General features: G+C 33.9%; 83 protein-coding genes (1 of these 83 only partly in view). 17 read left to right on the forward strand and 66 right to left on the reverse strand.

Annotation, left to right across the window (positions count from 1 at the left end):
• The 6 genes from AABL87_RS09130 to AABL87_RS09155 all read left to right on the forward strand — a co-directional run.
• Positions 1-181, forward strand: partial view of a hypothetical protein gene (locus AABL87_RS09130; protein WP_006264000.1) — the end only. It extends 455 nt beyond the left edge of the window; the window shows 181 of its 636 coding nt (coding positions 456-636); its start codon lies beyond the left edge, outside the window; it ends in the stop codon at positions 179-181.
• 42 nt (positions 182-223) lie between these two features.
• On the forward strand, positions 224-832 hold the full coding sequence (locus AABL87_RS09135) for a hypothetical protein (protein ID WP_006264001.1): 609 nt from the start codon (positions 224-226) through the stop codon (positions 830-832).
• Positions 833-1,039: 207 nt separating this feature from the next.
• On the forward strand, positions 1,040-1,657 hold the full coding sequence (locus AABL87_RS09140) for a hypothetical protein (RefSeq protein ID WP_006264002.1): 618 nt from the start codon (positions 1,040-1,042) through the stop codon (positions 1,655-1,657).
• A gap of 6 nt (positions 1,658-1,663) precedes the next feature.
• Entirely contained in the window at positions 1,664-2,545 is an 882-nt protein-coding gene (locus AABL87_RS09145) for a hypothetical protein (protein WP_006261495.1), read from the forward strand.
• A 234-nt stretch (positions 2,546-2,779) separates the two neighbouring features.
• Entirely contained in the window at positions 2,780-3,397 is a 618-nt protein-coding gene (locus AABL87_RS09150) for a hypothetical protein (protein ID WP_341277225.1), read from the forward strand.
• Positions 3,398-3,403: 6 nt separating this feature from the next.
• A complete protein-coding gene (locus AABL87_RS09155) occupies positions 3,404-4,243 on the forward strand; it encodes a hypothetical protein (RefSeq protein ID WP_341277226.1) in 840 nt (279 codons plus the stop codon).
• 173 nt (positions 4,244-4,416) lie between these two features.
• Here AABL87_RS09155 and AABL87_RS09160 read toward each other — a convergent pair whose 3' ends face one another.
• Positions 4,417-4,710 carry a thioredoxin family protein gene (locus AABL87_RS09160; RefSeq protein WP_006258200.1) on the reverse strand — a complete coding sequence of 98 codons (294 nt, stop codon included), beginning with the start codon at positions 4,708-4,710 and terminating at the stop codon, positions 4,417-4,419.
• Positions 4,711-4,858: 148 nt separating this feature from the next.
• Here AABL87_RS09160 and AABL87_RS09165 point away from each other — a divergent pair, with 148 nt between their 5' ends.
• A complete protein-coding gene (locus AABL87_RS09165) occupies positions 4,859-5,473 on the forward strand; it encodes a DUF3267 domain-containing protein (RefSeq protein WP_006258201.1) in 615 nt (204 codons plus the stop codon).
• A gap of 204 nt (positions 5,474-5,677) precedes the next feature.
• Here the strand turns inward: AABL87_RS09165 and AABL87_RS09170 are convergent, their stop codons facing one another.
• The 9 genes from AABL87_RS09170 to AABL87_RS09210 form a co-directional block, all read right to left on the reverse strand.
• On the reverse strand, positions 5,678-6,706 hold the full coding sequence (locus AABL87_RS09170) for an NAD(P)-dependent alcohol dehydrogenase (RefSeq protein WP_006258202.1): 1,029 nt from the start codon (positions 6,704-6,706) through the stop codon (positions 5,678-5,680).
• Positions 6,707-6,844: 138 nt separating this feature from the next.
• The gene (locus tag AABL87_RS09175) at positions 6,845-7,558 is read right to left on the reverse strand and encodes a DUF1963 domain-containing protein (protein WP_016649148.1); all 714 of its coding nucleotides are present in this window, start codon (positions 7,556-7,558) and stop codon (positions 6,845-6,847) included.
• A gap of 4 nt (positions 7,559-7,562) precedes the next feature.
• On the reverse strand, positions 7,563-8,279 hold the full coding sequence (locus AABL87_RS09180) for a hypothetical protein (protein WP_341277227.1): 717 nt from the start codon (positions 8,277-8,279) through the stop codon (positions 7,563-7,565).
• 354 nt (positions 8,280-8,633) lie between these two features.
• Positions 8,634-9,116: a DUF7000 family protein gene (locus AABL87_RS09185; RefSeq protein ID WP_071307566.1), complete on the reverse strand. Its 483-nt coding sequence runs from the start codon at positions 9,114-9,116 to the stop codon at positions 8,634-8,636.
• A gap of 152 nt (positions 9,117-9,268) precedes the next feature.
• Complete coding sequence (locus AABL87_RS09190) at positions 9,269-9,865, reverse strand: GrpB family protein (protein ID WP_341277228.1); 597 nt, start codon at positions 9,863-9,865, stop codon at positions 9,269-9,271.
• Positions 9,866-9,978: 113 nt separating this feature from the next.
• Complete coding sequence (locus AABL87_RS09195) at positions 9,979-10,668, reverse strand: SMI1/KNR4 family protein (RefSeq protein ID WP_341277229.1); 690 nt, start codon at positions 10,666-10,668, stop codon at positions 9,979-9,981.
• Between the two features lie 12 nt (positions 10,669-10,680).
• Positions 10,681-11,820 carry a hypothetical protein gene (locus AABL87_RS09200; RefSeq protein WP_341277230.1) on the reverse strand — a complete coding sequence of 380 codons (1,140 nt, stop codon included), beginning with the start codon at positions 11,818-11,820 and terminating at the stop codon, positions 10,681-10,683.
• A 6-nt stretch (positions 11,821-11,826) separates the two neighbouring features.
• Positions 11,827-12,594, reverse strand: a complete 768-nt coding sequence (locus AABL87_RS09205; RefSeq protein ID WP_341277231.1) for a sulfite exporter TauE/SafE family protein — start codon at positions 12,592-12,594, stop codon at positions 11,827-11,829.
• Between the two features lie 190 nt (positions 12,595-12,784).
• On the reverse strand, positions 12,785-14,065 hold the full coding sequence (locus tag AABL87_RS09210) for a gliding motility-associated C-terminal domain-containing protein (RefSeq protein ID WP_341277232.1): 1,281 nt from the start codon (positions 14,063-14,065) through the stop codon (positions 12,785-12,787).
• Positions 14,066-15,211: 1,146 nt separating this feature from the next.
• Between AABL87_RS09210 and AABL87_RS09215 the strand changes: the two genes are divergently transcribed.
• Entirely contained in the window at positions 15,212-15,841 is a 630-nt protein-coding gene (locus tag AABL87_RS09215) for a TetR/AcrR family transcriptional regulator (RefSeq protein ID WP_006258211.1), read from the forward strand.
• A gap of 73 nt (positions 15,842-15,914) precedes the next feature.
• On the opposite strand, the gene AABL87_RS09220 is transcribed toward AABL87_RS09215, so the two are convergent.
• The 10 genes from AABL87_RS09220 to AABL87_RS09265 all read right to left on the reverse strand — a co-directional run bounded on the left by AABL87_RS09220 (position 15,915) and on the right by AABL87_RS09265 (position 23,481).
• Positions 15,915-16,802, reverse strand: a complete 888-nt coding sequence (locus AABL87_RS09220) for a helix-turn-helix domain-containing protein (RefSeq protein WP_341277233.1) — start codon at positions 16,800-16,802, stop codon at positions 15,915-15,917.
• Between the two features lie 80 nt (positions 16,803-16,882).
• On the reverse strand, positions 16,883-17,794 hold the full coding sequence (locus tag AABL87_RS09225; RefSeq protein WP_006258213.1) for an urea transporter: 912 nt from the start codon (positions 17,792-17,794) through the stop codon (positions 16,883-16,885).
• A 41-nt stretch (positions 17,795-17,835) separates the two neighbouring features.
• The gene (locus AABL87_RS09230; RefSeq protein ID WP_286397442.1) at positions 17,836-18,624 is read right to left on the reverse strand and encodes an urease accessory protein UreD; all 789 of its coding nucleotides are present in this window, start codon (positions 18,622-18,624) and stop codon (positions 17,836-17,838) included.
• Between the two features lies 1 nt (position 18,625).
• Positions 18,626-19,264: an urease accessory protein UreG gene (gene ureG, locus AABL87_RS09235; protein ID WP_016649139.1), complete on the reverse strand. Its 639-nt coding sequence runs from the start codon at positions 19,262-19,264 to the stop codon at positions 18,626-18,628.
• 12 nt (positions 19,265-19,276) lie between these two features.
• Positions 19,277-19,969: an urease accessory protein UreF gene (locus AABL87_RS09240; RefSeq protein ID WP_025125063.1), complete on the reverse strand. Its 693-nt coding sequence runs from the start codon at positions 19,967-19,969 to the stop codon at positions 19,277-19,279.
• A gap of 3 nt (positions 19,970-19,972) precedes the next feature.
• Positions 19,973-20,470: an urease accessory protein UreE gene (locus AABL87_RS09245; protein ID WP_341277234.1), complete on the reverse strand. Its 498-nt coding sequence runs from the start codon at positions 20,468-20,470 to the stop codon at positions 19,973-19,975.
• Positions 20,471-20,558: 88 nt separating this feature from the next.
• Complete coding sequence (gene ureC, locus AABL87_RS09250; protein WP_341277235.1) at positions 20,559-22,280, reverse strand: urease subunit alpha; 1,722 nt, start codon at positions 22,278-22,280, stop codon at positions 20,559-20,561.
• Complete coding sequence (gene ureB, locus AABL87_RS09255) at positions 22,277-22,651, reverse strand: urease subunit beta (protein ID WP_341277236.1); 375 nt, start codon at positions 22,649-22,651, stop codon at positions 22,277-22,279. The genes ureC and ureB overlap by 4 nt, the downstream gene beginning before the upstream one ends.
• Before the next feature lie 16 nt (positions 22,652-22,667).
• Positions 22,668-22,970, reverse strand: coding sequence for an urease subunit gamma (ureA, locus tag AABL87_RS09260; protein ID WP_006258220.1), 303 nt, complete (start codon positions 22,968-22,970; stop codon positions 22,668-22,670).
• A 130-nt stretch (positions 22,971-23,100) separates the two neighbouring features.
• Entirely contained in the window at positions 23,101-23,481 is a 381-nt protein-coding gene (locus AABL87_RS09265) for a hypothetical protein (protein ID WP_341277237.1), read from the reverse strand.
• A 158-nt stretch (positions 23,482-23,639) separates the two neighbouring features.
• Here AABL87_RS09265 and AABL87_RS09270 point away from each other — a divergent pair, with 158 nt between their 5' ends.
• Positions 23,640-24,110 carry an OsmC family protein gene (locus AABL87_RS09270; protein WP_286403803.1) on the forward strand — a complete coding sequence of 157 codons (471 nt, stop codon included), beginning with the start codon at positions 23,640-23,642 and terminating at the stop codon, positions 24,108-24,110.
• A gap of 47 nt (positions 24,111-24,157) precedes the next feature.
• A complete protein-coding gene (locus AABL87_RS09275) occupies positions 24,158-25,321 on the forward strand; it encodes an erythromycin esterase family protein (RefSeq protein ID WP_341277238.1) in 1,164 nt (387 codons plus the stop codon).
• Between the two features lie 101 nt (positions 25,322-25,422).
• Here AABL87_RS09275 and AABL87_RS09280 read toward each other — a convergent pair whose 3' ends face one another.
• From AABL87_RS09280 to AABL87_RS09335, 12 genes are all read right to left on the reverse strand, one after another.
• Positions 25,423-27,117 carry a Fic family protein gene (locus AABL87_RS09280; protein ID WP_341277239.1) on the reverse strand — a complete coding sequence of 565 codons (1,695 nt, stop codon included), beginning with the start codon at positions 27,115-27,117 and terminating at the stop codon, positions 25,423-25,425.
• A gap of 164 nt (positions 27,118-27,281) precedes the next feature.
• The gene (locus tag AABL87_RS09285) at positions 27,282-29,708 is read right to left on the reverse strand and encodes a TonB-dependent receptor (RefSeq protein WP_341277240.1); all 2,427 of its coding nucleotides are present in this window, start codon (positions 29,706-29,708) and stop codon (positions 27,282-27,284) included.
• A gap of 213 nt (positions 29,709-29,921) precedes the next feature.
• On the reverse strand, positions 29,922-30,428 hold the full coding sequence (locus AABL87_RS09290; protein WP_016649130.1) for a GNAT family N-acetyltransferase: 507 nt from the start codon (positions 30,426-30,428) through the stop codon (positions 29,922-29,924).
• A gap of 8 nt (positions 30,429-30,436) precedes the next feature.
• Positions 30,437-31,204, reverse strand: coding sequence for an ABC transporter ATP-binding protein (locus AABL87_RS09295; RefSeq protein ID WP_039329999.1), 768 nt, complete (start codon positions 31,202-31,204; stop codon positions 30,437-30,439).
• Complete coding sequence (locus AABL87_RS09300; protein ID WP_341277241.1) at positions 31,201-32,199, reverse strand: FecCD family ABC transporter permease; 999 nt, start codon at positions 32,197-32,199, stop codon at positions 31,201-31,203. Before AABL87_RS09300 ends, AABL87_RS09295 begins: the two co-directional genes overlap by 4 nt.
• Positions 32,200-32,206: 7 nt before the next feature.
• Positions 32,207-33,214, reverse strand: coding sequence for an ABC transporter substrate-binding protein (locus tag AABL87_RS09305; protein WP_006258229.1), 1,008 nt, complete (start codon positions 33,212-33,214; stop codon positions 32,207-32,209).
• Between the two features lie 144 nt (positions 33,215-33,358).
• Entirely contained in the window at positions 33,359-33,808 is a 450-nt protein-coding gene (locus AABL87_RS09310; RefSeq protein WP_073145031.1) for an urease accessory protein UreE, read from the reverse strand.
• A gap of 7 nt (positions 33,809-33,815) precedes the next feature.
• A complete protein-coding gene (gene hypB / locus AABL87_RS09315; protein ID WP_006258231.1) occupies positions 33,816-34,523 on the reverse strand; it encodes a hydrogenase nickel incorporation protein HypB in 708 nt (235 codons plus the stop codon).
• Between the two features lie 10 nt (positions 34,524-34,533).
• Positions 34,534-34,881, reverse strand: a complete 348-nt coding sequence (locus tag AABL87_RS09320; protein ID WP_131540990.1) for a hydrogenase maturation nickel metallochaperone HypA/HybF — start codon at positions 34,879-34,881, stop codon at positions 34,534-34,536.
• Between the two features lie 457 nt (positions 34,882-35,338).
• Positions 35,339-35,959 carry a hypothetical protein gene (locus AABL87_RS09325; RefSeq protein ID WP_073145032.1) on the reverse strand — a complete coding sequence of 207 codons (621 nt, stop codon included), beginning with the start codon at positions 35,957-35,959 and terminating at the stop codon, positions 35,339-35,341.
• Positions 35,960-35,975: 16 nt separating this feature from the next.
• Positions 35,976-36,653, reverse strand: a complete 678-nt coding sequence (locus AABL87_RS09330; protein ID WP_341277242.1) for a hypothetical protein — start codon at positions 36,651-36,653, stop codon at positions 35,976-35,978.
• Positions 36,654-36,752: 99 nt separating this feature from the next.
• Positions 36,753-37,121: a winged helix-turn-helix transcriptional regulator gene (locus AABL87_RS09335; protein ID WP_006258236.1), complete on the reverse strand. Its 369-nt coding sequence runs from the start codon at positions 37,119-37,121 to the stop codon at positions 36,753-36,755.
• Between the two features lie 94 nt (positions 37,122-37,215).
• On the opposite strand from AABL87_RS09335, the gene AABL87_RS09340 reads away from it, so the two are divergent.
• Positions 37,216-37,818, forward strand: a complete 603-nt coding sequence (locus AABL87_RS09340) for a nitroreductase family protein (RefSeq protein ID WP_006258237.1) — start codon at positions 37,216-37,218, stop codon at positions 37,816-37,818.
• Between the two features lie 245 nt (positions 37,819-38,063).
• Here the strand turns inward: AABL87_RS09340 and AABL87_RS09345 are convergent, their stop codons facing one another.
• From AABL87_RS09345 to yddG, 10 genes are all read right to left on the reverse strand, one after another.
• Positions 38,064-38,552, reverse strand: a complete 489-nt coding sequence (locus AABL87_RS09345) for a MarR family winged helix-turn-helix transcriptional regulator (RefSeq protein WP_341277243.1) — start codon at positions 38,550-38,552, stop codon at positions 38,064-38,066.
• Between the two features lie 70 nt (positions 38,553-38,622).
• Positions 38,623-39,141 carry a DinB family protein gene (locus AABL87_RS09350; protein WP_071307580.1) on the reverse strand — a complete coding sequence of 173 codons (519 nt, stop codon included), beginning with the start codon at positions 39,139-39,141 and terminating at the stop codon, positions 38,623-38,625.
• 1,980 nt (positions 39,142-41,121) lie between these two features.
• Positions 41,122-41,496, reverse strand: a complete 375-nt coding sequence (locus AABL87_RS09355; RefSeq protein ID WP_341277244.1) for a hypothetical protein — start codon at positions 41,494-41,496, stop codon at positions 41,122-41,124.
• 74 nt (positions 41,497-41,570) lie between these two features.
• Entirely contained in the window at positions 41,571-41,879 is a 309-nt protein-coding gene (locus tag AABL87_RS09360; RefSeq protein WP_006258246.1) for a hypothetical protein, read from the reverse strand.
• Between the two features lie 128 nt (positions 41,880-42,007).
• Positions 42,008-42,901 carry an AraC family transcriptional regulator gene (locus AABL87_RS09365; RefSeq protein WP_006258248.1) on the reverse strand — a complete coding sequence of 298 codons (894 nt, stop codon included), beginning with the start codon at positions 42,899-42,901 and terminating at the stop codon, positions 42,008-42,010.
• 55 nt (positions 42,902-42,956) lie between these two features.
• Positions 42,957-43,709, reverse strand: a complete 753-nt coding sequence (locus AABL87_RS09370) for a hypothetical protein (RefSeq protein ID WP_006264033.1) — start codon at positions 43,707-43,709, stop codon at positions 42,957-42,959.
• Between the two features lie 100 nt (positions 43,710-43,809).
• Positions 43,810-44,670 (reverse strand): alpha/beta hydrolase, encoded by an 861-nt coding sequence (locus AABL87_RS09375; RefSeq protein WP_341277245.1) that lies wholly within the window; start codon positions 44,668-44,670, stop codon positions 43,810-43,812.
• 193 nt (positions 44,671-44,863) lie between these two features.
• A complete protein-coding gene (locus AABL87_RS09380) occupies positions 44,864-45,424 on the reverse strand; it encodes an SMI1/KNR4 family protein (protein ID WP_341277246.1) in 561 nt (186 codons plus the stop codon).
• Positions 45,425-45,436: 12 nt separating this feature from the next.
• Positions 45,437-45,919, reverse strand: coding sequence for a hypothetical protein (locus tag AABL87_RS09385; RefSeq protein ID WP_341277247.1), 483 nt, complete (start codon positions 45,917-45,919; stop codon positions 45,437-45,439).
• A gap of 77 nt (positions 45,920-45,996) precedes the next feature.
• Positions 45,997-46,905 carry an aromatic amino acid DMT transporter YddG gene (yddG, locus tag AABL87_RS09390; protein WP_016649116.1) on the reverse strand — a complete coding sequence of 303 codons (909 nt, stop codon included), beginning with the start codon at positions 46,903-46,905 and terminating at the stop codon, positions 45,997-45,999.
• Between the two features lie 247 nt (positions 46,906-47,152).
• On the opposite strand from yddG, the gene AABL87_RS09395 reads away from it, so the two are divergent.
• Positions 47,153-49,282, forward strand: a complete 2,130-nt coding sequence (locus tag AABL87_RS09395; RefSeq protein WP_341277248.1) for a TonB-dependent siderophore receptor — start codon at positions 47,153-47,155, stop codon at positions 49,280-49,282.
• Positions 49,283-49,659: 377 nt separating this feature from the next.
• On the opposite strand, the gene AABL87_RS09400 is transcribed toward AABL87_RS09395, so the two are convergent.
• Together AABL87_RS09400 and AABL87_RS09405 are read right to left on the reverse strand one after the other, a co-directional pair.
• Positions 49,660-50,388, reverse strand: a complete 729-nt coding sequence (locus AABL87_RS09400; protein WP_039330016.1) for a CPBP family intramembrane glutamic endopeptidase — start codon at positions 50,386-50,388, stop codon at positions 49,660-49,662.
• 73 nt (positions 50,389-50,461) lie between these two features.
• Positions 50,462-50,773, reverse strand: coding sequence for a winged helix-turn-helix transcriptional regulator (locus AABL87_RS09405; protein WP_016649113.1), 312 nt, complete (start codon positions 50,771-50,773; stop codon positions 50,462-50,464).
• A 101-nt stretch (positions 50,774-50,874) separates the two neighbouring features.
• Between AABL87_RS09405 and AABL87_RS09410 the strand changes: the two genes are divergently transcribed.
• On the forward strand, positions 50,875-51,636 hold the full coding sequence (locus AABL87_RS09410) for an MBL fold metallo-hydrolase (RefSeq protein ID WP_039330018.1): 762 nt from the start codon (positions 50,875-50,877) through the stop codon (positions 51,634-51,636).
• Between the two features lie 32 nt (positions 51,637-51,668).
• Here AABL87_RS09410 and AABL87_RS09415 read toward each other — a convergent pair whose 3' ends face one another.
• From AABL87_RS09415 to AABL87_RS09450, 8 genes are all read right to left on the reverse strand, one after another.
• Positions 51,669-52,178, reverse strand: a complete 510-nt coding sequence (locus AABL87_RS09415) for a hypothetical protein (RefSeq protein WP_039330020.1) — start codon at positions 52,176-52,178, stop codon at positions 51,669-51,671.
• Between the two features lie 715 nt (positions 52,179-52,893).
• A complete protein-coding gene (locus tag AABL87_RS09420; RefSeq protein ID WP_341277249.1) occupies positions 52,894-55,743 on the reverse strand; it encodes a DUF6493 family protein in 2,850 nt (949 codons plus the stop codon).
• A gap of 150 nt (positions 55,744-55,893) precedes the next feature.
• Complete coding sequence (locus tag AABL87_RS09425; protein ID WP_006264046.1) at positions 55,894-56,931, reverse strand: hypothetical protein; 1,038 nt, start codon at positions 56,929-56,931, stop codon at positions 55,894-55,896.
• Between the two features lies 1 nt (position 56,932).
• Entirely contained in the window at positions 56,933-59,476 is a 2,544-nt protein-coding gene (locus tag AABL87_RS09430) for a hypothetical protein (RefSeq protein ID WP_341277250.1), read from the reverse strand.
• Between the two features lie 797 nt (positions 59,477-60,273).
• Positions 60,274-61,212, reverse strand: a complete 939-nt coding sequence (locus AABL87_RS09435) for a ParB/Srx family N-terminal domain-containing protein (protein WP_341277251.1) — start codon at positions 61,210-61,212, stop codon at positions 60,274-60,276.
• Positions 61,213-61,382: 170 nt separating this feature from the next.
• Positions 61,383-61,868 (reverse strand): GNAT family N-acetyltransferase, encoded by a 486-nt coding sequence (locus AABL87_RS09440; protein WP_341277252.1) that lies wholly within the window; start codon positions 61,866-61,868, stop codon positions 61,383-61,385.
• A 7-nt stretch (positions 61,869-61,875) separates the two neighbouring features.
• Positions 61,876-63,312 carry a multidrug transporter subunit MdtD gene (gene mdtD / locus AABL87_RS09445; protein WP_006264050.1) on the reverse strand — a complete coding sequence of 479 codons (1,437 nt, stop codon included), beginning with the start codon at positions 63,310-63,312 and terminating at the stop codon, positions 61,876-61,878.
• A 670-nt stretch (positions 63,313-63,982) separates the two neighbouring features.
• Positions 63,983-64,657, reverse strand: coding sequence for a hypothetical protein (locus tag AABL87_RS09450; protein WP_341277253.1), 675 nt, complete (start codon positions 64,655-64,657; stop codon positions 63,983-63,985).
• A gap of 127 nt (positions 64,658-64,784) precedes the next feature.
• On the opposite strand from AABL87_RS09450, the gene AABL87_RS09455 reads away from it, so the two are divergent.
• Complete coding sequence (locus AABL87_RS09455; RefSeq protein WP_006261552.1) at positions 64,785-65,240, forward strand: hypothetical protein; 456 nt, start codon at positions 64,785-64,787, stop codon at positions 65,238-65,240.
• A 66-nt stretch (positions 65,241-65,306) separates the two neighbouring features.
• Positions 65,307-66,026 carry a VIT1/CCC1 transporter family protein gene (locus AABL87_RS09460; RefSeq protein ID WP_006261553.1) on the forward strand — a complete coding sequence of 240 codons (720 nt, stop codon included), beginning with the start codon at positions 65,307-65,309 and terminating at the stop codon, positions 66,024-66,026.
• Between the two features lie 91 nt (positions 66,027-66,117).
• Here the strand turns inward: AABL87_RS09460 and AABL87_RS09465 are convergent, their stop codons facing one another.
• Together AABL87_RS09465 and AABL87_RS09470 are read right to left on the reverse strand one after the other, a co-directional pair.
• Positions 66,118-66,945, reverse strand: coding sequence for a helix-turn-helix domain-containing protein (locus tag AABL87_RS09465; RefSeq protein ID WP_006264053.1), 828 nt, complete (start codon positions 66,943-66,945; stop codon positions 66,118-66,120).
• Between the two features lie 129 nt (positions 66,946-67,074).
• Positions 67,075-67,842, reverse strand: coding sequence for a hypothetical protein (locus tag AABL87_RS09470; protein WP_006261555.1), 768 nt, complete (start codon positions 67,840-67,842; stop codon positions 67,075-67,077).
• 205 nt (positions 67,843-68,047) lie between these two features.
• Between AABL87_RS09470 and AABL87_RS09475 the strand changes: the two genes are divergently transcribed.
• Positions 68,048-68,275, forward strand: coding sequence for a hypothetical protein (locus AABL87_RS09475; RefSeq protein WP_230456741.1), 228 nt, complete (start codon positions 68,048-68,050; stop codon positions 68,273-68,275).
• 234 nt (positions 68,276-68,509) lie between these two features.
• Here AABL87_RS09475 and AABL87_RS09480 read toward each other — a convergent pair whose 3' ends face one another.
• The 8 genes from AABL87_RS09480 to AABL87_RS09515 form a co-directional block, all read right to left on the reverse strand.
• The gene (locus AABL87_RS09480) at positions 68,510-69,925 is read right to left on the reverse strand and encodes an outer membrane beta-barrel protein (RefSeq protein WP_071307581.1); all 1,416 of its coding nucleotides are present in this window, start codon (positions 69,923-69,925) and stop codon (positions 68,510-68,512) included.
• Positions 69,922-70,488 (reverse strand): RNA polymerase sigma factor, encoded by a 567-nt coding sequence (locus AABL87_RS09485; RefSeq protein ID WP_006264056.1) that lies wholly within the window; start codon positions 70,486-70,488, stop codon positions 69,922-69,924. Before AABL87_RS09485 ends, AABL87_RS09480 begins: the two co-directional genes overlap by 4 nt.
• Positions 70,489-70,539: 51 nt before the next feature.
• Positions 70,540-71,124, reverse strand: a complete 585-nt coding sequence (locus AABL87_RS09490; RefSeq protein ID WP_006261558.1) for a DUF4840 domain-containing protein — start codon at positions 71,122-71,124, stop codon at positions 70,540-70,542.
• A gap of 343 nt (positions 71,125-71,467) precedes the next feature.
• A complete protein-coding gene (locus AABL87_RS09495) occupies positions 71,468-71,686 on the reverse strand; it encodes a hypothetical protein (RefSeq protein WP_073145063.1) in 219 nt (72 codons plus the stop codon).
• Positions 71,687-71,697: 11 nt separating this feature from the next.
• Positions 71,698-72,801: a porin gene (locus tag AABL87_RS09500; protein ID WP_341277255.1), complete on the reverse strand. Its 1,104-nt coding sequence runs from the start codon at positions 72,799-72,801 to the stop codon at positions 71,698-71,700.
• A 429-nt stretch (positions 72,802-73,230) separates the two neighbouring features.
• Positions 73,231-74,403, reverse strand: coding sequence for a PepSY-associated TM helix domain-containing protein (locus AABL87_RS09505; protein ID WP_006261562.1), 1,173 nt, complete (start codon positions 74,401-74,403; stop codon positions 73,231-73,233).
• A gap of 3 nt (positions 74,404-74,406) precedes the next feature.
• Entirely contained in the window at positions 74,407-76,746 is a 2,340-nt protein-coding gene (locus AABL87_RS09510) for a TonB-dependent receptor (RefSeq protein ID WP_341277256.1), read from the reverse strand.
• Between the two features lie 131 nt (positions 76,747-76,877).
• On the reverse strand, positions 76,878-77,399 hold the full coding sequence (locus AABL87_RS09515) for an NAD(P)H-dependent oxidoreductase (protein ID WP_006265673.1): 522 nt from the start codon (positions 77,397-77,399) through the stop codon (positions 76,878-76,880).
• A 115-nt stretch (positions 77,400-77,514) separates the two neighbouring features.
• Here AABL87_RS09515 and AABL87_RS09520 point away from each other — a divergent pair, with 115 nt between their 5' ends.
• Positions 77,515-77,889, forward strand: coding sequence for a winged helix-turn-helix transcriptional regulator (locus AABL87_RS09520; protein WP_006265674.1), 375 nt, complete (start codon positions 77,515-77,517; stop codon positions 77,887-77,889).
• 372 nt (positions 77,890-78,261) lie between these two features.
• Here the strand turns inward: AABL87_RS09520 and AABL87_RS09525 are convergent, their stop codons facing one another.
• From AABL87_RS09525 to AABL87_RS09540, 4 genes are read right to left on the reverse strand one after another with little or no spacing between them, the layout of a single operon-like run.
• Positions 78,262-78,819 (reverse strand): Smr/MutS family protein, encoded by a 558-nt coding sequence (locus AABL87_RS09525; protein ID WP_041892754.1) that lies wholly within the window; start codon positions 78,817-78,819, stop codon positions 78,262-78,264.
• Positions 78,812-79,021 carry a hypothetical protein gene (locus AABL87_RS09530; protein WP_235280442.1) on the reverse strand — a complete coding sequence of 70 codons (210 nt, stop codon included), beginning with the start codon at positions 79,019-79,021 and terminating at the stop codon, positions 78,812-78,814. The genes AABL87_RS09525 and AABL87_RS09530 overlap by 8 nt, the downstream gene beginning before the upstream one ends.
• A gap of 46 nt (positions 79,022-79,067) precedes the next feature.
• Entirely contained in the window at positions 79,068-79,715 is a 648-nt protein-coding gene (gene pdxH / locus AABL87_RS09535) for a pyridoxamine 5'-phosphate oxidase (protein ID WP_006265677.1), read from the reverse strand.
• 11 nt (positions 79,716-79,726) lie between these two features.
• Positions 79,727-80,635, reverse strand: a complete 909-nt coding sequence (locus AABL87_RS09540; RefSeq protein WP_006261567.1) for a ribonuclease Z — start codon at positions 80,633-80,635, stop codon at positions 79,727-79,729.
• Positions 80,636-80,897: the final 262 nt, after the last annotated feature.

Raw genomic sequence — 80,897 nt, forward strand, 5'->3', positions numbered from 1 at the left:
CACCAGTGAAGCAGATAAAGACCCTTTCTATGTAATCAACTGCTCTTGTGGAGCTACATTTGTGTGGGAAATCGGACAAGATGATACTCCTCCTACTGAAGGTACCTGTCACAACTGTGGAAAATCCTTTTTTAATGATGAAGGTCAACCTATTAATGAAATGAAAAGAGAGAAAATTTGATTTATATTTGTCTTCTAGTAACCTACTAAAAGAAGTCTAAACATGATACTTAGAATAAGTAAATTAGGAATCACATCTCTATTATTAAGTCTATTAATATTAGGATGCAGCAGTGACGATGATATTAAAATCACACCACCTGTAGAAGAAGTTGTCATAGATTTAGCAGAGCCTCATACCTATAGTTTTAAGACTCTCTTTATAGAACAGCAGAGTACCTTCATAGACAAAGCAACGACCAATCAAGGAACAACAACCTTAGACCAAGATTGGGAAAAGAAAATAGAAGCCATTCAACCGGTATCCATGACATTAGATGGAGAGCGTCTACGTGTAATACTAAGCAACGGTAAGGATACAAACTATGTAATCAAACTGATAGATCATACTATTCACTTTATCAGAGGTGATGGCGTTCTTCTACCAGCTGCTACACTTGCTGAAGATAATAAAAGCATTACACTATACTCTTCTTTCTACCAAATAGAAGGGGTAGACAAGGTCTCATTAAGGACACAAAAAGAAGAAATACACGACTATCAAACAATCGATCTATTGTCCTTTACCAAACAATTCGATCATCTAAAAGATATTAAAGGAAAGTATTTACGCATTTCTCTTGAATATAAAATAGTACAAGGAGCTCCATGAGCTCCTTTTTTATTGCTTTTTCATTATTTTTCAAAAGACACGTTTTGACATCATCATCAGTACTTATATCAACATCAACTAAATAGTATTATGCATCCTTCTACACAATCTGTTTTACATTATAAATTACACAATTAAGGATAATTAAAATTGTTAATTTTAACAAAACATCATATATTCGAATTACAACCATAATCTAAGAATATTATGATACGCAACTCTATTAAACTTCTATTTCTATCACTAGTAATAGGAATATCTACTACAGCTTGTAGCAATGATGACAACAGCCCAGTAAAGCCACCTATTGTTGATCCAGAAAAACCTGAGCCAGAGAAACCTGAGCCTGCCACAGCAATTACTTTTGATTTTAGTGCTCAGAATGTTGTTAAGCAATTATCTTTTAAAGACAATGCTACTACAGATTTAGGAAGCACTGTTTCTAAAGAATGGGAACCTACTCTAGCCTACTTAAAACCTGTCCAACTAACCTTGGATAAAGAAAAGCTAGTAGTTACTTATAACAAAAGTAAAATAAAAGAATATACTGTTAAGATAGAGAATAACAATATCGTAATCCAAGCGACTAAAGACTATCCGTCTTATACTTTCGCTAAAATATCAGAGGACAAAAAGAGCCTTTCGATATACTCTTCGTTCTTCCGTATTAAGGGAGCACATAAGACATTAAATGTAAACAACGTAGCTTCTCTTCAAGAATACGGAGAAGTAGACTTTACTACATTTGCTAATAAGTATAATCACTTAAAGAACACAAGTGGTAAATACTTGAAAGTTGAATTTAAATACACTCAAAAAAACTAAGCCATCATGAAAAAAATACTTTATACTCTAGTTGCCTTAGCTTTTAGTAGTGCAACTTTCGCTCAGACATTTGGTAGCAATGCAGTGAAATCAGAAGAGTTCTATCCAGGTGCAATATTTAACGAAAAATCTTTAAAAAGTACTGAACCTAAAAGGTTAGCTACTGCAACAGAAACAAGTCATGTGCTTCTTCCTTCTTTTTTAGGAGAGTTAGCTTTTGAAATTAGCGATTATTCTAAAGATCATTGGCATTCTATTATAGATAAACATTACACTAAACTAGCTGAAAGTAATAATAATGAAGGTTTTTCATTTTCAAGTCCTTCTCAAGTCAACTCTTTAAAATATGTAGATAAAGCTTACAATACTTATGAAGCGCTAAAAAACTACTTTGGTGTGGAAAAAATAACTTCTAAGAACTTATTCTTTGGTAAAAGTGAGCAGATTCTTTTCTCTTTAAATATTGTTGACCCAATCAATAAAGAAGGTCGATATATTTCAAAGGAAGCATTAAAAAACATCGAGAGTCAAGATCCTATCTTAGTAACAAGCATAAGTTTCGGAAAAAGAGCTGATATCTTAATTGAATCTAATCAATCACGAGAAAATGTAACAAAAGCTTTTAATATTTATAGTCATAAAGAGACTCAACAGTATGAAGAAGCAAATCAAATCCTATATGATGCGTCTATACATATGATCTTTTTTGGACAGAACAGCATCGATGTATCTGATTTAACGAATCAAGAAATGATTTTAAAATATATTGAGTTTATTACTAAACCTGCTACTAAGGAAGATTATTACTTCCCAATTAGATATAATGGTATTCACCTAAACAATCGAGGTAATTACGAAAGTGATATAATGCAAGATACTTATTATTAAAAATAACACATAAAGGAGCTCCATGAGCTCCTTTATTATTGCTTTTTTACTATTTTTCAAAAGACACTTAATGACAGCATCAACCATATCACCCTAACAAATAAACACATATCACAATTTTTTATTCAAAAAAACAAATATTTTATCAAAATATCCTTACATAATCAAACAAGGCGCTTGTTAATATTAACAAAACATCATATATTCGAATTACAACCATAATCTAAGAATATTATGATACGCAACTCTATTAAACTTCTATTTCTATCACTAGTAATAGGAATATCTACTACAGCTTGTAGCAATGATGACAACAGCCCAGTAAAGCCACCTATTGTTGATCCAGAAAAACCTGAGCCTGAGAAACCAGAACCAAGCAAAGCAATTACTTTTGATTTTAGTGCTCAGAATGTTGTTAAGCAATTATCTTTTAAAGACAATGCTACTACAGATTTAGGAAGCACTGTTTCTAAAGAATGGGAACCTACTCTAGCCTACTTAAAACCTGTCCAACTAACCTTGGATAAAGAAAAGCTAGTAGTTACTTATAACAAAAGTAAAATAAAAGAATATACTGTTAAGATAGAGAATAACAATATCGTAATCCAAGCGACTAAAGACTATCCATCTTATACTTTCGCTAAAATATCAGAGGACAAAAAGAGTCTTTCGATATACTCTTCGTCCTTTCGTATTAAGGGAGCACATAAGACATTAAATGTAAACAACGTAGCTTCTCTTCAAGAATACGGAGAAGTAGACTTTACTACATTTGCTAATAAGTATAATCACTTAAAGAACACAAGTGGTAAATACTTGAAAGTTGAATTTAAATACACTCAAAAAAACTAAGACATCATGAAAAAAATACTTTATACTCTAGTTGCCTTAGCTTTTAGTAGTGCAACTTTCGCTCAGTCCAACTATGTTACAAAATCAGATGAATTCTATCAAGGTGCCATCTTCAGTGAAAAATCATTAACAAGTTCAGAAGTAAAAAAAATAGCTATTACTGATAAGGCTTTAGTTATTGTTCCTTCTGTTGCTATCAAAAGTTTTGAGATAACAGATACTTCAAAAGAAAGTTGGCTAAAAAAACTAGAAGAATTATATCCTATTATAGCACAACAACAACAAAACGTCTCTTTTAGTTTTAACACTCCATCAGAAGTTGATCTAAAAGGTTTAGATAAATATTACAATACTTATGATGCTGCTAAGCATTATTATGGTATAGAGAAAAGCTCTAAAAAAATTTATAGAAGTATAGGAGAAAGAATAACTTATTCTCTAGATATGGATATTCCAGGATCCTATATTACCGACGAAAAATATAATGAAATAAAAAACCAATCTCCTATTTTAATTGCTAGTACTTATTTTGGAAGAAGAGCGGATTTACTTATTGAGTCAGTTCAACAAGGTGACAATATAAGAACAGCATTTAATATATATAAAGATAAAGATACAAACCGATATAATGAAGCTAGGGAAATATTAGCCGATGCATCAGTACATGTTCTTTTCTTTGGTAAAAACTCTATTGATACATCTGATTTAACAAATGAAGAATTAATACTAGCTTATATCAAGTTTATTACAAGTCCTCTTACTAAAGAAGATTATTTATATCCTATTAAATACGAGGCAATACACTTAAAAGACAATTCTCTATTTACTAGCGAATTAATGAAATAATATCTATGTTCAAATAAAAACAGTAAAGGAGCTCCATGAGCTCCTTTATTTATACCATCAAAAAAGCAAGTAGACCATCAGCCTACTTGCTCATATAATATAAAATGCAATTATAACCTTTATATACTCTAATATACCAAAGTATATACACTAGGCTAACTCTTTATAATCAATTACTTCGTTATCTCTTTTACGATATCTCTTACCTCCATCACTCCAGTGTGCTTCCACAGTACCTCTCCTGCTTGATTTACAAGTACCATAGTAGGAATCGCTCGTATGTGAAACTGAGCAGATATCTCCTGATGCTGATCTACATCTATACGTTGCAAATAGGCATGCTCTGTAATCTCTCCTACCGATTCATCTATTATCCTAGTCAACATCTTACAGGGTCCACACCATTCTGCAAAAAACTGTAACAATACTGGTTTATCTGTTTCTTTTAAAATCTCAGCTAACTTCATTTCTTCTTTTTTTAATTCGTTTGACTAAAGCAAAATTAGATATCATTCTATCAGAAAGTCATATACGAATGGGAGGTTAAACAGTACAAAGCACATTATATTGTTTTTTTTTCTTAATTTACATACCTAATAACCTAACTAACAGACATTGGAAGAAAATACCACTACTCCTATTCAGCTACCTAAGCCTGAAGGATTCGAAGACTATACCATAGAGAAGAAGACCATTGATCTAGGAAAAGCAAATGGGTATGCACTACTGAGCTTAATCCCTATTGCGATAGTTAATTTTGCTGGATACTATCTCGTTTGGGGAGAAATAATTAGTATTTCTAATCTAAAAGGACTACATCCATTACTAGTCATGGGCTATTGCTTCTTATACATAGTCGTTATGACTCTCGGAATCGTAGTACATGAGCTTATACATGGAGCTACATGGGCTATATTTGCAAAGAAAGGATTTAAGTCTATAAAGCTTGGCTTTCTAAAAGAATATCTCACTCCTTACTGTCATTGTAAAGAGCCACTTAAAGTCAGACCCTATAGTATAGGCGCGATCATGCCAGCTATTATACTTGGCTTTATCCCTTCTATACTCGCTATATGGACAGGTAGCTTAGGAATGCTATTATTCGGCATATTTTTTACTGTATCAGCTATGGGAGACTTTATGATTATTTACCTCATCCATAAAGAAGATAAGGATACATGGGTACAAGATCACCCTTCAGAAGCGGGATACTACTTACTAAAACAATAATTAAACAAAAAGACAGCCTATGAGCTGTCTTTTTAACCCAGAATCAGTGATAGACAGATAAACGAAAAGTAATTATACAAAATAGCTCTGAATTAGTGATACAAGCATACTATAGTATGGTTTTAGAGCTAATGAAAGAGATATGAAGTAGAATTGCTTTGTAGTATTTGGCTAACGCTTATTCTGGGTTTAATATACTATATCTTAAGGTATTAATACGGCTCTACCTTTCAGTTCTCCTCTTCTCATTTTATCATATACCTCTAGAGCCTGATCTAAAGGAAACTTCTCTACTTCGATATGGATATGCCCTTGTCTAGCTAGTTCTATAACTTCCATTAGTTCTACCTCAGACCCCCAATACGGTATAGATACATTTACTCCCAATGGGACTTTTCCGAAGCCAAAAGGATAGTTACCTCCTGACAGTCCTATGATGGTAAGGTCTCCATTTAATCCCACTACTTTTGCTCCTAATTCGATAGTAGAGGTCGCTCCTACAAAGTCAAGTACAGCTATAGCTTTCTTCGCACCTGTTATCTTCACGATTTGCTCTGCAGCATCCTTATCTGTCGAATTAACAGTATAGGTAGCTCCCATTTTCTTAGCGAAATCTAATTTGTCTTGAGTGATATCGCATGCAATAATAGTAGCGCTACTAACGGCCTTTAATATCTGTAAGGCAGTATGCCCTAATCCTCCAATACCGATAACCACTACATAAGAGTCAGGAGACAGTTTATGCAACGATCTCTTAATCGCAGAATATGGTGTCAAAGCCGCATCTGTAATAGGCGCTGCTATAGCAGGATCTAAGTCTCCTATCGGCACTAATAAACGAGAAGAAGGTACTAGCATATACTCTGCCATCCCTCCGTCTAATCCTAACCCTCCTCCTGCAGCCTGACTCGCATGGTTATCACAGTAGTTCTCAGAAGATTGTTTGCATGGCTTACAATGTCCACACCCCCAAGGACCATATACTACTACGGCATCTCCTTTTTTAAATCCTGTTACACTTTCACCCATTGCCTCTACATAACCAGCATTCTCATGACCTAAGGTAAAAGGCCCAGGTACAATACCATCATCTATCACATGCAAGTCTGAATGACAAACTCCAGCACCTGCTACTTTAATTAATACTTGCTCTCCTGTAGGTACAGGAATAGGCATATCATCAACGATTTTCACATCGTGTAGTCCTAAAAAACGTACTGCTTTCATTTTCATAATTATGGTTTTAAGTATACTCACTAAGTTACAAAAATGGATTAAAAGAGTCAGTTTATATCCGTTCTCTACACATTACACAAGTAATCTATCAATATATTTATTAATTCACAGCACAACTACACAATACGCAATACATTAATAGAAATCATAATAGATACTCCAACCCTTTGATTGTTTATTATAAGCAAACATAAAGCTTCCATTATCTACTACATTCAGATTCACTTTTTCATTAGTCGAGATTTGGAATACAAATTCGTATCCCTCTCCATACTCTTCATCTACTCCGATACCTGGCTGACAGTAAGAAGGATACCCTCCTAACTTAGTGTCATAACAATGTGCATCAAACACATCGTAGTAGCTTTCCATCACCCCCTCATCCTCCATCTCACAGATTCGATCCTCCTGTTCTATGGTTAATCCTCCTCCGTCCCAGATAGGATAATCTACCTGTTCTAATCGCGGTTTTAAAGGAAATGGATGTAGAATAGAATCCTTATTAGTCAATTCCTTCTGTACAACGCCTTCTAAGGAATCATAGGTTCTAATCACCCATTTATTTCCCATCGGTTCTAATTGTTCAGGGTAATCATAAGACATAAATACCGTCAGTAACACTATCCCCTCTAAAGCCTTGGGTACAAAAGGCAGATTAGGTAAATACAATTGTAACAAAGGAATCATCTCTCTCCCTTGATCATCTAGCGGTATTCCCTCTTCTTCTTTATATGCCGTAACACGAGCAATCCAAGATTCTTCAATGGTATTTAGCGGACGAAAACCTCCTACTTCAAAGGCTGTGATAGTGCGTCCTATCTCTTGTTTTAGTTGTTCTATTGTTTTCATAATCTTAAGAATAAGTATTAAGGCAAATGACGGTGTCCTCTTTCTCATTATAATAAAGTACGCAGTCATTGCCATCTGTAAAGAACTCACACCCTATCGTCATCCCTATAGGGGGATAATTTTCTGATATAAAAGAAGCTGGAGCTATCTCACTTAGTTCGTTATAACGCAAGGTAGTATCAAAATCCTCGTCTCCCACTTTATACACATAAGGGCTAGGATCTGCCTTGCCAAAGCCATCTATTAATTGTCTATATTTAGCAAATTGTCCTGTTTTCTGAAAAACTAGTTTGTTTAAAGAATAGGCATAGAAGAACTCTAGATAGGTCTCTAGATCTAGCTCATCATCAGCTAAGTCAGTCACTAAAGGTATTACCCTCTCCGTATAGTCTTCTAGAGACATCTTCGCTTTAAAATAATAGTCTGCATTTGTCCAGAACTCTTCTTCTAATACAGAAAATACGGCCTGAGCCACTTTATGTCCTTTATATAGAGTGATATCTCCACTAAATACATATTTACCTTCCTTTAGTGAGAAACAAAAATGATCAAATGAGTTCTGATCAGAATTACTTTCATCATTTGTCCACATTCCATTATGAGAGACAAAGTGTACATTCTTACCAGAAGCTAGTTCTACTGTACACAGTGGATAGAAGATTCCCCTTACTGTATCATCTATAAAGACCTCTTCAAATTTAGGGTATAACACGATTTCCATTGACTTTCTTTTTTCTAAAATAAAACACGAAAATACATTTTTAAATCTGCTTTCACCTTAATGAAAACAGCTATTTTAGAGAAGTATTATCACACTAGCACACCAGTCTAACTACTTCTGAAGAGTGTACTTTCTTCTTAAAAACATACAATACAGTTAGTGGAGATCAAAGAAACTGTACAGTCATAGTAGGACGAGACAGGATAAGTCCGTAGTGAGTCCGTTATGAGTCCGTAGTGAGTCCGTAGTGAGTCCGTTTTTTTAGACAAAATAACGGACTCACTACGGAATGATATTACAGCGACTATAGGCTCATCCAAAGCAAAATATCAACTACATACAAGCATCACAAGATTATAATACTTGTAGATAGTCTATGATTTCGTCTATATCACGCTTTGCATGAGTAGCTATCGTTTCGAACAATTCCTTCTCATTATTAAAGTCAGGATTGTCTACTAAGACTGTTTCTAATACACTATACATAGGCATCTGCTCCACTCCCTGATTCCACTTACTATCTTTTAATAACTGCCAATATCTATCTTGTATTTCAGCATTTTGTCCCATGAGCCATAACTCAAAACGCATTTCAGCATGATTTAAGACAATCCCAAAACGCAATAGCTCTCCTCTTAAATACTCGTTATAAAAAGGAAAATAGGTATAATCCATATAACCCGGAGATACATTGCTAAACTTAAACCCTGTATAGCGACTATCTCTTTTTTCTAAGTGAGCTTTTATACGCATTACTAGGGATAATAGGTGTTTATATACTATAGGTACTTCCTCTCCTTTTACTATTTGCTGATATGCTCTTATTTTATTATTCATCGTATTGTATTTAAATTAAGATATATATAAAGTAAAAAGCCGTAGTCTTAAAATAAGGCTACGGCTTTTATGCGAATTAATAATAACTTTCTTTTGTTTTTTAACAAATACTAATATAGTAAATAATTTTAACATTTAAAGAAACATTATTATTACTTTTTATTTAAAAACCATTTTATAGACTTAGCTTCTTCTGTTTTTATAAAACTATCCTTACCTTCATTATAATGATTTCCATCTCTCCACTCCATTGTGCTCAGTTTTTCTTTTAATTCTTGATATGCCTTTTTCACAGCAGGATGTGCCCTTAGGTAATCTCTAAAAGCGATATGACGTGTCCAGTTCATGTTATCCACTGGGATAGCATGTATATTCGCTACTCTGATATCGTGATTATGTAATGCTTCAGGCACTTGTTCTCCTATTCCTATCTGAGTAGGAAATCCATATAAACTAGGCTCTTGATCCAACTTAACGAAAAATCTTCTGTAAGGCATTTCTTCATTGTATAGTTCATAATAGATATACCCTTTTGCAGTCATAAGGCTAGGCAGTTTATCTAAATCTTCCTCTGATTTTAACCCTATCATAATATCGATAATAGGCTTAGCAGATAATCCTTCTACAGAAGTACTCCCGATATGCTCTATCTGTACCTCTAGATGACTTAGCACAGGAGCTAATTCTTCTTTTATAAGATCAAACTTTTCTCTCCACTGAGGATTGTATTTCTCAAAAGCTACTTTCATTATTCTACAATATATTAGGTTCTATTCGTTACAAAGATACTCTTCACTCTTTAAGACACTTAAAACTAAAGTCAAAAAAAGCACCAATAAACAATATTGGTGCTTCAACTATCTTATTCGGAGTATGGAAACGAAACATTCATCTTCTCATAAGGAATGTACTTCGCTAATATCTCTTTATACTCTGTATAGGTCAATAATCCTCTATACTTATCATTGGTATCTTCTAATCTATAATCGATGATAGGACGCTCTATTAACTCCTGTAGAAGAGCCACTTTATCCTCTGATAGATACTGTATATGTGTCTTTAGGGTAGCCCTAAGGTTTTCTATAAACTCTTGATCAGACTGATTGTTATAGGTATCTAGCTGACTCATATCCATCACGATGCGTTTAAAGATAAAGTCTCTTAAATTCTTCGCTTCATAAGTAGCTTCTATATCATCGTGCCATACATATACGATAGGATAATCACCGTCTACCTCTTCATTCATCATGAAACAATACATATCCCCTGCCCCATTCTTAGCAAACGAAATAAAGTTATACTCTTCTTTAATCTCCATATAATTATCAGGGTCTCTTAGCCAGGCTATATCTTCATCAACATCCTTTAAAGGAGTCAATTCGAAGTCATCACTAAATAACAATAAAGGTGGATTATCTTTTAACTTCGGAAATGTCGTTGCATACCACATCGGACTGTACTCTCCTACTTCTAACATATTATCCTGTTCTAACTGCCTATAAAGCTCAGGATAAACGATATTATATTTCTGTTCTAATTCTGTTATAGTCATAGCTATTCTTTTTTAAAAGTCTCTATATTTATCAAACCACTGATTAGCTTCTTCTTCCGCTATTACTAAAGAGCTAAAAGAAACTAATTGCATGACTGCTTCCCAAGTATCTTCTCTCTCTGTAGTTTCGATATTCGGTAGATCATTCACGATCTCTACTAGAACTCTGATTGCTTCCTTAACTTCCTCTTTCGTTTTAGCTTTTTTGATTGTTTTTAAAGCTTCTTTATAAGCCTTTACAGCTACTTTATTGTTCTTCCCTACCCAAGAGCCAAATGGGATACTAAACTCAGTAATAAACCACTCAGGCTTCTTTAAATTAGAAACAGAAGCGTATTGAAAGGTTCTCTCCTTCTCTAATACAGTTAATTGTTTCTTTAATTCTTTACCGCCCTTTTCCTCAATATTCCAACCAATGAAATAATTTAGTTTAGACCAACTCGCTAAAGTTGGTATTCCCTCTAAGTTAGGCATATACCTCAACTCTAGACTTTCTAAATTCTCAAACTGCTTTAATTCACCTAGATTACATACATTACCAGATAGCGATATTGCTGTCAAATTAGTGAATTGCGATAAACTATTACAATCAAAAGGTTGCCCATTCACTTTAGTATGAATATTGATCTCCTTGATATGTGCTGTCGTTTTAAGTACTTGTAATCTCAAGGGAGATACAGTATCATTAGCAAACGAAAAAGACAAAGCTTCTAGGTGCTCATAGTTCTCTAAAGTTAGATTACTGACCTTCCCTCTAATAGAGATGTCTTTCACTCCCTTGCCTAATATTAAGCGAATAGGATGATCAATAGTCACTACTAATCTTCTGATAGCTGCCTGACTAAAATCAGCTTCTTTACAATCTAGTGGTACCCAATCTAGCTGCTCCATCTCCCGAATAGCACTCCACTGGATAAATGACGTATCATCTCCGTGGTACTCCATCACACGAGGCCAATTACCTCCTGCTGGAACTTGAAACTCATTAAATACGCTCCAATTAATAGTATCTTCTCTCTCTACTAAAGCATCACATTTAGACATTGTAATTCCCTTAGTGCCTATCGCAAAACGACCTTGTCCTGCTGTTATCTTTACTTTATGACTATTCTCTTTAGTCAGTGATAAGTAAAATGGTTTATCTCTTTCCATACTTTCTTATTTAAACCACACTTCATATCCAAATCGACAAATAGCGATGAACATGATGAATAAAAAGATATATCTCACCCATACTTGCCCTTTTAGAATAGCCATCTTCGCTCCAAAATATCCTCCTAAACCGTTACAAACAGCCATTGGGATAGCAACCTTCCATATAATAGCACCTTTTAATAAAAATAAGCAGATACTACCGAAGTTGGTTACTAGATTAATCAGCTTTGCATAAGCAGAGGCTTTAAAAAAGTCAAAACCTATTAAAAAGACAAACCCCATAATAAAGAACGTACCTGTAGCTGGACCAATAAAACCATCGTAAAAACCTACTACTACCGAAATGATAACTCCCCAGATATACTTCTGTCTATCTGTAATATTAGTAATCGCTTTTCTAGAGAAGTCCTTTTTGACATAAGTGAATATCCATAGGGCTATTAAGATGATAAATAACAAAGGCTTCATAAAGTCATTATTCACTATCGTCAAAACATAAGAGCCTGCAAAAGCACTTCCAAAAGAGATCAAGCCTAATAGGGCAAAGTACATCCAGTTTATCTTAGTCTGCTTTAAATATTGTCTGACAGCTATAGCCGTTCCTGAAAAAGCGGGAATCTTAAGTGTACCTATCACAGTCGATACAGGGAGTTGGGGTAATAAGGCTAGGCCTAGTGGTGTTTGTATTAGTCCTCCTCCTCCTGCGATGGCATCTATAAACCCAGCACAGAAAGCAACTATTCCTAAATACAATAAGATATCTAATTCCATTTGTGTTTTATAAGTACACAAATGTAGAAGTATTACTTTATCTTCTAAAGTGTATTTTTCCTTTTTTATCTAAAAACCACTAGTTAATAAAAAAACCACTAACAATAGTTAGTGGTTTTCTTTCATTTTGTATTAAGAGCATCTATGTCAATAATACCTTAATAACTCTATTAATCATTTTCTTTTAACTTTATTCATTCTCTAAATGTAAGTATCCTTGTTTCTTGATAATTCTAGCTCCTCTAGCATCAGAATATTCGTATGTTAAGACGTAGAAGTAAGTACCTGTTGGTAGTTTAGCATTTTTATTCATAGTACCACGCCCTTCTGAATATCCTTTAAATACATTACCATTACTATCATAATTGGTTGTTTCGTACACCTTAGCTCCCCATCTATTAAAGATCTGTACTTTGTTATTAGGGTAACGAGTAATATTATCAATAATAAAATAATCATTCTTACCGTCTCCATTAGGAGAAACAGCGTTATATACGACTACATCACCATCTAACATTACATCAGTATTTACTGTCCCTAAAGTGAAGAATCCATAACCATTTACAGCAGTAGCTGTAGTTACTTCTTTATTTGCGATATCTACTACTCCTCCTTCATCTACCCAAATAAGATTATGTGAATCCCAACGGATAATATGTAAATCTTTTTCTGGATTTAGTAACATCTCTTTCAATGTAGTATTCTCGCTCCAACTCAAGGTTAGCAAGACATCTCCTTCTGTATTATTCCCTTTATCTACTAACCAAAACTCTTTTGTATTCAATAAATTAATTACTCCAGATTTATTACTATGAGATTCGAAAAACTGTTTATCATCATAAATATATCTACTAACATAAACAGATTTATCACTTTTAGGAGCAGAGATCTTAGCATATCTAAAGTTACCTTTATTTCCTTGAGGGAACATAAACTCATCGTTTCCTATTTTCTCTATCTCACCATCAGCAAAGCTTTTATCACTCACATTAATTGCTTTTGCTCCTTTTTGGAAACTGATCATCCCTTTTGATAATCCTGTTGTAGTATTCAAAGTCGAGTCTACCTTTACAATTCCGTCTTGAAAGTCCATTGTTCCATAGACATCTATATTTGTTTTCAGATCAAAAGCTCCAGCTGTCTGGGGATTGTTTAGAACTACATCATAAAATTCAGTAAATGAGTTACCCGAAATAGTTTGTACACCTGTTTCGTTCTCATATCTACTAAACACGACTTTACCTGTCTTCGCATTTTTACTAATGCTATAGATACCTTCATTTGTAAAATCATTAAAGAAATAAACAGTACCATCATTAGTAAAGTCACCTTTCTTTTCGTTAATAAACTCCGCTACAGTACCCATTTCTGTACCTGGCATAACGGATAATATTCCTTCATTTACAGTTTGTGCTGAAGCAATACATGGCACTAGCCCAAGAATTATTAAACTGATATTCTTCTTTTTCATAACTACTCTTTTTATTCATTTTATCCCCAGCTTTAAAAGCAATATTAGCTTTCAATCTCTGGTTTTTTTAACCTTATCCCTACGAGGTCGTTTTACAATAAAACCAAAAATCGCACCAATTAATCTATTTTGTATAAAATTTTGTACCTAATCATTCTTCTATTAGATCTTTTCAGCAATTTCACTAGTCTCAAACACCTATAAAACGAACACACTATTTATTATTTTATCATAATTACTAGCAATACAAAAATAGAACTTAACCAACAATATTTAATACTACACAAACATTTATACACAATAAATAAAAATATTATACAAATACACGATTAAAACTCATAAAATAACAATTATAAAACCTAATTTATAAAACGCCACTAGTCACCATAGGTGACTCCCTATAGTATATAGACTCCTCTTTTATACCTCTAGTGATTAATTGTTAAATTACATTCTTATTTCACAACAAACAATCGCTAATTGTGAATATTTTATTTTTTAGTGCTTTTACCATTTATTCAGCTCCTCTCCCTGTCTATGCAATCATTAAAACTATATTTAAAAAAAATAAGAGCCAAATACCCTAAGATACTTGACTCTCATTATTACTTTTCTTTTTCATTAATATTATACATTATCTAGCAATTATACAGGATGCTAAAAAATTTAATAGATGACTGATTAAAAAACATAGGTTCTAGTTAGATAATACACTAACTAGAAACCTACTACAAACAACGTATCTATAATTCGGCCAGAACTATATTTTATCGTATAACTATAAAGCGCAGTATTACAAGAAATGTGTTATAAACTCTCTTACAAGAGAATAAATCACGACAACAGCACTTAATATCCATTTTATCATAATACTTCTATTTATGGCGTTATACCTATTTTTTACAATTACTTCTTTACAGTCTATAAACAAGAATATTGACTCTAATTCTATTTTCAACAAAGCCTCTAACCAAATCAATACTTCTTATTAAAAGAAATATTCTTAACAGAAAACATTAAGTATCCTTCATTAATACTAAGATTTCAATACCTAGAGAGTCTCTTATGAAGAGCAAATATATAACAAATCACTTAATGGTGACTTAATAATTAGTACTTTTGATAAAATATTTTTTTTACTTCATTATGTCAGAGAAAAAGGAAAAACCAAGAGAGAGAAATAAAGAAAAAAGTAAAGAAACATTACTTCAAGCAGTAGGAATAATCTTAAAGGAAAAAGGCTATTCTGCTCTTAAAGTAAATGATATCGCTGCAACGGCAGGCTTAGACAAAAAACTTATCTATAATTACTTTGGAGGTGTAGATCAATTACTTGATGAGTATATCAACTCCCAATATTTTTGGAACAATATAGATCCTGATTTATTGTTAGACGAAGCCACTAAAGATGGCGGAAAAGAAATGGGTAAAGCATTATTAGCTGAACAATACGACTTTGTTCAACAAAACAAGGAGTTTCAAAAACTAATGCTTTGGCAATTATCCGAAGACAGAGATTCTTTAAAAAGAATTATAACTAAACAAGAAGATATAGGAGAAGTTCTATTCAAGAATGTATCTGATCATCACTTTGGTGATAAAGCAGATAATTATCGCGCTTTAATGGCTATTCTTGTATCTGGGGCTTATTACCTCAACTTATACGCTGAACACAATGGAAGGTATTTCTGTGGTATAGACCTCCACAGTGATGAAGGAAGACAAAAGATAAAAGAAGCAATGAACTCTATTATAGACAAGGCTTACGAAAAGTAAAAAACAAGAAAGAGAATAGTATAACTTATATCTATTCTCTTTCTTGTTTTAAACATTGTCAATACTAGACAAGTTATAATATAAACTTATGTTTGCGATAATCACTAGGTGAATATCCTGTCACCTTTTTAAATAACCTTGTAAAATAAGAAGGTGAATTATACTTTAATTCAAAAGCAATACCTGCGATATCTCTTGTTTTATCTTGTAAGAGTATTTGACTATGTAAGATACTGATTTCATTAATCCATTGTTTAGGCGGTTTATTAGTAGCTTCTTTGACACATTTATTCAGATAATTCTCTGAGATGTGAAGAAGGTTAGCATAAAACAGAACATTCTTATGATCAATATGAAATTTCTGTACCAACTCTCTAAAGCGAAAAGCAATATCTAGTTGTCTACTCATCGGAGTCTTCTTTTCCATATCTGCACGAATTACCTTCATTAATATAGCCTCTAATAAGGTAACACAAATCTCTACATCTCTATTTTCACTTAAAGATTCTTCTTCTAGCAAATTCAGTATTCTACCTACCCAACTCGCATTCATCTCATTAAGCTTTACATGAGGATTCATGGCAAAAAACTTTAAATCAGTTGCTCCTAATGATATATCTGTAACCACATCGTTCTCATATATAACAAAATACCCCCTGATATCCTCTGATATAGATAGGGTTGCTGTTATATTTCCATTCTTGACATTGATAATCTCATGTTTAGACAAAGTATAAGCTCCACTATCTAAATACTGTGTCATCTCCCCCGTAGTCAACATAATCATAAAATTAAATGTGGTACGATAAGGGATAACAGGCATTAAAATTCCCCTTAAATAGTCTTCTAAACGATAAACTTGAATCTTGCTATCATTCTCTAAATAACTATTATCCAAATAAGGCAAAAACAACTTCTTATACTGATAGTTGTTCAATATTTCAATAGACGGCTTCGACATATTTCAACCAAATAATTAAGGCAAATTTTATAAAATAAATAGATCATTATCAATAGTCTATAGCTAATATTTTGCCAATATTACTTAGATATTCTATCAATAAGATTAGTAATTCCTAGTTCTTCTAATTTCTTCACTATCCATTTGTCTAACTGCTTGATAGGATACATCACCCACATCGCAAATACAAAAGGGAATGTCAAAGTAGTCCATCCATACTTAATCATAAAAATATCGAAATAGGTAGAGATAATTACACTGATTAACACATACATTCCTGCACGTACTTTATCCTCTCCCATAGCAATACCGCATAATACCGCATTAAAACTAAATACTCCTTCACTAATTAAAGCATTAGAGGCATGACTACTATGCGAAATATACACACTGACAATCACTGCTACAAAACCATATAATGCCTGTATAGGTCGGCTGATAAACACTCCCAAAAAGAATACAACTCCTGCTACAAAGCTCCCTTGAAATAATACTTGTCCAAAAGCATGGCCTTGAATTAAAAAGTCATCTAACTCTTCTATATCTACAAAGTGCTCAGGTACAGAACGAATAGCTAAATCAGGGATACTTAGAATAAACAGTGAAATCCAAGTAAAAAGAATAAAAGGAAATGTATAAGCTGGTAATTCCTTTTTTATTGCCCATCCCATTATAATGGTTGATAAAACAGATGAAATAATCATCATCGCATATACCCAAATACTAGGTTCAAAATAGAATATTAAAGCTACCCCTATCAGACATGAATTAAACCCATATAGTCCATTCTCTATGTCCTGCCTATCAAATCTCAATAATTTTGCTGTTATAATAGCTACTATATTACTCAGAGATGCCGCTAAGGCCATATTGGTAGAATCGTAATATATTGCTGCCAAGAACAGCATTCCTGTTATTGCATTGGCTTGTAACATAATCTGTCCAAAACCTCTAAAAAAGGCCTTAAAACAATGAACTATAAGTTCTTTCATGGTTTTATTTTTGAGTTTTTAATTAAAATCTACTTAGGCTGTTATAAAAACAACTCATCCCATAGCTTCTGTTGAATTGTTTGAAATATATTGAATAACTTTTCTGCCCCCTGTCCTAAAACTCGAATCATAAAACCATCTCCTTCTAATAAGCTTATACCGAATTCGATTCCTTCTTTCTCTCCATACTGTTCGTAGAAATATTCTATGTATTCTAGTACAGACACATTGGCGGTATTGTAATAAATCAGAGTTCCCTGATGAGTATACCCCTCTAAAATACCTATCTCTTTAATAGGCATTAAGTCAGGTTGTAACAGTACATTATCCTTTACTTTAAGCTTACCTTCTACATAAATCTCAGTCAAATTCTGAAAGTGATTGTACTCAAACTCTTCTCCTGATAATTTCCTTCCACAAGTAATAATATCAGAAAGTAAAAAATGACAATCTTCCTTCATTTCTACTTTATTACGACTGATAAAAGTAGATGAACTCTGGGGTACTACCGGATGAGGAATATAGGCAAAGGCACTTCCCTTTTTCATATCTATTACAGTGGTTTGCATCGACTTATTCTTCATGTGAAAAAGACGTTGATACGCTTGTGTCTGTAATTGAAGTTTAGTGTACTTAGCAAGGTGAATAGAGATGCGATGATCATCATTGTCTAAGAGTCCTGGAGAAGAACTCATAATCATTAGATAAGCTGCCTTATCTCTCTTATATTGCCCTACTGGTACAATTCGAAAAGGTTGAGTAACGTAAGCGTCCTTTAAATAAGAAGCTCCCTCACGTTGCTCAACTCTAATGTCTAATGATGAAATCATACTATCTCAATAAATTAGGTTCTTCAATATCCTCTAACAAAGCATATTTTTTAATCCAACCGACTATTTCTTCTAGTCCATCTCCTGTTTTTAAATTAGAAAATAAAAATGGAGCTCCTTTTCTCACTCGTCTTGCATCTGTCTCCATCACATTAAGATCGGCTCCTACGTAAGGGGCTAAGTCTTTCTTATTGATTAACAACAGGTCAGAACGTGTAATGGCTGGTCCTCCTTTACTTGGCATCTTTTCTCCCTCTGCTACATCTAATACGAAAATAGTAATGTCGGCTAAGTCAGGGCTAAAGGTAGATGATAAGTTATCTCCTCCACTCTCAATAAAAATCAACTCTAAATCAGGAAAACGACTAGCTAACTCATCTACAGCTTCCAGATTCATACTCGCGTCTTCGCGTATAGCAGTATGAGGACATCCTCCTGTCTCTACGCCTATAATTCTATCTTTTGGCAATAGACTATTCTTAGCCATAAACTCTGCATCTACACGAGTGTAAATATCATTTGTAATTACAGCTAGATCATATTCATTTAATAATCGACGACTCAATCGTTCCAGTAGAGCTGTTTTACCTGATCCTACAGGCCCTCCTACTCCTATTTTAATATATTTTCTATTTTCCATATTGTTATTTGCTTATGATAAATAAAGTCTTGAATAAAGGCGTTCGTGTTGCATACATCTGATATCAAAACCAATATTACACAGACCGATAAGGTTTCTATCCATTACTAACGACTCTTCACTTAGTTTCAATAAATCATCGTGTAAGTAATACAGGATATCTTGTCCATCTAGTTGTCCTAGTGGTACTAGCTTTACCGCATTAGTGACCATACCTATAGCTGCATTGTAGTAATATGCATGCATAGCTTCTACTAAAGGAATTTGCATTACTGCTGCAAAGACTCCATAGAGAATACAATAGTGATTATAAGTCTCTTTTGCCTTAATCAATTGTTCCCATTGTTGTACTACAGCATGCTCTCCACTGTATCTACTAAATATCTTATATAGACGCAATCCTAACTTCTGACTACCTTGTCTTATTTCCATTGGCCCTTTTAGTGCATTACACTCTTGATCCAATGCGATTAATTCTTTGATATCTCCTAACACAGTAGCATCATAGGCCAACTTCATCAGTGCTGCATCATTGTACTTAATATTATACCATAGATTATGTCTTATATACTGATCTGCTGATATCTTATCACATACCATCCCATTCTGTACATAGGTCTCTAACCCATTAGAATGTGTATATCCCCCTATGGGTAATGCTGGATCTGCTAAATGCAATAACCTTCCTAAAAATGACTCTTGCATATTCTATAATTTTAATGATAAACTACCTTTAGGCAGTGTAAACGTAAACTTCTTATGCTGTTCAAAATCAACATTTGCATTTAGTGGACAGCGCAATTTCTTTTCTACAATTTCTATTGTATATCCATTTTTATCAAACCACTCTTGCATAGAACGCTCATAAGGCATGTATAAACTATTATCTTCAGCAAATAGCGGAATGTGTTTATTTCCTATTTCATAAGCCACTAAACCTAATGTAATCATATCAGATGAAGTAAAAGCAATAGCCTCACAAGGCAAAATAGATACCATGATTACTTTTTGCTGATCTTCATATAGGATATCTCCATCTTTTAAACTCTGCCCTTTACCTAAAAAACGAATAGCAATAGATAGTCCATCAGCTGTCACTAGACGCTGGATACGCTTGTCTACTTGATACCATTCGATGTATAAATAATCGATATGCTTCTCTATCTCTTCTGACTTACAATTTCTTATCGCTTGAGTTACTAGCATGCTTACGTTTACTTAAAAATGAGAATACAGGGCTAAAAAGCCCTTGTATTCTCTTGTTGTTGGTTTATTTGTTTGTTGTTTATATAGTTTAAAACAAGAAATATCGCTGTCCTAGTGCCACCTCATCTATTGGTTTGCAAGTGATTTTCTTACCATCTATACTTACCTCATAGTTCTCAGGATTCACAATAATCTCTGGTGTGGCATGATTGTGAATCATATCTGCTTTAGAGATATTACGACAGTTAGTCACTGGAAGTAACGTTCTAGCTACTCCATATTCTTCTTGAATACCTTTTTCTAGAGATATCTTAGAGACGAAGTTAAAACAAGTGTTAGTTACTGCTTTTCCTAGTCCCCCATACATCGTTCTCAAGATAATAGGTTGAGGCGTTGGAATAGACGCATTCGCATCCCCCATCTTAGACGCAGCTATCATTCCTCCTTTAATAATCATCTCTGGTTTTGCCCCAAATAAAGCTGGTTTCCATATTACTAAATCAGCTATCTTACCTGGCTCTATAGAACCGATATAGTTAGATACCCCATGAGCAATAGCAGGGTTGATTGTATACTTCGCTACATATCTTTTTGCACGGAAGTTATCATTCCCTGTTCCTTCATCCTCTGTTAGACTACCGATTTGTTTCTTCATCTTATCAGCTGTTTGCCATGTTCTAGTGACTACTTCACCTACACGTCCCATTGCTTGAGAATCAGAACTCATGATACTAAATACTCCTTGGTCTTGCAAGATATCTTCAGCCGCAATAGTCTCAGGGCGAATACGCGAATCTGCAAAAGCTACATCTTCTGGAATATCTTTACTCAAGTGGTGACACACCATCAGCATATCTAAGTGCTCATCGATTGTATTCTTTGTAAATGGTCTTGTCGGGTTAGTTGATGCAGGTAATACATTAGGGTACATTGCAGATTTTATAATATCAGGTGCGTGTCCTCCTCCAGCTCCTTCTGTGTGGAATGTATGGATTACACGTCCATTAATTGCTTGCATTGTGTCTTCTAAGAATCCTCCTTCATTTAACGTATCTGTATGTATCGCTACCTGCACATCATATTGATCTGCTACAGATAACGCTCTATCGATAGTAGCTGGAGTAGCTCCCCAATCCTCGTGTATCTTTACTCCTAAAGCTCCTGCTTCGATCTGTTCGATAATAGGCTGTTCTGTACCTACATTTCCCTTTCCGAAGAAACCAAAGTTCATAGGTAAGTGATCCACAGCTTGCATCATGCGCTTCATATACCACTTACCAGGAGTCACAGTTGTCGCATTTGTCCCATCTGCTGGCCCAGTACCTCCTCCTATCATGGTTGTCACTCCACTGTATAGGGCTGTCTCTATCTGTGTAGGACTGATATAGTGAATATGAGTATCTATACCTCCTGCTGTAACGATATACCCTGCTCCTCCATGTACTTCTGTAGAAGCGCCGATAATCATATTAGGGCTTACATCATCCATCGTATCAGGATTACCTGCTCTACCTACACCTACTATCTTACCATCTTTAATACCAATATCTCCCTTTACGATACCCCAGTGATCAATAATAATTGCTCCTGTAATTACCATATCTAGCACCCCTTCATGACTAAGGTGATTAGATGATTGCATCATTCCATCACGTACAGTTTTACCTCCACCGAACTTGCTCTCATCACCATAACTTGCAAAGTCTTTCTCTACCTCAATAATGATTTCTGTATCTCCTAGACGCACTCTATCTCCTACTGTAGGACCAAAGATCGCACTGTAGTTTGCTCTACCAACTTTTAAACTCATAATGATTTGTTTTTAAAGTACTGTTTCTCAACTTTTTTCATTGCTACAGCTTTAGCTTCTTCAGAGATTGTTTCTCCATTGGCTAAATCGTTATGTCCATATATCTTTCGTGCACCTGCATAAGGTACTAAGTCTACCTCTTTTTCTTCTCCTGGCTCAAAACGAACAGCTGTACTGGCAATAATATTTAATCGTTTACCAAATGCCGCAGCACGGTCGAACTCCATCATTTTATTTACTTCAAAAAAATGATAGTGAGACCCCACTTGGATAGGTCTATCTCCTTTATTAACCACTGTAATGGTAGTAATCTCTCTACCTTCATTACAGATAATATCTTCCTCTTTAATAAAATATTCTCCTGGAACCATTTGTTTTCGTATTAAATTATCTAATAGGGTTGTGTACTGTCACTAGCTTTGTTCCATCAGGGAAAGTAGCTTCTATCTGTACATCGTGAATCATCTCGGCAATTCCGTCCATTACATCTTCACGTGTTAATAGTGTAGCTCCATACTGCATTAACTCTGCTACTGTTTTTCCATCTCGTGCCGCCTCTAGAAGCTCACTACTGATATAGGCTATAGATTCAGGATAATTTAGTTTTACCCCTCTAGCCTTGCGTTTTTTGGCTAATTCACCAGCCAAGTGCAAAAGCAACTTTTCCGTTTCTCTCGGTAATAAATGCATATATATTTTTAATTAAAATTGAAAAAATAGAATAACACTCCAACATAGATTTAACTATATTGGCTACATATTGATTGATTAACTAAGTAGCAAAGATTTGACCACAATTACCCTGTAGTCATTATTTTTTTTAAACTATCCCATGAGGAATCTTAAGTGACTGATATAGCAAATATTTCGCTCTATGCTGTTGCAGATAAGCAGATACATTGTCCTCACTTAAAACGGGTGTAGTAAAACGCTCATTAAAAACGTATGTATGCAGAAAGTGTGGTACATCACCTAAATCTATTTTATCACTAGAAAAGTCATTAGTATCTAACGAGTTTAAATACTCCACTTCTATTTGACAAAAAACTTTAGATGCATCTTTCTTACTAACTTGATCAGATAACAAAACCTTACCTGATACGGCATAATTCTTCCCTGTCTCTACACGTTGGCTTGCAAATACAAATCCAAAATGAAAGAGAAAAAAACACAAAACGATAATTCGAGATAATGCTTTCATAACAGCGTTAAATACCTTGTTCTTAATTATGCCACAAAGATAAAATCTATATACTCCATCTAATAGCACAAATCTTGACTATACTACCATAAAATAGGCAATTGAGAACATAAATCGTTAAACTTGTCCTTATCTTTATGAACACAAAACACACAACAATGAAAACACATAACTATCAAGCTACCATAGAGTGGACAGGTAACAAAGGAACTGGAACTGATAACTACAAGAACTATGAACGTGATCACAGAATCAGTATAGAAAATAAAGTCCATATTCTTGGCTCATCTGACCCTGCTTTTAGAGGAGATAAGACCAGACACAACCCTGAAGATATGCTTATTTCTTCTCTATCTTCTTGCCATATGTTGTGGTACTTACACTTCTGCTCTGTAAATAATATTATTGTAGTAGCATATACAGATCATGTGACTGGTGTAATGATAGAAGAAGTAGATGGCAAAGGTAAATTCACTGAAGTAACACTCCATCCTACGGTAGTTGTAGCTAATAAAGATATGGTCGAAAAAGCAAAAGAACTACATCATAAAGCCAATGAATATTGCTTCATTGCTAACTCAGTAAACTTCCCTGTGAAACACACCCCTACTATCCTTGTACAACAATAGACACACGAAATCCGTACACTCCTCGTTAGTATAATAAATATATCCTTATGCTACCATCACATATTAAAATATTTCAATACCTATTATTGTTTTTAAGTAGTCTTTACATTTCTACTAATTATGCTCAAAACAAACTTATTGTCAATGACATAAAAGACAAATCAATTGTAGCTCTTGGAGATGCGAATCATACTGATTATACAGCGAGTACACTTAGAGTAGAACTAATAAAAGAACTAGTAGAACAACATAATTTCAAGATCATTGCTCTTGAATCTAATTTATATGAAGTGTATCAGGCTTTTGAACAATACAAAATCACTGGCCAAGTTGGGACAATAAATAATGCTATTTTTTTTATCATGAGAAATAAACCTCTTGAAGAGTTGTTTATCTATCTAAAAGAACAATATGAGAAAGGTAATCCTATCAAAGTAGTTGGGTTTGATGCTGACTTCTCTGGTGAGTATTCAGATACTATTTTCACAAAAGCTATAACAGAAACTCTTCATGATACCACTCTAAGTTGTACATCTATATCTTCTAATGAGTTTGAGAAGCACTTTAAAAATATAACTATTACCAATCTTAAAGCATTATTTCGTACTAAAAAAGATTACAATATTGTTTATGACTATCTTCAATGTTATCTAACCCAAATAGAAAGTAATCCAGTATTAGAACAAGCTTTAAACAATCTGATAAAAAAAATACAAGCAAAAAATAGCAAGACTGACTCAGATAATCATAGAGATCAATTAATGTATGAGAATATATTATTCTTAAAAGAACAATATCCTAATGAGAAGATAATCTTATTTGGTTCTTCTACTCATTTTATTAGAAAACCAAAGGCTATTGAATCTTCTTTTATGCAAAATAACAGAATCACTTTAGGGTCTCTATTAGCTGATAACTTTAAAGATGATTACGCTTTTATAGCTTATACTGCTATAAGTGGAAATTCGTTAGGCTTCTATGGTAAAAAACATAAATTAAAAGAAGCAATACCAAACTCTATCGAACAAATCATAGCATCCAATCACAACGAAGAAGCAACTTCTCATTATCTCAATAAAAATGATAAAATTATGGCTCAAGCAACATACTCTCGTTTTTTAGGTAATATGTTCCTTAAGATGAATATCCTAGAAGTTGTCGACGGCATTGTTTTAATCCAAAATAATAATACTGAAACCCTAAAGAAGTAATCATTCTTACTAGATACTCCACAATACTAATACATATTTCTAAAAAAAATCAAACATCCTATAATCACTACTAAAGAATAAAATCAACTCATAGCATTCTACTACGGTTTCTTTTTAAGTAAACTCTTTGCTGTTGCTTTCCCTTTTTCAGTTAAATAGTACCTCTGGTTACGGCTCGTAGGTTTATCAGGTATTGTCAAAGCAATATATTCTCTTTCAAGTGCTGCTTGCAAGTAATTTCTTCTAAAATTATCTCTATTTAGTAGCCCTAATTTCTCTTGTAATTCTTCTCTACTGTGTATATCAATAAAAGCTTTTAAAAGCTCTATAACTTGTGGACTATCTTGCATGGTATCATGAATGCTATCTTGCACGTTGTCTTGCATGGTGTCTTGCACGTTATCTTGCACGTTATCCTGCATGGTGTCTTGCACGTTATCCTGCATGGTGTCTTGCACGTTATCTTGCACGTTGTCTTTCACGTTATCTTGCATGTTATCTTGCATGGTGTCTTGCATGGTGTCTTGCATGGTATCTTGTACGTTGTCTTGCATGGTGTCTTGCACGTTATCTTGCACGTTATCTTGCATGGTGTCTTGCATGTTATCTTGCATGGTGTCTTGCATGTTATCTTGCATGGTGTCTTGCACGTTATCTTGCATGGTGTCTTGCAGGTTGTCTTGCATGGTGTCTTGCACGTTATCACGTTCAACAAGTACAATTGGTTCTACTGAAGGAAGGGTAATCTTCAAGAAGTTTTCTGAAAACTGAAAGCAATCTGTACCATAGGCCTGCAATATTCTAGGGACACCGGACCCTAACTGTTCTACTAGGTCCAGGTCTTTAAATATTCGCATAATCTCTTTATTTCGCGGTACAGAGAAACCATAAAAAAACTCTTCTTTTGACAGTCCGTCAGGCAATCCTCCATAGGAAGTAATCTCTAGTCGATCATCGAATATCTCAAACTTAGGAGCGATCTCTCGAGTATAATCATTGTGTACAAAGGCATTTAAAACAGCTTCTCGCAAAGCGATTACATTCCATAAACGCCTTTCTTTCCTTTCTTTTGCTGTGATTTTAGCTAGAGTCCGATTCTCTACATTTAATTTATCTAGTACTTGGTGAGTTGCTTTTATCAGTGATTCATAACCAAACTCATTACTCTCTTCTAACTCTACCCTATCTAACCCTATATAACGAGCTACTTTAACAGAGACACTATTGCTATCACTCATTAGATAAGCGACATAATTATATTCTTCTTTCTCGGTTAAAAGCTCTAGATTAGTAGCGAACTGCTCATTCAATGTCTTATTGATAAACTGAAAATAGATATGTAATTGTTGGAACTGTAACTGTTGTTTAGGAGACCTAATCTTACTAATAGAGTTCCTAGTTCGTTTACTATACAAATCTTCTATTAGTTTAGTAGTCATGGGTTCTGAAGAGCTTCCTATTCTAATAAACGTTCCTTTCTCTGACATTCCATATTTCTTGATATAATAAGGTTTCTCAGATCCTCCTGCTATAATAATTTTTATAACATTCTTGCCCTCTGTATTTTCAACAACTAGATCAAATAGCCCTAAACAGGAAGGAAGTATATTAGTCTTTAAACGATCTTTAATAACTAGTTGATCCTGATCAAGATTCTTTACTCCTATAGGGATACCTTTATTATTAATACCTATATAGAGTACACCTCCTTCATTGCTATTTAAAAAAGCGACAACTTCTTTTTCTAAATCTGAAGTTAACTGTTGTTTAAATTCTAGATGCTTATTTTCGAACATAACTTTAGCATTATTAACCACAACTAAAATACTGATTACGAAACCAATAAAATAAATCAATTCAAAGAAGCTTAATCTTTTTTATCAAATAAAGAACCTCAATAGAATATATATCTATTGAGGTTCTTTAATTGTCACAAATTTAAAATCTGTGATAGAAATATCTAAAAATTGTATCCTAAAGACACCATCACATTACGAGGTGCGCCTGCGAATACTCTCGTATAGTCAAAACCTCCAAGGAAGTAATATTTATCAAATATATTATTCACATTCACAGCTAATTTAAACTTATCTAAGTGATAATACACTGCTGCATTCGCCGTCATATAAGCTGGTAGATATCCCCACTGAGCATTCCCCTGAGTATCTTTACCTACACTTTCACTTAACCTTCTCTGATCGACATAATAAGCTCCTGCTCCGAATCCCAACCCTTTAAGTGCTGTATCTGAAAAAACATACTTTAACCAAATACTAGCTGAATTCTTAGGAGCTCCAGGTAACAATTGTCCTTCTTCTGAAGCGATAGCAGACTCTTTTACCTCTGTGTCATTATAAGTATAGTTGGCCATAATTTGAAACTCTTTTGTAAGCTGTCCTCTCATATCTAACTCTACCCCTTGAGAGATTACTCTACCTGACTGTCTATACACTGGTAATCCTGCTTCTGTCAACTGCCCTGTACCGATAAGCATATCTCTTCTCTCAATTCTAAATAAAGAGAAATCCATTTGCAACTGATTATCAAAGAAACCTGTTTTTAGCCCTGTCTCTACTTGGAAACTCTTCTCTGACTTAAACGCACTATCCGCTCCGTAATCTTTATAATTTGCTACAAAGTTAGCAGCCACTGGCACATACCCCTGAGAATAACTAGCGAAATAATTAATCTTATCATTGATAAGGTAAGTTAACCCAACTCTAGGTAGCCAAGTATTCTGAGTCGCTGTAAAAGGAACCTTGGTATCTGTACTCTCTGACTTATAACTCTCATGTCTCAATCCCAATACCATTTTTAATCTTTCTCCTACAGAAATCTGATCTTGGATATAAACTCCTGTGCTCTTATAAGGGCTCATAAAAGGATATTGTGTGTTTGATCTCCATACATAATTAGTAATATCAGCGCCTTGATATACAGGATTATTCATGTCAAAAGTCAAAGCTACTACCTCTCCATTTTCTTTCTTACTGCGCGCCTCGCGTTGATAGCTATTTTTATCGCCCTTATACTGTGCATAATCAACTCCTACTACGATATGGTGGTCAATATTTTTGCCATATTTATCCCATTTTAAGTACGACACGAAGTTATCCGTATACTCCTTACCATGACGATCAAAGAAACGCAGATTCACCACTGTGTTCTCAGGTGGGTTAGCATACGTATTTAGTGTTCTGTGCTCATTTAAATCTTCTTCATAGATAGACTTCATATAATTCACATGTAGATTTACATTATCTGTAATACGTTGTGTTAAGCGTCCACTAAGTGTCGTAGTCTTTGTCTTAAAATAATCTGAAGGTTGGCTCAAGGTAAATGTACGTGGCAAAGCGTATAAATCTCCTCCCTTAGTACTCATACCTCTATCTAAATAACCATTGAATTGATCGAATACTAAATCTACATCAAACGTTGTTCCCTCCACTGGTTTAAACGTGAACGAAGGTGCTACTGCGAAGTTCTTGCGGTTATTAATATCTCTAAAGGTTTTAGAACTTTCGTACCCTGCATTTAAACGATATAATATCTTCTTATCTTTATCAATAGGTCCTCCTACATCAATAGTAGTTCTTAAGGTCTCAAAGCTCCCTGCTGAGAAATTAATTAATCCTTTGTGATTTTCTAATGGTTTTTTAGTCACCATATTAATCGTTCCTCCAGGAGCAATATCTCCAAATAAAGAAGCCCCTGGTCCTTTAAGTACTTCAATACTCTCAAAGTTAATCGTCATCGGCGAACGATAGTAACTCTCTCCAAAACCATAGGCAGAACGCATTCCATTTATGAGACGAATACCATTGTCATAACCACTTTTAAATCCACGGATAACAAACTCATCATAGACTGACGCCTGTGTAACACCTGCCAAATCAGGAATCACATCTGCTACTTGGAACACTTGTTTGTCCTCCATTAACTCACTTGATACAATCGAAATAGACTGAGGCAAATCCTTTATTCTCCCATTGTACTTTCCTCCTAATACTGTAGAGTTGGTTAAATAAGAATTATTTCTTCTTGCCGTTACTAGAATCTCTTGTAATTGACTCACATCTTCTTCAAGCTTAACAACAAAACCTTCTTTATAGCTCTCCTCTGTAAGTTCTACTGACTTCTGCTTATAGCCTAGGGCATTAATCTGTAATAACAGAGGAAACTGCACTTGATCTATTGTTGTAAACTCCCCTCGTTCATCACTCTCTTCTACACGATCAGTATCGATCGTAACAGTAGCATAAGCTATGGGATTATTCTTCTCTCCTAATATTCTACCCGATATCTTCTGAGAAGTTTGGGCATTAGAGAGATAAGGAAGTAATAGAGACAATGCTATTATTCCTGATTTACGTAAATATGTTTTCATTAGTAAATGTGTTTCTTAATTTATATCCGATATAGATCTCCTAAAGTTTGTTACTACTTGGGAATGAATCCGTAGTAAGTCCGTTATGAGTCCGTAGTGAGTCCGTTATTTAGCTTAAAATAACGGACTCACCATGAACTTATATTATAATTACTCTATTCTTATTCAAAGCAGAAGGTGCTGTAAACTCATAGTCACTGTTTACAATCTATACTAATTATCCCTAACTGTTCTATCCATATGCAGTGTCTCAAACTCACCATACATCGTCGTTTTAATGAGTTGAAAACCTTGTTTTTGCCAATATTCAAAAGCTCCTGTTAAGAAAGGATGTGTATGTAAATACAGTATATCTATCCCTTTCTCCTTCGCTACTTCTAATAAAGCATTAAACAACATGGTTGCTAATCCCGTTCTTCGATAAGCAGGTTCTACAAAAAGACGAGCGACCTCTACGGTACGATTATCTCTATAATCTAAATAGTCAAAACGATAATCATAAGGCATTATTCCTATCACACCCATGATATTATCATCATGATCTCTTGCCTGTAGAAAACATCCATGAGGGTGTAAAAGATAAGTCTGTTCAAAGTGTAAAAGGTCTTGGGGGACTATAGTACTATCTAACATGGGAAAAAGACCTTTTCTAAATGCTTTGACATATTCTTTTATATCTTGAGCTTGATGTAACTCTACTTTACTGATCTGAATATTCATAATACCAACTATATTAAAGGCATAAACATAGGTTTGCCTTGATTATCTATACGGTGTAATGGCAACTGATAAGTCTCTTCTAACAATCGGTGTAACTCTTCCCCTTGTACCTCTTGAATATCTATCAACTGTTTATTTTGCATCAGATAAAATCGCTCTCCATACATAAACGCAAGATTGGGGTCATGCATTACACAGAGTACAGTAGTACCTTCTTCTGCTAATTGTTTAATACACTTCAATACTGCTACCTGATAATGTAAATCTAAATGATTAGTAGGCTCATCAAGCATCAACACCTCTGGCTTTTGCACTAATACTCTACACAATAAGACTAACTGACGCTCTCCACCCGAAAGTGAGGTATAAGGCTTATCTATCAGATGAGATAATTGAAAGCGAGATAATATATCGACTACCTCTTGAAAATCTTGTTCTGCAGGAGCAAACTTCGCAAAAGAAGCCCTCCCTGTTAGAATAACTTCTTTCACTGTAAAGGGAAAAGTAGTCTGATGAAACTGATTTAAGAATCCTATACGCATATATTGTTCTTTTCCAAGTTTAATCATTCTGCGTTCTTGTCCATCAAAGCACACCTGTCCGTGATACTTCTTTTCTAAACCTGCTAGGATATTAAACATCGTAGACTTACCACTTCCATTTCGCCCTAGTATAATAGAGAGTTTACCTCGCTCAAAAGACGCATTCACCCTGTCTAAGACCACTTCTTTAGCGTAAGAGAACACTAAGTCTTGTATTTCTATCAACTGTCTCATACGCTCCAACTGGTTAAACTCTTCTTCATCAAATAAATAAATATAGGTGCTCCTATAATCATGGTAAACACGCCTACTGGAATCTCAAAAGGCATTACAGCACGAGAGAAATCATCTATCAACAATAGAAAAGAACCTCCTATACTGATATTAGCCCAAACACCAATATTGTTATTAGGTCCGAATACCATTCTACTCATGTGAGGCACGATCAGTCCGAATAGACTAATCACTCCAACTGCAGCTACCGAAGAAGCAGTAATCATCGTCGCTACACAGATAAGAACAAGCTTCAAATACTTCGGGTTCACCCCTACGGCTAAAGCTTCATTATCTCCTAACGACAAAAGGTTAAGTTTCCAACGCAGTAATACAATTATAAATAAACCCAAAAGTATAGGTGCAAATGCAGTGTATACTTTAGACCAAGAAGCAGTGTGTAAGTTTCCCATTGTCCACTGCACTATAGCTTGTAGTTTATAAGGGTCACTCATATATTGTAACAAGGTTAGCAAAGCTGTAAATACTCCTGATACGATAATTCCTGACAAGACCATACTTACTATAGAAGTACGACTCCCTGCATAAGATACTGTATAAGTCAATGCTACAGCACATATCCCAAAGGCAAAGGCAGACAGATTAATCGATATAAAAGGAAATAGCATAGCTAGAGCAGCTCCGAAGGCAGCTCCTGAAGAGATACCTAAAGTAAAAGGGTCTACTATAGGGTTGCGAAAGATAGCTTGTAACACTCCTCCTGATACAGCAAGAGAGGCTCCTACTAAAAAGGTTAAGATAATACGGGGCAAACGCACTTTCCACAAAATCGTCTCTATCGGGTCTGTAGAAAGTTCTGAACTGCTAAACCACTTCACAGTATGGCTAAATAGCTCTGCTGGAGATAAAGTCCCCGTAGTTCCCAACATAAGAGACCCTATTAATAACCAAATAGGGATAACCCACAATAACCCAACTTTAATGCTATATCTCATATATGGTTTATTTCTGACCTTTTGTATTGTATAATATATTCATCGCTTCATCTATCTCTGCTCTTAGTGCATCTTCTGTGTACTCAGGGTAACTCCATTGACGAACTTGTTTGGCAAATAATAAAAACTTCACTGTGTGAGGATCGTATAAGAATGAAGGTTTCATGACCTTTACTTGTTTATTTACTACTGCAGGTAGATTAGCTAATTCGCTTAACCCATATACATCGCGCTCATTAGAGTTCCACAGAAGGATGATATCAGGATTCCATTTGTACAGCATCTCCGCTCCTACATTAGGAGCTTGCATCTCTAAAGGGCATGCATTAATAGCACCTGATAATGTAATCGCCATATCCATTAAAGTACCTTTACCCGAAGTAGAAAGCACTCGTCCTTTAGACCAAGCGTAATATACTTTTTTAGGACTTTCTACCTTAGAAGCTTCCATTTCTACTACTTCTTTTTCTATATAATCTGTGATTTTAGTAGCACGATCAGCTTTCCCCAGTAGTGTTCCTATTCCCTTAAGTTCACTGATAATTCCTTTTTGATCTTCACTCGCAATGGTAAACACAGCGATACCTAAATCTTCTAGTTGAGCTACAGCTTCTGCATCTTGATCAAAAGTGATGACTAAGTCTGGCTGAAGTCCTATAATCGCTTCTACATTAGAAGACCCTCCACCGAAAGTAGGTGTGGCAATCTCTTTCTTAGCCATGCGACTATCTAAAGTAGATAGAAAAGAGAAAGTATCTTCATTCAAATAAATTTGTTGAGGGATCCCCACTAACTTCTCTTGTGCATCTAACATAAATACATCATCTACCAGAGCCTCGTATAAAGCCACTACTCTAGTAGCAGGCTTAGATAGACGAACCTCTTTACCACGACTGTCTATAGCTACAAGCTCTGTTGAGGTAGGTTCTGTAGATTGTGTTGATTCTGTACTTTGTTTGCACGATTGTAATAATACAAGTGAAAACAATACAGTTAATAAATATCTTAATTTCATAATTCTTAGAATTTACTCGTCACAGATTGCAAATCTGCGACAACTGAGTTGCGGTTTACAGTTAACAGCTTACAGTTAACGGTCTACAGTTTACGGTTTACAGTACTATCAGGCTTCTGTTTCCTGTTTTCAGTTTTCAGTTCCCTATTTACTGTATTTCTTTTTAAGCAAATGTTGTGTGAACAACTGTCTCTTCTCTAAGACAATATTATTTGCAAACTTGTTTGCCAATTGTTCATATAGATTACCATCATAAGGCACTAAGAAGCTGTTATCGCCTTCTATAAATACAGGTAAATGTCTATTGCCTATATAAAAAGAGAAATCTGCTACCTCTTGCCCATTATCCGATTTAAACTGTATTGCTAAAGTTGGTTTAACAACTAGTTGAGCTATTAATTCTCCTTGACAATACAATGCATCAGCGTGTTGCCAGTCCCTATTCTCCTTCAGTAGATGTAGTTCAACCCCGTTAGTAGTCAATCGATGAAATAGATGCTTTTGTGTTTCGAACCATTCGATTTCAAACACATCTATTCCCTCAACAATTCGTTCACGAGGTTGAATATCATCTATATAAATTGTTTGTTGCATAAGTGAGTTACTCTGCTGCGTTTGCTTTTTTAGCTTTTACACGTTCTTTTAACCATTCGCACCACTCGTCTATCCCCTCTCCATTCGTTGTACTGATTGTCAATACTTCGATATTTGGGTTAACCTCTCTAGCATCTTTCGTTACATTCTCTACTGTAAAAGGAACATAAGGAAGTAAGTCGGCTTTAGACACTAACATTAATTCACTAGTCAAAAACATACGAGGGTATTTCTTAGGCTTGTCATCTCCTTCTGTAGTCGCTAATAAAGTAACTCTATAGTCTTCTCCTAAATCAAAAGCAGATGGACATAATAAGTTCCCTACATTCTCTATGAATAATAAATCCGTTCCTTCTAAGTCAATATGATCTAAAGCTTGAAGAATCATCTGTGCTTCAATATGACACATTCCTCCTGTTACGATCTGAAGTGCATTTAACCCCACTTCTTTCATACGAACAGCATCTCTATCAGTCTCTGGATCTCCTACTAATACTGATATGTTTAAGTCTTTTCCTAGACGTTTACCTGTTTCTTGCATTAAAGTCGTCTTACCAGAACCAGGAGAAGAACAAACATTAATAACACAAACATTCTTTAAGCGTTCTCTAATAGCATTAGCTACAAAGTCATTTGCTTTTAACAAGTGTAATGTGGTATTATCACATTGTAATGAACCTACGCGATTTCCTAAACTTTTTGGATTCGATGCCATAAATAATGATTTATAATGATTGTTTAAATATTACTTTTGAAATATATAATTCGTTGCCTTGTACAATATCAGCTGACGGAGTACCACATGGGCAAACAAATCGGTGATACTCTACCTTAAATTCTTTATCACAACTGTGACAATGCGCTATGATATCATTGACCACCACCTCTAACTCCATGTCTCTATAGACCTCATTATCGATGATAAAGGCATCAAAGGCGTTCTGTATCAGCACAGGCTGTACATTAGATAACAACCCTGCTGTGACCTGTATTTTCTGAATATCTTCTACTTTAGCCTCATAGTGCTCTTCTAGTGTAGAAAAGATATCTTTCACGATTGACAATTCATGCATCGCTTTACATTTTAATTCTATATATACTCTACTATAACAGATAAAAAGGTATCTACAATTTTTAGACCCTTTTTTGTTTAACTGTGAAACTTGAAGTAATTCTTTACAGTTAAACTGTTTTTTGATTAGTGTGGATTCTCGCTGATTAGGTCAGTACTATTCTTTTCGGTTTGAATAGACACTAATTTCACTTTTCTTTACAAAATACTTTAAAGTGGTATTTCTAAGAATTGCTGTTGTTAATAAATCAAAACCAATCACATACTAGCCACGCCCCCTTTATTAACGGTACAAATGTAAAAACACTTCTCCATCAAGAATAGCACAAATCTTGACTATACTACCATAAAATAGGCATTCACATTTCTTTAAGAGTAGTGGATATAGGAGAATCAGGGAACGGGACGCTGAGTAGTAAGAAACAAAAAAGTCGAATATCTAATGATACTCGACTTTGTTATTTTTTCTCTCTATGCTTTTTAATTGGGATATAATCTCTAAAAGTAAAAACGACTAATAATAAGAAACTACCTAGAATCAAGTATTTCTTATTACCCATTTGTTCATAAAACTCCATTGTACGATTGCGTTTCAACTCAGGAAATAACGGCTCGTTTGTAATAGAGTCAACAATTATGATATCATCTAGCATATTAATATTTTCATTATAATATTTATCATGTACACAAATTATCTTATCATCAAGCACTATATACATTCCTCCTTTCAGGTAAAGCGTTTCTAGTATACGAATATAACTAGCATACTCCATTTTTTCTCCTAGCAAAATATTAACTCCACTATCATAATCTTCATTCTGTGCTATTTTGTCTATTTCATTTACTATTTTATTGACAGTTGAAGCATCATTTTCAATATTTCCATTTAAACTAAAATCAACAAAAGTCATTTTTTCAATAGGAATATTTCCATCAAAAGTACATGCACCAATACCCTCTCCCATACGAACAACTATAGCACTATAAGCCTTATACGAATTAGTATAACTAAAATACCACATACACATAAGTGGCAGTAGTATGATACTGATCATTCCAGGTATGTAATATTTCTTCATAATCTATATCTTTATTTTATCCAAACTTAGCATTTAAGAACTCTTCCCTTTCTAAACCTAAACAATCTGCAAAATACTTAGCAATCATTTCTCTAAGCTCCTTTTCATTCATTGTATTAGGATCTCTTCTACTCTTAAAATAGTTTTTCTCAACCATTAGTTTGACCAACTCACCTACTGTATCAACTTTAAACTCTTCTCCATTCTCAAATATAATTCCTCTTAAAAAATATAATACCACAATACCTAATGTCACAAGAAGAAATTGTTGAAAAAAAGCAAAAATGACTAAAACAAAAAAGAACAACCACAACATTAAAACTTTGTATTCCTTGGGTTTAAATACCTTTAATTTAAAACCTAAATCTTCTTCTACCCTTTTGATATTCTCAATGCGATTCTGTTTAGGAAATAATTCTTCTAATCGAGTATTCGGTTTTATATCAGACTCGTTTGTATACTTGTGAAGAATTGTTCTTAGTTTATAAAAAGCTTGTTGAGAAGTACAATCCTCTCTCTTCTCTTGCTTAAAATAGCTAACTATTAAATCTAATATCTCAGCCACATTCCTTACTTCCGCAAGTTTCTGAGGATCTAAAGGCAAGTCATATTCATTCACAAAGTTTTCAATGGCATAGTCTAAATCCTCATATTGGTATCCTTTAAACACAAAAGGTTCTTTCACTTCCTCCATAACCAATTCATTTTTAAACAACTAAAATAACACTTATTCCTTTTCCCTAAACACAGAATCAAAAAAAAGATACTACATCTCTGTAATATCCTTTCTAAGTTATTCTAGGGAACAAGGAGGTGGACTCACCACGTGCACCTTGTCATTATTCTTGATAATCTCTTTTCCAAAATCAGAAATAGTCTGGATAAGAGGAAGCAATGTTCTTCCAAAATCAGACAATTCATACTCTACTCTTAGAGGAGGCTTACTAGTATACACTGTTCTAATGACAATACCATCTGCTTCTAACTCCTTAAGTTGTAAACTCAAAGTACGCTCTGTGATATTGACCAAATCTTTTCTAAGCTCACTGTATCTCTTTTTTTCGGCAAGGTACTTTATAATTGCAGCTTTCCATTTACCTCCTATAAACCTCATCGTCACACTCGTACTACAAGGATAATCTTTATCGTCTATACTATACATCAGTTACTATACTTTTTGACCGTTATTGCAAATATAAATCACTATACTTAAGTTTGCAACTATAAAAATGATAGTTTAATTTAATATTAGAAAAATGAGCTTTTTAGAAATTGCTAAAAGTAGATACACGACTAAAAAATATGATTCTACTAAAAAAATAAGTGGTGACAAAATAGAACAATTAAAAGATATACTACAACTAAGTCCTTCATCGATTAATAGCCAACCATGGAAATTTACTATTGTTGAAAGCACAGAAGTAAAAAATCTATTAGCAAGTAACTCAGCTTTTAATCAAACAAAGATAGAAGATGCTAGTCACTTAATTGTGTTCAATGTACTAAGTACAAAAGAATACTTTGAGAAATTGCGTTTAGAAAATGCAGCTGAAGGTTCTAAAATGTATTACAATAATTTTCTAAAACCTAAATCGGAAGAAGAGGTTACAGCTTGGTTAAAAAATCAAGTATATATTTCATTAGGATTCTTCTTAGCAGCTTGTGGTACAATGGGAATTGATGCAACACCAATGGAGGGTATTAATACCCTAGAGTTTGATAAGATTATCAATGAAGATGGAGTTTACAAAAGTGTTTTTGCTGTAGCAATAGGATACAGAAATTCTGAAGATACTAACCAACCATCTGTAACTCCTAAAAATCGCCTAGATAAAGAAACTACAATAGAAGTTAGATAATTAAACTACAACTCATGTTACTTCTAACAACAAAAAAGCCAAGAAATCTTATCCTTGGCTTTTTTGTTTTACACAATTGTCTTCTAAAACTCAATTCAAAACAAGCAACCCACATACTTCATAACGCATTTTAAAAGGTGTTTTAAAACACTTTACACATTTATCAAATATTCGTTCATTCAAACAAAAACAAGCTCTTAAAACAAGTTATTTTGAATTAAACAAAAAACCACGCCTAAGAAACGTTACTTCTCATCGTTCGTCGAAGTACTCTCTGAATGATTGTGATTCTCAAACAATAATTTCAAATTAAGATCAACAATAGGACGATAGGGTCCCAATACATTAAAAAAAGTATTGTCAACTTCCTCCACAACCTTCAATGCTTTTTGTAAAAGTTCCACTCCACTCGGAGTTAAAGTAATCACTTTTGCACGTGTATCCACAGGGTGATCTTTACGCTTAATTACCTTCTTCTCTTCGAGGGTTCGAAGTACTTTTGACACCATCATACGATCCGTATTACTGTGATTAGCAATATCTATTTGTGTAACATTACTCTCCTCTTTTGACAACCATCCCAAAGCAGACATCAAAACAAACTGTGTATGTGTAATGTCTAATTTATCCAATTCTCTCTTCATAGCTCTTTGCCATAACATCGTTACTTGCCATAACAAATATCCTGAACTTTCCTCTGGAGTACTAAACGGAAAACTTATTTGATCAGTCATAGATTACAATATAATTAATAATTATTACAATTTTAAAAAACACTTGTATTAAACACATAAGTTACCAAATCTATTCATTATCTCTATCTGATTTTTGTCTTAAGTGATGCGCCCAATGCATCGGTATTAATCTAAACCACTCACTAGCGTTTAAATAATCAAAGCCGGGATGTGGTGTTTTTCCTCCCAAATCATTTTTTAATAATTCTTTCCAAACACACATCATTTCGTCAACCTTCTGCAACCCCAGTTCAATTTCTTTTTTACTAACTGGAGTGATAGGAGTATACTCATCCGAAGCAGGTACTTTTATCTTCACAGGAGGAAATTTACCTAATATAGTATAGACCATAAATCCCTTAAAATTCTTTCTCTTATTACAGTTGTTTTTTGCCTTCACACAACACTCAATTTGCTTGCCATGAAAATACAATGTAGAATTAATTAGATGTAAATAAATCTGTCCTAAAGACCAATGATCTGCTGATCCATTTTTAGAAATTTCCACTTCAGAATATGTTTCTAATGCTTTTTTCCATACTTTTGAGACCTTCTCAAAGTCCCTAAAACTCTTCTCTACACTACTCATAACTTAAATATTGTTGTTGCAAATATAGTAATCACAACAACAATATCAAACACAAAAACAAACAAAACAAATAAATAAAATAGTAATTATTAATATTCAGGAACTTACAAGAATCATATAAAGTTTTAAATCATATTACTTTAAATACATACTTATTCAAACAAAAAATATTTTCACTTTAAAAATAGCATTTTTAACAAGTAAAAATGACATTAAAATATCTCCTAAAAAGACTGCCATTTTGACAAAAAATCTTTATCCCAAAAACAAGACATTTGCCACTCCCCTAAAACACATCAAGCTTCACTTGAGCTAAACAACACTTAAAGTAAAACTTTATATAATCAACATAACTTAATATACAAAATCGCCCAACCCTTCTTAAATAGAATACAAAACACCTCCTTATCTAACACAAAAAAGCATTGGTATAAGAACACAAAAACACCCTTTTTTTACAAAACTACCAGACACGATCTCCCACTCTTCTCTTATATATATGTATTAAAAAAACACATACTTTCCCTTCTTCTTTATTGCTTATCACTAAAGCTCATCAAATAAAAAGAACTACAATTCGTACGCAACAGATCTAGCAACATAAAAGTACTTTTTACCGTAATAAAAGAAAATAACAATCTTTAAAAAAGTAAGTCAAATCAACCAAATTACCAGCACATAAAATTAATACCTCAAAGAAACTACCTGATTAAAAAGCTTAAACTCACCTTAACTAGCCACCTTATACAATAAAAAAACATCCAATACATCAAATAGAATAGTTATAATTTACACAACAAAACAAATTATATATATTCTATTTTACACAAACACTAAAGGGGCAACACAAATCATCAATAACAATTTCAACAGAATAATTTATTGATAAAAACAGCACCGACATAAAACAATATGTCTTTATTACACTAAAAAACAAAACAACAAGACACATAAAACAAGAATTAGCTATATTGTAAAAAAGACTCATGATACAAATACCTTATTAAGACTTAAGCAGAGAAATACAGAATGACAAAAAACAATAATACTCAACTTGATAAAATGACTAGACCTCTCCTAATTGATAAAGTAAACAGAGGTTAAAAAGGAATTATACCACAACTATACTTCTGCCAAATAGAAGCACAAAAAAGGGTAAAGCACCTCTATCTACTCTACCAAAAAAGGGTTATTTAAAATATAAAGGAGGCGCAAAAAAAGAAGTGTGATTGTATTAAAAAGCCATACTAAGACAGCTATTATAGTATTAAATGAGGTTCAAAACACCTCATTTTACTTCTCAAAACGATTAACAAAACAGTAAAAAGTATTATAAAGAACACTAAAAGAACCACACCTCACAAGAGTTATTAGGAAGTGTAATAATGAAAATATTTCATTAGAAGGCTTTAAAATGCTCTAAATACAGTAAGAGTAGTCATTCCATAATCAAAACAACGCACTTACACAAAACACTGTAAATAAGCAAAATACAGAATACAACTAAATATATAAAAAGATAACTAACACAATTAAAGCTAGTTAAAAGAAAGGTTGGTTTGGCGTATTTTCTAGTCCTTATTAGTACAAAAAAACTTATTTGAAGCCCAAAATAACAGATGAATTACTAGCATTCCTCCTATCCCTATAAACCAAAAAGACAGGTATACACCTAGGTCAACCATACCACATCTAGAGCCAGAGAACTCATCTATTGGGTATAATTTTGAGACAAATACAGAAGGAAAAACAATCAGGAATAAGAAAAAAATAAGAGCAGATAATGCATATCTCTACCTCTTAATTCCCTTTTTATAGAAGATTAAATACCCTAATATTTGAACTACTAAGACTAAAATAATGGTCACTAATGGATTGAGATAATAAAACATACTGACGATTTTACAAGTATCAATGTTTAGGGATTTATCCCAACTATTACTTATACAAAGTAAAAAAATATCCCCATATAATAGCTAGCTATTTATAGCGATTTTCTTCTCGAAAGCGGAATAAAACAGTATTATTAAGAAGATAAAATACACCTGCTCCACTAAAATACATCAAGCAATCTAACCAATCTCCCGTATAACGAGGATTGTGCTGAGGTAAATACCACTCAAAGTAAACACTATAATATAAAACCACAAAAAGGATAAGCGATAGAGGTAATAGAAGATCTGCCTGCTTCTTTAACTTCCTCAATATGTATTGACAGATACTCAATGCCAACGGTAGAGTCAGAAAATCATTGACATAATTGTTAACCCAAGCAGGTAAAGCAATATGAGATTTCTGCAAAACATAGATAACAACAGAAATACAAAGGGCTATATAGAAAAGTGTTTTCTTCATACAAGTATAAAAGAGGAACGATTACAAGTTGTAACAGCTCCTCTCATTCTAATTTTTAAAAACTAAACGACCTACTATGCTGCTATAAATCCAATAAGATAAGCTATCCCAGCCATGATAGATACCCCTACCACCCATATAGCATTGACTATCATAGCTGGCACTCTGATAAAAGGATTGGGGTGCTTGAGCATTCTACGAGTAAATTTCTCAAAACTAGTTAGTTCTCTATTTACTTCTTTTTGTATTCTTTCATTGACAACTCTTTGTTGTTCCATTTGACGGCGTAAAACCACATTGATTATCTCTCCACAATTCGTACAATAATCACTATTGACATTCTCTGTTTTACACTTTTGACAAGTGATATAATGCTTACTCATTTCAGTTTGTTTTATCAATAAACGTTACTATGTTATATAAACAGGGCAAAGTTTAAACAATCTGAAGGATTAAAAAAGAACATCTACCATCCAAAACTGTTCTAATTCACTCTTATTATATCCTATAATCAAATTCTTTTTCGATATTCTCGAGGAGAACAACCTACTTTTCGTTTAAAAAACTTACCAAAGAATGAAGTAGTATTAAAATGAAGTGATTCTGCTATCTCTGATATACTCAATGTCGAGTTAGCCAAAAGTAACTGTGCCTCAACTATTACAGCATCATCTATTAACTCCCCAATAGTCTTAGCCGTAATCTCCTTTATCACCTTAGCTAAATAGCTTTCAGAAACACAAAGTCTATCAGCATAAAAACGAACCAATTTCTCTGATTTAAAATGAAGCTGAAGAAGCTCTAGAAACTGAATAGTAAGGCTTTCCTTTCGAGACAAATTACTCTTTAATTCCTTATAATTATAATGACTCGCATCTACTAATTCCAATAAAAACAAAGCAAATAAATGCTTAATAGCTTCTTTTTGATTAGCAGACTTCCCTTTTTGGGTATTCTTATGATTGAGTAAAGTACACAGACTTAATAAAGAAGTTTGTTGCTCTTGATTCAGCATTAATTTAGTTACTGTATTCGGCGTTAGTAAGACGAAAGTACTCTTCTCATTTTGGGTATGTGTATTCTCTATCGCAAAAGCCCGATCAAAACTAATAGCAATAAAGTTAATATCTTGACTAAACTCCTTAAACAGAATAACCATCTGTGGAGGAATAATCGTTATGGTACCAGGTTCTAATCGATACTCTATCAGATTTACCTGTACGGTGATCATTCCTTGAGTCACAAAGAGCAAAGTATAATTCTCATTGCGATAAGGATATTTTAAAGGATTATCTGTAAAAGAAGTCTGTACATCTACATAGATACCACTATCCTGATACTCCTGATCTAATAATCGAAGGATATCTTTTATAGTATAGTCGTGTATCTGATCAGCATTACTCATCTTTTTTATTTACAAAAATAGAGAAAACCTACTTGATATACGCTCTATTATCCCATTAGAAGCCATCTACTTTTACTAAGTCTATTACTATTTTTAGTCCAGTTAGCAACTTATACTCTATCTTCACAAATCCATATTGTTCAGAAAAACAAGACACTAACTCTGTTTCCCCTAAAGTAGACTTAGCTGTAGAAACCACCTTAAGACAAGACAAATCTCCTAAAGCTGTAGAAACCATCTCTTGTTTTTCTATCCTGTAGGTATAGTCTAACAAGAGCTTTCCTTTCCATTCTCCCCACACTGGATTAGACCAAGAATCACCTATAATCATCTGATCTGACCAAGTATAACCTACAGACTTACCTAAGTGAACATAAGGAAATGGAGCTGTCTCTAATGCTTTAAAGAAATGGGAACGCATTGGGTGTAACCATACATTCTGTTCATTCTCTACCAATCCTGTTGAAGATCTAAAATCAGTCATAGGTTCAAAGCTATATCTTATTTCAGTCTGTCTTTTATTCGTTCTTTTACCCTTTTCAGGAGCTATAACCTCCATTTTAAACTGATCAGGCAGTGCCTCATCTTTAACAGAAGTCAATCTCTCTGCGTCCTCTGCATCTATAAATAAACTATCTCCTTCCTTGTTTTGAATCTTATAAGAATAATAAAAAGTACGTCCCACCTTATAGATAGTATTGTTTACATCTACATCCTTTTTTTCTATATATACTTTGTCGTAACTCTGAGCCATACTATTGCCAGACGCCACCAACACAAATAAAACTAAAAAACAATATCTCACCATAATTACTATCATTTACAAAAACTAAAGATAAGTATTTCAACACAATATCCTATAAAAAAAAGCTACCCTAATCGAGTAGCTTTAGTCTATTTATATTCTCTTACTTAGAGAAATATGTACTTGGATACAACTTTTGAAATGCGTTATTCACCGCTTGATGGATCACTGTTGAGTGTATTTCCTCAGGTAGATAGTCAAAGTGAGATTTGATATTCTTGTTCTTTTGAAGTGTCTTGTATAGTTGTTCCCCATACTCATACATCTTCACATCCTCTTCTTTATTAGGCACCCCTACATACACATTCACAGGTTGTTTTATCTTCTCTATCAGACATGTATGTGTCTTGTCTAATAACTTCTCATCTCCCCACCATAGACTAGGGCTAATAATAATATAGTTTGTAAATAGATAAGGATGATATTCTAATACATACGTAGAATACAACCCCGCTAGCGACTCCCCTATTACAGTACGAGTACTACTCCCTTTATAATTCTTCTCTATATAAGGAATCAACTCAGACTCTAAAAATGCTGTATAAGCCTCAGCTCTACCGTACTCCGGGAACATATCTTTACTAAAACCTGCTTTCTCTACGAAGTTTAGATTATCTACTGCAAAAGTCATATCCTTTCTACGGTTGATCGTCTCTATCCCTACGATAATAGAATTAGGAAAACGAGCTATCCAAGGTAGTGAGTTAAAACGCACTAACCCTGCCAGATGTATAAAATCCTCTTCTACTCCTCCATCTAAGATATACACGACAGGATACTTAATAGTATCATTCGCATTATAATCAGATGGCAAAACGATATTAATCGTTCTATCCTCACTTAGGATAGTAGAATGTAGTTGATCTGTTGTTCCGAATGTAAGAGGCTTACTATTCGTTTGGCTAATACCAGATACGCCTAGTAGCAACATACCCATTACTAATAATGCTTTTATATTTATCATGTTTGGTTAGTTAATTTGTTGGCTTCAAAGATAAATAAATCATTGAGCTACAAAAGTTTTTTTATACCAAAACACCCCAAAACAGTATAGTATTAACAAGATAAAATGAAGATTATTTATCTATTTGTACTATTAGAACATCTATTAGTATAATTAAGACAATTACTAAATTTATAATCTCTATGTAAAAGCTTTAATAAAATATTTCTTCCCAAAAAAAACGTGTATTAACACCAAATTTATTTTCTATTAAAGATAAAAAAGACTCTTCTCTACCACTTGCTTTAGCATATATTGAAGTACCTAACCCTTGAATAAAACTATCAAATGAAGGGGCTACTATAACTTTATCATCAAAAGATATTTCAGAAGAGACAACATAAACAACTCCCTCTTTTAAAGATAGAAGTATAGTATAAGGATCTCCCAAACCAACAACCATAGCATCTATACTTAAACAATCTTGATACCAATAGTTATCTTTATTATTGAGGTTTATTAACCTATTAATATAATTTCCTCCACTACCAAATTGTATATTAGCCAAGGTTAAGTTTCCTAAATTATATCTCATTATAAAATCTTCAAACTCTTCTGGCAAAATAGTAATATTTAAGTACTCTTTTAACCTTAAAACTTCTTCTTTACTTCCTTTATAAGGTATTAATAATAGTTCTGAGATAATATCTTTATCAACATCAGCAAATTTCTTCTCTAGAAACACACTTACTTCTTCTATTTCAAACAATTTCATATTACAAACAATCTACCTTACATCCTCTGCACAACTATAAAACGTCTCCTGCTCAGTTATAGATCGATAATAAAACGTCCCTATATCTAACCCTGTATCTTTAAACAATACATTAATATCTACCTCAACTTCTCCTCTATAGAACGCATCAGAACTAACATATCCTACTGTATCTGTATTCAAATTAAGAACAATCAAATCCTCGTGAAGCCCTGTACCTATAATATAGTACCCTTGTTTATAGATTTCTCTATTATATACTTTGAAGTTTTCTTTATGTAAATGAAATACCTGATCAAAAGTATTGATACCAAAACGCCACCCTGAGCGATATGAATGACGGATAAAGAAAACTCCTATCTCTTCACCGAAGTTTTTGATAAAATTACCTTCTGCTGTCTTTGTTAACGGCCATTTGATTAGTTCATGCTCTTTGCTTAACAGCTCAACTGCCTGATCAAAAAGAACAACATTCACTTTACTTTCTTTTTCCATAATACCTATTCACATTATCTTCTAATGACAAAATTAGAGTTTTAAATTCAGTTTATAACTATCTAGCAATTGTTTACTTATTTCTCTCCACTAATTGTCTCTACTTTTTTTGTTGAGAACCAACACAATATTGAACCAATACACACCATGACCGTCCCTTGCCAAAAAGATATTCCCAGTGGAGTCGCTAACAATACTGAAGAAAGAGCTGATGATAATACTGGTATAAAATAAGATGCCCCAGTTAATATCGTTACATTGCCTTCTAAAATCCCAACATTCCATGCTGCATAACCAAATCCCATAGCAAAAGCAGCTAATAATAAATAGACAATAGAAGATAGCGTAAAGAGCATTTCTACCTGCTCTTCCATAATAAAATATTTCATCCACAATACTAACGCTACCAACATAAAGAAAAACGTTATTCCATTCACTCCATTCGCTGAACGAACAGTAACTACACAATATGCTGACCATAGAATAGCTCCTAAAAAAGCTAATCCATAACTCAGTGGGTTAGCCTTAATATTTACGAGCATCTCAGATAAATTAACCCCCTCTTCTCCCCCTAAAACCCAAATAATGCCTATTAATGAAGCTACAACACCAGGAATGATTAACCAATTCGCCTTTTTTGAAGTAAAAAGAACAGTCGCTATCATAGTAAAAGTTGGCCACAGATAATTAACCATTCCTATTTCTATCGCTTGCTTACTACTAGTAGAATAACCTATAGACAACGCTAGACATAACTCATAAGCAACCATCAAAATAGCACCATAAACTAAGTATCGACGAGGAAACTTAGACAGCGGTACCCATTTCGTAGTACACAACAGAAACACACTTGCTACAGTATAAATCATCGCTGCACCACCTGTAGAGCCAAATGAATAGCTCACTTCCTTAATAAGTCCTACAATAGAACTCCATAGTAGTATAGCACAAAAACCAATTATTGTAGCCTTAACGTGTTTAGTCATAGTATGTATTTAATAGTCTTAATGGTCTATATTTATTATTAAAAGAACCTACACACTAAGTATAGTTCTAAAAGGAAATACAATTGACAAAACTATTCTTTTTATACTTATTAATAAAAGCTCTGTCTAAAATAGTTTTAAAAGCGAACACCACTCATAAACTATCGTAAAATCAAGACTTCACACTATTATTAGGTAGTTTAATATTCTATATTTGCGATAACATAACAACACGACACTTAGAATAATGAAACACCTTTTTTTAATAGCATCTGTATGCTGTTATGCGCCTCTATTTGCTCAATCAAATGACACTATAACCAATCAAAAAATAAACGAAGTAGTAATCACCACTACTCAACAGCAAAAAGGTTATTCTTCTAAAATACCCCTAACTTATATTGAGAATCCACAGTCTGCCGATATCATCCTTCATCAAACTATGAAGAATCAAGTAATGACTAACATAAAAGATGTCTTACAGAATGCTACCGGGCTAGTACGAGTATGGGAATCAACAGGTGTAGGAGTCACAGGAGGAGAATATTATACAATGAGAGGCTTTGCATTCCAACCAAACTTACTCAATGGTATGCCTAGCTTTACTAATAGTACATTAGATATCGCTAATATTGAACAAGTCGAAGTAGTCAAAGGTCCTAACGGAACACTCTATGGAGGAAATGTAATCTCCTATGGAGGATTAATCAATGTGATAACCAAAAAACCTTATGAACAATTAGGGGGTGAAGTGAACTATATCGGTGGGTCAAACAACCTTAATCGAGTATCGTTAGACATCAATACCCCTATCCATAAGAAGCTTTTTATACGTTTAAACACAGCATATCACAAGCAGCACACTTTTCAAGATGCTGGTTATAAAGAGTCTTTTTTCGTAGCCCCATCTGTCCAATATAATATTAATGAAAAACTAAAACTATACGTTGACTTTCAGTATAAAATTAATGAAGGAGCTCATGCCCCTATGTTTTTTATCTCTAGATATATGCCCGTGAGCTTTGAATCATTAGACCTATTTGAGGCTAATTACAAAAAAGCATACACTAGTAACGAATTAACCTTAAAAAACCCAACATTTACAGCACAAGCCAAATTAGAATATAAAATCAATGACCACTGGACATCCAATACCATTATCAATAAAAACAACACCCAAAGCAAGGGATATGATATACTTTTTGAAGACATCGGTACCACAGACGACTTTGTCCGTTACATCTCTAAAATAGACTCAAAAACCAACATATTTAGTATCCAACAGAATATAACAGGTAAGTATAACATTGGCTCATTAAACAACACAATACTAATCGGATTAGACTATTTATCTAAAGAGTTTTCTAGTATAGATGGTGATTATATAGAGCATGGTATTATTTCCTTAGCCAATCAGTCTGACACAGGGGATTTATCTAAAAATGCTATTGAAACTACTTTATCCAGTAGTAATTATATACATAACAAAGCGAAGACGCAGACCTTTAGCTCTTATGTATCCAATATAACTAATATCCTTCCTAACTTCTCATTCATGGCAAGTTTAAGATTTGACTATCTAGAAGGAAGTACTTCAGCGGTAAATAATCAAAAGACGAGTCAGACTACACTCTCTCCTAAATTTGGATTAGTCTATCAACCTATCCAAAATAAACTAGCACTTTTTGCTAACTATCTAAATGGCTTTGTATTTCTAGACCCTGCTATTATCTCTGATCCAGACGGAACCAATAAAACCATTCAACCTTTTGATCCAGAACAAGCGAACCAATTCGAAATAGGTGTCAAAACAAATCTATTAGGAGATAAATTATCCGCAACAATAAGCTACTACCACATCAAGGTTACGAATAAACTAATGACAGATCTAAATTCTCTAAACAGTTTTACACAAGGAGGAAAAGTAAAAAGTGAAGGAATAGAACTTAGTTTGACAGGAACACCACTTCTTGGATGGGATATCATTACAGGATTTAGTCATAACTATAATGCAGTAACCAAATCCCTACCTTCTGATGGCAACCTCGGTCTTAGACCAGAAGAAGCAGGACCAGCTAATCTATTTCACCTATGGACCAACTATAAATTACAATCAGGCGCATTCAGAAACGTAAGCTTCGGAATAGGAATAAACTCAGTAAGCGAACAAAAAGCGATCAACCGCTCTACCCTAGGAGTACTCACATTACCAAGCTACACGATCTACAACGCTGCCATCGGTTATGATTGGAAAAAATTCAATGCAATATTAAAAATAGACAACCTTACGAATAAAAAACACTTCACAGGTAACGCCACAGTTAACCCTCAAGGTCTAAGAACTGTATCACTATCTCTAAACTATAAAATATTTTAAGAGAATACTTGTGTTGACACAGATTTGTAATCTGTACCCGTATATAACGCTACGCGAAGTCTCCCGACTTCGTGTATATAAGCATTGTGTGCCAACAGAATGTGACAAGCAAAATATTGACGTCTCTACTGCGTTGGCTCGGATTTGCAATCCGTGCCATGTATATCCACACAGAATATCACGTCACAGCAACCACAATACCATCGTTGGCGCAGATTTGTAATCTGTGCCGTGTATATCCACACAGAATATCACGTCACAGCAACCACAATACCAGCGTTGGCACAGATTTGCAATCTGTGCCCGTATATACACCCCATGCCGAAGGCAAACAATTCTTAATTCTTAATTTTAAATTCTTAATTAACAAGCCATGCCTATTTTATCATCATCGTCAACGTCCCAAAAAAATTACTCCCATTATGTGCTAGTATAGGAAACAGCACACTTCTACTCTTGATAGCTATCCATCCATAAATATACCCTGCAAAAGCAGTCTGTATAAAGTAAACCGTATCAAAAGACACTATATACTCTTCAGAAAGTGTAAAAGCATGAACAAAACCAAATAATACAGCTATAATCAAGTTACTAGGATTACCTAAATACCTAACCTTCATTCTCAAAGAAGATAACAATAACCCCATCAACACCCCTCTAAACATAATCTCTTCATCTATGCCTGGCATCGTAAGTTGAAAGGCTAAAGTCTCTATATTCCACTCCCCTCCACTACCAGCAAACCACCAAGCTACTACAGCCAATAAGGTAATACCTACAGTCGCTAGCCAGACTCCCTTTTGACTACCAGGTGATTGCTTCAGCGTAAAGAAATTGTGTTCTTTAAAGTAAGAGCGAAAAGCAAAATAACAAACCACTCCCCATATAATACCATAGACCTTCCCACTCCAATTCCAACTGCCATTGATAATACGAAAGCTTTCAGATATCTGTACTAACATCAATGCACAACTATAAAGCACAAATACAAAACAAAAGATCCCAATGCGCATAAAATCTTTTTTGCTCCTGTCTTTCATAAACAAGATCATAAAAGGGAGCAATACCCCTACTTGCATTAGTGCTTCAAGTATAACTATGGTCATGGTCGTTAATTTAGTTCTTCTAAAATAACATATTCGTATAAAATAACAAAGCCTCAAGTGATTGAGGCTTTTATTATTTAGATTTAACCCATTCTTCTATGTGTTGTATAAGAGGCAACATTGACTTCCCATATTCTGTCAAACCATAAAACACTTCAGGAGGAAAAGTATTAATCTGTGTACGTTTAACCACTCCAGACACTTCCATTTCTTTTAACTGTTCTAACAACACTTTCTTAGATACACGAGGCATATTACGCCACAATTCTGTAAAACGGATATCCCCATTAGCAAAGAATTGATACATTAATAAGGGCTTCCACTTACCAGATAATAACTTCAAAAACACATTAAGAGGGCAACTCTCAAACTCATCATAATTCATAGGTTACAAATTTGTGAACAATACACATAAAAGTTCATTTCTTTATTAGAATATAAGCCTAAAGTACTTTTGTACTAAGAAATTTAAAATAATACAAAATTATGAAAGTACAACTAATTAGAAACGCTACAATAAATATTAATGTTAATAATAAAAATATCTTAGTAGATCCTATGTTAGGTTCTAAGGGGGTCTTAGGTCCATTTCCATGGACAGATGACACTAGAGCTAATCCATTAACTGAGCTACCTTTTACAGAGGCTGAACTTAATGCTTTAATACACAAAACTGATGCAGTACTATTAACCCATCTCCACCCTGACCATTGGGATCCTACCGCACAAACCTTATTACCAAAAGATATGCTTATTTACTGTCAAAATGAAGATATTGAACCAATTAAAACACTTGGATTCCATAATGTTATAGGTATAACAGACAGCACAATATTTGAAGGTATTCACATCCATCGAACAGTAGCTATACATGGTGAAGGTGAAATTGGTCATCTAATGGGAAATGCCAGTGGCTTTGTTCTTATCCATAATCAAGAGATAGTCTATCTAATGGGAGACACTATCTGGTGCAAAGAAGTGAAACAAGCCATTGACCACTATCAACCTACAGGAATTGTCATTAATGGAGGTGCCGCCAAATTCGCCATAGGAGAACACGTTACTATGAATAGTACTGATATCAAAACTCTGCTAGATTACTACCCTATTAAACAAGTAGCTATTGTTCATCTAGAAGCAATTAGCCCTCTTCAGGAAAATAGAAATATGCTAAAAGCTTACTTTGAAGAACATAATTTATCTTCTCGTGTTATCATCCCTAATGATGCGGATATATTCACGGTATAAAACAGCAAAGCCTCAAGTGCTTGAGGCTTTTATTATTTCTTCATTAATTCATCTACAGTCTCTTCTATAGAATATTCAAAATACTCTCCCTGCTTATTCTTATTACGCATAAAGAGTTTATGGGAATACTTAGGGCAGTTTAGCTTCAAAAAAGAGTAATAATAATCATCTAAATACCACTTAAACTGTTGTTCAAAAGTAGTGCCTTCTGTCTCTTCAGAAACATCAAATACCTTGAGAATAGTCACTATCTCAGTTATCTCTTCTCCGCTAATATCCTTTACTACTAAAGGTTCAGGTAATGCTATTCTAAAGGATAGCACTTCTACCCCTTCTCCTTCCCAATACTCCCATAAGTCATACCTAGACATATCTTTCCCAGTCAGCTGATGTAACTCACCCTCTACTCTTTTATACTCTATAAAGTCCTCATCTCCATATTCATCACAGAAGTCAGTATATCCTAATACAGCTTTTAGCACTATTGGATAACGCTCTTCTGCTACCTTCATTTGAGGAGCTATTTCACTTCTTAGACTCATATCATTCGTTTTATACTGAGACTCAAAATATTGACATCTCTACTTTATATTTATTGTGTAAATATACCTTTCGACATAATACCAGCGTTGGCGCAGATTTGTAATCTGTGCTATGTACATAACGTTGTGTGCCAACAGAACGTGACACGCAAAATATTGACGTCTCTACTTTATATTTGTTACGTAAACATACCTTTTGATACATTGCGTTGGCGTAGATTTGCAATCTGTGCCGTATATACTGCTACGCGAAGTCTCCCGACTTCGTGTATATAAGCATTGCGTGCCAACAGAATATGACACGCAAAATATTGACGTCTCTACTGCGTTGGCGCAGATTTGCAATCCGTGCCGTGTATATCCACCCCGAATTCGTGTACATAACCATTGTGTGCCAACAGAATGTGACACGCAAAATATTGACGTCTCTACTTTATATTTATTGCGTAAATATACCTTTTCGACATAATACCAGCGTTGGCGCAGATTTGTAATCTGTGCCGTGTATACCACCCCCAACTTCGTGTACAGAACGTTGTGTGCCAACAGAACGTGACACGCAAAATATTGACGTCTCTACTTTATATTTATTGCGTAAATATACCTTTCGTCACTATAAACACAATACCAGCGTTGGCACAGATTTGCAATCTGTACCGTGTATACCCCTATGCCGAAGGCAAATAATTCGTCATTCGTAATTTGAAATTCGTAATTAAGCGAACTGTCCTCGTAGCGTCACTGCTATTTTCTTCGTAGCACTCACCTTACTCCAATCTTCTATCAAGGCTTTTACCACAAGATTAGTCACCTTAGCATTATTTGTATGAAGTACCTCTCCATACTGTTCTAATAGAGTCTTCAGACCTTTAATAGGACTAGTTCCTAATTGCTCTAAAATACTCTCTATGAATAACTGCAATGCTTGGTTATGTTGCACACTCACATTCATCATAAACCCTTGTATAGAATCGGTCAGACGCTTAATCGTCACATATTCTTTCGCCTCTACTTTACCGATGATATGACCTACTTTTTGTTGATCTAGGCGAAGTGCCTCTTTGATCCAATACTCTGCTACGAAAGCACGCGTTACCTTATCATCACATATCAATGCAAGTCCAAAGAACAAGTAGAATTGCTCTGAGAAGACCACATTATTCATTTGCAACAGATACGTGAACATCCCTTGTAGTAATTTCTTCTCTGCCACTTCGAAGGTAGCACTACCACCATAATGCAGGCATTTCTCTACCACAGCTAAGTAAATAGGATCTAACTGTCTAGGATTAATAGCCAATAAAGACTCGTTTAAATTCACTTTAGTATCTCTAATCTGGTACATGATTAATCCCATTAGATTTGCAGAGCCCATACGATCACCTACCTCTGTCTTTGGCATCGCTTTATTAATACGACTAAAGATTAAAGACAAATTAATATCATACGGTATCTGCTCAAACTTCAGTTTCTTATGCGTAAATACCTTATCTATCTGCGTCTTCGTTTTATGATCCCAATCCTTATACGTATGAGATTCTTCTATCACTTCCCAGTTTCCTAACCAACCCGCACAGTATTCTTGTTGCTCTTTGGTATAGTGCTCATTCGTCAAACTTTCTAAAGGTTGATGAGGGTACTTTAACGCTGCCGCTAATCTCCATACATCATAGTAATCTGCAGACTCTTCTTTTACTTCGCCATTACCTAAATAAAACTCAAATATCGCTAATAACTCCCCTTTTAGTTGTTGCTGAGCTATTGCTAATCCAGCTTCTTCTGTATTTTTATCTATACGTGCTAAAGCAATCTGTAAATCCACTGCATCTACTAATTCTCCCTCTTTTTGATAAGCTACTAATCGATCTACCAATACCCTACTATCTATATAAAAAGGCTCATGAGTAGGCAAACTCAATATTGGGAAAATACGCTTCTCTTTCACCAATTGTAAACTGTAGTAATACACCGTCAGATAAGGGCGCAAAGCAGCATAATAATAACTAAATCGATTACTTGCCTCTAACTTTACCTCTCCTAGCGTGATTCCACTATTGGTATATAATTCTGCCTTAGCATATTTGTGATATAGCTTGTCTAATGCTGTAGTCTCTATAGTTGGATCTGCAATCAACATACGCACCCACTCTAACAGCCAAAAAGCCATAGCGTTCTGTATCGTACTCGTTGACCACAAATCTTTAAAGGTCTTAAACACTTTATCAAAAGCAGGTAATAATTGATCAATATGCTCTGCCTTTAATTCTCCTTGAAGTCTAATAATCGCATCTATGGTTTGCTCAAAGGCGTAGTCACTCTCCAATGTCTTCCAAGCCGAACAATGGAAAATCAAATCTTCCATTGTCGCAATAGCCTGAATAGGCACTAGCTCCGCCTCTCCCTCTTCTACAGCCTCTGCAAGTGCTACACTCTCCTGCACACTCATATATCCACTAAACAACGTCTTCGTCTCACTCATCATCATCTCTTGATAAGCTTCTAACTGAGCTGCCAGCTCCTCATTAGGTTGAGCATATTTCACGATTTGCTTCGCTACTTTAGTCTGCATCGCTTGATCCTGTATATGCAAAGCCCCTACAATAGCAACAGCACTTGCCTCCTTATAGGTAGGATGTGCTTTATCCAATACAGCCACGATACGCATCGCCTTATTGATCGTCGCCTTAACGGTACTGCTCATTAATATAGGCAGACTATTGACAAAAGCCTCCACATGAAAAGCCTTGTCCTTCGCTATTTTAAACAGGATGTCCAATGCTTCATTTACAACCTTAGACAATGAGCTGTTCAACAATTGGAAGATATCCTCCTGAAACGACAAGATCTCATGATCTGCAAGAGACAATTTACTTAACAAATTCACATTCCATCCACACAACGCTTGATTTGTATGAGTCAATGCTCCTTGAATAGCAGTCTGTACAATGCGTTGTTTATCTAATCGTCCTTGTTCTATTAATGTAGCGATGACCTCATCCCATGAGTAGTGATTAATATTCACTTCATGGTCAAACAAATACCAAAACTCTTTCTCTAACAACTCAGGGTATTGATCAAACAATTCAACCTTACTTGCGTTGACCATCACAGTCGCCCAAGTCGCTTCTGTCAATGGGGTCTTAAATACTCCTTTCTTATAAGACTCATATAAATAGCCTATCTCATTAAAAGGCGCTCTCACCCATCCTTCTCTAGCCGAATCATTGATATAATCACCTAACCAATCAGGCACATACCAGTCCAATACTTGCTTAAACTCCTCCTCACTAATAATCCATATTCCCGTAAAATCTTTATATGTACAACAAACCAATACCGCCACACTCACAGCTGATCGCTGCTCACTATTTCCTCTATATCCATACGAATTCCTATTGCCTACCTCTGGTACATACTCTTGATAATACTTTCCTAATTTAGAGATCTTCTTAGTGTACTTAAGCCTTTCCTCTAAAGGGGTTTCCTTAAGTAAGAGAAGTAATCTTCTAGTATTTCCTTTTCTTACAAACTCTTCTAATTCAGTATAAAATATATCTTTACTCATAGCGATTCTCTTGTGGTTTTGTTGTTTTGGTATGTTGTGTTTTTATAATCTCACTTTCAAGACCGAAAGATACAATTTTACAACCTAAAATAAATAACGGAATAAAGGGGTTTAAATAGAAAAACGAGTGCTGTGCACTCGTTTATATGATTACTTGATTTTATCATAATATCCAGTAAAACTATCTAGTTGATCATTTATATCATGAATAAACTTTGAAAGAGGTCTCTTCAAAAAACCTTCTTTTTTACTATATGTTCCAATAACTAATCTATCTTCTATATTTTTTTCTGTTCCAACAATACCAGGAAAACTTCTAGCAAGTACCTCCTTATATTTGTCTGTGTATTTTATCTTTCGTTCAATAAGTTCCTCAATAACATCTGTATGATTTTGATAAATACCTACTAAATCAAACACTGTACTTAACTGCTCGTTAGGAATCCTACTTGTCTCATCAAATACCTCAATATTTAACTTACCTTCTCCTTTATAGTATTTACGAAAAGAATCAATTGTAATTTTGTATTTTAATTTTGTAAAGATATTTGTAACATCAATCTCACGATTTGATTTAATTTTATTACAAGGAGGACAAATAGGTAATAAATTAAATAACGAAATAGAAAAACAAGGAAAAATACTTTTAGACAAAAGGTGGTCTAATTCAAATTTAGCTTTATCACGTTCTTGATTTACTTTTTTATAATTACTGTTTTTTACTTTTTTCTCATCTTTTGCCATTACTGCATACTGAGCATTACAGATATAACATACCTTGACACCACAATTAGCGTAATATCCTCTCAATTTATTATGCTCATATTTTAAAATCCCCTGTACTTTATTTGAGAAATACATTTTTTTTCTATTCTCTTTACATACTTCACAATTACATTTTTTCTTAGATCTTCTTGAACATACTTCTTTATTTAAATCTCGAATATCTTCAAACTCCACTTTATAATCCAATAAGACATGAAACTTACAGGTTAAAATATTAACACTTGTATCAGTTAATAATAATTTATTAACTAATAACTGTAAATACTTAAACTGCCATATATCTATATTATTATATTGATTCTTTTGTAATGCTTTAATACTTTGGATTAAGCTCTGATTATTATTTATATGGGAATTTAAACTATGCTCCTCTATTGAAATATCTACATTTTTAAAATCCATGTTAATTAGTTTTTAATTCATCTAATTTACTTTGATAATAATCAATCAAACTTTGTTTATCACTAACAGTATCTTTAAATTTTTTCTCAAGTTCAGCTAATAGTGGTATTCTGATTACATCTTCTCCAATTAGATTTATTTCTTTAAACAACTCATCTCTTTTTTTTATATCAATACTTGATATCTTCTCTATTTTTTCAAATATTTCATTAATCTTCTCTTTAGCAAACTCCCCCATAAAACCTTTATCTAAAAAGAACTCATCAGCTAATAAATCGTGTATATTAGCCCCAAAAGAATTAATATTATCTCCTGCCACTGGCTTCCCATCCTTTAACTTTAATACATTCTGTGATGGTATATCAGAGAGAATAAATGGGGAGTGGGTGGATAACATAATATTATATTGAAAATCTGGGAAAAATGAAAGGATTTCAATTAGCTCTTTAATGTATTCCCTTTGATAATTGGGATGAAAATACAACTCTATTTCATCCATTATAATATTGATTATTTTATAAACAATTTTATTATATTGTGTATCAAAAATAGACTTCAGGTTAAATAAGTGATAAGAAATTGATAATAATGAATTTATCAACTGTTGCTCTCCTGAACTCAAATCTTTAATAGGATAACTTCCTTCTTGTCCATCTTTTTTTACCTTTATATTAAAGGTAAAAAAAGCAATAGGTACTTTCTCAATTGAAATTAAATTACCTTCATTATTTTTAGACAAAAAATAATCACTATTTGCATTCAAATGATAAAAACCCGTCTCTTTGTCAAAAAAACCAATATTACCTCTATCTGGTACAAACATTTCTTTCAAAATATCCTTCGAAAAATATTCGATAGCTTGTGTAAGCTTGAATCTTATATGACTATTATCTTTTTTAAGCCTCTCAACAAACCTAAGAAAATCATCTTTTACTCTATTATCTATCAAGCTTATCAATTCATCTACAATTGATTTATAAAATTCTAAAGAATCTACACTAAGCGTAATATCATCTACTAAATTCCTTATCATTTTACGTCGATCATCAATATAAACCTTTTCATTTTCAATATGGTAAAACAATTCTAAGGACAGTAAAGAGTCATAAACTACATTATATAATACTTCACTACTTACTCCATCTTTACTGTTCTTTAACTCATCAGATAATTTATTAACAAGTAAACTTCTAATATCTTCATTTTTTCTATCTAAAAACAAATATTCGAATCTCTTATATTCTGTATATGTTTCAGTTATCTTACCTAATTTTTTAAATATATATAATATATTCAAATATTGTAATTCATTTATATTAACAACATCTTTATCCCTGTTTAGTACAAATTGATTTAATTTTTTTTCTATAATTTCCTCATTGTAAAAATCAATAAATAAATCAAAATCTAATTCTTTAGAAGAACTCATTATTCGTAAAGTATTACAGAATTCAGTTAATGCCTCTATTTCATTTTCAGCTTCAAAACAACTTTCTAAAAAATTTCTAAACCTATTCAAAACCAACAAGTCATTCTTTGCTAATTTTTCAATAACTTCATTAGAAAACTTTCTTTCTGATAATTTTAATTCAACATCTTCAGCATAAATAAACCCTTTATACTCTTCATCAACTGTAAATTTATAGAATTGGTGTTTATAGATGTTTATAGCATACTCTATGCTATCTAAACTAATATTAGAAACCAACTTTTTATTTCCTATTACAAAATAATTAATAATCAATCTCTGTAAATTAAGGCTTAATTCTCTATTTACATCAATATTACCATAAGTCCTCATTGGATTAATAACTAAAGGTGTTTGATAACCATCATTTTTATGAAATAAAGGTTTTAACCATTTATAACCTTCATGGCTGTTATTCAAACCGTACACGCCATAATTCAGAGCTATATTATAAAATGGTAACATACCTACATGCTCTCCTATCTCTTTATCATATCTAGTACATAGTTGCCAAAAATCAATCTTATCACCTGTATTAATGTCATCCATAATATATCTGTTATTTTCATATATATATTGATGAGATACAGTTATTCCTATAGAGTTATACTGAACCCTAATTAGTTTACTTCCATTTTCACAATACAATTCAAGTTTAAATTTTTTTACAGTTTGTATGGTATTTTCTTGTTTCAAAATCCCTCTAGTACGAGAAAAATCAAATAAGAAATAATAAAACAGCTCCAATAAACTACTTTTACCACTACCATTCTCACCTACTACAGCAGACACATTAATATTCTTACCAAAAAAGTCATTAGGTAATTGTTTATTATACTTAATAACTTTGATCTCTTTATTTTCCAGCTTTAAGTAGTTATCTTCTTTATTACTTACTTCTTTGAAGTATTGGTCTTGATAATCTATAAAAGATTTACCTTCCCCTGTATTCTCATCATATTCATATAAATAATCATACTCATTATAAAATCTATAGATACAGTTTGGTTTTAATCCTTTTAGTAGTGAAGGGTCAGTACCTTCCAGTGGTCGTATAGCAAGTAATTTAAAGCTCATCGTTAGTATATTTTAAGAATACTAATATACTACACCCTTCCTAATTTAAAATGGGGTATTCCGTAAAACAAGGCTTTTACTTAGTCATCTTCCTCTTCTGCCTACCTCCTCATAACACCTACTTCTTCAAGACCACTACAACATCTCTTCAAGATTCCTTCAATAAACAACCTCTTAACTAGAGCATTCTTGGGGAAATGTTGAAGAAGTGTTGAAGAAAATCACTCTATGAAGCGTCTTTACTGGGGTTAGGATAGGTTGATTATTTTACATTTTTATTAGACACAAACATAAATACCTAATTATAAGAAACATACGTAAATAAGATAAAAATAAAAAACTATCCTTTTTTAATAGATAAGAGACTAAAAGAGGTTTTATAGACTAAAAACAGCTTGTAATTATAGTTAATTAGGGTAGATTATGGGTTTTTAAAGCAATTAAGGGGTGTATTTAGTAAAAATCATGCTTAATTATACTGCGGAGGTAATCATCCTTACCATTGCGTGCTGATAGGATGGGATTCTTCGCAAGCTCAGAAAGACATAGCATACAGGGTATTGCGAGGATGTATGTTATACATCCCTACCGTTGTGTGCCGATAGGATGGGATTCTTCGCAGGCTCGGAAGGACATAACGTATCATAATTTAACCACCCTACTCTGTGGGTCCCCCTCCATGAGAATAACCTCATTTCTTTGTGATATCGTGATAGTGTAAAGATATTGATTTATAAAAGACAATATACTTTAACGAAACAACAAAAGACCAAAATCACAAAAAAACTATAGTAAAATTACAGTTCATCTTTCAACTGCTTAATATACTTCTCTCTTTCAGGATAATCAATGCGTTCTAGATATTCTGTTACCTCTGAGAGCCACTCTTCATTGGACTTGATCTTTACTCGAGCTACTGTCTTCTGTTGGAAATAAGGTCTATCATCAAAAGCCTGAGCCAAATGCTGATTCATTGACGCTGCTGTTTGTGGACTTACAGGTTTACCCTCTGATTTAGCTAAAGAGTGTAATATTCCTCGCTGGTAATCAGGGTTCATAATAGCTTCTTTATACTCTCCTGAATAGGCTAATACTACTGGGATTTCTTTCTTTTCTAAGATAGCAACTCTTAATCTATAGTTGCCATCTATAATCCAATATCCTCCAAGAGAGGGGATATACCATGCGAATATAGGAGGTAATGTTCCCTCTATCGCTTTCTTACGCCACCACTTTAGGCGACCTGAGTGTTCATCTACTTTACGCGAGTACAGTAACTCCCTATCCCAACGCGCATAAGTAAATGCATCAAAGTCATCTTCTACTGCTACAGTAGTTCCATAATTAGGAGGAGATGCAAAGTCTTTATATCCTTCAAACAACCAAATAGAGTCATAAAAGAAGTGCTTATTTGACGACACCATTTCTTCCGCAAAATAGCGAGACCATGACTTTAGTCTTTCTTCAGTTGATAGCTCTTTGCGCTTCTCTACTTCTTGGGAATTGATATTCTTAATCAGCCTACTCTCCTCTTCGAAAGTTCTTACTACTCCTATATCACAGAAGTCTCTACTGATCAGTCCCCACATCACTGGTTTATCTTCAAAGACCAACTTCATCTTCCAATTCGAACCACTCAATAATTGCATTGTAGGAGGTGTTAATCCTTCTACTGTTAGTTCTAATGCTTTCCATTGTTGATGTTCATTTGTGATATCTTTCCAATAATATTTCATGGGGTGTATTTTATTGTGGTGGTAAAGGTAAGGTGTTTTTATTAAAATGGGTACGAAGTCGGGAGACTTCGCACAGCATACAAGACGTGATAACGATTGTGTGACACGCATAATATTGCGTCTCTACATGATATACCATCCTAATTGCCGAAGGCAAAAACTGTAAACCGTTAACTGTTAACCATTAACTCAAACCTTCTCTTTCCTTCTACCTCGTAATCTAACACTTCTACGAAACCAATATTCGCCATCATCTTTAGAGACTTTTCGTTTCCACTACGGGCTATGCCCACTATAGTGGTTACATTAGGTTCATTCGCTTTAATATACTCCATTAAACCTATTGTCCCCTCTTGTCCATAACCATACTTCCAAAAGTCCCTCCCGATAGAGAAACCTATTTCTACAGCTGTAGGAGATTCGAAGAAGTACATCGCAGTTCCGATTAATACCTCAGTATCTTTCTCTATCACAGCCATTCTCATTTTGGTTCTACTTTCCCATTCTTGATGAGCTTGATGCACCATATTCTCTGCTTCTTCTATGGTCTCTAGAGGTTTACTACCTCTGTATTGCATCGCGTCTTTATCAGAGTAGATGTATAATAATTGTTCTTTATCTTCTATGACTAATGGTCTAAAATATAATCTGTCCATGGTATCGTTAATTTGTTTGTTGTTTTGGTTCTTTGTATTCTCTTTTTTCGACTAGGCTTGCTCCTGCTTCTACACTTAATCTTGCAAATACACGACTAGATAAGATGGTGATAATTCCCATGACTAAAAAGGTATATCTAAACACGTCTATTCCTTGATCATTTGTCCCAATACTGCTATTTTGGAACATCACTAAGATCATCGCTGAGATAGATATCCCTAGACTGATGGCTAACTGTTGGGTAACGGATAATAAGGTGTTTCCCTCACTTGATGTATCATTGTCTAAATCTGCTAATGCTATGGTATTCATAGAAGTAAACTGTACTGCATTAAATGCTCCGTTGCAAATCATCAAAATCACCAATATCCACATTGGGGTATTTTTATTGATAAAGAAGAAACAAGAGATGATTATTCCGGTCAATATTGTATTGACAATCAGTGTGTTTCTATATCCAAATTTGCGTACAATAGGGATGACAAAGTTTCTAAAAACAAGGTTGGCTCCTGCCTGTGGTATCATCATTAACCCTGCAAAAAAGGCAGAATACCCAAAGCCAACTTGTAGTAGTAAAGGTACCATCAGTGGCATTCCCCCTACTCCAAATCGAGTAACTAGATTGCCTATTAGCCCTACTCTTAGTGTTTTTATCTTTAATAAGCTTAATCTGATAAGAGCCTTAGTAGTTCTCTGTGCGTATCGTATGTATCCTAATACGCAGATAATGGTAAGTACTCCTAATAAAATTAGGGTTGTCGCTGTAAATTGGGGAGAGTTCCATCGTTCAATAATCAGCGTAATGGTAGTCAATCCTCCACTGATTAACAGCCATCCTTTTAAGTCAAATTTGCCAACTGTATTGGTAAAATTAGGAACAACCTTTCTTGCCCAAACCATAGCGACAATGCCGACAGGTAAATTAATCAAGAATATCCAATGCCAAGAGAACTTCTCTACTAAAAAACCTCCTGCAGTAGGTCCTAACATTGGCCCTATCAATGCGGGTATGGTGATAAAGTTAATGATACCTAGTAATTGATCTTTTGGATAGGCATAAATCAGTATTAACCTCGCTACTGGTACTAACATAGATCCTCCTATAGCTTGGAATATACGAGCTAAAACGAGTTGATCTAAAGTATTAGCTATAGAACAAAATAAGGATCCTAAGGTAAAGATACCAATGGCTAACATCAGCATATTACGTGTACCAAAGCGGTCTGCCAACCATCCACTTAAAGGGATTAACAGGGCTACTGTCAAGGTATACGATACGATAACGCTCTGCATCTCTAAGGGTGACTCTCCTAAACTTCTAGCGATAGAGGGCAATCCTGTGTTTAGGATAGTACCATCTAAGGCTTGCATAAATATAGCTAACGCAGCAAGCCAAGGTAAATACTTTTTCACCTTTGGGTCTTCAACGATCCCTATTTCCATAATGTTGTAATACTAAGATTAATTAATTCGTCATCGCTGTTGTAGTAGAGCTAACTTTAGATAGACCACGAGGTAAAATGAATAAAATACAATGCTCTTATACACTATATAAAATTGCTATCGCGATGATAAACAAATATAAATAATCCAATCTATTCCCTCAGTTGTCCTATGACAAGTTCGGTCTAAAGAAATTACAAAAAGACCTCAGCTCTAACAACAAAATCATAGCATTACATCAATTAATGTACCGAATAGAAGTATATCTTATTTTTTATACAACGAATTCAGTTGGAGCTCATTTGTATAATTTAGTAAAACTTTAGGGATTTCATTGGTTAACAGTTGACTGTTAACAGTGAACGGTTTTTAAATCGCGTTTAAATGGCTATTAATCTTGTGAAGTGATAAATTATAGTGAGCTATTAAATGTAAATAAACTTAAAAGCAATATAGAGATGGAATACCTTCCATCTAACACATAATATATCATCCACATTGTGTTCTGACAAAATATAAGATAAACTAAACTTCCCCTTTATTGCTCTAGATTAGGTACACTAGCAGTATTCATGATATATACTAATTCAGACAACGTTCCTCAGCAACAATATCGGGCGGATACTTCACAAATCCCCAAACGATCAAGTGACCTAAAAGAGATAAATGCTTAATGCCTCAATTGATAAGGATACCAATCAAAAGAGGTCTCATGAAGTGCAAAGAAATGCGTTGGCAAGACTAGTCCGATAGCCTCTAGCCCTTTCTGTAAAACGGTAGTATCTTCTAATTCTTTTATTTCGGCACCAATCATCTGTTTATACTCCCCTGTCAATTCATCAAAGTAATACACCTTCATCTCTCCATCGAAAACTACTACTATTTCTTCATCTATATCACCTCCCCACATCTCACACTTATAGTACACGAAAGGTTGTTTTGTCTCTTCATTTAACTGTTGTAAGAAAGCGAGTAACTTACACTGTTCTAATGTAAGGTTCAAAGACAATACCATTGGAACAATCTCTATATGTTCTAAGAATTGCCATTTGTTCTTTTTATATTCAGCATAACTTGCATAAAACGCATTGGCCTTATCATCATAGGCTGTTCTACTCATAGAAGGATTGATAACGAATAGTCCATCCTGAGGTAGGCTGTGTTTAATATGCTTTCGTTCGTGATGTTCATTCTCAAAGAAAATTTCTCTGGTCCATTCGCTTCTGATTCCCTTTTCTAGTGTATCTATATTGAATAATCCTTGTCTTAATTCTTCTATTTGTTGCAATCGTTCTATCACTGTGGTATTCGCGATAGTGTACACCTGCTCTGCACTCCAGCTCATAGTATCTATTTTAGGCTAAGATACAATTATCCGTTTTTACCTAAAATAGGTTTGCTAAAAATTGTCTTGCTAATCCTTTGCTTTATTTGTAACTTGCTGTATAACAAAACAACACTTCACTATTCTTATGGTACAGTCTCAATATAGTTCAAGAATTATCAAATTATTATTGATTTTACTTATTATTGCTTTAGTACTTTTTACCCTATTTTACTTTATGGCAGATGATGCACAGAGTGGCCATGTTGGCTTCAAAAGTCATTATGGCTTCGTAGGAGGAGTTACCTTAGGGTTAGTCTTATTTGTATTTAGTTTTTCATTAACGATGACGATGGTCAAGGATATCACAATCCAAGAGAATGATATCTTAGTCAGAAACCTTATTGGAAGCAAAAAGAAATTTTACAAACCAAATACAGTATGTGTGCTAGCACATACTAAACGAGTTTTTCTAGGAGCTACAGAATACATCGTACTCCAAGAAGGAGAAAAAAGCACAAAGATATTTGAGTTTAGTTATAAAAACTTCGAAGAAATAAAACAACATCTCAATATAGATGTAGAAGGAAAAAGGAGAGAATAGTGTCAAAAGCACTACCTCTCCTTTTTTCTTAAACTTCTTTTTTAAAAAATACGAAAACACACTAAAATGAGCGATAACAAAGATAAAATAACGATAGACAACTATCTAGATAGTCATTATATCAACCGAAGTAATTGGCTTAGGGCAGCTGTCTTAGGGGCTAATGATGGTATTATATCTGTATCGAGTTTAGCGATAGGTGTTGCGACAGCTAGTGCATCAAGAGAACCTATACTACTTGCCACAGTGGCAGGGCTAGTAGCTGGTGCATTATCGATGGCTGCTGGAGAATATGTATCTGTAAGCTCTCAGACGGATATAGAGAATGCGGATATAGAAAGAGAAGCAAAAGAACTTGAAGAAATGCCTGAAACGGAATTAAAACTTCTAGCACAGATCTATGAGAGGCGTGGATTAAAAAAAGAAACGGCTATGCAGGTGGCTATTGAGTTAACTGAAAAAGACGCTTTAGCTGCTCATGTCAGAGATGAATTAGGGATTAATGAAATTAATCAGGCCAATCCTATGCAAGCAGCTCTAGCCTCGGGTGCATCATTTACTATCGGTGGAGTACTCCCTCTTGGGGTAGCCCTATTAGCACCTGTAGACGAAATGGAATACTGGCTATATGGTTTTACGATTGTATTTCTAATAATATTAGGGGCATTATCAGCTAAGACTGGCGGATCAAGTATCAAAAAAGCAGTACTCAGAATCGTTATCTGGGGATCTATAGCCATGGGACTATCAGCTCTAGTAGGTTATCTCTTTGGTGTGAATGTATAAAATATTCCTTGCTGTAAATACAAAGAGAACTTAGTACTGATACTAAGTTCTCTTTATATATTAATCAAACTTTTCTAAAAGTTCTAAATAACTACTTATTTCTATACCCTAAAGGAGAATCTCCTATATGTAACTTAAAAAAGCGGTTGAAGTACGAAATATTATCAAAGCCTAGTTCATAAGCACATTCTTTTACAGTCATATGGCTGTGTTTTAATAAATACTGAGCCTCTAGTAATAGACGTTCGTGTATTAACTGAAGTGCAGTCATCCCTGTCTCTTCTTTTATGACTTCTGTCAAATGCTTTGGCGTAATACCCATCAAGTCTGCATATTGTTGTACTGTTTTAAGCCCTTTAAACTTCTCTTCTAAGTGTTGTTTAAAAGTATAAGTCAATTGGTACTGTCTATTCATTCCCTTGTGAAAGCCTAAGAGACAATACTCACAAGCTCGGTTGTAATCATACAATATCTCAATCAGCTTCAAGCGAATGATATTAAGGTGATAAGGTCCTTTAGTGTCTAACTCCCATGCGAGATTATTAAAGTTCTGTAAGACTTGTTTAAAAGAGTCTTCTAACTTATACATAGGTGGATAATCTGCATTTAAGAACAATAATTCATCCACAATCATCTCCTTGACATAATTGCGGTACAAAAAACACTTCCTAAAAAAAATCTGTAAGACTCTAAAGTCATCTGAAGCTTGTCCTCCAAGATAAATTACTTCTGGTGAAATAATAGACATAGAGCCCTCGTGAATGGTAAACTTATGGTATCCTACTTTTAAGTCTATATGTCCTCTAGTACAAAGGATAAGTGTATAGTAATCTTGCTTTTGAGGAGTAGTCAATACTAGATTATCTACTCTTGTATAAAAATCTATTTCTTTATTTGTTTCTAAACCAACTGTCTTCATCTTCCCTTCTATTTTATCAGACTACAAAATAAAACTAATTAGCAATAGGAGTCCTTAATATTACCTTAAATTCCGTGTTTTGTACTATATCTTCCGACTAATTGTGCTTCCTTAAAGATATTTACTCCTTTATTTTTTAACTAAATAAACCATTGCTTTAGCCACTTTATCCATATCTAAACTTAAAGTAGGTGCACTATACACATCAGGTAACATATATGCTTCTCCATTATTTAAAACAAACATTCTATCTCTCTTCTCATTCCATTTACCAACTAAGATGTAACTTCTAGTAGTATTATCATAAACAGAAATATCGTATACTATGTTTATTCCTCCATTATCTTTATAACGTTTTACCTTTCCATAAGAAACAAAACTTCCTTTTTCATTCCTACCAAACTCCCCTAAATCATTAAATACCCAATTTTGGCTAGAAAATCCTTTTACATATTCTTCAGTATCAACATAAGCCTTTCTATTCGCTTCTAGCATAGCTCTAGTTTCAGAATCATCATAAGTCATTATTGCTTTAGCAGCTTCTTTATCCAATCCTGTAGGTGTAAAAATCTTGTAAATCCCAAAAGTAAACTCATCAATTACAATCTTAGACTTAGACATACTCCACTTCTTATGAGTAGGACGAACTAAAACAACCTTTTCCTTGTCTTCTGGCAATGTTACTCTAACATAAAACTTTTGTCCATCTGCTATACGAGGATCAGCTATAACAACAGGTTCATTATCTAAGGTAGAAATAGTATAAACTCCTTTAACTTCTTCGACATTAGCAATAGGTGTCTTATCATATAATACCTTTCCTTTTTTAAACACCACTTTCTGTGCTGTAGCAAGTGTACTTACACTTAACAATAAACAAACTAAAAAACTCTTCATAGTAATTATTTTAAATTATGTTAATACAAATCTACAAAATAATGAATACTAATTAGATACATTTTATACATATCCCAAGAGAAAAAAATCTTATGAAAACCTCCTTCGTTAAATAATCCTCTTTTATGTATACTATCCACTTTATATTCAGTATATTTATCTACAAGAGAGTAGTTAAAGTTATTTAGAAAATGTCAATATGCCTATGAAACCAATTAGAACGGAAGAAGATTATCACATGGCTTTAGTTAGATTACAGCTATTAAAAGATGCTAAGCCTAATACTCCTGAAGCAGATGAATATGAAGTTATAAATATTTTACTAGAACATTATGAACGCGAAAATGCTCCTATGGGAATGCCAGATCCTATAGATAGTATCAAAATATTTACAGAATACTTTAAAGAAGAAGATCCTGATAAGGAAGAATAATATCTGAAAACGCTTACTTAACTGTAAGCGTTTTTTTTTATCTCCTAAAAAAAAGCACCTCTGTAATAAATTACAGAGGTGCAGAGGGTGATAAATTAATTAAAAACATTACTATATATAACCTAACTACATAGTAATATGAACATAAAACTTACTAACACTTTACTTTTCACTTTTCATAGATTTTTGAAGATTGTAGTATATAGACACTTCTACTTCCGACCTTCTAAATGTTTATTCTTTACTTTCTATTGATTTCTTTGAATTAGGGATCGAATAACGCAACCCTAACTGTAAATTAAAATCAAAGGGCTTCTCTGTATAAATAGTTTTAATAGAACTCCCATTATCAAAATAATATCTCGCTCCTGGTTCTACAAAAAGCCCTACACTCTTTGCTAATTTATACTCCATACCTATTGCTACATTTGCAGATGTTTGTATTCCTTTTACAGTTACCTTTTCGTCTGGTCTCTTTTCTACATTCTGATTAGCTTGAAACTTAGTTTTAAGTGTTCCATATACTGACTTCTCTATATGAAAACCACCATTGACATAAGCTGAGAAATTACCTTTCTCCCATAAATTATAATTCACCTGTATAGGCACTCCTACATAATGTAGTGTCTGAGTATTTATAATCTTATACTCTTGACTTCCCGAAGTAAGATCAGAGGATAATTTAGTATAAGTAATACCTGTATTGATTCCCCATTTATCTCCCATAGGATAGTATAACGCTATACCAAAGCGTATAGGCTTCTTATGCGTAATATCGGTATAGACTTCTTTATTCTGATTCACAACATAAATCTCAGATAACACCGCACCTGCCATTCCTAAATCCAAGGGTGCATCAGCTCCTACCTTCATCGCTCCACTCATTGTATTATATCCACTTTGTTGCATACTAGATGTAGAGGCTATATTACTTGATATTAACCCTAAAGAAAAGCCTCTATTCTTTTTTGACTTTACTTCAGTTTTAATTTCTTTTTCCTTTACCTGATTTTCTACAATAGCAGTTTCTAAGTTTTTATGACTTTCTTCTACTAAAGTCGCTAACTGTTCTTTAACCTCTTCTTTATCTACTGTATTTGGAACTATAGTTACATATTCCTTCTCTTGGTTTACTGAATTAGAATTGTCAGCTACCTCGACAATAGAAGGCTCTCTCCTCTCTTCTATTGCCTTGATAGCATGACTGCTTGCCTTCTCCTTTTCAGTTGAAGTCAAAGCTTTGGTATTTGTGTGTGTTTCTTTGGTAATTATCTCTTCTTCTACCTTATCTAGATATTGATTCTGTCTAGAATTAGGCGTTACCTCAGTCTCTTTAGCATCTATAACAATACTATCTTTTTCTTTATCATCATGCTGTAAAGCACGTTCACTTCTCAAATATAACTCTACACCTCCTACTAACACGATTGCTATAGAAGCCACGATCCCTATAACTCTTTTTAAGTCAATTCTTTTAGGTGCTCCTTTTTTATTTGTTGCTTGCTGTACAGTATCTGACCATAATGGTATGATTTTTCCCTTCTCTTCCCCAAAAAGTTTTTGTTCCAAATCCTCCCACAACCCCTCTGGTCCGATCTCTGTATGATCCTTCATCTTCTGTTCCAGATCATTTAACCATTTATCGTTCATAAGGCGCTTGTTTTGGGTTTATTATATAACTTTATCTTCTGCATGAGTATTTTCTTTGCTCTATGAAATTGAGAAGCTGACGAACTCTCTCCTATTTCTAACAGTCTACCTATTTCTTTATGACTCTTTTTTTCAAAGACATAGAGGTTAAAAACCATTCGGTATCCATCAGGTAAAGAGCGTATCAATTCTAAAATCTCTGACTCTGGTATCTCATCTAAGTTTGGTTCTTCTTCAACTACCTCTACTAAATCATCCACTAGAGTAGGAAATTCTATTTTAGTAGTATCTCTAAGAAATTTTAAAGATTCATTAATGATTAATCGTGTCGTCCACGCTTTTAAAGAACCTACTCCCTTATACTCAAATGAGCCAATAGCATTAAAAATCTTGATAAAACTATTCTGCATCACATCTTTTACATCATCCTGACTCTTAAGATATCGCATACATACATAGGTAAAATGTCCTGAATAGAATTCGTAAAATTCTTTCCAAGCAGATTGGTCTTTAGATTGTAATCTATCCACTAACCCTCGTTCTACACTATCTTTTTTAGTCATTTGTTGTATAAACATTATGTTTGGATCTAATATGGGTAAAACTAATTCTAATTACCTTTTAACAGATCCTGGAAAAAAATACTTCACTTCTACAAAGTCTTTATCTTCTTTTCCATCTACAGTTAATTTATCTACTATCCACTCAAACTTCACCATATCATATCTATTGGACACATAGACTCCTTTATATTTTGTAGTAATATGCGCTACTACATCTTGTTTATTATCGTCCATCGGAATTGTGAACTTCAATTCTTTAGGATTCATAGTTAATATTAACGCTGTTCCTGTCTCATCTATTACAGACGTATAAGCAAGGTCATACTTTACCTTATCCATCTTATTTAATATTTCCTCCGTTTTTCTAGCATCTTTAACTACTGACCCTACAAGCTCCCTAACAGGTAAATTATCAAATACAATCAAACTATCATTAATTTTAAAAATTGTATTTTGTTCATTCATCCACTTTCCTTGTAGAGTAAAAGCTTTACCACTATAACTCCCTACTACATCTCCTATCTTAACAGGTTTATTTGGCTCTACATTATTATCATCACTAATGCACGATGTAAAACTAATACCAACTAAACTAAATAAGATCGTAAACATTTTAATTCTTCTTACTGCTCTCATTTTACTAGACTTTTAGTTTGTTTAACAATATTTCATAGTGAGTACTCATCTATATAAACCCAACTTTTAAAAATCCTTGCATGATGGAATTAAAAAAAAACTACTTATTCTATATAAATTTACAAAAAACAACCTTTAAGACATTACAAAACAATACGTTATATAAACAAATTATTTTTATTATTTACAGAATAAAAGATAATCTATTACCCTTATCTCATAGTCATAGATGCTTATCTACTCCATTCCCCATCAATTATAACTATAAAAAAAAACTTGCTACCCTAAATTAGGGCAACAAGTCTTTTTTAATCTACAAGTAAGAATACTTACTCTATTCCTTCTATTTTCGCAATAAATTATCTACCAAATCATACCCTTCAAGATATACATTATGTTCGCCAATATCATCAGCAACAACTTGCATTCTAATCTTTTTACCCTGTTTAATCAACGAACTAACTATTTGGTGTAATTCTCTATCCTCTTCCTCTGATAAGTCTTTAAACAATTGCATTGTTTTGCTCTCCTCATCTATTAATAATTCATTGTACTTCATCATATTTACTCTATTTATAATTTAAACAACGGCACCATCCATCTCAGCCCTACTGCTATCTGATGCTCATTCTTATCTGCTTTAGAAACTTCATAATTCTTATAATCATAATTTAAAAAGTTATAAGCTGCAAAAAGCCTAAGATCCTTAAACGCTTTATCATTAAATGGATTGTACTCGATAGCTGTAGAAACTCCCTTTAAAGCATAAGACACATTACTCTCAAGGTCTTTTCTATAATTATACATCACTTTTACATAAGGAGTCACTTTATGGAACTTATACTTCACAGAAGCTGTCGTCACATTATCCTTCACATATGCGATTCCCTTGGTACCTGTATTTAAGTCTGTAAAAGCGGCATCGCCTACATTTCTAAAACCATACATCCAGTCTACCTCTGCCATAAAGTTATTTAATGTCAATCTATTTCCCATAGTTACCCAGCTGTAATACTTCTTCGCATCATGTTGAAATAACGCATACCCATAGCGCGTTTTCAAATGTTTTTTAAACAATTCTCCTTCCCATAAAAACAATCCTCCATAAGCCTTATTTTTATAATCTTCTGCCACAAACTGCTCTCCCTGAGAGACCATCTGTAACTTAAAAGACTGTCCTTTTACTTTATAAGCAATACTAGCTCCTGGACTAAAAAGCTCAATAGAACCAATGATATTCGTAAACATATATAAATCAGCACTGTTATAAGACAACTCCGTAGATCCCCAAGCTGTAAACTGTTTTCCCATACCCACTGTCCAATGGTCATCAATATTATACTCTAAAAAAGCAAACTCTAAGGCATTAGACGCTACTGACTCATTCAGTCGATATCGAAGTGAGTAGGTAAGCTTATTATTATAATTCCCTTTTAAATAAACTCGCGACTGTACTAATCTAAACTTACTATCAGAGGTTCCTGATCCACTTGTCTTAGTCAAGTTCTCGTACTTTGAGTCTAGATATACTTCTAAGGTATTCACTTTCTTAGGCGCATCGGGGTTAGCCTGCTGTGTCAATACACCTAATAAAGTTGATTCTTCTTTTTTTTCATCTTGAGCCATCACACTTATCGTTCCCAATAGGATTGCACAGATTGTATATTTAATATTCATAGTTTGGTAGATTTTTAAAAAGTTTAATATAATTCTTTTTTAAACATCATTAACAAAACTTTACCATAATTGTACAAATATGAGTATTCTAAAGATAGAAGTTCAGACTCTCAAATAACACAACATAAAAAGCAATTCTATTTATTATGCTAAATAAACTCAATATTTCAATCAACAATAATCACCTCTATATGAACAGATACAGATCATTCGATAACTTAGAACGTCGTATCGAGATAAATACCAATAAGATTATGACAAAAAATAGGTATTCTCATTTTATCTATATAAAGCTATGTTTTTAACAAAACTTATTGTATCTTTATAATGTTGTGTATTAGTATGAATTTAATGAAGAATCACTTTTTATGCCTAGGTGGGTGTATTAAGTGATTTTTTTATACAAAAAAAAGCCGTTAGTAAATGTTACTAACGACTCCTTTTTTTACTTTTCTTTTGTTTGTTCAACCAAATTATCAATCCTGTAACTGGTAAGGAAGCAAATATAAGTGATCCTATAAAAGCGAGTATCTTAGTAGGGTATCCCCATATCGTGCCTACGTGTAAATCGAAGTTTAAAGAATTTACTTTAGTGCCTAAAGCTATTGATGTATAAGTATGATCTTCACGAGTGACTATATCTCCTGACTTTTTATCAAAATACAACCATTCGAATTTACTCGTCTTATCCTGTTCTAAACGGATCTGTAAACTATGAGGCTCTTTCTCATCCTTAGATAGACGAATAGACATCATATCAGCATAACCGAACTTATCTAAAGCATAAAATACCGCATTGTCTAAAGTATTATTTGTTATCTGAGGTACAGTATCAAAAGCAGTAGGTTCCATTACCTGAAATTTATCTTCATCTACTTTATTAAGTGTTATTTCTACTGCTGATCTAAACTTAGGAAAGGCAAATAATACACCTGTCATCCCTATCACTATAGCTAATAGGAAGGTGTACATACCCAGCAAATTATGCAAATCATGATTTAACCGCTTCCAATTGACAGAAAAATCAAATGCGAAACTTCGCTTAAATGTCTTACCCTTCCATTTTTTAGGCCACCATAAGATCAGACCCGTAATCGTAATAACCATAAATAACACCGTACTTCCACCTACTACCCAACCTCCTATTTTACTTCCTAATAACAGATTGCGGTGTAACTGTAACACGACATAAAAAAACTCTTTCTTTGTATCTTCTACTTTCTGAACTGTACCAGTATAAGGATTTACGAATATTCTTTTATAATAAACAACTTCATTCCAATATCCTATTGCATGCTTATCTGTCTTAAGTGCTCTAAACACCCAGGTTCTATCTTTAGCAGGATAAATATCTACTCTATTTACAGGGTATTGCTCTCCTACTGCTTGCTGAGCTATACTTTGAAGAGATGAGAATAACAATGTTTCTCTATTATAGTCACCTAAATTATCCTTATCATCAATATAAAAATTACTTGGATAAACCATTTTCTTTATATCATCGTGAAAGACATAAATACACCCCGTAATACTTACGATGACAATAACAATTCCCGTTATTAATCCTAGCCACTTATGCAGCCATAGCATAAATTTCTTCATCTACTAGAAGTTGTATTGTACGCTTAGATTAGCCTGCATTCCATTTCCTCTCACATACTCTGCATCAGTCCCTCTGTATTGGCTCACTACTGGATAATACGTTTTATTAAACAAATTCTCAATACCGACATTTACCTTCCACGCTTTATTTAAGATATAAGTAGATGCTAAATTAAACAAACTAATGTCTTTTACAGGTCCTTCACTATTTTTATAACCTCCTTTTTCATTAGGATTAAAGCGATTTCTACTTCCTGAATACAACCAATATAACTGTATATTTAATTTATCTGATGCAGTATAATACACAAAAGCTGTCGCTTTAGGTGGTGAGATACGTCCCCCATTTAAGTATACTTTACTTCCATCGTCGAACTTTGCCTTTCCCTCTACATAAGCATAAGTTCCCCCTACTGTCCACTGTGGCGTTAGTGCGACCTCAGCAGTCACTTCGAATCCGTGTACTCGCTCAGGTTCACGCTGTGCTACTAAATATCCTCCTATATCTACTAAATTAGCTCCTAACTTAGATGTGCTTAAAAAATATGACCCTGTAAAACTAAACATAGAAAACCTACTAGAGAACCCTACTTCGTAGTTATTCGTAATAATTGGTTCTGTCTCTAGCTTGTCTAATGTACTCTCTGTTGCTCTTCTTAAGATTCGCCCTAATTCATTAATAGCAAATCCTTGAGAAAAACTAATAAAAGGGTTAAAATACTCATATTTATTATAGCGTAACCCTACGTTAAACAATGTTGTTTTGTAAGGAATTTTACCTCCTTGAACGAAAATACTTCCCTCGTTATTAGGCCCTGTAGCGATCGTATTAAAATCATCTACTTTTACATTTGCATTCTCATATCTAACTCCTGTTTTTAGTATCAAGTGATCTACTAAATCTATTTTTAATTGTGCATAAGGCGCAATATTCACCATATCCATTGTAGGGATATACACACGACCATCTGTTAAGTCTTGGTCTGTTTTATCATTTAAAATATCTATTCCATAAGTCACTTCACTCGGCATCTTAAATACTGTAAAAGGAGTATTTAAGTTTAAGCGAATACCTTTCTTCTTAGAGTTAATTCTCGTTTGTCCTGGTCCATACCATGCCGTTCCTTTTTCTACATAGCGGTTCATCGAGCGAAATGAATTCATATATAATGACACATCTAACTGTGTTTCTAAAAACAAGTCATTGTTCGTGTACCCCAACATAACATTGTGGTTATAAGGCGTACCTGAGTTTTCACCAGGATCTATCCCTGCTACACCTACCGTTGCTTCACTACCATACTTACCTATCTTACTGATATATCTGGCGTGTTGTGTACTTGTATAGCCATTATAAAAAGCGCGAATAGACGAATTATCATTGATATCATATGTGATTTGAGCGAACAAGTTCTTTTGATACGTATTAGACAGTCCATCTATCTGCCCTAATATCACTCCATCTCCGTCTCGCTGTAAACCAGTATAGTCGATAGACGCACCAGCCATATAGTTCCAATTTTTATACTTCCCTCCGAAAGACTGAGATACTTTATATCCTAATGTACCACTACTGTTCGCTGGATTAAACGAAGTTCCCAATACAGTAGTTCCACCAAAAGTTTGTTCTCCTCTATTTTTCTTGGTTATATAATTAATAATCCCCCCAGTAGAACCATTTCCATAAATAGAAGTAGCTCCTTTTATCACCTCTACACGCTCTATTGCAAATGGCGCAATCGAACGTATATCACGAGCTCCGTTCATCAATGGTGTAGATTGTGGAATCCCATCTATTAAGACTAATAGAGGCCTACCTCTTAATGTCTGTCCTGACGAAGTTCCCTTATTTGTCGCACTTCCTAGACCAGGTACTAGATTACTTAATATCGTCGAAATATCAGTTGTAACACTCATCTGTTTTTCCATCTCCTTCTGATTAATTATTGTTACAGAAGATGGAATAGTAGCTATATTCTCTGCTCGTCTACCAGCAGTAATAACAATCTCATCTAACGACTCCTCTAATTTCTTTAATACAACTTCAATAGGGTTTTCTAATTTTGTGTTATTAATAGTAACCAATTGTTCCTCGTAACCACTAGCTAAAACCAATAGAGTAGCTTCATTTGTTGTTATAACATCTATGGTCAGCTCTCCTTTACTATCCGTTTCCCCTATTTTATCTCCATTAATAATAATCTCTGCTCCTCTAATTCTATTTAAACTTGAATCGCTCACTTTCACTAAAAAAGTTTGAGAAAGCACCGAAGTACTAAACAATAAAATAGTTAAATACACTGCTTTAGTGAACATACTAGATAATATATTTGATGATAGCATAATGTTTATATGTTGTTATAATTATTTCATTTCGCAGCAAAAATAAATAATTATTTATATTCATTCTATTTAATACTGTTTTTTTACAAAAAAAATCGTTAGTAAATCATACTAACGACTTGTCTTTCTGCTTATTTCTTCAATAATTCCACATATTGTTTTACAGCTTCACTCACTTCTTGCTCCGTAGGTCCATACGCATTATTTAACGCTACAAAGCCTATATAGTTCGCATCGATATACTTGATAGTAGCTATTACAGGTAATAAAAACTCTTCCACTGTAAATCCGTAATGACTATCTTTTACATAAGACTCTTTTACACCACCAGTAGTGGTTACTATACCCATTTTTTTACCTACTAAAGCACCTTGTTCTACTCCGAATGCCCAGCCATAAGTAAGCACTTCATCTAACCATAACTTCAGTAAACTAGGTACATTAAACCACTGTGTAGGGAACTGAATGATTATTCTATCGTGATCTAATAACAACTCTTGTTCCCTCTCTACATCTATCTGCCCATCGGGATAAGCCTCATAAATATTGTGAATTGTAAGTTGTACATCTTTTGGCAATGCTTCTAACAATGCTCTGTTCGAATTTGACGCTTCGTAATTTGGGTGTGCTAATACTATTAATACTTTCTTCATTGTAATGATTTTCTTAATTAGAGTTACTCTCTTTTGGAGAGCAAATGTATTACCTTTGTATAGGCCACACAAGAACGCACGCCTAAGTAAGATACTAACCTCCAAGTAATTAATAATGAAAATCAATAAGTTAAATCTAAAAAGTATTTTAGAAGCAGATACATGTCCTATTAGATTAGTACTCGACAGAATAGGTGAGAAATGGTCTATGCTTATCCTTCTCCTATTAAGAGATCACGGTGTAATGCGTTTTAATGAAATAGATAAAGCAATAGGAGATATTTCTCAAAAAATGCTCGCCAAAACTTTAAAAACCTTAGAAGCTGATGGTTTTATTACGCGAAAAGTATATCCTACAGTGCCTCCTAAAGTAGAATATACACTTACTGAACTTGGATTAGACTTAGTACCCTATATCGAAAACATATCAGTCTGGGCATTTAATAATTTAGAGACAATTCTAAACAATAGAAAAGAATTCGAAAAGTAATTAATATAAACTTCTCTGTCTATTTTCTCTTCACTCGATTGGCATAGACATATCACAAATACAACTAATAAATCATAACAGGAACACTTAAACTAAATCTATAAAGCAATTATATGTATTACACAACATATATCTCCACAGTGATGTTGGCGCGGACTTGAATCCGTGTCATACATTCCACACAGGGATTCCATAATAGTAGGGATGATTACGTGCCGATAGGACATAATATCCATATAGTATAGGACGTATATGTCCACAAAAAAACGACAATACAGCCTAGCCATATTGTCGTTATATTTTATATCAAGAGTATATTAAAAAAGAACTAATTCCTAATTCCTAATTCCTAATTCCTAATTCCTAATTAACTTATCTGACGTTTTGTTTAAAGTAAATCTGTGTAGCGCCTAATCCATACTTCTGATAATTCGCATCCTCAGCTACTATCTCCGCATATCTACTGAATAGAAACTCTAACTCAGCCTTTAGGACACCCTCACCTACTCCATGTATAAATACAATACGAGGAATGCGATTGCGGATAGCGAACTCTACCTGCCCTCTAGCTGTATCTAGCTGTAGTGTCAGCATATCGTGCTTCTCCATACGTCTATAGTCATTCGTAAGCTTCTCTATATGCAAATCTACTTCTAGGATAAACTCATCCTTACGCGAACGTTTTTCCTTCGTAAAAGAACGTTTTATAGGATCTACTTTTTCTTGTAGTGCTTCACTAACCGAACTTCTAGTACTAGCCGAGCGCATATCTACCTCGTCCTCTTTAGCTATTTTTAAAAGCTCATTCGGTTTATACGTTAATATAAAACCTTCTTTAGATTCTATAGTTACCTCATCTCCTATAATATTAATGACAACTCCTTCTTCGTTCTCATCTAATACTTGTACATAATCTCCTTTGCTAAGCATCTTTCTCTTCTTCTTTTGCTTGATTGATTAAATCTTTCTTTATTCCTGCATCGAACTCCCGTTCCGCAGGTCCTTGTTGACGAGTGTTACTAGGTGTCTTTTGCATCAATCTCGCCATGGAGAAAAAGAACAAGGCTACACCCACTACTTGCACCCATATTTTTGGTTGGTCCTTAGAACTTTCCATTAACGCCCATCCCATAAAAAACAGGGTTGCGATAGTTAATACGATCTTTGCTATTTTCATACTACGGTGCTAGTCGTTCTATTTTCCAATCTAAACCATCTTCTGTCAATGTATATCGAATACGATCGTGAAGACGATTAGCTCTTCCTTGCCAAAACTCAATAGACACAGGTTTTACTACAAATCCTCCCCAATTATCAGGGCGTTTTACCGTATCTTCTGTCGCTTCTTTTTCTAATTTATTGATAGCATCTTCTAATACTTGATGATTAGGGATGACCTCACTCTGATTAGATACGATAGCTCCTAATCGACTTCCTAAAGGACGGCTATCAAAATAATTATCAGATTGAGCTGCACTAGCCTTACTAGCAATACCCTTGATAATAATCTGACGCTCCGCAGAAGGCCAAAAGAATGATAAACACAAATGTGGATTAGCGATAATAGCCTTTCCTTTCTCAGAGTTATAATTTGTATAAAACACAAATCCCTCTTCGTCATAAGACTTTAAAAGCACTACTCTAGACTTCGGAAAACCATCCAATCCTATTGTAGATACCGTCATTGCATTTACCTCATCTACTCCACCGAAATCCTCTATCTCATAAAACCATTTCTTGAATTGCATCATTGGGTTTTCGTCTACACTACTCTCTAACAATACACTCTTCTCATACGATTTTCTGTAATCACTTAAATCACTCATATCTAAATCTATTATAAGTCAAACACTTTACCATCGTCTCCATTCAGTATTTTACCACTAAACACAGTCTCTGCTTCTTTCTTAAACAAGGTAATATCATTATATCTCGTAGAATAATGCCCAAGTATTAAAGTCTTCGCATTCGCTAGCTTTGCAATACTTGCTGCCTGCTTAGCAGTACAGTGTTTCGTTCGTTCTGTATAATGCTCTTCACTGTCTAAGAAAGTACTCTCATGGTATAATACATCTACATCTTTAATGATAGGTACTATGGCCTCTGAATAATAAGTATCTGAACAAAAAGCGTAACTCTCTGTAGGCTCTGGATCATAAGTAATATCCTTATTATCCACTACAGTACCATCATCCAATGTGATATTACCACCACTTTTGATCTTCTGATAATAACATCTATCAATACCTAAATCTTCTATAGCCCCAATACGCAACTTTCTATCTCCAGGCTTAGTCTCAAAAAGATATCCATTAGTATACACACGGTGATCTAATGGTATGGTACGTACAATAACCTTATCATCTTCGAATACTACTCTACTCTCTTTACTAGTCTGTTCATGAAAGAATAGTTTATATCCAGAATAAGAATTAGACAATCTCAGCTGCAACAAAGTCACTTCCTTAATCCCCTTAGGTCCATAAATGTGCAAATCAGAAGTTCTGTTTAACAACATATACGTTGAGATTAACCCTATCAATCCATAGAAGTGATCCCCGTGCAAATGAGAGATAAAAATATGATTGATACGTTGGAACTTCAACTTATGACGTCTTAATTGTACTTGAGTTCCTTCACCAGCATCGATTAAAAACATATGTCCTCCCATCTCTAAAACTTGAGATGTAGGGTTAGTTATCGTTCTTGGTGTTGCTGCATAACAGCCTAATATAGTAAGTTTCAATATTGTCTTGTTTTAATTTTTGAGCTTGTAATTTACAAAAACGACAAGCTAAGTCAAAATAAAAGGCTTAAATTACTTTAAGCCTTTTGTATATTTTTATCTAAAATCCTAAGTCTCTTTGGATTTCATCCATTTCTATCGAAAGTGCTACGCAAAGTCTCCTGACTTTGAGTCTGAAATAAAAACAGTTCTTAAAACCCTAAGTCCCTTTGGATTTCATCCATTTCTATCGAAAGTGCTACGCAAAGTCTCCTGACTTTGA

It is taken from the genome of Myroides sp. C4067 (genome assembly GCF_038039665.1).
In the GTDB taxonomy this organism is placed as follows: domain Bacteria; phylum Bacteroidota; class Bacteroidia; order Flavobacteriales; family Flavobacteriaceae; genus Flavobacterium; species Flavobacterium odoratimimum.

Coding starts and splice junctions, on each gene's coding strand:
- AABL87_RS09450 (WP_341277253.1), bottom strand. CDS start 64,657: ATGAGCTGGAGTGCAGAGCAGGTGTACACTATCGCGAATACCACAGTG.
- AABL87_RS09505 (WP_006261562.1), bottom strand. CDS start 74,403: ATGAAGAAATTTATGCTATGGCTGCATAAGTGGCTAGGATTAATAACG.
- AABL87_RS09415 (WP_039330020.1), bottom strand. CDS start 52,178: ATGAGTCTAAGAAGTGAAATAGCTCCTCAAATGAAGGTAGCAGAAGAG.
- AABL87_RS09490 (WP_006261558.1), bottom strand. CDS start 71,124: ATGAGAGCAGTAAGAAGAATTAAAATGTTTACGATCTTATTTAGTTTA.
- AABL87_RS09400 (WP_039330016.1), bottom strand. CDS start 50,388: ATGACCATAGTTATACTTGAAGCACTAATGCAAGTAGGGGTATTGCTC.
- AABL87_RS09290 (WP_016649130.1), bottom strand. CDS start 30,428: ATGAATATTCAGATCAGTAAAGTAGAGTTACATCAAGCTCAAGATATA.
- AABL87_RS09135 (WP_006264001.1), top strand. CDS start 224: ATGATACTTAGAATAAGTAAATTAGGAATCACATCTCTATTATTAAGT.
- AABL87_RS09440 (WP_341277252.1), bottom strand. CDS start 61,868: ATGGACAGATTATATTTTAGACCATTAGTCATAGAAGATAAAGAACAA.
- AABL87_RS09460 (WP_006261553.1), top strand. CDS start 65,307: ATGAGCGATAACAAAGATAAAATAACGATAGACAACTATCTAGATAGT.
- AABL87_RS09280 (WP_341277239.1), bottom strand. CDS start 27,117: ATGTTCGAAAATAAGCATCTAGAATTTAAACAACAGTTAACTTCAGAT.
- AABL87_RS09515 (WP_006265673.1), bottom strand. CDS start 77,399: ATGAAGAAAGTATTAATAGTATTAGCACACCCAAATTACGAAGCGTCA.
- AABL87_RS09205 (WP_341277231.1), bottom strand. CDS start 12,594: ATGGAATTAGATATCTTATTGTATTTAGGAATAGTTGCTTTCTGTGCT.
- AABL87_RS09345 (WP_341277243.1), bottom strand. CDS start 38,552: ATGACTGATCAAATAAGTTTTCCGTTTAGTACTCCAGAGGAAAGTTCA.
- AABL87_RS09300 (WP_341277241.1), bottom strand. CDS start 32,199: ATGAGATATAGCATTAAAGTTGGGTTATTGTGGGTTATCCCTATTTGG.
- AABL87_RS09470 (WP_006261555.1), bottom strand. CDS start 67,842: ATGAAGAGTTTTTTAGTTTGTTTATTGTTAAGTGTAAGTACACTTGCT.
- AABL87_RS09170 (WP_006258202.1), bottom strand. CDS start 6,706: ATGAAAATGAAAGCAGTACGTTTTTTAGGACTACACGATGTGAAAATC.
- AABL87_RS09420 (WP_341277249.1), bottom strand. CDS start 55,743: ATGAGTAAAGATATATTTTATACTGAATTAGAAGAGTTTGTAAGAAAA.
- AABL87_RS09495 (WP_073145063.1), bottom strand. CDS start 71,686: ATGATGAAGTACAATGAATTATTAATAGATGAGGAGAGCAAAACAATG.
- AABL87_RS09360 (WP_006258246.1), bottom strand. CDS start 41,879: ATGAGTAAGCATTATATCACTTGTCAAAAGTGTAAAACAGAGAATGTC.
- pdxH (WP_006265677.1), bottom strand. CDS start 79,715: ATGAGTGATTTAAGTGATTACAGAAAATCGTATGAGAAGAGTGTATTG.
- mdtD (WP_006264050.1), bottom strand. CDS start 63,312: ATGGAAATAGGGATCGTTGAAGACCCAAAGGTGAAAAAGTATTTACCT.
- AABL87_RS09285 (WP_341277240.1), bottom strand. CDS start 29,708: ATGAAAACATATTTACGTAAATCAGGAATAATAGCATTGTCTCTATTA.
- ureC (WP_341277235.1), bottom strand. CDS start 22,280: ATGAGTTTAAAAGTTGGTAGAGCAAACTACAGTGCGATCTTTGGTCCT.
- AABL87_RS09405 (WP_016649113.1), bottom strand. CDS start 50,773: ATGAATTATGATGAGTTTGAGAGTTGCCCTCTTAATGTGTTTTTGAAG.
- AABL87_RS09185 (WP_071307566.1), bottom strand. CDS start 9,116: ATGAATAATAAAATAAGAGCATATCAGCAAATAGTAAAAGGAGAGGAA.
- AABL87_RS09200 (WP_341277230.1), bottom strand. CDS start 11,820: ATGGAAAGAGATAAACCATTTTACTTATCACTGACTAAAGAGAATAGT.
- AABL87_RS09380 (WP_341277246.1), bottom strand. CDS start 45,424: ATGAAATTGTTTGAAATAGAAGAAGTAAGTGTGTTTCTAGAGAAGAAA.
- AABL87_RS09520 (WP_006265674.1), top strand. CDS start 77,515: ATGAAAATCAATAAGTTAAATCTAAAAAGTATTTTAGAAGCAGATACA.
- AABL87_RS09530 (WP_235280442.1), bottom strand. CDS start 79,021: ATGGGATGGGCGTTAATGGAAAGTTCTAAGGACCAACCAAAAATATGG.
- AABL87_RS09215 (WP_006258211.1), top strand. CDS start 15,212: ATGTCAGAGAAAAAGGAAAAACCAAGAGAGAGAAATAAAGAAAAAAGT.
- AABL87_RS09270 (WP_286403803.1), top strand. CDS start 23,640: ATGAAAACACATAACTATCAAGCTACCATAGAGTGGACAGGTAACAAA.
- AABL87_RS09375 (WP_341277245.1), bottom strand. CDS start 44,670: ATGATAAATATAAAAGCATTATTAGTAATGGGTATGTTGCTACTAGGC.
- AABL87_RS09190 (WP_341277228.1), bottom strand. CDS start 9,865: ATGAAAGTAGCTTTTGAGAAATACAATCCTCAGTGGAGAGAAAAGTTT.
- AABL87_RS09240 (WP_025125063.1), bottom strand. CDS start 19,969: ATGCAAGAGTCATTTTTAGGAAGGTTATTGCATTTAGCAGATCCAGCA.
- AABL87_RS09295 (WP_039329999.1), bottom strand. CDS start 31,204: ATGAGACAGTTGATAGAAATACAAGACTTAGTGTTCTCTTACGCTAAA.
- AABL87_RS09210 (WP_341277232.1), bottom strand. CDS start 14,065: ATGAAAAAGAAGAATATCAGTTTAATAATTCTTGGGCTAGTGCCATGT.
- AABL87_RS09500 (WP_341277255.1), bottom strand. CDS start 72,801: ATGAATATTAAATATACAATCTGTGCAATCCTATTGGGAACGATAAGT.
- AABL87_RS09430 (WP_341277250.1), bottom strand. CDS start 59,476: ATGAGCTTTAAATTACTTGCTATACGACCACTGGAAGGTACTGACCCT.
- ureB (WP_341277236.1), bottom strand. CDS start 22,651: ATGGTTCCAGGAGAATATTTTATTAAAGAGGAAGATATTATCTGTAAT.
- ureG (WP_016649139.1), bottom strand. CDS start 19,264: ATGGAAAATAGAAAATATATTAAAATAGGAGTAGGAGGGCCTGTAGGA.
- AABL87_RS09350 (WP_071307580.1), bottom strand. CDS start 39,141: ATGAGTAGTGTAGAGAAGAGTTTTAGGGACTTTGAGAAGGTCTCAAAA.
- AABL87_RS09465 (WP_006264053.1), bottom strand. CDS start 66,945: ATGAAGACAGTTGGTTTAGAAACAAATAAAGAAATAGATTTTTATACA.
- AABL87_RS09475 (WP_230456741.1), top strand. CDS start 68,048: ATGAAACCAATTAGAACGGAAGAAGATTATCACATGGCTTTAGTTAGA.
- AABL87_RS09310 (WP_073145031.1), bottom strand. CDS start 33,808: ATGCAACAAACAATTTATATAGATGATATTCAACCTCGTGAACGAATT.
- AABL87_RS09225 (WP_006258213.1), bottom strand. CDS start 17,794: ATGAAAGAACTTATAGTTCATTGTTTTAAGGCCTTTTTTAGAGGTTTT.
- AABL87_RS09340 (WP_006258237.1), top strand. CDS start 37,216: ATGAGCTTTTTAGAAATTGCTAAAAGTAGATACACGACTAAAAAATAT.
- AABL87_RS09230 (WP_286397442.1), bottom strand. CDS start 18,624: ATGATTTCATCATTAGACATTAGAGTTGAGCAACGTGAGGGAGCTTCT.
- AABL87_RS09245 (WP_341277234.1), bottom strand. CDS start 20,470: ATGCTAGTAACTCAAGCGATAAGAAATTGTAAGTCAGAAGAGATAGAG.
- AABL87_RS09175 (WP_016649148.1), bottom strand. CDS start 7,558: ATGAAAACAATAGAACAACTAAAACAAGAGATAGGACGCACTATCACA.
- AABL87_RS09395 (WP_341277248.1), top strand. CDS start 47,153: ATGAAACACCTTTTTTTAATAGCATCTGTATGCTGTTATGCGCCTCTA.
- AABL87_RS09180 (WP_341277227.1), bottom strand. CDS start 8,279: ATGGAAATCGTGTTATACCCTAAATTTGAAGAGGTCTTTATAGATGAT.
- AABL87_RS09325 (WP_073145032.1), bottom strand. CDS start 35,959: ATGAAGAAATATTACATACCTGGAATGATCAGTATCATACTACTGCCA.
- AABL87_RS09455 (WP_006261552.1), top strand. CDS start 64,785: ATGGTACAGTCTCAATATAGTTCAAGAATTATCAAATTATTATTGATT.
- AABL87_RS09510 (WP_341277256.1), bottom strand. CDS start 76,746: ATGCTATCATCAAATATATTATCTAGTATGTTCACTAAAGCAGTGTAT.
- AABL87_RS09435 (WP_341277251.1), bottom strand. CDS start 61,212: ATGAAATATTATTGGAAAGATATCACAAATGAACATCAACAATGGAAA.
- AABL87_RS09150 (WP_341277225.1), top strand. CDS start 2,780: ATGATACGCAACTCTATTAAACTTCTATTTCTATCACTAGTAATAGGA.
- hypB (WP_006258231.1), bottom strand. CDS start 34,523: ATGGCATCGAATCCAAAAAGTTTAGGAAATCGCGTAGGTTCATTACAA.
- AABL87_RS09485 (WP_006264056.1), bottom strand. CDS start 70,488: ATGACTAAAAAAGATAGTGTAGAACGAGGGTTAGTGGATAGATTACAA.
- AABL87_RS09365 (WP_006258248.1), bottom strand. CDS start 42,901: ATGAGTAATGCTGATCAGATACACGACTATACTATAAAAGATATCCTT.
- AABL87_RS09370 (WP_006264033.1), bottom strand. CDS start 43,709: ATGGTGAGATATTGTTTTTTAGTTTTATTTGTGTTGGTGGCGTCTGGC.
- AABL87_RS09425 (WP_006264046.1), bottom strand. CDS start 56,931: ATGGATTTTAAAAATGTAGATATTTCAATAGAGGAGCATAGTTTAAAT.
- AABL87_RS09335 (WP_006258236.1), bottom strand. CDS start 37,121: ATGTATAGTATAGACGATAAAGATTATCCTTGTAGTACGAGTGTGACG.
- AABL87_RS09195 (WP_341277229.1), bottom strand. CDS start 10,668: ATGACTATAACAGAATTAGAACAGAAATATAATATCGTTTATCCTGAG.
- AABL87_RS09330 (WP_341277242.1), bottom strand. CDS start 36,653: ATGGAGGAAGTGAAAGAACCTTTTGTGTTTAAAGGATACCAATATGAG.
- yddG (WP_016649116.1), bottom strand. CDS start 46,905: ATGACTAAACACGTTAAGGCTACAATAATTGGTTTTTGTGCTATACTA.
- AABL87_RS09160 (WP_006258200.1), bottom strand. CDS start 4,710: ATGAAGTTAGCTGAGATTTTAAAAGAAACAGATAAACCAGTATTGTTA.
- AABL87_RS09275 (WP_341277238.1), top strand. CDS start 24,158: ATGCTACCATCACATATTAAAATATTTCAATACCTATTATTGTTTTTA.
- AABL87_RS09525 (WP_041892754.1), bottom strand. CDS start 78,819: ATGCTTAGCAAAGGAGATTATGTACAAGTATTAGATGAGAACGAAGAA.
- AABL87_RS09305 (WP_006258229.1), bottom strand. CDS start 33,214: ATGAAATTAAGATATTTATTAACTGTATTGTTTTCACTTGTATTATTA.
- ureA (WP_006258220.1), bottom strand. CDS start 22,970: ATGCATTTATTACCGAGAGAAACGGAAAAGTTGCTTTTGCACTTGGCT.
- AABL87_RS09410 (WP_039330018.1), top strand. CDS start 50,875: ATGAAAGTACAACTAATTAGAAACGCTACAATAAATATTAATGTTAAT.
- AABL87_RS09140 (WP_006264002.1), top strand. CDS start 1,040: ATGATACGCAACTCTATTAAACTTCTATTTCTATCACTAGTAATAGGA.
- AABL87_RS09320 (WP_131540990.1), bottom strand. CDS start 34,881: ATGCATGAATTGTCAATCGTGAAAGATATCTTTTCTACACTAGAAGAG.
- AABL87_RS09265 (WP_341277237.1), bottom strand. CDS start 23,481: ATGAAAGCATTATCTCGAATTATCGTTTTGTGTTTTTTTCTCTTTCAT.
- AABL87_RS09155 (WP_341277226.1), top strand. CDS start 3,404: ATGAAAAAAATACTTTATACTCTAGTTGCCTTAGCTTTTAGTAGTGCA.
- AABL87_RS09145 (WP_006261495.1), top strand. CDS start 1,664: ATGAAAAAAATACTTTATACTCTAGTTGCCTTAGCTTTTAGTAGTGCA.
- AABL87_RS09480 (WP_071307581.1), bottom strand. CDS start 69,925: ATGAACGATAAATGGTTAAATGATCTGGAACAGAAGATGAAGGATCAT.
- AABL87_RS09220 (WP_341277233.1), bottom strand. CDS start 16,802: ATGTCGAAGCCGTCTATTGAAATATTGAACAACTATCAGTATAAGAAG.
- AABL87_RS09385 (WP_341277247.1), bottom strand. CDS start 45,919: ATGGAAAAAGAAAGTAAAGTGAATGTTGTTCTTTTTGATCAGGCAGTT.
- AABL87_RS09355 (WP_341277244.1), bottom strand. CDS start 41,496: ATGAAGAAAACACTTTTCTATATAGCCCTTTGTATTTCTGTTGTTATC.